This window comes from Stenotrophomonas sp. YJH_SMC_17 (genome assembly GCF_059371655.1).
The window spans coordinates 1-113,723 of record NZ_JCAFUU010000004.1 but is presented as its reverse complement, the minus strand read 5'-3'; the positions used below and the strand labels follow the sequence as shown (position 1 = coordinate 113,723).

The 113,723-nt window shown below is 65.5% G+C and carries 104 protein-coding genes (1 of these 104 running past the window's edge); 63 read left to right on the top strand and 41 right to left on the bottom strand.

The window, feature by feature from the left end; all coding sequences use genetic code 11:
- From AC5P8Z_RS13195 to AC5P8Z_RS13145, 11 genes are all read left to right on the top strand, one after another.
- Window positions 1-827, top strand: the 3' portion of a protein-coding gene (locus AC5P8Z_RS13195; protein WP_495229235.1) for an AMP-binding protein. The gene continues 664 nt to the left of window position 1, outside the view; only the last 827 of its 1,491 coding nucleotides appear in the window; its start codon lies beyond the left edge, outside the window; its stop codon occupies window positions 825-827.
- Window positions 824-1,498: an iron-containing redox enzyme family protein gene (locus tag AC5P8Z_RS13190; protein ID WP_495229234.1), complete on the top strand. Its 675-nt coding sequence runs from the start codon at window positions 824-826 to the stop codon at window positions 1,496-1,498. The genes AC5P8Z_RS13195 and AC5P8Z_RS13190 overlap by 4 nt, the downstream gene beginning before the upstream one ends.
- Window positions 1,498-2,358, top strand: coding sequence for an SDR family oxidoreductase (locus tag AC5P8Z_RS13185; protein ID WP_495229233.1), 861 nt, complete (start codon window positions 1,498-1,500; stop codon window positions 2,356-2,358). Before AC5P8Z_RS13190 ends, AC5P8Z_RS13185 begins: the two co-directional genes overlap by 1 nt.
- Window positions 2,339-3,001, top strand: a complete 663-nt coding sequence (locus AC5P8Z_RS13180) for a tetratricopeptide repeat protein (RefSeq protein ID WP_311638570.1) — start codon at window positions 2,339-2,341, stop codon at window positions 2,999-3,001. The genes AC5P8Z_RS13185 and AC5P8Z_RS13180 overlap by 20 nt, the downstream gene beginning before the upstream one ends.
- A 24-nt stretch (window positions 3,002-3,025) precedes the next feature.
- Entirely contained in the window at window positions 3,026-3,700 is a 675-nt protein-coding gene (locus tag AC5P8Z_RS13175) for a response regulator transcription factor (RefSeq protein WP_286068366.1), read from the top strand.
- A 17-nt stretch (window positions 3,701-3,717) separates the two neighbouring features.
- The gene (locus tag AC5P8Z_RS13170) at window positions 3,718-5,106 is read left to right on the top strand and encodes an ATP-binding protein (RefSeq protein ID WP_495229362.1); all 1,389 of its coding nucleotides are present in this window, start codon (window positions 3,718-3,720) and stop codon (window positions 5,104-5,106) included.
- A gap of 176 nt (window positions 5,107-5,282) precedes the next feature.
- Window positions 5,283-6,773: a putative bifunctional diguanylate cyclase/phosphodiesterase gene (locus tag AC5P8Z_RS13165; RefSeq protein WP_495229232.1), complete on the top strand. Its 1,491-nt coding sequence runs from the start codon at window positions 5,283-5,285 to the stop codon at window positions 6,771-6,773.
- Window positions 6,774-6,853: 80 nt separating this feature from the next.
- Window positions 6,854-7,912: a sensor domain-containing diguanylate cyclase gene (locus AC5P8Z_RS13160; RefSeq protein ID WP_495229231.1), complete on the top strand. Its 1,059-nt coding sequence runs from the start codon at window positions 6,854-6,856 to the stop codon at window positions 7,910-7,912.
- Window positions 7,913-8,295: 383 nt separating this feature from the next.
- The gene (locus AC5P8Z_RS13155) at window positions 8,296-9,222 is read left to right on the top strand and encodes a hypothetical protein (protein WP_495229361.1); all 927 of its coding nucleotides are present in this window, start codon (window positions 8,296-8,298) and stop codon (window positions 9,220-9,222) included.
- 51 nt (window positions 9,223-9,273) lie between these two features.
- Window positions 9,274-11,253, top strand: a complete 1,980-nt coding sequence (locus AC5P8Z_RS13150) for a BCCT family transporter (protein WP_495229230.1) — start codon at window positions 9,274-9,276, stop codon at window positions 11,251-11,253.
- Window positions 11,254-11,375: 122 nt separating this feature from the next.
- Window positions 11,376-12,620 carry a DUF2254 domain-containing protein gene (locus AC5P8Z_RS13145; protein WP_495229229.1) on the top strand — a complete coding sequence of 415 codons (1,245 nt, stop codon included), beginning with the start codon at window positions 11,376-11,378 and terminating at the stop codon, window positions 12,618-12,620.
- A 91-nt stretch (window positions 12,621-12,711) separates the two neighbouring features.
- Here the strand turns inward: AC5P8Z_RS13145 and AC5P8Z_RS13140 are convergent, their stop codons facing one another.
- Window positions 12,712-13,800 carry a serine hydrolase domain-containing protein gene (locus AC5P8Z_RS13140; RefSeq protein ID WP_495229228.1) on the bottom strand — a complete coding sequence of 363 codons (1,089 nt, stop codon included), beginning with the start codon at window positions 13,798-13,800 and terminating at the stop codon, window positions 12,712-12,714.
- A gap of 281 nt (window positions 13,801-14,081) precedes the next feature.
- Here AC5P8Z_RS13140 and AC5P8Z_RS13135 point away from each other — a divergent pair, with 281 nt between their 5' ends.
- Together AC5P8Z_RS13135 and AC5P8Z_RS13130 are read left to right on the top strand one after the other, a co-directional pair.
- Window positions 14,082-14,531 (top strand): GNAT family N-acetyltransferase, encoded by a 450-nt coding sequence (locus AC5P8Z_RS13135; RefSeq protein ID WP_111150515.1) that lies wholly within the window; start codon window positions 14,082-14,084, stop codon window positions 14,529-14,531.
- A gap of 313 nt (window positions 14,532-14,844) precedes the next feature.
- Window positions 14,845-15,822, top strand: coding sequence for a leucine-rich repeat domain-containing protein (locus tag AC5P8Z_RS13130; RefSeq protein ID WP_495229227.1), 978 nt, complete (start codon window positions 14,845-14,847; stop codon window positions 15,820-15,822).
- 354 nt (window positions 15,823-16,176) lie between these two features.
- On the opposite strand, the gene AC5P8Z_RS13125 is transcribed toward AC5P8Z_RS13130, so the two are convergent.
- The 6 genes from AC5P8Z_RS13125 to AC5P8Z_RS13100 form a co-directional block, all read right to left on the bottom strand.
- Entirely contained in the window at window positions 16,177-17,106 is a 930-nt protein-coding gene (locus AC5P8Z_RS13125) for an alpha/beta hydrolase (RefSeq protein ID WP_495229226.1), read from the bottom strand.
- On the bottom strand, window positions 17,106-19,244 hold the full coding sequence (locus AC5P8Z_RS13120) for a TonB-dependent siderophore receptor (RefSeq protein WP_495229225.1): 2,139 nt from the start codon (window positions 19,242-19,244) through the stop codon (window positions 17,106-17,108). Before AC5P8Z_RS13120 ends, AC5P8Z_RS13125 begins: the two co-directional genes overlap by 1 nt.
- Before the next feature lie 40 nt (window positions 19,245-19,284).
- Complete coding sequence (locus tag AC5P8Z_RS13115; RefSeq protein WP_495229360.1) at window positions 19,285-19,992, bottom strand: superoxide dismutase; 708 nt, start codon at window positions 19,990-19,992, stop codon at window positions 19,285-19,287.
- A 58-nt stretch (window positions 19,993-20,050) separates the two neighbouring features.
- Window positions 20,051-21,484, bottom strand: coding sequence for a PepSY-associated TM helix domain-containing protein (locus AC5P8Z_RS13110; protein WP_495229224.1), 1,434 nt, complete (start codon window positions 21,482-21,484; stop codon window positions 20,051-20,053).
- 1 nt (window position 21,485) lies between these two features.
- Complete coding sequence (locus AC5P8Z_RS13105) at window positions 21,486-23,525, bottom strand: TonB-dependent receptor (RefSeq protein WP_495229223.1); 2,040 nt, start codon at window positions 23,523-23,525, stop codon at window positions 21,486-21,488.
- A gap of 130 nt (window positions 23,526-23,655) precedes the next feature.
- The gene (locus AC5P8Z_RS13100; protein ID WP_495229222.1) at window positions 23,656-24,189 is read right to left on the bottom strand and encodes a DUF2946 family protein; all 534 of its coding nucleotides are present in this window, start codon (window positions 24,187-24,189) and stop codon (window positions 23,656-23,658) included.
- 63 nt (window positions 24,190-24,252) lie between these two features.
- Here AC5P8Z_RS13100 and AC5P8Z_RS13095 point away from each other — a divergent pair, with 63 nt between their 5' ends.
- The 3 genes from AC5P8Z_RS13095 to AC5P8Z_RS13085 all read left to right on the top strand — a co-directional run bounded on the left by AC5P8Z_RS13095 (window position 24,253) and on the right by AC5P8Z_RS13085 (window position 27,227).
- Window positions 24,253-24,732 carry a DUF2946 family protein gene (locus AC5P8Z_RS13095; RefSeq protein ID WP_495229221.1) on the top strand — a complete coding sequence of 160 codons (480 nt, stop codon included), beginning with the start codon at window positions 24,253-24,255 and terminating at the stop codon, window positions 24,730-24,732.
- A 135-nt stretch (window positions 24,733-24,867) separates the two neighbouring features.
- Window positions 24,868-26,787, top strand: coding sequence for a TonB-dependent receptor (locus AC5P8Z_RS13090; RefSeq protein ID WP_495229220.1), 1,920 nt, complete (start codon window positions 24,868-24,870; stop codon window positions 26,785-26,787).
- A gap of 23 nt (window positions 26,788-26,810) precedes the next feature.
- Entirely contained in the window at window positions 26,811-27,227 is a 417-nt protein-coding gene (locus AC5P8Z_RS13085; RefSeq protein WP_495229219.1) for a copper uptake system-associated protein, read from the top strand.
- A 1,647-nt stretch (window positions 27,228-28,874) separates the two neighbouring features.
- Here AC5P8Z_RS13085 and AC5P8Z_RS13080 read toward each other — a convergent pair.
- From AC5P8Z_RS13080 to AC5P8Z_RS13070, 3 genes are all read right to left on the bottom strand, one after another.
- On the bottom strand, window positions 28,875-29,396 hold the full coding sequence (locus AC5P8Z_RS13080; protein WP_495229218.1) for a hypothetical protein: 522 nt from the start codon (window positions 29,394-29,396) through the stop codon (window positions 28,875-28,877).
- A 232-nt stretch (window positions 29,397-29,628) separates the two neighbouring features.
- Window positions 29,629-30,192 carry a hypothetical protein gene (locus AC5P8Z_RS13075; protein ID WP_495229217.1) on the bottom strand — a complete coding sequence of 188 codons (564 nt, stop codon included), beginning with the start codon at window positions 30,190-30,192 and terminating at the stop codon, window positions 29,629-29,631.
- A 61-nt stretch (window positions 30,193-30,253) separates the two neighbouring features.
- On the bottom strand, window positions 30,254-30,733 hold the full coding sequence (locus AC5P8Z_RS13070) for a GNAT family N-acetyltransferase (protein ID WP_286071968.1): 480 nt from the start codon (window positions 30,731-30,733) through the stop codon (window positions 30,254-30,256).
- Between the two features lie 133 nt (window positions 30,734-30,866).
- Between AC5P8Z_RS13070 and AC5P8Z_RS13065 the strand changes: the two genes are divergently transcribed.
- Together AC5P8Z_RS13065 and AC5P8Z_RS13060 are read left to right on the top strand one after the other, a co-directional pair.
- Window positions 30,867-33,050, top strand: coding sequence for an AsmA family protein (locus AC5P8Z_RS13065; protein ID WP_495229216.1), 2,184 nt, complete (start codon window positions 30,867-30,869; stop codon window positions 33,048-33,050).
- A gap of 74 nt (window positions 33,051-33,124) precedes the next feature.
- On the top strand, window positions 33,125-33,610 hold the full coding sequence (locus AC5P8Z_RS13060) for a TspO/MBR family protein (protein ID WP_286071966.1): 486 nt from the start codon (window positions 33,125-33,127) through the stop codon (window positions 33,608-33,610).
- 16 nt (window positions 33,611-33,626) lie between these two features.
- On the opposite strand, the gene AC5P8Z_RS13055 is transcribed toward AC5P8Z_RS13060, so the two are convergent.
- Window positions 33,627-33,920 carry a hypothetical protein gene (locus AC5P8Z_RS13055; protein WP_286071965.1) on the bottom strand — a complete coding sequence of 98 codons (294 nt, stop codon included), beginning with the start codon at window positions 33,918-33,920 and terminating at the stop codon, window positions 33,627-33,629.
- A 266-nt stretch (window positions 33,921-34,186) separates the two neighbouring features.
- Between AC5P8Z_RS13055 and AC5P8Z_RS13050 the strand changes: the two genes are divergently transcribed.
- From AC5P8Z_RS13050 to AC5P8Z_RS13040, 3 genes are read left to right on the top strand one after another with little or no spacing between them, the layout of a single operon-like run.
- Window positions 34,187-36,424: an ATP-binding protein gene (locus AC5P8Z_RS13050; protein ID WP_495229215.1), complete on the top strand. Its 2,238-nt coding sequence runs from the start codon at window positions 34,187-34,189 to the stop codon at window positions 36,422-36,424.
- On the top strand, window positions 36,421-36,888 hold the full coding sequence (locus AC5P8Z_RS13045; protein WP_286071963.1) for a response regulator: 468 nt from the start codon (window positions 36,421-36,423) through the stop codon (window positions 36,886-36,888). The genes AC5P8Z_RS13050 and AC5P8Z_RS13045 overlap by 4 nt, the downstream gene beginning before the upstream one ends.
- Complete coding sequence (locus AC5P8Z_RS13040; RefSeq protein ID WP_495229214.1) at window positions 36,881-39,280, top strand: response regulator; 2,400 nt, start codon at window positions 36,881-36,883, stop codon at window positions 39,278-39,280. Before AC5P8Z_RS13045 ends, AC5P8Z_RS13040 begins: the two co-directional genes overlap by 8 nt.
- A 2-nt stretch (window positions 39,281-39,282) precedes the next feature.
- Here the strand turns inward: AC5P8Z_RS13040 and AC5P8Z_RS13035 are convergent, their stop codons facing one another.
- From AC5P8Z_RS13035 to AC5P8Z_RS13025, 3 genes are read right to left on the bottom strand one after another with little or no spacing between them, the layout of a single operon-like run.
- Window positions 39,283-39,975 carry a Rossmann-fold NAD(P)-binding domain-containing protein gene (locus AC5P8Z_RS13035; protein ID WP_495229213.1) on the bottom strand — a complete coding sequence of 231 codons (693 nt, stop codon included), beginning with the start codon at window positions 39,973-39,975 and terminating at the stop codon, window positions 39,283-39,285.
- A gap of 16 nt (window positions 39,976-39,991) precedes the next feature.
- The gene (locus AC5P8Z_RS13030) at window positions 39,992-40,663 is read right to left on the bottom strand and encodes a ChrR family anti-sigma-E factor (RefSeq protein WP_495229212.1); all 672 of its coding nucleotides are present in this window, start codon (window positions 40,661-40,663) and stop codon (window positions 39,992-39,994) included.
- Window positions 40,660-41,283, bottom strand: a complete 624-nt coding sequence (locus tag AC5P8Z_RS13025) for a sigma-70 family RNA polymerase sigma factor (RefSeq protein WP_295569105.1) — start codon at window positions 41,281-41,283, stop codon at window positions 40,660-40,662. The genes AC5P8Z_RS13030 and AC5P8Z_RS13025 overlap by 4 nt, the downstream gene beginning before the upstream one ends.
- Before the next feature lie 132 nt (window positions 41,284-41,415).
- Here AC5P8Z_RS13025 and AC5P8Z_RS13020 point away from each other — a divergent pair, with 132 nt between their 5' ends.
- From AC5P8Z_RS13020 to AC5P8Z_RS12975, 10 genes are all read left to right on the top strand, one after another.
- Window positions 41,416-42,183 carry a hypothetical protein gene (locus tag AC5P8Z_RS13020; protein WP_495229211.1) on the top strand — a complete coding sequence of 256 codons (768 nt, stop codon included), beginning with the start codon at window positions 41,416-41,418 and terminating at the stop codon, window positions 42,181-42,183.
- Between the two features lie 81 nt (window positions 42,184-42,264).
- Window positions 42,265-43,215 carry an acyl-CoA desaturase gene (locus AC5P8Z_RS13015; protein ID WP_295569110.1) on the top strand — a complete coding sequence of 317 codons (951 nt, stop codon included), beginning with the start codon at window positions 42,265-42,267 and terminating at the stop codon, window positions 43,213-43,215.
- A gap of 1 nt (window position 43,216) precedes the next feature.
- Window positions 43,217-44,494, top strand: coding sequence for an NAD(P)/FAD-dependent oxidoreductase (locus tag AC5P8Z_RS13010; protein WP_295569112.1), 1,278 nt, complete (start codon window positions 43,217-43,219; stop codon window positions 44,492-44,494).
- The gene (locus AC5P8Z_RS13005) at window positions 44,491-45,258 is read left to right on the top strand and encodes a DUF1365 domain-containing protein (RefSeq protein ID WP_495229210.1); all 768 of its coding nucleotides are present in this window, start codon (window positions 44,491-44,493) and stop codon (window positions 45,256-45,258) included. The genes AC5P8Z_RS13010 and AC5P8Z_RS13005 overlap by 4 nt, the downstream gene beginning before the upstream one ends.
- Window positions 45,255-46,514, top strand: a complete 1,260-nt coding sequence (locus tag AC5P8Z_RS13000; RefSeq protein ID WP_495229209.1) for a class I SAM-dependent methyltransferase — start codon at window positions 45,255-45,257, stop codon at window positions 46,512-46,514. The genes AC5P8Z_RS13005 and AC5P8Z_RS13000 overlap by 4 nt, the downstream gene beginning before the upstream one ends.
- Before the next feature lies 1 nt (window position 46,515).
- A complete protein-coding gene (locus AC5P8Z_RS12995) occupies window positions 46,516-47,064 on the top strand; it encodes a DUF2878 domain-containing protein (RefSeq protein ID WP_495229208.1) in 549 nt (182 codons plus the stop codon).
- The gene (locus tag AC5P8Z_RS12990; RefSeq protein WP_495229207.1) at window positions 47,061-47,846 is read left to right on the top strand and encodes a DUF1295 domain-containing protein; all 786 of its coding nucleotides are present in this window, start codon (window positions 47,061-47,063) and stop codon (window positions 47,844-47,846) included. Before AC5P8Z_RS12995 ends, AC5P8Z_RS12990 begins: the two co-directional genes overlap by 4 nt.
- Window positions 47,843-48,916, top strand: a complete 1,074-nt coding sequence (locus AC5P8Z_RS12985) for an SAM-dependent methyltransferase (protein WP_495229206.1) — start codon at window positions 47,843-47,845, stop codon at window positions 48,914-48,916. The genes AC5P8Z_RS12990 and AC5P8Z_RS12985 overlap by 4 nt, the downstream gene beginning before the upstream one ends.
- Before the next feature lie 8 nt (window positions 48,917-48,924).
- Window positions 48,925-49,467: a lipocalin family protein gene (locus AC5P8Z_RS12980; RefSeq protein ID WP_286071950.1), complete on the top strand. Its 543-nt coding sequence runs from the start codon at window positions 48,925-48,927 to the stop codon at window positions 49,465-49,467.
- A 134-nt stretch (window positions 49,468-49,601) separates the two neighbouring features.
- Entirely contained in the window at window positions 49,602-50,162 is a 561-nt protein-coding gene (locus tag AC5P8Z_RS12975; protein WP_495229205.1) for a fasciclin domain-containing protein, read from the top strand.
- 95 nt (window positions 50,163-50,257) lie between these two features.
- Here the strand turns inward: AC5P8Z_RS12975 and AC5P8Z_RS12970 are convergent, their stop codons facing one another.
- Complete coding sequence (locus AC5P8Z_RS12970; RefSeq protein WP_495229204.1) at window positions 50,258-51,472, bottom strand: ABC transporter permease; 1,215 nt, start codon at window positions 51,470-51,472, stop codon at window positions 50,258-50,260.
- A gap of 11 nt (window positions 51,473-51,483) precedes the next feature.
- Entirely contained in the window at window positions 51,484-52,803 is a 1,320-nt protein-coding gene (locus AC5P8Z_RS12965) for an ABC transporter permease (protein WP_495229203.1), read from the bottom strand.
- 366 nt (window positions 52,804-53,169) lie between these two features.
- Here AC5P8Z_RS12965 and AC5P8Z_RS12960 point away from each other — a divergent pair, with 366 nt between their 5' ends.
- Window positions 53,170-53,796 (top strand): LuxR C-terminal-related transcriptional regulator, encoded by a 627-nt coding sequence (locus AC5P8Z_RS12960; protein ID WP_295569125.1) that lies wholly within the window; start codon window positions 53,170-53,172, stop codon window positions 53,794-53,796.
- Window positions 53,797-53,822: 26 nt separating this feature from the next.
- On the top strand, window positions 53,823-56,117 hold the full coding sequence (locus AC5P8Z_RS12955) for an ATP-binding protein (RefSeq protein ID WP_495229202.1): 2,295 nt from the start codon (window positions 53,823-53,825) through the stop codon (window positions 56,115-56,117).
- On the opposite strand, the gene AC5P8Z_RS12950 is transcribed toward AC5P8Z_RS12955, so the two are convergent.
- The 12 genes from AC5P8Z_RS12950 to AC5P8Z_RS12895 all read right to left on the bottom strand — a co-directional run bounded on the left by AC5P8Z_RS12950 (window position 56,118) and on the right by AC5P8Z_RS12895 (window position 68,191).
- Window positions 56,118-56,873: a SapC family protein gene (locus tag AC5P8Z_RS12950; RefSeq protein ID WP_495229201.1), complete on the bottom strand. Its 756-nt coding sequence runs from the start codon at window positions 56,871-56,873 to the stop codon at window positions 56,118-56,120.
- Between the two features lie 110 nt (window positions 56,874-56,983).
- Window positions 56,984-57,256, bottom strand: a complete 273-nt coding sequence (locus AC5P8Z_RS12945) for a hypothetical protein (protein ID WP_065198604.1) — start codon at window positions 57,254-57,256, stop codon at window positions 56,984-56,986.
- A 299-nt stretch (window positions 57,257-57,555) separates the two neighbouring features.
- On the bottom strand, window positions 57,556-59,592 hold the full coding sequence (fusA, locus tag AC5P8Z_RS12940) for an elongation factor G (protein WP_495229200.1): 2,037 nt from the start codon (window positions 59,590-59,592) through the stop codon (window positions 57,556-57,558).
- Between the two features lie 442 nt (window positions 59,593-60,034).
- Window positions 60,035-60,793 carry a hypothetical protein gene (locus AC5P8Z_RS12935; RefSeq protein ID WP_495229199.1) on the bottom strand — a complete coding sequence of 253 codons (759 nt, stop codon included), beginning with the start codon at window positions 60,791-60,793 and terminating at the stop codon, window positions 60,035-60,037.
- A 215-nt stretch (window positions 60,794-61,008) separates the two neighbouring features.
- A complete protein-coding gene (locus tag AC5P8Z_RS12930; RefSeq protein ID WP_495229198.1) occupies window positions 61,009-61,593 on the bottom strand; it encodes a hypothetical protein in 585 nt (194 codons plus the stop codon).
- Between the two features lie 29 nt (window positions 61,594-61,622).
- Window positions 61,623-62,246 (bottom strand): hypothetical protein, encoded by a 624-nt coding sequence (locus tag AC5P8Z_RS12925; RefSeq protein WP_495229197.1) that lies wholly within the window; start codon window positions 62,244-62,246, stop codon window positions 61,623-61,625.
- A 149-nt stretch (window positions 62,247-62,395) separates the two neighbouring features.
- The gene (locus AC5P8Z_RS12920; protein WP_495229196.1) at window positions 62,396-62,737 is read right to left on the bottom strand and encodes a hypothetical protein; all 342 of its coding nucleotides are present in this window, start codon (window positions 62,735-62,737) and stop codon (window positions 62,396-62,398) included.
- A gap of 30 nt (window positions 62,738-62,767) precedes the next feature.
- A complete protein-coding gene (locus tag AC5P8Z_RS12915; protein WP_495229195.1) occupies window positions 62,768-63,529 on the bottom strand; it encodes a heme ABC transporter ATP-binding protein in 762 nt (253 codons plus the stop codon).
- The gene (locus tag AC5P8Z_RS12910) at window positions 63,526-64,569 is read right to left on the bottom strand and encodes a FecCD family ABC transporter permease (protein ID WP_286071937.1); all 1,044 of its coding nucleotides are present in this window, start codon (window positions 64,567-64,569) and stop codon (window positions 63,526-63,528) included. Before AC5P8Z_RS12910 ends, AC5P8Z_RS12915 begins: the two co-directional genes overlap by 4 nt.
- Complete coding sequence (locus tag AC5P8Z_RS12905; protein WP_495229194.1) at window positions 64,566-65,612, bottom strand: heme/hemin ABC transporter substrate-binding protein; 1,047 nt, start codon at window positions 65,610-65,612, stop codon at window positions 64,566-64,568. The genes AC5P8Z_RS12910 and AC5P8Z_RS12905 overlap by 4 nt, the downstream gene beginning before the upstream one ends.
- Before the next feature lie 51 nt (window positions 65,613-65,663).
- Window positions 65,664-67,040: a YncE family protein gene (locus AC5P8Z_RS12900; protein ID WP_495229193.1), complete on the bottom strand. Its 1,377-nt coding sequence runs from the start codon at window positions 67,038-67,040 to the stop codon at window positions 65,664-65,666.
- 122 nt (window positions 67,041-67,162) lie between these two features.
- On the bottom strand, window positions 67,163-68,191 hold the full coding sequence (locus AC5P8Z_RS12895) for an alpha/beta hydrolase (RefSeq protein ID WP_495229192.1): 1,029 nt from the start codon (window positions 68,189-68,191) through the stop codon (window positions 67,163-67,165).
- Window positions 68,192-68,471: 280 nt separating this feature from the next.
- Between AC5P8Z_RS12895 and AC5P8Z_RS12890 the strand changes: the two genes are divergently transcribed.
- Entirely contained in the window at window positions 68,472-68,846 is a 375-nt protein-coding gene (locus AC5P8Z_RS12890; RefSeq protein ID WP_286071933.1) for a hypothetical protein, read from the top strand.
- Between the two features lie 73 nt (window positions 68,847-68,919).
- On the opposite strand, the gene AC5P8Z_RS12885 is transcribed toward AC5P8Z_RS12890, so the two are convergent.
- The 5 genes from AC5P8Z_RS12885 to AC5P8Z_RS12865 form a co-directional block, all read right to left on the bottom strand.
- Window positions 68,920-69,309, bottom strand: coding sequence for a DUF805 domain-containing protein (locus tag AC5P8Z_RS12885; protein ID WP_286071932.1), 390 nt, complete (start codon window positions 69,307-69,309; stop codon window positions 68,920-68,922).
- 155 nt (window positions 69,310-69,464) lie between these two features.
- Window positions 69,465-70,742, bottom strand: a complete 1,278-nt coding sequence (locus AC5P8Z_RS12880; protein WP_286071931.1) for a replication-associated recombination protein A — start codon at window positions 70,740-70,742, stop codon at window positions 69,465-69,467.
- Window positions 70,743-70,883: 141 nt separating this feature from the next.
- Complete coding sequence (gene lolA, locus AC5P8Z_RS12875; RefSeq protein ID WP_295569148.1) at window positions 70,884-71,522, bottom strand: outer membrane lipoprotein periplasmic chaperone LolA; 639 nt, start codon at window positions 71,520-71,522, stop codon at window positions 70,884-70,886.
- A 111-nt stretch (window positions 71,523-71,633) separates the two neighbouring features.
- Window positions 71,634-73,577, bottom strand: a complete 1,944-nt coding sequence (locus AC5P8Z_RS12870) for a DUF3857 domain-containing protein (RefSeq protein ID WP_495229191.1) — start codon at window positions 73,575-73,577, stop codon at window positions 71,634-71,636.
- 38 nt (window positions 73,578-73,615) lie between these two features.
- Window positions 73,616-75,976 carry a DNA translocase FtsK gene (locus tag AC5P8Z_RS12865; protein WP_111202643.1) on the bottom strand — a complete coding sequence of 787 codons (2,361 nt, stop codon included), beginning with the start codon at window positions 75,974-75,976 and terminating at the stop codon, window positions 73,616-73,618.
- Window positions 75,977-76,209: 233 nt separating this feature from the next.
- On the opposite strand from AC5P8Z_RS12865, the gene trxB reads away from it, so the two are divergent.
- The gene (gene trxB, locus AC5P8Z_RS12860) at window positions 76,210-77,181 is read left to right on the top strand and encodes a thioredoxin-disulfide reductase (protein WP_495229190.1); all 972 of its coding nucleotides are present in this window, start codon (window positions 76,210-76,212) and stop codon (window positions 77,179-77,181) included.
- 101 nt (window positions 77,182-77,282) lie between these two features.
- Window positions 77,283-78,434 (top strand): GNAT family N-acetyltransferase, encoded by a 1,152-nt coding sequence (locus AC5P8Z_RS12855; RefSeq protein ID WP_495229189.1) that lies wholly within the window; start codon window positions 77,283-77,285, stop codon window positions 78,432-78,434.
- 44 nt (window positions 78,435-78,478) lie between these two features.
- Here AC5P8Z_RS12855 and AC5P8Z_RS12850 read toward each other — a convergent pair whose 3' ends face one another.
- A complete protein-coding gene (locus AC5P8Z_RS12850; RefSeq protein ID WP_286071925.1) occupies window positions 78,479-79,747 on the bottom strand; it encodes a hypothetical protein in 1,269 nt (422 codons plus the stop codon).
- A 72-nt stretch (window positions 79,748-79,819) separates the two neighbouring features.
- Between AC5P8Z_RS12850 and aat the strand changes: the two genes are divergently transcribed.
- From aat to AC5P8Z_RS12835, 3 genes are all read left to right on the top strand, one after another.
- The gene (aat, locus tag AC5P8Z_RS12845) at window positions 79,820-80,560 is read left to right on the top strand and encodes a leucyl/phenylalanyl-tRNA--protein transferase (protein ID WP_495229359.1); all 741 of its coding nucleotides are present in this window, start codon (window positions 79,820-79,822) and stop codon (window positions 80,558-80,560) included.
- An 86-nt stretch (window positions 80,561-80,646) separates the two neighbouring features.
- Complete coding sequence (gene infA / locus AC5P8Z_RS12840) at window positions 80,647-80,865, top strand: translation initiation factor IF-1 (RefSeq protein WP_005409596.1); 219 nt, start codon at window positions 80,647-80,649, stop codon at window positions 80,863-80,865.
- A 202-nt stretch (window positions 80,866-81,067) separates the two neighbouring features.
- Window positions 81,068-81,445 (top strand): hypothetical protein, encoded by a 378-nt coding sequence (locus AC5P8Z_RS12835; RefSeq protein ID WP_286071924.1) that lies wholly within the window; start codon window positions 81,068-81,070, stop codon window positions 81,443-81,445.
- Window positions 81,446-81,517: 72 nt separating this feature from the next.
- Here AC5P8Z_RS12835 and clpA read toward each other — a convergent pair whose 3' ends face one another.
- Window positions 81,518-83,803: an ATP-dependent Clp protease ATP-binding subunit ClpA gene (gene clpA / locus AC5P8Z_RS12830; protein ID WP_295569154.1), complete on the bottom strand. Its 2,286-nt coding sequence runs from the start codon at window positions 83,801-83,803 to the stop codon at window positions 81,518-81,520.
- Window positions 83,804-83,941: 138 nt separating this feature from the next.
- On the opposite strand from clpA, the gene AC5P8Z_RS12825 reads away from it, so the two are divergent.
- Window positions 83,942-84,754 carry an APH(6) family putative aminoglycoside O-phosphotransferase gene (locus tag AC5P8Z_RS12825; protein WP_495229188.1) on the top strand — a complete coding sequence of 271 codons (813 nt, stop codon included), beginning with the start codon at window positions 83,942-83,944 and terminating at the stop codon, window positions 84,752-84,754.
- Window positions 84,755-84,921: 167 nt separating this feature from the next.
- Here the strand turns inward: AC5P8Z_RS12825 and clpS are convergent, their stop codons facing one another.
- On the bottom strand, window positions 84,922-85,248 hold the full coding sequence (gene clpS, locus AC5P8Z_RS12820) for an ATP-dependent Clp protease adapter ClpS (protein ID WP_005416477.1): 327 nt from the start codon (window positions 85,246-85,248) through the stop codon (window positions 84,922-84,924).
- 112 nt (window positions 85,249-85,360) lie between these two features.
- Here clpS and AC5P8Z_RS12815 point away from each other — a divergent pair, with 112 nt between their 5' ends.
- From AC5P8Z_RS12815 to AC5P8Z_RS12785, 7 genes are all read left to right on the top strand, one after another.
- Entirely contained in the window at window positions 85,361-85,831 is a 471-nt protein-coding gene (locus tag AC5P8Z_RS12815) for a hypothetical protein (protein WP_286071921.1), read from the top strand.
- 1 nt (window position 85,832) lies between these two features.
- Window positions 85,833-86,294, top strand: a complete 462-nt coding sequence (locus AC5P8Z_RS12810; protein ID WP_286071920.1) for an NUDIX hydrolase — start codon at window positions 85,833-85,835, stop codon at window positions 86,292-86,294.
- The gene (gene mnmA / locus AC5P8Z_RS12805) at window positions 86,291-87,433 is read left to right on the top strand and encodes a tRNA 2-thiouridine(34) synthase MnmA (protein ID WP_286071919.1); all 1,143 of its coding nucleotides are present in this window, start codon (window positions 86,291-86,293) and stop codon (window positions 87,431-87,433) included. Before AC5P8Z_RS12810 ends, mnmA begins: the two co-directional genes overlap by 4 nt.
- A complete protein-coding gene (gene hflD / locus AC5P8Z_RS12800; RefSeq protein ID WP_286071918.1) occupies window positions 87,430-88,044 on the top strand; it encodes a high frequency lysogenization protein HflD in 615 nt (204 codons plus the stop codon). Before mnmA ends, hflD begins: the two co-directional genes overlap by 4 nt.
- Before the next feature lie 163 nt (window positions 88,045-88,207).
- Window positions 88,208-89,398: a methyl-accepting chemotaxis protein gene (locus AC5P8Z_RS12795; protein WP_286071917.1), complete on the top strand. Its 1,191-nt coding sequence runs from the start codon at window positions 88,208-88,210 to the stop codon at window positions 89,396-89,398.
- A gap of 98 nt (window positions 89,399-89,496) precedes the next feature.
- Window positions 89,497-89,712 carry a hypothetical protein gene (locus tag AC5P8Z_RS12790; protein ID WP_005409586.1) on the top strand — a complete coding sequence of 72 codons (216 nt, stop codon included), beginning with the start codon at window positions 89,497-89,499 and terminating at the stop codon, window positions 89,710-89,712.
- Window positions 89,713-89,779: 67 nt separating this feature from the next.
- A complete protein-coding gene (locus AC5P8Z_RS12785; RefSeq protein WP_286071916.1) occupies window positions 89,780-90,286 on the top strand; it encodes a hypothetical protein in 507 nt (168 codons plus the stop codon).
- A 75-nt stretch (window positions 90,287-90,361) separates the two neighbouring features.
- Here AC5P8Z_RS12785 and AC5P8Z_RS12780 read toward each other — a convergent pair whose 3' ends face one another.
- Window positions 90,362-93,121: a bifunctional diguanylate cyclase/phosphodiesterase gene (locus AC5P8Z_RS12780; protein WP_495229187.1), complete on the bottom strand. Its 2,760-nt coding sequence runs from the start codon at window positions 93,119-93,121 to the stop codon at window positions 90,362-90,364.
- Window positions 93,122-93,253: 132 nt separating this feature from the next.
- Between AC5P8Z_RS12780 and AC5P8Z_RS12775 the strand changes: the two genes are divergently transcribed.
- Window positions 93,254-95,356, top strand: coding sequence for a sensor histidine kinase (locus tag AC5P8Z_RS12775; RefSeq protein ID WP_495229186.1), 2,103 nt, complete (start codon window positions 93,254-93,256; stop codon window positions 95,354-95,356).
- A 4-nt stretch (window positions 95,357-95,360) separates the two neighbouring features.
- Window positions 95,361-97,133, top strand: coding sequence for an EAL domain-containing protein (locus AC5P8Z_RS12770; protein WP_495229185.1), 1,773 nt, complete (start codon window positions 95,361-95,363; stop codon window positions 97,131-97,133).
- A gap of 94 nt (window positions 97,134-97,227) precedes the next feature.
- Here AC5P8Z_RS12770 and AC5P8Z_RS12765 read toward each other — a convergent pair whose 3' ends face one another.
- From AC5P8Z_RS12765 to flgA, 4 genes are all read right to left on the bottom strand, one after another.
- Entirely contained in the window at window positions 97,228-98,448 is a 1,221-nt protein-coding gene (locus tag AC5P8Z_RS12765; RefSeq protein WP_286071912.1) for an ATP-binding protein, read from the bottom strand.
- 91 nt (window positions 98,449-98,539) lie between these two features.
- Entirely contained in the window at window positions 98,540-98,878 is a 339-nt protein-coding gene (locus AC5P8Z_RS12760) for a flagellar protein FlgN (RefSeq protein WP_286071911.1), read from the bottom strand.
- Window positions 98,875-99,180 (bottom strand): flagellar biosynthesis anti-sigma factor FlgM, encoded by a 306-nt coding sequence (gene flgM, locus AC5P8Z_RS12755; protein WP_049432154.1) that lies wholly within the window; start codon window positions 99,178-99,180, stop codon window positions 98,875-98,877. Before flgM ends, AC5P8Z_RS12760 begins: the two co-directional genes overlap by 4 nt.
- A 75-nt stretch (window positions 99,181-99,255) precedes the next feature.
- Entirely contained in the window at window positions 99,256-99,912 is a 657-nt protein-coding gene (gene flgA, locus AC5P8Z_RS12750; RefSeq protein ID WP_495229184.1) for a flagellar basal body P-ring formation chaperone FlgA, read from the bottom strand.
- Window positions 99,913-100,204: 292 nt separating this feature from the next.
- Between flgA and AC5P8Z_RS12745 the strand changes: the two genes are divergently transcribed.
- From AC5P8Z_RS12745 to AC5P8Z_RS12680, 14 genes are all read left to right on the top strand, one after another.
- The gene (locus AC5P8Z_RS12745; protein WP_286071909.1) at window positions 100,205-101,149 is read left to right on the top strand and encodes a chemotaxis protein; all 945 of its coding nucleotides are present in this window, start codon (window positions 100,205-100,207) and stop codon (window positions 101,147-101,149) included.
- Window positions 101,150-101,296: 147 nt separating this feature from the next.
- Window positions 101,297-101,692 (top strand): flagellar basal body rod protein FlgB, encoded by a 396-nt coding sequence (gene flgB, locus AC5P8Z_RS12740; protein ID WP_005409576.1) that lies wholly within the window; start codon window positions 101,297-101,299, stop codon window positions 101,690-101,692.
- Window positions 101,693-101,695: 3 nt separating this feature from the next.
- Window positions 101,696-102,103 (top strand): flagellar basal body rod protein FlgC, encoded by a 408-nt coding sequence (flgC, locus tag AC5P8Z_RS12735; RefSeq protein ID WP_033835497.1) that lies wholly within the window; start codon window positions 101,696-101,698, stop codon window positions 102,101-102,103.
- A gap of 23 nt (window positions 102,104-102,126) precedes the next feature.
- Complete coding sequence (locus AC5P8Z_RS12730) at window positions 102,127-102,810, top strand: flagellar hook assembly protein FlgD (RefSeq protein WP_286071908.1); 684 nt, start codon at window positions 102,127-102,129, stop codon at window positions 102,808-102,810.
- A gap of 32 nt (window positions 102,811-102,842) precedes the next feature.
- Window positions 102,843-104,066: a flagellar hook protein FlgE gene (gene flgE, locus AC5P8Z_RS12725; RefSeq protein WP_495229183.1), complete on the top strand. Its 1,224-nt coding sequence runs from the start codon at window positions 102,843-102,845 to the stop codon at window positions 104,064-104,066.
- 32 nt (window positions 104,067-104,098) lie between these two features.
- Window positions 104,099-104,848, top strand: coding sequence for a flagellar basal body rod protein FlgF (locus AC5P8Z_RS12720; protein WP_495229182.1), 750 nt, complete (start codon window positions 104,099-104,101; stop codon window positions 104,846-104,848).
- 102 nt (window positions 104,849-104,950) lie between these two features.
- Window positions 104,951-105,736, top strand: a complete 786-nt coding sequence (gene flgG / locus AC5P8Z_RS12715; protein ID WP_005409571.1) for a flagellar basal-body rod protein FlgG — start codon at window positions 104,951-104,953, stop codon at window positions 105,734-105,736.
- A gap of 22 nt (window positions 105,737-105,758) precedes the next feature.
- Window positions 105,759-106,451, top strand: coding sequence for a flagellar basal body L-ring protein FlgH (gene flgH, locus AC5P8Z_RS12710; RefSeq protein ID WP_495229181.1), 693 nt, complete (start codon window positions 105,759-105,761; stop codon window positions 106,449-106,451).
- 2 nt (window positions 106,452-106,453) lie between these two features.
- Entirely contained in the window at window positions 106,454-107,590 is a 1,137-nt protein-coding gene (locus tag AC5P8Z_RS12705) for a flagellar basal body P-ring protein FlgI (protein WP_495229180.1), read from the top strand.
- Between the two features lies 1 nt (window position 107,591).
- Window positions 107,592-108,791, top strand: coding sequence for a flagellar assembly peptidoglycan hydrolase FlgJ (flgJ, locus tag AC5P8Z_RS12700; protein ID WP_286071904.1), 1,200 nt, complete (start codon window positions 107,592-107,594; stop codon window positions 108,789-108,791).
- A gap of 8 nt (window positions 108,792-108,799) precedes the next feature.
- Complete coding sequence (gene flgK / locus AC5P8Z_RS12695) at window positions 108,800-110,680, top strand: flagellar hook-associated protein FlgK (RefSeq protein WP_495229179.1); 1,881 nt, start codon at window positions 108,800-108,802, stop codon at window positions 110,678-110,680.
- Window positions 110,677-111,879 carry a flagellar hook-associated protein FlgL gene (gene flgL / locus AC5P8Z_RS12690; protein WP_495229178.1) on the top strand — a complete coding sequence of 401 codons (1,203 nt, stop codon included), beginning with the start codon at window positions 110,677-110,679 and terminating at the stop codon, window positions 111,877-111,879. Before flgK ends, flgL begins: the two co-directional genes overlap by 4 nt.
- Before the next feature lie 396 nt (window positions 111,880-112,275).
- Complete coding sequence (locus AC5P8Z_RS12685) at window positions 112,276-113,511, top strand: flagellin (protein ID WP_043395588.1); 1,236 nt, start codon at window positions 112,276-112,278, stop codon at window positions 113,509-113,511.
- Window positions 113,512-113,583: 72 nt separating this feature from the next.
- On the top strand, window positions 113,584-113,723 hold a 140-nt coding region (locus tag AC5P8Z_RS12680), incomplete at its 3' end, for a flagellin N-terminal helical domain-containing protein (protein WP_482995120.1).

Genomic DNA, 113,723 nt, shown 5'->3' with positions numbered 1-113,723 from the left:
GGTTGGATGTCCGCACGCTGCTGAGCTGCCTCCATCGTTACCGCCCCGAGAGCATCATCCTGGTGCCGCAGCTACTCCTGGCCCTGGTCATGGCGGGAGAGCAGGGCGCTGAACTGCCAGCATCGCTGCGATACCTGGCCGTTGGGGGCGGCCGGGTTTCTCCCGGTCTTCTGTCGCGGGCACGGCGCCTGGGGCTGCCGGTGTTCGAAGGCTACGGCCTGACCGAGTGCGGGTCGGTGGTGTGCCTGAATCGTCCTGGTGCCCAGCGCGATGGCACGGTGGGGCAACCCCTGCCGCACGTGCGGGTGCAGATCATGGACGGAGAAATCGTGGTGTCCGGTGCGCGTGCACTGGGGTATCTGGGCGGTGAGTCGCTGCCGGAGGGGCCCATCCGCACCGGTGATCTGGGACACATCGATGCCGACGGCTTCGTGCATGTGACTGGGCGGCGCAAGAACGTCTTCATCACTGCATTTGGCCGCAACGTGTCGCCCGAATGGGTGGAGAGCGAACTGCTTTCGCACCCGGCCATCGCGCAGGCCCTGGTCTGGGGAGAAGGGCAGGCCGACAACCTGGCATTGCTGGTTCCGCGCATCGCGCAGCAGAGCTCCGGCGCGCTCGACGCGGCGCTGTCCACCATCAACGCCGGCCTGCCCGACTACGCGCGCATCGCGCGCTACGTCACCGTCGCGCCATTCAGTGCGAACGCCGGCCTGTTGACCGCCAATGGTCGCATTCGTCGCGAGGCCATCCTCGCCCACTACCAGGCAGAGATCGACGCCGCCTACCGGCGCCCTGCGTTCAGCACCATCGGAGACCCTGCATGAGCTTCCACGATCACCTTCTTGCCCAGACCGCCAGCGAGCGCCAGTCGCTGCTGGAGATTCCCATCATCGGCGACGCACTGACGGGCCGCATCGACCGCGGCGACTATCTGGCGTTCCTGCAGCAGGCGTACCACCACGTGCGCCACACGGTACCGCTGCTGATGGCCTGTGGCTCGCGCCTGCCTGCGCGCCTGGAATGGCTGCGGACCGCGATCGGTGAGTACATCGAAGAAGAGATGGGCCACCAGGAATGGGTACTGGACGATATTGCAGGCGCCGGTGGTGATCGGTCCGCTGCTGCAACATCTGAACCCGCACTGGCCACCGAACTCATGGTCAGCTACGCCTACGACACCATCCAGCGCGGGAACCCTGTGGGCTTCTTTGGCATGGTACTGGTGCTGGAGGGCACCAGTGTGGCGCTGGCAACGCAGGCTGCAAACACCCTGCAGACGTCGTTGGATCTTCCGCGCAACGCCTTCAGCTATCTGCTTTCGCATGGCGATCTCGATATCGAGCATGTCGGCTTCTTCAAATCGCTGATGGACAGGCTGGATGATCCCGGCGACCAGCAGGCCGTTGTCCACGCGGCACGCCGCTTCTACGTGCTCTACGGCGATATCTTCCGCACCCTGCGCAGTGGCGGCGCGCGTATGGCGGAGGCGGCCTGATGGACCTGCGTGGACGTACGGTCGTTCTGACCGGAGCCAGCGGCGGCATCGGAAGGTTGCTCTGCAGCGGCCTGGTGGGCGAGGGCGCGCAGGTCGTGGCGGTGGGGCGGGGCCACGATCGGCTGCAGGCGCTCACCGACACGTTGCCGGAAGGGGCTGTCATACCGGTCGTTGCCGATATCGGCACGGCGGCGGGCCGCGGCACGCTGCTGGCGAAAATCGATGCGCTATCCAGGCCGCCTTCGGTGCTGGTCGTAGGCCATGCCAGCGCCGCCTTCGGACTGTTCGGCGCGCAGACCGAACAGGCGTTGGAGCAGCTGATGCAGACCAACCTGGTTGGCTCCATGCTGCTGATCCGCGCCTTGTTGCCCTTGTTGGAGCGGCAGTCGCACGCCAGCGTGGCCGTTCTCGGCTCGACGTTCGGCAGCCTGGCCTTCCCGGGTTTTGCCGCTTACAGCGCCAGCAAGTTCGGATTGCGCGGCCTGGTCGAAGGACTGGGCCGCGAGTATGCCGGCAGCACAGTCAAGTTCCAGTACCTCTCACCACGCGCCACCCGCACCGATTTCAACAGCGGCGCCGTGGATGCCATGAACGCTGAACTGGGCGTTTCCCACGACTCGGCCGAGAAGGTCGCGACGGCCTTGTTGCAGGCACTGCGCTCTGGCAATCCGCGCTTGCAGATTGGCTGGCCAGAGCGGCTGTTCGCTCGGTTGAACGGCCTGCTGCCCGAGCTGGTGGACCGTAGCCTCCGCAAACAGTTACCCATCGTCAGGCGCCACGCCAGCAGTGGCACCACCGCAGCGAGTTCTTCCGCATCCCCTCCCAGCAAGGACACCTCCCATGAAGCGCACGCAGGGTAAGACCATGTTCTATCTCATTCTTATTGCCGCCGCCGTATTGGTCGGGGTCGCTGCGGCTGCCGAACCATCAGTGCCGGTGGCGCAGATCCGTGACCGCTGGGCCCAGATCAACTACCAGACGCCCAAGCCGCAGCGCGAGGCGGCGTTCATGGCCCTGTCCAAGCAGGCCGCGCAAGCCCGGCAAGCGGCCCCCAGGGATGCCGCTGCGCTGATCTGGGAGGGCATCGTGCTGTCCAGCCTTGCGGGCGAAAAAGGTGGCATGGGCGCACTCAGCCTGGTCAAGCAGGCCCGCGCCGATTTCGAGGCCGCGCTGAAACTGGATCCCCGGGCCCTGGATGGTGCGGCGTATACCAGTCTGGGCGCGCTCTACTACCAGGTTCCGGGGTGGCCGCTGGGCTTCGGGGATGACGATCAGGCGCGGCAGATGCTGAAGAAGGGGCTGGATATCGACCCCAATGGTATCGATGCCAACTATTTCTACGGCGATTTCCTGCGCGATCAGAAGGAGTGGGGCCCGGCGCAGGCGGCGCTGCAGAAGGCACTGGCAGCACCAGCCCGGCCAGGAAGGGATGTGGCCGATGCCGGCCGCCGGCATGAGATCGAGGCCAAGCTGCACGATGTGATGGGCCATCTTGCAAAGTGAAGTCCGCGACTGGACACTGCCCTCATGCGCATCCTCCTCGCCGAAGACGACCGCTCCCTGGGTGAAGGCATCCGGACCGCACTTCGACGAGGCGCCTTCGCCGTGGACTGGGTGGAAGACGGCACGGCCGCGCTCTTGGCTGCGCAGGATGGGGATTTTGATCTGGTGGTGCTCGATCTGGGTCTGCCACGGGTAGACGGCATCGAAGTGATCCGCCGACTTCGGGCGGCGGCAAACCCGGTGCCGATTCTGGTCCTCAGTGCCCGTGAACGCCCGGCCGACCGCACGCTCGGGCTGGACGTTGGAGCAGATGACTACCTCGGGAAGCCCTTCGATACCGCCGAGCTGCTGGCGCGCGTCCGCGCGCTCGTCAGGCGCAGCAGCGGACGTTCGCATCCCACGCTTGACGCCGGTGACCTCCATCTTGATCCGGCGACGCTGGAGGCGCGATGGAAAGGACGGACGCTGGATCTGACCCGCCGCGAGTTCTCGCTGCTGAGATTGTTGATGGAGCAGAACGGGCGGCCAATGGCGCGAGAAACGATCCAGAAGCACCTCTACGGCTGGGATGAGGACGTCGCCAGCAACGCAGTGGATGTTCATGTGCATCAGCTGCGGCGCAAGGTCGACCCTGCGATCGTGCGTACCGTGCGGGGCATCGGGTATGCGCTGGGGCAGTCGCCGGAGCCGGATGCATGAGGTCGATGCGACGCACCCTGCTGCTGACCCTGCTGAGCACCTTGGCGGTTCTGATGGCCGTGGCCGGATTCTTCAGCTATCGCGCCGGTCTACAGGAAGCGGGAGAAATGTTCGATGCCCGGCTGGTGCAGTCCACGCGGGTACTGATGGGCCTGGTAGATGAGCCGCTAAGTGATCTGACTGCGTTTCCAGGCGATCCCATTGTGCTGCGCGGTTGGCACGGGCACGCTGAAGGCGTGGGCGACGCGCTGGCGTTCAGCGATGGACATGCCTATGAGAGCAAGCTTGCCTTCCAGGTATGGGACGCGAAGCAGCGCCTGTTGCTCCGCTCGGACAGTGCTCCCACCCGGCCACTGGCTGCATTGGTGGCTGGCTACGCCAGTCCCGTAATCGACGGCGAACAATGGCGCACCTTTACGCTGCAGACCCGTGGGGGCCGATGGTTCCAGTCTGGCGAGCGGTCGGACATCCGCGAAGAGCTGGCCGAAGATATTGCAGAAGGCACCCTGCTGCCGTTGCTGCTGGCGCTGCCACTGATGGCGCTGGTGATCTGGTGGAGCGTCAATTACGTGACCCGCTCGCTGCAGAGCGTCTCGGACCAGATCGGCAGGCGTGATCCCGGGCGCATGTCGCCACTGGACGCGGCTGACGTGCCGCGCGAGGCGCGAGGACTGGTGCAGGCAGTGAACGGTCTGCTTGGGCGACTGAACGAGGCACTGGCGCGCGAGCGGCGGTTTGTAGCCGATGCCGCACACGAGTTGCGCACACCAATCAGTGCGCTGAAAGTGCATGCAGACAACGCACGCATGGCGCCGGATGATGCAGGAAGGGTACGCGCACAGGAGATGGTCAGCGACTCAGTGGCGCGGCTGGAGCGCCTTGCTTCGCAGCTGCTCACACTCAACCGCGCAGAAGCCGTATCCCGATTCACTTCGGTGCGCCTGAGCCTGGATGGCCTGGTCGGCATGGAGGTGGATGCGCTGCGTCCTATCCTTTCCGTGAATCGACAGTACATCGAACTGAAGCTGGACAGCGCGGAGATCAGGGGGGACGAGGTCGCGCTGACCGCGCTGGTTCGCAACCTGCTGGAGAACGCCGTTCGCTACACGCCCGTCGGCGGTCGCCTGAATGTCTGCGTGATGCAGGAGGAGGGCAGGGTGTTTCTCATCGTCGCCGATAGCGGTCCCGGCATCGCCGAGGAAGAGCGCGATCGCGTCTTTGACCGCTTCTACCGAACGCTGGGGAGCCGGGTGCAGGGCAGCGGATTGGGGCTGTCCATTGTCAGGGAGGTGGCCAATGCCCACGGCGCGGGCGTGACGCTGGGCACCTCAGAGAAACTGGGCGGGCTTGAGGTGAAGGTGAGCTGGCCAGCAGGTTCGGCGTATCGAGCCGCCACTGACAGCTGATTGCCAGGTGACCGCGCTTGGCAAGGCCCTCAGGTACATTGCACTGCCGCCATACGTGCTGCGGCATGCGCCAAAAAACCGACATTTGGGTGTCCTGCGTTGCTTTGATATTCTCAGGCATGCCAGCTCGCTCCAGCATGTGATGCTATCCAACGGCTGAACTGCCATTGCCGGGCATGGGCGGATTCGAGGCAGTGGAAGGGTCGTCGGAGGAGGCGCTGGTGATGACGGGTCGCGCGTTAGACGCTGGGCGTGGCGCTCTGAAATTCAGAGGCGCTGCTCGCCGCGAGAAGGTGTCCGCCATACTGTCACTCGCCGGGATCTCCTGCATCTGCCTGGGCCTGGCTTGGACATCCTGTTACCTGTATTTCGGACGGGCCGAGCTATCCATTGTATTTGTCGGCTTGATCGCCGTAGGTTTCCTCGCGCTTCTCCGAAGCAAGCGCAGTGACGGTGCGTCCATTCTGATCGTCGCCCACGGAGTGCTGGCAGCTGTGTGTGCGATTGCGGCCATTGATGCGCCCATCGCAGGCGTGCCACGTTCGGTTCACCTGTTCCTTCTGCCCTTGGCCGCAGGTGCTGCTTTCACATTCGAAGCGCGCGAACGCTATGGCTCCCTGGTGTTTCCGTTGCTTTGCCTGGCAATATTTGCAGCGTTTGCGCTCGGGGCAATCGATCGAATTGCGCCAGGCATCTCACCGCCAGTAGAGGTTCGCCACTGGGGCGCGCGCTTCAACACGGCGATCTCCATGGTGCTTCTGGCGGCGATCTTCGGCATCTACCGACTGGATATCGGCAAGCGCCTGCGCCTGGAGCGTGAGCTCGGACGCGCAGTGCGCAACGGTGAGATAGAGGTTCACTACCAGCCACAGGTGCATGTCGACGCCGACGTGATCGGCGTTGAAGCACTGGTTCGCTGGCGGCATCCGTCGGCGGGCCTGTTATCGCCAGACTCGTTCATACCGCTGGCCGAAGAAAGTGCATTGATCAACGAGATAGGGCTGGAAGTACTTCGACAGGCCTGCGAACTGCTCGCTGGATGGTCCGGGCATGTCCATACGCGTGGCATGCGGGTGGCCGTGAACATCAGTCCGGTTCAACTCTTGGATGAGGCGTTCGTCCCCTCGGTAGCCAAGCTGGTCAATCAAAGCGGAATCAACCCCGCCTTGCTGGAACTGGAACTCACGGAATCCGCACTATCCACCGATACGGCAGAGATGATCGACCGAATGCTTGATCTTGAGGCACTGGGCGTGACGTGGGCACTGGATGATTTCGGCACGGGCTATTCGTCCCTGTCCACACTGCGGACCTTACCCATTCGCAAGCTGAAGATCGACAGGCAGTTCGCGCAGGAGGTCACCACCCAGGAGAGTGCTCAGCGCCTGCTGGGCAAGATTGTTGAGATCTCCCAGGTGATGGACATGAGTGCGCTGGCGGAAGGGGTCGAGACGGCGGAGCAACGCGACCTGTTGATCTCGCTGGGCTGCGAGTATTTTCAGGGCTATTTCTTCGCGCAACCGATGCCGCCGCCCATGCTTCACGCCTGGCTGGAGGAGCGTCGCAGCATGGCCCTATCGCGTCGCATCGGCGAGCGCGATCGGTCACTGACGACTGCCACCGCCATCTCAGGCGGGAGCGATACTAGCCGCCGCAACGTGCGTTGACCTGCCGTTGACAGCAAAGCGACAGACTGCGCAGGAGCAGAAGGCGCCTGGGGACATCATGGATACGGGTGGGGGACGCGATGCCATTCTTCACTGATTCGGACGAGGTTGCGGTTGAGGGCTTGGGGGCTGCCCGCCGGATTGGGTGGATGCGCTTCGTAGGCGCCTTGCTGGCTGCACTCCCCATTGCATCGGTGGGCCTGGAGCGCGGCATGGGCAGGCTGGCATTCGTGTTTCTACTGGTCAACGCGCTGGTCTGGCCGGTCATTGCACAGCTGCTGACAAGGCGCGCCGCCCGGCCAGCTGTCGTGCAATTCCGTTGCATGGTTGTCGACTCGCTGCTGGGCGGGGCATGGATCGCCTTCATGGCTGTCAGCGCTGTGCCCAGCGCGCTCTTCGCTGCCCTGCTGGTGGCAGACAAGATCGCGGCCGGCGGTACACGGCTGGCGCTGAAGGCCACGGCTGGGCTTCTGCTCGGTTTCCTTGCTGCATGGCTTGCCATGGGCACGCCATGGCAGCCGGCCACTTCTTCCCGAACATTCCTGCTCAGCCTTCCGTTCCTGTTTGTCTACGGGATCGGATTGAGTGCACTGAGTTGGCGTCTTGCGCGCCGGGTCAGGTCACAGAATCGGCAGTTGCAGCGACTCAGCCGAATGGATCCACTGGTGGAACTGGCCAATCGCGGCTACCTCATGCACCGCGCCCAGCAGATGATCGAAGCGGGGCGCGCCCTGGGCCGGACGGATTGCCTGCTGATGCTGGACGTGGACGATTTCAAGCGCATCAACGATACCTTGGGCCATCGCACCGGCGATGAAGCACTGCGTCGTATCGCTGCGGTCCTGCGCAGCGTGTCACGCCCCGGCGACACACCGGGGCGCCTGGGCGGAGATGAGTTCGCGCTGCTGCTCGCCGGGCAGACGCCGGCTGAGGGCATGCTGCTGGCAGAGAAGATCAGGAGCCTGCTCCACGTTGATACGGGCAGTGATGCCGCAATGCTGGACCTGAGCGTGAGCATCGGCATTGCCGCAGCGCCCACGACGACCAGTGCCGAAGAGTGGCTCGCTAGAGCGGACCAGGCCCTGTATGACGCCAAGCGACACGGCAAAAACACGGCGAGCTGCGGCACCGATTGCTGAGCCAACCTAACGCGTCGTGGTCCACGTCAATCGCTGACGTCATGATCGTTGCCGACGTCTGACGATAAGGTCGCCTCGATCGATGGGGCGCTGTCCACTCCTGATGATGCGGAACTGCACTGAATCGGCCATCGGCCGACGCGCTCTTCACAACATGCAACGTTACACTGGCGCGCTTTCGCATGTAGAACACAGAGGCAGACAGCCCGATCGTGAGAGCAATTTCCTCTATTGCCATTGCCTTGCTCGCCAGCGTTTCCTTACCCACAGAGGCATACGAACCTGGTCGGATCGGCGACTCCTACTTCGAGCCTGGTGGTGCGGTAAGGTTCAATTACGGATGGCTCGACTACGGGCCGACCAGCCGCCTTCAGCTTGAACTGATGCGTGCAGACCTTGACGCTGGAACCGGACCGTTTTCCTTCTCCGCCCAATACCGCTGGTACGATGGCTTCGACGCCGTGCATCACGCCTACGCGGGCTGGCAGTTCTCCGATGCTACCCAGCTCAAGGCAGGTATCCAGCAAGTCCCGTTCGGGCTGCTCCCCACCGTTTCGCAGAGTTTCTGGTTCGGCTCCGGCTACTACCTGGGCATCGAGGATGATTACGATCCGGGCCTTGTGGTGATTCACCGCAGCGGCAGCACAACCTGGCATCTTGGCTGGTTCTCTGGAGACGAATACGGGTCCGGGGCTCGCTACGATCGCTACTCCTTTGATGTCGCGCAGACCGAGGCGTTGCCGTATCGCGAGCGGCAACGACTGCATGCACGCGTGGAGAGCGCGCGCGACTGGGGTGGCGGCCAACTGTTGCTAGGCGCATCAGCGTTTGCTGGCAAGGTGCAGAACACTCAGACACGGCGTCACTACGGTCATCAGGGCGCGGCACTCCACGCACAGTGGCAGCGCGATGGTTGGACCGCGCAGTTGCAGTGGGCGCGGTACCGGTATGACGTGCCCGGAGATCGCATCGCAATGTCGGCGTTCCAATCCCCCTTCCAGGTTGCAGCGCAGGCGGATGTGCCAAGCGCCAACATCGCCTATTCGTTCGGCCAGAAGGGCTGGCTGGATGACATCACCTGCTATAACAACCTCAGCATGACCCGCCCGGTCGGGCGCCGCGCTGGCCTTCGTGATTCGTGGCAGAACGTGACCGGTTGCAGCCTGCAGAAAGGCATCATGCTCACCTATGTCGACTGGATCGCTGGCCGCAACATGTGGTTTGCCGGTGGTGATGGTATCGGCATCGACGAAGGAGGCCTTTCCAGCTGGCATTCGCGGCTGAACCTCAATATCGGCTTCTACTTCTGATCGGCCTCGCGCAAGCCGCAGGTTTTTCCACCCAATAACACGGAGGTATCCATGCAGAGCACGGCTCCGCAACATCCCCCCGTTCGCCAGCGGATCCTTTCGCAGGTGTTCATTCCCACGGCAGCCATCGTCATCGCGCTGCTGGCGCTTGCCGCCTTCGCGCCCGAAATGGCCACGCGGTGGTTCACCGCGGCCAAGTCATGGGCCGCCAATGATGCAGGTTGGTTCACCATCCTTGCAGTAGCCGGCTTCCTGGTCTTCGTCGTCGGCGTCGCCATCAGCAGTTACGGCCGCATCAAGCTCGGCCCTGACCACAGTACGCCGGACTACAGCTACGGCTCCTGGTTCGCAATGTTGTTCGCTGCCGGCATGGGCATCGGTCTGATGTTCTTCGGCGTTGCCGAGCCCATCATGCACTACGCCACGCCGCCGGTTGGTTCGCCTGAGTCCGCCGCCGCTGCCCGCCAGGCAATGCGCATCACCTTCTTCCACTGGGGCATCCACGCATGGGCGATCTACGCGGTAGTTGCGCTGTCGCTGGCGTACTTTGCGTACCGACACAATCTCCCGCTGCGTGTCCGCTCCGCGCTGTATCCGCTCATCGGCGACCGTATCCACGGCCCGTTGGGACATGCCGTAGACACGTTTGCCGCGCTGGGTACCATTTTCGGCCTGGCCACCTCGCTGGGACTGGGCGTCATGCAGATCAACGCCGGCCTGAACTACCTGTTCGGTCTGGAGGTCAGTACGCTCGTCCAGGTTGGCTTGATCACCGTCATCACACTGGTGGCGACCGGCTCGGTCGTGGCTGGCCTGGACAGCGGCGTACGCAGGCTGTCCGAGCTCAACATGATCCTGGCGGCAGCGTTGCTGGCCTTCGTGCTGGTCTGTGGACCCACCGTGCACCTGATGCAGGCACTGGTGCAGAACACCGGCATGTACGTTTCCCAGCTGTTCTCGATGACCTTCAACCTTTATGCCTACGAACCCACGGGTTGGCTGGGTGGCTGGACGCTGTTCTACTGGGGCTGGTGGATTGCCTGGTCGCCCTTCGTTGGCATGTTCATCGCGCGCATCTCACGTGGACGCACCGTCCGTGAGTTCGTGGTGGGGGTGTTGCTTGTGCCGCTTGGCTTCACATTCCTCTGGATGACCATCTACGGCAACACCGCGTTGCACATGGTGCGGGCGGAGGGCATCCAGCAGTTGGTGCAGGCGGTCTCAACCGACAGCTCGATGGCGCTCTTCGAGTTCCTGGAGCACCTGCCGCTGACCATGCTGACCTCTTCGCTGGCGGTCATCCTGGTTGCGCTGTTCTTCGTAACCTCAGCGGACTCCGGTGCCCTGGTAATCGACATGCTTACCTCGAAGGGTGAGGAGGAATCGCCGGTCTGGCAGCGGATCTTCTGGGCGCTGCTGGTCGGCGGCCTTGCGATTGCCCTGCTGGTGGCCGGCGGCTTGGAATCATTGCAGGCAGCCACCATTGCCAGCGCGTTGCCATTTACGATCGTCATGATCCTGATGTGCTGGGGACTGCTGAAGGCCATGCATCTGGATGCGACCAAGCGCTCGATCCTGCGGGATGCACGTATCCTGCCGGGCACCAGCGAGGATTGGCGGGCGCGCCTGCGCCTGCTGGCGCACAATCCGTTGAAGATCGAGGTGACCGGCTTCATCGAGCAGCGTGTCATCCCGGCATTGGAAGAGGTTGCGGCTGAGCTGCGCAAGCAGGATCTGCCGGTCCAAGTCTCCAAGGGGGAGGATGGTCGTGCGTGGCTGCAGGTTGGCCATGGCGAGGAGATGGACTTCTTTTACTCGGTACGGCCCCAGCCCTATGAGCCGCCGACGTTCGCCCTGCAGGATCCCCGTCGGCCGGTCAGCGAGGGTACCCGTCATTACCGTGCGGAGGTCTATCTGCGGGAGGGCGGGCAGGACTACGACGTCATGGGATGGACCAAGGTTCAACTCATCCACGATGTGCTCGATCAATACGAGCGCCACCGTCAGTTCCTGGACAAGGTGCGCTCGTAGAATCTGCACACAGATGCCGCCCGGAGTAGCGGCATCTGCCTTGGGTCGGGCATGACCCTGCGTTGACGTGGCCTCGGCGCCCGGCCGTGCTATTGATGGTCGAACTTCCCAGGAAGTAGCCCATGCTCACCAGATTGAGGCTTGCAGCCAGCAAAGTTACAAAGCGGATGTGGTTCCGCTCGACCCTGTATGGCGCCCTAGGCATCATCACGGCGTTGGCGGGCGCGTTCCTGAAGTTCCTCATTCCCGTCGGCCTAGCCGCACGGATCGGCGCAGATTCCGTCGGCAACATTCTTGGCATTCTTGCCGCGTCGATGCTGACGGTAACCACCTTCTCGCTGTCCACCATGGTCTCGGCATACGGGTCCGCGTCCAGCAGCGCCACCCCGCGCGCGGCCCGCCTGCTGATCGAAGACACCCGGGCCCAAGGTGCGCTGGCCACCTTCATTGGTGCCTTCCTGTTCTCGATCGTGGGCCTCATCGCGCTCAGCACCGGGATCTACGGGGACAGCGGCCGGCTTGTGCTGTTCGGGGCAACCATCGCGGTCATCATTGTCATCACAGTGACGTTGCTCAGGGCTATCGAGCAGTTCTCACGCTTTGGCCGCGTTGGCGAAACCATCGATCTGGTGGAGCGGGCGACCAAAGCGGCAATGAAGCGCCGCGCCGCGGAGCCTCGGCTCGGCGGAGCCAGTGCTGTCCCGGTAGGGGAGGGGGCGGTACTGCTGGTTGGCGATCAGGTTGCCTACGTTGAACATGTGGACGTCGCCCGGATCGACGGCATTGCACAGGAACATGATCTGCGCGTTCATCTGCTCTGCCAGCCGGGTACGTTCGCAACTCCGGCCCGTCCCTTGATAGCCATCGAGGGAAATCCACTTCCGGACGTGCAGAGTGAAGTGATCTCAGCCATTTCCTTCAGTGACGCGCGCTCCATTGAGAATGACCCACGGTTCGGACTGGTCGTGCTTGCGGAAATTGCCCAGCGAGCCATGTCACCTGCGGTGAACGACCCTGGCACCTGCATCGACGTCATCAGGACCTGTGTCAGGCTGCTCTGTGCATGGGCCAGCCACGCTGGGGACGCTGCGACGTGTGATGTGCTTTATGCGCGTGTGCACGTGCAGTGCCTCGATGTCCGCGACATGTTCGAGGATGCATTCACACCAATCTCCAGGGATGCGGCCGGCTCGCTGGAGGTCAACATCCGGCTGCAGAAGGCATTCGAGGCGCTGGCACGGTCAGCAGACCCCGCCGTTGTGAACGCGGCAAGAGAGCACGCGCGTACAGCACTGTCCCGAGCTATCCAGGCACTCGAATTCGAGCTTGATCGAGAGGCAGTTCAGGCCGCAGCGTTGGATCGGTGAACCTGCTGCGAGGTACTCTCAAGCTGGGGACAACCTGTGGCAGCTGGTTGAATTGGGCTTGCTAGCGAGCATGAGTTGGTACCCGGGCGGTTCAGCCCTTGCTTGCGCGCGACCCCTGGTCCAGGCGCTCAGCGATGCCCTGCGGGCCGACGTCTCCGGCGCGATTGACAAGCACTACGACGGTTCGCCGCAGCGAAGGAACGTGTCGGATGTATCCCGTAAAGCCTGCCGTTCCGCCGCCATGCCCCACCACGTCGCCGTCCTCAGCCAACTCCCAGCCAACGCCCCAGCTGGCTGTAGTACCGTCAGCAAGGCGTGTGCCGCGCCACATCTCACGCAGCAATGCATGGGGTAGCAGCTCGCCCCGGTCCAGCGCTACGGCGAAACGTGCCATGTCGTCGATGCTGGCGAGCAGCCCTCCAGCAGCCCAGGCGGAGCCTGGTGCGGTGATGGGCGGATCGGGCCAATGTCCATCCTGGTAGAGGTGTCCTTGGGCAATGCTGCGGTGGTCGCCGATGCGACGAGGCCCGGCATCGCGCATGTCCAGCGGCCCCAGGATTTCGTCCTGCAGAAACTGCCAGTAGTCCATGCCCGTCACCCGCTCAATGGCAAGGCCGAGCAGTATGTAGTTCGTATTCGAATAAGCGAATCGTGTTCCTGGGGCGAACTCGAGGGGCGCTTTCCCGACCATTGCCAATAGTTCTCTAGGCGCAGGATCCATCGGCATCAATTCGAGAAAGTTGCTCTCGTTCAGATAGTTCGGAATGCCGGATGTATGGCTCAGCAGGCGCGACAGTGTAATGGGCTCCCATGCCACTGGTAGTGCATCCAGGTAGCGTGCTATAGGGGCGTCCGTATCAAGCCAGCCCCACTGCCGGAGCCGGAACACCAGCAGGGCAGTGAATACTTTCGTGATAGAGCCGATTTCGAACCCGGTATGCCGATCGACCCGCGCGGCGCTGGTATCCCTGCGCAGTCCCGCAGTGCCTGTTTCGGCGATCCGCCCTCGCTCCACGACGACTGCAGCCATTCCCGGCTGGTGCTCAGCCTCAAGCAGGGCCGTCAACGACTGGCGGCTCCCAGACAGTCGCCTGCTTGCTCCGACGCCAGGCACAATCAGCCCAGGACCTACGGTGAGCAGGGCGGTACAGAGGCGGCGTCGTGTCGGGGCGTTCGGCATCGGCGATGAGTTGTTGGCTCCGTAGGTGGCGACGATAGAGGGACAATGGCGACCACGACTATTGACGGACCCTTTCTAACGCGCCGACCTTCCCCATCTCTACGGAACGCTTTAGCCGTGCACGCGACATGGCGACCTCAGGTCGTCGGGCCGGTAGGGAGCTCAAGATTGAGGCTTTAGTCGCCAGCCCAAGCAACCTTGAAAACGCGGCTGCGGCTCGGTAGCCTCAGATAGGGTTCCAGGCGTATGGTCCATTTCCTCACCTATTCAGGAGTGAAACAGTGAGCGTGAATGTCCGTGTCGCAGACGTGGCTGACCTTGAACAACTCGCGGTGCTTTTTGATGAGTACCGCCAGTTCTATGCGCAACCTAGTGACCTGGGCTTAGCAAAGCGATTTATGCGGTCGCGCCTATCTGAGGGTGATTCACTAGTTTTGGTTGCCGAGAATGAAGGAACGGGCGTTGCGGGGTTTACCCAGCTTTATCCGTTGTTTGACTCAGTAAGTACTTGTTCGAGTTTCATTCTCTACGACCTCTACGTCAACAAGCCCTCGCGGCGTTCGGGATTGGCGCGAGCACTCATGGTCGAGGCGGTCGAGCAAGCGCGCCGACGCGGAGCAGGTAGAGTTGAGCTTCAGACCGGTCGAGCTAACATCCCTGCTCAAGCACTCTACGAAGGGCTTGGATGGGAACGCGATAACGACTTTTACATCTACGCCATCCACCTGTGAGCATATTGTTGGGGAATGGCGAGATCTAATGGGGTAGGTCAGATGTCCACTTCTGGCCGGAAGCGAAGATCTCCGGGGCATGGGATTAGGGGTGTTTATCGAGGGTAGGGAAGGTGTCTGCTCGGGGCCAAAAGGACGCGTGAATGGGGTATGGGCTCGAGTGCGCAAGAGTGGTAGTGCAGTTCACGCCACTTCCCTCTGAGTGCTCGAGCATTCGCGGAGGAGGTGGGAAGTACATCGTCCAGGGTGGCCCCAATGGCGAATTGCTGGCCGCGCTGTACGGCAAGTCCTGGGTCGTGGCAAGCTGATCGCCATGAAAAGTGATCAAGCTGGCATGCCCGGACGGACACGAGTGGTTGATTCAGTGTTCGAATTCGAACTGCAAGGCCGCACGCTCTACGTCGACGCTGAGCACGTACCCCAGTGCGTAGAGCTGTGGAGAACCGGGCAGTACACGCAACTCGGCATTTCGGATCACGAGAATCCTGGCCTCAAGAGTATCGATTTCATTGAGGCCTTCTTTCCTGTGGCTGATTTTCACTTGATGCTTTTTGACAAAGTCGATTTGTCCGTTCTGCGAGGAAATGCCGAGTGGCTCAAGCATTTCTTCACCAACGCGGGGCCGAATGCCATCGACGACCTTAGTCCCTTCACTAAGCTCGAATCGCTAGGCCAACCATGGAACAGGAAATTTCGCGTCGACGAAAGCCTCGTACGCTTGAAGGGCTTGGCACTGGGCGGATTCAGTCCAGCATCAGGTGACATCACCGAATTGTCCGTCCTGCCCGCGCTGGAGAGGCTCTCGCTCTATTTCAATAAGCTACAGAGCTTGAAGGGGCTCGAAACAATGCAAGGTCTGCGCGAACTCTTCGTCGGTTTCGCGCCGAAGCTCGAGTGCATCGACCCAATCGGCGACCTAAACGAGCTTCGTGAACTGCGTTTCGAGAACTGCAAGAACGTCCGCGGTTTTGCGGACCTGGTGAGGGGCGAACACTTGCTCAACCTGATGTACATGAAATGCTCGCCTCTCGATCACGTCCGGTTCGTTAGCCGATTGTGCTCTTTGCAGAGGTTTGTTTTCTTGGATACGAACGTGCTCGATGGCGACATGGCGCCGCTTGTGGCTCATCCGACGCTGGCGCACGTTGCACTAACGAAGAAGAAGCACTTTACGCTCAGTGAACGGCAGATTCTTCAGCGGTTAGGTGATCGAGAAGGTGGGGTTAGGGCTCGGATGGCAAAGTTGAATCTCAAGAAGGCCGCAGCTGAAGGAGCAGCGGAAGCGCAGTAGCTCCGCCGTACAGTGGTCGAACTGTGGTGGGTTTCAACACGTTTTCCCGGACACTTACAAAAAAGGCGTTCGAGGCCATGATGAGTGTTCACGTCAAAGCGTAGGAAGTTTACTGCCGAGTTCAAGCATGGCGCGGTTGAGCAGGGCAGGCAGCACGGCGTCAGCTGTGCCCAGGTAGCCCTGGATCAAGAAGCGGACACCGTTAGCGGAGCGAACGGGAGGACCTATCGCGGTTGATTTGATGGCGGGTTCGGAGCAGAGGTGCGCCCTATGCATGCACCATCACCCATTCGATCACGGCCCAGTCCTTGCGGCACTTTCAAGGCTTCTTTGCAGGGATGCGTTGCAGAGTACTTACCTCCCCGACGTTGGCATCAGCTCCCGCACCTGCATCCATGCAATGAACTGACCGAACCAGAGATCGCTGGTCATGCCCTTCGGGTGAAGGTCAAAGCCGTGCCCTCCACGTTCGTACAGATGCAGCTCCGCTGGTGCGCCAGCACCCCGCCATGCGCTGTAGAGCAACATGGGATCGTTGGCCTGATAGTCGTCGTCGGCAGCGCCGGCAATGAATGCCGGCGAAGCATTCGCAGGAACAGGCGTGCGCAGGCCACCGTAGATCAGCCCGACAAAATCGGGGCGTGATACCTTGGGACCGATGGCAAGGTCTGCAGCCAGGTAGGCGCCGCTGGAGAAACCGATCATTCCTACCCGGCCTGGAGTGACGCCCCACTCACCAGCACGCTGCCGCACAAGGGTCATGGCGCGCGCGCCGTCCTCGACGGCGTTTGGCTCTCCGGCAAACGGCGGCATCTCTACGGGCGAGCCCGTCTGGGCGCGTGACATCACCTGCTCCATCTCTTTCATGTGCACCGCGGGAATACGCATCGGCCCATCGCCGCTGCGCACTGTGCGGTGTTTCAGCACAAAGGCAGTGATGCCACGTTCGGCCAGGGCGCGCGCTACGTCCGTGCCGCCGCGAACATAGCTAAGGGCAACAAAGCCTCCCCCGGGAACCACGATGACCGCTGTTCCGTTCTGCTTGCCGGGTGCGGGCCGGTACATCTCCAGGGTTGGCTCACTCACGTCGTAGATCAGCGTCTCGCCGGTATCCAACGTGTCATGCAGCTCCTGCACGCCCAGCGACTGCGTCGTGCCAGCCGGATACAGCGGAATGACCACGCCGCCCGTTGACGCTGCGGGCGATGCGGTAGCAGAGGAAGCGCAGCTGACGGCCGACAGCAGGGCGGCAACAGCGAGCCGACGCTTGAGAGGGTTTTCCATCAGAGATCCATCCTGAGCGTGACGAAGGCCGACCGGGGCTGGTTGGGTGCTACCACGGCGTAGCCCATGTAGGAGTAGGGGTCCCACGCCTTACGGCCGGTAAGATTCACCAGCGACAGACCAAGCGTGAACCGCCCGAAGTCGTAGGACGCCTGTGCGTCGAACACGGCGTAGCCGGGGATCGCAATGGTGTTGGGCAGCGTCAGCTCCCTGGCACTGACGGCGGTTACGCCCGCGCCGAAGGCCAGACCCTTTGCCGGCCCCTCCAGCAGTCGATAGTGTGCGGCGAGGCGCCCGCTGTTGTCCGGCACGCGGGCCACGCGATCCCCGGGGGCGGCGCCTTCATCCCGCGTGCTGGTGTGTGCGTAGTTGGCCAACAGGGAGAAGGCCGGCGTGGGCTCCCATACCATGTCCATTTCCACCCCGCGTGCGCGCTGGCGGCCACTCTGGATGTAGTAACCCACGTTGTTTGGATCGGACACCGCCACGTCCTCGCGCTTCTGCCGGAATACGGCGACGGTGCCGGAAAGCCCATGCCCAGGCAGTGACAGCTTCACGCCCCCTTCGACGTTGGTGGACGTTTCAGGCTCAGGCGTGGCAAGACCGATGAAGCCGAACGGTGCGCGGAACGCGGTCGCATAGCCCGCAAACAGGGCGACCCCCGGCGACAGGTCATACGTTGCCCCGAAGTGCGGGGACACGTGGCTGAAGGTCTTGTCGTTGGCCACGCCGATATTGCTGTTCTCGACGAACTTGAGCGACGTCCAACGCAGGGCGCCGGTCAGGTGCAGGCGGCCATAGGTGACTTGGTCCTGGATGTAGCCGGCAATGGTGGTGAAGCGATCATCGGTGTAGGAGTTGACCGGCAGCTGCGCGGTGTAGCGCAGCGTGTAGCGAGGGTCGGCGAGGCTGATCACGCCGGAAGGACTGTCACTGATGAACAGGCCCATGCCACTGTAGAAGCTTGTCCAGTCGTAGTTGATGCCGGCCAGCAGCTTGTGTTCCCCGCCCAGCATGTCAGTCTTGACCGAGAGGTTCGCATCCAGCGTTGCTTCCTTGGTGCGGTTCACCATCGTGATGGGGAAGACGTCGTACTCGGGTGCAACCGTGTCCGTGGGCGCCAGGCCGGGGAAGACGAAGCTGCCACTCTCGTCGACCTTGCCGCGGAAGTAGCGCGCGGTCACGGTCAGATCTACCCGGTCAGAGAAGGCGTGACGCAGGGTGGCGGTACCCATCCTGCTGTCATTGCTGGTCAGCGGCTGGCGCTGCGGCGAGCCGGGGAAGGCGTCCCGGTCCAGCACCCCGGCCAGGGCCGCATCAGCAGGCAGTCCGGAATACTCCAGAGCGCGACGCCGGTTGAACTGGCCTTGCAGCAGCAACTCGGTGGCGTCGCTCAGCTGCATGAGCAGGCTGGGTTGCAACGACCAGCGTTCGCCATGAACCTCATCGATCCAGCTATCGTTCTTCTGGTACTCCGCACTGATCCGCGCTGCGACAGTAGAAGACAGCGGAACGTTGATATCCGCGTAGGGGTTCCAGGTGGAGAAGCTGCCCCCGCGCAATGCGACGTAGCCGCTGGACGCCGATGGGTCCGGGCGTTCGCTTTCAATGTTGATGACGCCGCCGAGCGGCGTGCCGAGACCACCGCCATAGAGCGTCGCACTGGGCCCCTTCAGCACGCTGATGCTGGAAATACCCACCATGCCGGTGGGGTCGTAGGCCTGCTGGTTGCCTGCAAACAGCGGCAAGCCGTCCAGATAGACCTCGGCGGGGAACCCACGCACGATAGGCGGAATGAACAGGTTCTCGTCCGAGCGCGTGGGGGTAACGCCGGAAACGTTGACCAGTGCATCACCCAGTGTGCGCCGGTCCTGCTCGCGCAGCAGGGTGCTGGTGATGACCTGCACCGACTGGGGAACTTCGGTGATGGGCGTATCGGTGCGGGTGGCGGCGGACGTGGTCGAGGCGGCGTAGGTGCCGCGCGTGGCGGTCACCTCCACCGGCTTCAACGTCCAGCTGGGCGCTTCATTGGACGCACGCGACGCGGGAGGCACCGCATCTTCTACGGCGAAGGCCGACGGCGCCGCGCAGGCCAGTGCCATGACGATGGCGGTGCTGATGAGGGTTCCAGGGGTCATGTCAGCTTTAGAGTTTTAGTTGTGGTGCAAAAAGGGGGGCTCAGCGCTTGCTGGAGGCTGCGTCATAGCGGGCATTGACCTGCTGCCAGTTGACCAGCGGCCACCACGCTTTGATGTAATCGGCACGCTTGTTCTGGTAGTGCAGGTAGTAGGCGTGCTCCCAGACGTCCAGCGCCAGAACGGGGATGCCACGCTCCGCCACCGCATCCATCAGTGGGTTGTCCTGGTTGGCGGTGGTGGTGATGGCCAGCGAGCCATCGACCTTGACGATCAACCATGCCCAGCCGGAGCCGAAGAGTTTCGTAGCCGCTTCCGAGAACTTCGTGCGGAACGCTTCTTCGGAGCCGAAGGTCTCAACCAGTCTGCTGCGCAGTGCCGGCGACGGCATGCCGCCCTGGCCGACAGGTGCCATCAGTGTCCAGAAGAGGCTGTGGTTGTAGTGGCCGCCGGCATTGTTTCGGACGGCGGTGTCATAGCGCGAAATGCTGCGCTGGATATCCTCCAGCGACACGCTTGCCAGTGTGGGGAAATCCTTGACCTTGGCGTTGAGGTTGTCCACGTAGGCCTTGTGATGCCGGCCGTGATGGATCTCCATCGTCTGCGCATCGATAGCCGGTTCCATTGCGTTGGTGGCGTAGGGCAGGGCCGGCAGCGCAAATGGCGTCTTTGCAGCATCGGCCGCGGAAGCGATACCGGAGAGCGCAAGCAGCGCGGTGGCAAGCAGATATTTCAGCGAGTGACGGTTCATGTGGTCATGTCTCCGTTGAGGGGAACAAACGTTGCCCGACTGGGCGTTGAACAATGAATCAGCAGGCTGGCTGCGTACGCCAGCGGCGGGTGGCAAGGAAATCAAGCAGTCCGACCAGCAGCAGCGACGCGCCGACGAGCGGGAAGATCAGGCCCCCGATGCACAGCAGCGCAAAGACGCCGGCAACGCTGCGGCCCTCTCGTGGGAGCGGCGGAACGCCCAGGCCGCCCAGCGGGCGTCGCTTCCACCACATCACCGCGCCGCTGGCGCACAGCAGCACAACGGCCAGGCAGGCGATCAGCAGGAACAAGCGGTTGGCCATGCCGTATTCCTGGCCCAGATGCACATTGATGCCCCATTCCAGGCTGCGGCCGAGCAGACCGTAGTCGGCATAGGTCATGTCCAGCAGCACGTTCCCGCTGTACTGGTCCAGATGGACGACCCGTTGCTGGTCCAGCGCCTCCGGATACACCGAGGCGGTATACACCCCCATCGGCCCGCGCGGGAGGCTGACGCTGTAGCCGGGTGCCAATCCCAAACGTTCAAATGCGTGGATGGCGGCATCGATGCCGATGGCACCCGGTTGCGGCGACAGTTCGCCAGAGGCGCTCCCACCGTGCCCTGCATGTCCCTCGTGGCTGTCATTGCCAGGCTTCGCCGCGTGTTGGGCATGCGACGCATCGGAGACGGGCAGGTGGGCCTGCCGCATCGACCAGGTGGGGGTCGTGGTGTCGGCCAGGCGCTGGTGGGACATGGGCACGCCCACGCGCACACCGGCCGGGTAGCCATAGTCGTGGCCATTGGCCCAGGCATTGACCTGCTTGCCCCAGACCACCGACCACGGCATGCCGGTGACTGACAGAAACAGCAGTACCAGGCCCACCCACACGCCTGTCACCGCATGCAGGTCCCGCCAGAACAGCCGTTGGCCCGGCTGCCCGCGTACGGTGATCACGCCACCGCGCTGTCCACGCGGCCACCATAGATAGACACCTGTGGCGACCAGCAGGATGGCCCAGCCCGCCGCGATCTCAATCAGTGCGCTGGCATAGCTTCCCAGCAGATCCAGGCTGTGCAGGCGCCGGACCACGCCCGAGAACGTGCCTTTCTCGGGCAAATGGCCCAGCACGTGCGATGTGCCGGGGTCCACGTAGTAGACCTGTCGTCGTCCGTCGTTTTCGACAACACCAATCTCCACACTGCCATCGGCACGTTCCGGTGTGGTGTAGCGAAAGACATCGCCCTTGGTTACAGCCTGCACGGCGGCGATATCTGCACTGGGCGCTGCCTTTTCCGCGCCAGCTGGCTCGACCACTTTCAGTTCCGCGTGGAGCAAACGATCAATGGGCTTCTGGTAGAGGTAGACGGCGCCGGTCAATGCCAGCCAGGCGATGAAGGGCAGGACAAACAGTCCGGCATAGAAATGCCACCGCCACACCGCACGATAGAAGCGCAGGCGATCCGCGGCGGAAGGGGAGACGGTGGCGTTCATCTCAGAGCTCCCGCGCCCAGGTCAGGTAGAGCGCACGGCCGTCGCCGGGCGAATAGCCCGAGGAGCCGCTGTCATACCAGGCGTACAGATAGGCCCGATCGGTGGCATTCTTCAGCTGCAGCGAAAGCTGGTTGCGCAAATTCAGCCTGTATGTGGCGCTCAGGTTGAGCAGCGCGTAGCCGCCAAAGCGGCCCAACGTATTGGTGCGCTCCACGTAGTAGTCACCCTGACCGTTACCCCAGGCACTGAAGGTCCAGTCCGGAGTGGGGCTGAACGCCACGCCAGCGCTGGCCAGCCAGTTCGGCACATTCTCGATCTGCCGGCCGCGGGTGGCCGGTGCGCTTGGATCGGGGACTTCGATGGTGGCCTTCTGCCGCGAATAGGACGCCCATGCCCGCCAGCGCGCATCCGGTTGCCAGTTGGCCTGCAGATCCCAGCCCCGGCGGCGGGTCTTGCCTACGTTGCCAACCTCATTGGTGCCAATGGTCCCGTTCACACCGAGGATCGTGGCCACCTCGTCGGATGCGGTCTGCTCCCACACTGCAGCGCGGGTCTGCAGGGCCGCCACTGGCGACCATTTCAATCCCGCTTCCCAACCTTCATTGATGGAAGGCGACAGATCGCCCGCCTGCGTGCGATAGGCGCCGTTACCGCTACCGATCTGGAAAGTGCGCCCCCAGTTCCCGTAGGCAACCAGCGACTCGCTGATGTCATAGGAAGCGCTGAACTTGGGCTGCTTGATCAGCCCATAGTCGTACACCGGCGCCGACGTGCCCGAGGAGACAGTGGTGAAGTCACCGTAGATGCGATCCACACGGTACGCCGGTACCAGCTTGAGCCGGTCGATCGGGCGGATCACCGCCTGCACGTACGCACCGCGGGTATCCAGATCGAAGTCCCAGTCGCGCAGGGTGGCCTGGCGTTGACGCTGCACGGTGCGGTAGCGCTGGGCGATGTTGTTCTGCCATTGGCCATCTACGCCGGCATCCACCACCAGCTCTGCCAGTGCGGTGTCCGGCCGCCAGGTGGCATTGAGGATCAGGCCACGCTGGGTTTCATCGTTGAACCGCTCCTGCTGCGCACCACCTTGGGTAAAGGTGACCCAACGCTGGTTGCGGTAGTCGTTCTGGTAGGCCTTGGCCGCCCACGTCCAGTTGCTGCCGATGCGACCGTCGAAGTGCAACGCGGTCTGGCGGGTCTCGCGTTCGCTCCGGTCGTCCTTGGCGTAAGCGGGAGACTGCTTCGGATCGGCCTGCAGTTCAGAGTAGCTGAGGTAGCCTGCTTCCAGTGCCGCGTTCTTGTAGTAGCGCATGGTCAAGCCTCCGCGCCAGGTACCGTCGGGATCTGTGTAGAACCACTTGCCGGCAAAGCTGCGTTGCGTGGCGTCGGCATGGTCACGTTCACCGGCCGATTGCCGCCAGCCGATGAAGTAATTCTGCGACCACGCCCCATGCTCGAAACCTTTGGCCAGTTGCAGGTCCTGCGTGCCGAAACTGCCCGCAGTCACGCTCAGCTGGCCGTCATTGCCGCCTTGGCGGGTAACCACGTTGACGTCGCCGGCGATGGCGTTGAGTCCGTAACGCGCGTCGTTGGTGCCGCGCACGATTTCCATGGCGGTGATATCCAGCGGCCAGACCGCGTCCAGGTAGGGCATACCCCCGGCGTTGTCGTTGCTGGGAATGCCGTCGATCAGCAGCTTCACTGCATTGATGCGGCCCTCGCCGTTGAAGCCACGGAACGAGAATCGCCCTGCGTCGGTGCCCATCTTGAACTGGGTCACCTGCACGCCGGGCGCGTTCATCAGCAGCTCCCAGCTGTGTTCAACGCGCTGCGACTGCAGCAGGTCTCCACCGATGACGTCGACGGAGCTGAAAACGGTGCGTGAATTCCGGTCCCAAGAGCCGTCGTTGGTTACCTGCACGGTGCCCAGGGTAAGTGAAGTGCCATCCTGCGCGGATGCTTCGGTCGACAACAGGGAAAGGCAGCCAAGCGCGGTGGCCAGGCTGAGCGAAAGCGTGGTGCGAATGAGGTTCTGGTTCATGGTCACAGCAAATGGCACCACCCGGCATAAGCCAGGTAGTGCGGAGATCGGGAAACGCCTTTGCGCCCGCGCAGTCAGGCGTAGGCGTTGAGTGGCATCGGCTGGGTGTCCGCGCGGCGGGCGCGGGCGATCAAGCGCGCAGGGGAGGGCCGCGGGCGCCGAGGTGCCCGGCGGCAATGCTGGAACCCCAGCTGAGCGTCCAGGCGCGGGCAAAGTGTGGCGGGCGCCAGCCGATCAGCGCGAGCAACAGGGCGACCAGCAGGCTCACCATGCGCGCTGCGATCAGGCAGTAGTCGCAGTCCACGCCCATATCGTGCCCGGCATGCGGGTCGTTGCGGGGTTTGCCGGCATGATCCTGCGGCGGACGCACCTCGGCGTGCGCGACCATTGCATCGTGGTCGTGGTCGTGGTCGTGGTCGGCGGACATCATCATTTCTGTCGCGTCGCCAGCACCGTGGTGGTGATGCTCGCCACCCTCATGCTGCTGCATCGCAGCAGGCTGGTGCTCAATGGCGTGTACTGCTTCGCTGTGGCCTGCTGCCGCGCTGTGCGCAACCCACCGGCTTACCAATGGGGCAAGCACGATGAGCAGCATGGCGACGAGCGCCATGAGGCCGAGGTTGCGGTGGAAGGGACGGAAGCGCACCCACGCATTGTAGGGCAAGGCCGGACGGGTGCCCGGCGGCCAGGAGCCGGTGCGACATGTGGTCGCACCTGGCATTCCTGAATGGAAAAGGACGAGATTGGACCCTACACTCGCCGCGTGAAGCGTATGGATACCCTCCACCGATGGATGACCCAGGCCGCGTTGCTGGCGGTGCTGCTGATCATGGCCGGGCCGGTACTTACGCGCAGCCTGGTGCATCCAGCAGCGGGGGCCTTCATTGCATCGGACATCTGCCACGGCGTGGCGAACGGCCCAGCGTCCGATGCCCTCGAATCATCATCGCCATGGCTTGTCCGTGGCACCCCGCAGGTGCTTTCGCACGGCGACCTTGAACCGAAGGGTACGCAGCAGGCCACGGCTGACCATGACTGCGCCTACTGCGTGCTGGCGGGTCGTTTGCTGGGCGGCATCTCCGCGCTGCCCTGGACGGGCAGCATGCTCCCGACGGTCGCCCCCCCGCCGGCAGCACCTCAGCCCCTGCCGCTGCTCACGCGCGCGGAAGGCTACTGGGCCACGGGTCCCCCGCTGCGCCGGAACTGAGCGCTTCGCCGCTCCCAGGTTTTCATACCGATGGTCCTGACTCCGCAACAGCGCGGTAGTGGCCTCGTTCCCAGGTTTACCCCCTCCGATTACCCGGAGGATGTGCGTTTGCGCGCGTTTGTTCAAAGGACACCCATGTCTCTTCCTTGCACCCGCCCATTGGCGCTCGCCCTTGCCGCGCTCTGCGTGCCCGCGGCCCATGCGCAGCCCATCGAGGCCACCTCGCTGGACCGTATTTCAGTGGTCGCATCGCCCATCATCGAATCCAACGAAATCGACGCACACGGCTCGCTGACCACGGTCGTCGGTGCCCAGCAGATCCGTGATCTGAACGCACTGGACCTTTCCTCGGCTTTGCGTCGCACCCCGGGCGTTACGGTCTCGCGCTTCAACCCGGTCGGCGCCTTCGGCGGTGGCGAGGGCGGGGCGGTCTACATCCGGGGCCAGGGCGCCAGCCGCCCGGGGTCGGAGATCAAAACCTACATCGATGGCATTCCTTTCTATATGGGGGTCTGGGACCACCCGCTGCTCGACCTGCTGCCCGTACACGCAGTGCAGCAGATCAATGTGCTGAAGGGCCCGCAACCTCACCGGTACGGCAACACCTTCTCCGCCATCGACCTGACCACCACGGCCGCTCCCGATCAGGGGCAACGTAACGGCCTGCAGCTCACCGGTGGAAGCTACGGAACGGTCACCGAAAACGCGCTGCTCAGCGGACGCACGGGCGACATCGACTACGTAGTGGCCCAAGGGTATGCCCGCTCTGACGGTGCCCGATCACACGGGGAAGGACGTCTGCTCAACGGCATGGCCAAGCTGGGCTATCGTGTGGATGACCACTGGCGGGTGGGACTCACGCTGCTGTCCGCTGACAACCGGGTGTCTGATCCTGGCGAGGTGGGCAGACCTGAGACCCGCTCTGGCCAGTTCAATACCCGCGGCACCCTGATCACGGCCACAGTGCAGCACATGCACGACGCGGCATCCGGCGAGCTGTCGCTGTACCGCAACAGCGGGCGGGGCAGTGCACTGAGCCAACCCGGCTTGGATGGAGACACGCTGTCGGACTTCGATCTTAAAGGCATCCGCTGGACCGAGTCAGTGCAGGCAGGCCGCGGTACCGTAAGTGGCGGCGTGGACATCGACCAGATTGATGGCACGGTGCGCTTCCAGCGTGTTTCGCCGGCGCCGGCCGCTTACTTCAGAGGACCTTCCCTGCGCATCGCCGCTCCCCACCTGGCCTATGCCCATCCCATTGATCTCGGGGGCCGATGGACCCTCACCCCATCGGCCGGTCTCCGGGCCTACGACCACAACGTGTTTGAAAACACGTTGGCGCCCCACGCGGGTGTGTTGCTAAGCGATGGGCCCGTAAGCCTGCGAATGAATGCTTCGCGCGGAGTGAACTACCCGGGTCAAGGCGTGGTAGTGCTTTCGTCGCTGATACCGGCACTGGCGGAAAGCTGGAAAGGCCTGAAGCCTGAAACCAGCAAGCACGTGGAAATCGGCGCCCGTTTTGAACTCGCACCGGGCGTCGTAGTGGATGCGTCGTTGTTCCAGGACGACTACCGCAACCGCTATGTCTTTGCCTTCCCGCCGGCAGTAGCAATGCCGATGTTCACCAACTTGGGCAGCTATCGCATGCTTGGCGGAGAGGCCACGGTGACCGCGGCGGCCGGTGAGCACGCCGAGCTGTTCGCCGGCTTCACCTGGTTGGACGCGGATCTGGCGCAGGCACCCTATGCGCCGCGCCGGGCGTTGAGTGCTGGTGTGAATACCCGATGGCAGGCTTGGCGCCTGAGTGCCGACGCGCAGTATCAGGATGCCATGTACGTGCTGGGCAAGGCGCGCTCGGCAGAAGGTTCTGGCTTCAGCCGCGTGTCTCCCTTCGCAGTGGTCAACCTGCGCGTCGCGCGCAGCGTGGCCGCACTCGGCAACGAAGGTGAAGTGTTTGTTGCGGTGGAGAATCTGCTGGATCGCAATTACGCCTATCGCACCGGCTATCCCATGCCCGGCCGCAATGCGCAGCTGGGCCTGCGTATCGGTTTCTGATGCATCTCAACAGGAGTTGACCCATGAAGACGGCTTTCTGCACCTTGCTTATCGCGCTGGGCCTGCTGGTGGGCGACGCTGCACGCGCCGCACCGGCCACGGATGCCAGCCAGATCCAGACGCTCATGAAGGGCATCTGGGAGCGCCCAGACTCACGCTTGGACATCGACCCCATCACAGTACAAGGCACCCATGCGGTGGCCGGTTGGACCCAGGGAACGCACGGTGGGCGTGCGCTTCTGCGCCGCGTCCAGGGCAAATGGGAGGTTGTTCTGTGCAGCGGCGATGCCTTGCTGGAGGAGAAATTCCTGCAGGACGCCGGAGTGGCAGCGCCCGATGCGAAACTGCTCGCAACGCGCACCAGAGCAGCGGAGAGTCGTCTTTCCAAGGAAAAGGTTGCCCAGTTCAGCCGATTCCAGGGGATCGTGCGGATGAAGTAAACGCGATGTGGCTGGCCCAGCTGTTCGCTGGGCCAGCTAGCTGATCAGCTTGGCAGAAGGAGTCACGAAACCCGGCCGGAACCGGACATCGGCGGGGCGGGGGATTAGGGAGATCTATCGGGGGTAAGGAAGGGCAGATCTTGACCTACTTAGTTTCTCATTGGGGAATGAGCAGTTCCACTCCAATTGGAGCAGTGGATCGGAACGCTTTATGGGGAGCAGGGCTGTATAGATTTTGCTGCAAGAGGCATCAGTTCAAGTTCGGCCGCCGTGCAGTGCACTTGGCGCTGGCACTGATATCAGCCCTTTCGCAATGCATTTCGCTTTGTGCGATGGGGCATTAGTATCGTCTTCTCAAATTCTGAGTTGCGCGCCTTGCACCCTTCGAACACGGATCGGATGGCCTTCAGTCTCTCAAGAAGTTCTGAAGGATGGGGGATTTCCTGCTGGCTGTCGGAAGGTACGTTATGCGAAGTAACGCATTGATTGTATTGTATTTTTTTTAGTTCGACCTGATACTACATCGAGTCGTCAACCTCATCAATACCTGGCGCTGCCCAAGACGCACGTAGCACGAACCGCATGGGCATCATCACCAGCGCGGCCGGGCCACGCCTAGTGGCCGTCTGAAAGGCGAGCTAAAAGCGTGGGGGAAACATCCCGAATTGTCTGGCCAAGGTTCAGCGCAAGGATCACGGTTCACCAGCGGCCATCATCGCTAGAAGACGAGAATTCTTGCTTGGCCACGGCGAGGACAAGATCCGGGTCCAGAGCAAGTACCTCTGATGGCTTCGCGCCGGACAATAGAGCATGCGGAGCGACCAGCCACTCGATTTCCTCCCACCCAGACGTAGGTTCGCCGCTTGAAACGCCATATGGCTCACGCAGTAGCGCCAACACTGCAGAGAGGTCAGCCCAAGGTGTCCCAGCAGGATCGAGCTGCCACTGTGGAAAGAGATAGAGCTTCCGTTCTGCGATCCATACGCGCAAAACGCTGTCAGATTGAAGGCAGTGCTTCAGGGGCCGGCCCGGGAGGGCATCCGGGCTCAGCAACGCTTCGAAAGTGTCCGCATCGAGCCAATCTGTCGCGACATCCACCGACGCCTGCTGCAGAAGCTGCTTGCCGCAAGAATGCCACGGCTCGCCACTCAGGTAACCTGTGGGGGAAACGTCTCAATCCATCTGACCAGTCAGGTCGAGGGGGGCCCACAAGCGCAGCTAGCCGTCGGCAGCGCGTGTACGGTGCAGTACCGATACACCTGATCCACCATTGGGCGAGGTGACGACCATGAATCTGATGATTGCCATGCTCCGCGGATTCGTCCAGGGCGCCAGGGAAACCCCGGCCGGGTTCTTCTCTCCGATAACTGGCCTGTGGCGGATCATGTCTACTCAGACAGATCGGGCCATCCCCAGGCACCGGCGGAAAGCGCTTCGTTGAGGACGGACAGGCCTTCGATAACTTAAGAGGCTCCTTAAACAGCGAGCTCAACTGGTCCTGTAACGGTAGAAATGTTTGCAACGGGCCAATCTACAGCCAGAAATCTCTGCATGGGTTCACGGCGAGCCAGTATTGTCTGCCTGAAGGGGCAGAATCTCTGCCTGATCAGGGCAGAATTGTCTGTCGACGAACACCAAGCCAGAGCTTCATCCATTGCCACGCGGAGCTGACAAAGCCCGCCATCGATTGATACAAAATTTCGCATAATGTATATTATGTTCACGCTGCCCATCGAGCGCAGACCGACAACCTCCCCACAGACCCATAACCATCCCTGTACCTGAAACCCCTGCCTGTGGCGGCAACTCTCCAACTGTCAGACTCTGCGCGATCAACACCGCCAGCAACGGAATGGCAATCCCGTACACGTACTGCGTCAGCGTGAGCCCGATGCCAAACGGGAACCAGATCGTCGGAACACCCAGCGCGCCGAGTTCGCTCGTGTACTGCGATATGGCGATCACCAGCATCACGATAAGCGCAAAGCCACGCACAGGCCCTTGACGGAAGATGCGCACGGCGACGGCCAGCAACAACCCGAGCGTACCCAGTCGGAAGACCTGCGTGAGTGAGGCGGCCCCTATGGCACCTGCCACACCCCCCAGCGCTGCAAGTGTCAGCGCGCTGGCATCGATCGTCCGCGAGGGAGGAAGTCCCAGCGATTCCACGCCAGTGCCCAGGTAACAACGATTGATGGCTGCTGCGCTGGCGAAGCGCCGATGCCAGCACGATTACCATGATCATGGCCAATGGCTCGACCACCTCCACGATATAGCCTGCAACGGTACGCCACCATTGAATGTGGAACAGCGCCCGGCTCTCCGGTAGTGGGGCGAGTGTCGGCGCCACATGGATACCGCCGCTTGCAGGGCCAACAGCGCTGCCGGGCTGCATGAACACTCATACGGCGATAACTCCCTGCGTTCCTGCTGCATCTGCTGGAAGCGGAAAGATCATCGGCCGCGTGCCCACCACGCGAGGCGCGTCCCCTAGCCTGCCCGATCCTCCCAGGCGATCACCGTTCCAGAAGAGTTCGTAGCCATCTTCCACGGCGGTAGGCCCCAGGATGTCCCATGCGCGGTCTCCCTCTGGAATCGAAAGTGTGCGTCGATACCAGGCATATCCCTGGTAACCATAGTGGTCATGCGCCATCCACCCGCTTACATAGTTGGGCAGCCCCACGTCTCCGTCGTTGCTGCTGGCCGGCGCACTGAGGTCGAGCGTTTCCCAGGACGCGTCGTCGACCGGGATGCCCGCCCAGCGAGAATCGTCACCAACGTGGAATTTCCACGGACCGTCGATCAGGGGCGCAACAGCGCGGAGCCTGGCTGGATCAGGCCGACCGCCAATGGCAAGGACGACGGCAGTAAACACCCAGGCCAGCAAGGTAAGAAGGACGATCCATTGAAAGAGCGTGCGTTGCCGGAAGGGTGCAGCGGAGGGAAATCCGGTCGATGTAGCCATTACTGGTCCTCCGAAATCAATCGGACAGGCAACCCGCACGAAACCGGGTGTCCGCGCCTGCCTACAGAAACCTGTGCATCACAAAGACATCCACCAGACCCAACTTCCCATGCTGGAACGCCTTCGGCAGCGTGCCCACCACCTCGAACCCCAACTTCCGGTACAGCGCTACGGCTGGAGCATTGGTGCTGACCACGTAATTGAACTGCATGGCCAGGAACCCTTGCGCCCTCGCCTGCTCCAGGCTGTGTTCAACCAGCGCACGGCCTACCCCACGCCCTTGTAACGACGCATCCACCAGATAGGTCGCGCTGGCCACATGAGAGCCCAGGTCGGGAAAATTCGCGCCCATCTTGTACATCCCGACAACCTGGCCCTCCAGTACGGCCACATGCGGCATCTGGGCCTGGAACCAGTGACTCCGGAACGTACCTGCCTCGTACGAGCCGGCAAACGGCAGTGCGTCCTGCGGCGCAATGGCGGCCTTGAACAGGCCCCACATGACGTCGAAATCGCCGGCGTTGGCAGGTCGAATCTCCACGCGGCTCCTGCAGATCTCAGCGAATGACCTGGCCGGACACTACCAGAATCCAGCCTGGGCCACATGGATGCTTCACGCGGCGCCGCAGCGCGCTCAGCAATAGTTGAGTTCATCCCAGTCCCTAGAGCAATACATGTCCCCTACGCCCGCGCGCATTCGACACCGGTTCCACCGATGGCGCGTGGCTGGCTACATTGCACTGGGCCTGTACGCGCTGTACCTCCTGGCCGGCAACATCTTCCTCAACACACCACTGTTCGACCAGGTCACCAACCGCAAGCTGCACAAGTTCGTGATGACCACGGGCCCGGCCATCACGCTACTCCCCGGCCACGTGATCGCCTGGAACGTGCACATGCGCGGCCACGTCAACCACACCGTCTACGTGCTGCACGCCGATCGGGCAAGCGCCAGGCTGGCAGTCCTGCCGCTGTTCCGGCGCGAAGTACGGGTTCCGCGCCTGCAGGCCACGGGCGTATCAGCCGAGATCAGCCGCGTTGAAGAGGCCATTCCGCCGCCCCCGCGCAGCGACCAGGGGTGGACGCTGCGTTTCGATGCCATCCACAGCGACAGCATCCGCAGCGCCCGTTTCGGCAAGCTGCTGATCATCGGCAAGGGCCAAGGCACGGTCGGCTTCGTCAAGCAGCTGCGCGGCGGTCCTTCGGAACTGCTGGATTCAACAGTCACATTCAAGGGTGCAGACACCAGTTTCGACGGGGTGCAGCTGCTGGGCGACATGAACCTGGCTGCGCGCTTCAGCTACCCACGCCACTACCGTGACCAGGCGCCTGGGCTGGCCAAACTGAAGATCCTGCATGCCCAGCTGGACGTTGATGCACGCAGCCAGGGCCTGCGTATGGATACGGATGCCACCACCCCAAAGATCTCCAGCGCCCCGGTCCCGGGCCGCCTGCAGCTCTCGGCACACCTGATCGATGGTCAGCTGCAACCCGGCGACCGCGCTCTCTGGCAGGTGCCGCTCTATCTTGGCGACGGGGCTCCAGACCGCGGCATGCTGGCCCTTCAGCTCAACGTGGCCAACGACCTGCGCCTGCAGGCACGCCTGCCACCACGGCCCGGCTCAGGCAGCGAAGTGGACGCGGACCTGCACATCACCGGCCGTGAAATCCCCTTTCAGGATCCGGGCCAGTTGCTGGAGCGCAGTTCAGGTACGGTACGCGGCGAATGGACATTCACCTCGCTCAACTGGATCCCTGCCCTGTTCGTCCGCAAGCCGTGGCTGCAACTCGACGGCGGCGGCACGCTGAAGGCCGACCTGCGGCTGCACAATGGCGAGCTGAGCGAAGGCAGCACGGTGGACATTCCCTCTGCCGAGGCGGTTGCCGAGGTGGCGGGCGTCCGGCTTGCCGGTACCGCCAGCGCGCATGGGGAACTGAAGTCAGGTACTCCGAATCAGGCGCTGCTTGCGGTCCGCCTGCCCCGCTTCACCGCCCGCCCCACCGACGCCAAGGATGTTCGGCTGTTCGACGGCCGCGATCTGGCCTTGGACCTGACCGGCGACGGCCGCCTGCAGGAACTGCGCAAGGGGGTGCGCGCGCATCTGAGCTTCAGCAAGGCCACGATTCCGGATCTGTCCGCCTACAACCGTTATCTCGGTTCAAAACAGGTGCGCCTGCTGCGCGGCACCGGCTCGCTCAGCGGTGATGCCGTCCTCGATACCGACGGCCGCGTTGGCCATGGCACGGCCCACCTGCAGGGGCGCAACACCAGCGCCAAGGTTGCCGGCTTGGACATGGGCGGCGATGTGGACGTGAACGCAACACTGCGCCGGGGCGACTTCAACCAACGTCATTTCGACCTGTCCGGCACCACCGTCGAGCTACGCAACGTGCAGATTGCCGGCACTGAACGCTCGACCCGGTGGAAGGGGCGTGCGGCCTTCAGGCGCGGCCGCATCGATGCGCAATCGCCCTTCCAGGTGGACGCCACCACCGACCTGACACTCAGCGATGCACGGCCCTTGCTGGCTCTGTTTGCCGAGCGCACGGACTACCCGCGCTGGACCTTGTCGCTGCTGGATTCCGGCCAGGTGGATGCACAGGCCAGGCTGCGCTGGCGCCCCGGCCATCTGGTGATCGATGGCCTGCACGCCGAGAATGATCGGCTGTCGGTGCGCGCTCGACTGGATCTGCTGGAACAGCGCAAGCGCGGTGACCTTTATCTGCGCTGGGGGCTGCTGGGAGCGGGCATCGAGCTGGATGGCGACCAGCGCCAGTGGCACCTGACCAAGGCGCGCGAGTGGTTTGACCAGCGCCCTTCCCTGCTGCCTGCAAGCACTGGCCGGTCGTCAGACTGAAAGCTGCGGCGCCTGCATCCAAATGCCGCTTTCATGCGTATGCAGCGGCATACGGAGCATGGAGCGGTATCGAAATGAAGCGAGGCACACAGATTTCCGGGTTTCTGGGCTGGTTGGCGATCACCTTCGCTGCGGCCGCATTGGGCGCGTGGGCGTCTTCATCGGCGGCCACCTTCTATGCCTCGCTTGCCTTGCCGGCGTGGGCGCCGCCGGCTGGCGTGTTTGGCCCTGTTTGGACGCTGCTCTATGCGCTGATGGCGGTTGCGGCTTGGCGGGTCTGGCGGGAGCGCGGCTGGCGCGGCGCGCAACCGGCACTGCGGCTCTATCTGTTGCAGTTGGCCGTCAACGCACTGTGGAGCTGGCTGTTCTTCGGCTGGAAACTTGGCGCCCTTGCGTTCGCGGACATTGTTTTGCTGATTGCGCTGGTGTGCGCCACGATCGTCAGGTTTGCGCGCATCAGTCGCACTGCCGCAGCAATGCTGCTGCCCTACCTGGCCTGGATCGTGTTTGCCTGCGCGCTGAACTACGCGGTCTGGCGCGCCAATCCCGCACTGCTGTGAGCGCAACAGATCTGAGTCACGCTTGGGCGATGGCCTGCGGGCGCCACGCCCGCAGCAGCGAGGACTTGAAGGCCTGCTGGCCACAGCCGGTGGGGCAGCGCACCACTCTGGCCGCGGAATGGCTCACCAACCCTCGGCCTTCCTCTGCCTTGAACACCGTTTCGCAGGAAAGGCAGCGGGCCACCAGTGAGTACAGGTGAAGAAGACGGCCGCTGGCAGGATCCTGCAGGGCATCCACATCCAACAGTTCAAACTGGCAGCTGTCAGGCAGCATGCGGTACGGAAGAGATGGCAGCGTCTGCAGGTTCACGGGCGTGGCAACGGTTGAAGGTGGATCCACGGTAGGGCAATCGCTGTCGAGCTGGCGTGCAGCCGATATGCAGTGGATGCAAAACATTTGCACGGACGCCTTACACATCGTCCGCCGTTGCGTAGATGAAGAATTCAGGTTTGAATGAAACGGCCTTCACATGCATCAGGTGGTAGGCGAATGCGTGATTTTGCTTCACCATCCCTGCTAGCCGGATGTATCGCTGGGCTTTTCCAGCAATCCATGAAACATGAGTCCCTCCGTTGATGCCTTCTGCCCAGTCCACGCCCGACCTTGCGCTGTCCCGTTGTGCGCGCGAACCCATCCACACACCCGGCGCGATCCAGCCCTATGGAGTGCTGCTGGTGCTGGAGCCGCAGTCGTTGCGGGTGCGCGAGCGTGCCATCAGTCAGCCGAGTGTGCTGCAGCAGTTCGGTGAGCCGCTGCTGCAGCACGTCAGCGAGGTGCTCGGCGGTGTGCTGGCACCGTTCCAGGCGTTGCTCCAGAAGGCCACCATCGGCACCAGTGCGCACGTGGGCGCCGTTCACCTGGATGGCCACGGCCGCCATCAGCTGCTGGTGCATCGCTCCGCCACCGACCTCCTTGTCGAGCTTGAAGCGCCGATTGCGGGCCAGTCCGGTTCGCTTGAAGAGCTGTATCCGGCCATCCGCGAGCTCATGACCGGCATCGAATCGGCCACAACAGTGGAAGACCTGTGCCAGCTGGCCGCCGCGCACATGCGCCGGCTCACCGGCTTCGACCGCACCCTGGTCTATCAGTTCGACGCCGGCTGGAACGGCATCGTGGTGGCGGAAGAAGGCAATGGCCTGTTGCCTTCCTATCTGGACCTGCGTTTTCCTGAATCCGACATTCCCGCCCAGGCCCGCGAACTCTACCGCCGCAACCGGGTGCGCCTGATCGCGGACAACAACTACACCCCGGCCCCGTTGATGCGGGCCGAAGAGCATCGCGACGCACCGCCGACCGACCTGAGCCTGGCCGTGCTGCGCAGCGTCTCGCCGGTGCACCTGCAGTACATGCGCAACATGGGTACCGGGGCATCAATGTCGGTCTCACTGGTCCATGAGGGCCAGTTGTGGGGACTGGTGTCGTGCCATACGGTGCAGCCGCGCCGGCTGCCCTATCACGTGCGCACGGCCTGCGAGCTCATGGGCCAGATCCTGTCGCTGCAGATTGCCCTGAAGGAGCGCGCACGCGCGATCGAAGAACGCGTGGCTCGCCGTTCCGTGTTGGTCAAGCTGCTCGCACGCATGGCCGGCGACGAGGACTTCATTGCCGCGCTGCGCCTGGATGAGGCAAGCCTGCTGTCCCTGACCGGTGCCGCTGGCGCGGCCATCGTGCACAAGGGCGAATGCATGCGTCTTGGTCAGTGCCCTTCTGCGAGCGACGTCCTGGCACTGGCAGACTGGTTGTCCACGCAGCATGCCGGCCAGGAAATCTACTGCACCGATCATCTCACCGCCGACTGGGCGCTGGGCGCGCGCCTGGCGGGGGTGGCCAGTGGCCTGCTGGCCGTCTCCATCTCGCAGCTGCATGACAGCTACCTGATGTGGTTCCGCCCAGAGGTGGTGCGCACTGTCAGCTGGGGTGGCGACCCACGAAAGACCGCAGCGCCGGATGTCGTGCTGTCTCCACGCCACTCCTTCGAGGCATGGAAGGAGACCGTGCAGCAGCGCAGCCTGCCATGGGGCGACGCCGATCGCGATGCCGCGCACGAGATGCGCACAGCGATCGTCGACATCGTGCTGCGCAAGGCCGAGGAGATGGCCGAGCTGAACGAGCAGCTCCTGCGCAGCAACAAGGAACTGGAGGCATTCTCCTACTCGGTCAGCCACGACCTGCGCGCCCCCTTCCGCCACATCGTCGGTTATTCGGAGTTGCTGGGCAGCTCGGCCGGTGAGCGCCTCAACGAGACCGAACGGCGCTTCCTGGACACGATCGTGGAATCGGCCAAGTCCGCCGGCACGCTGGTGGACGACCTGCTCAGCTTTTCGCAGATGGGACGCTCCACGCTGGGACGGGTACGGCTGGACATGGCCATGCTGGCCGAGGATGTCCGCAAGAGTCTGGCGCTGGACTACGCCGGCCGCGAGGTGCAGTGGACGATGGCGCCACTGCCGGAGGTGGAAGCAGACCCGACGATGCTGCGCCTGGTCTGGCAGAACCTGCTGTCCAATGCGGTCAAGTTCACCCGCGAGCGCGACGAGGCAGTGATCGAGGTCGGCCACGAACGCAGCGACGATGAAGACCACTTCTTCGTGCGCGACAACGGCTGCGGCTTCGACATGCGCTATGTGGACAAGCTGTTCGGCGTGTTCCAGCGCCTGCATCACGTCGAGGAATTCGAGGGCACCGGCATCGGCCTGGCCAACGTGCGTCGCATCATTGGCCGCCATGGCGGCCGCACCTGGGCCGAAGGCGAACCCGGCAAGGGCGCCACGATCCACTTCACCCTACCCCGTTCCACAGGAGACCACCCATGAGGGACCTGCGGCCGATCCTCCTGGTCGAGGACAGCCCGAAGGATGCCGAACTGACACTGGCCGCGCTGTCGCGCTGCCAGCTGCTGAATGACGTCATCCATGTACGAGACGGCGCCGAAGCGCTGGACTACCTGCGCTGCGAGGGAAAGTTCGCCGGGGCCAACCATGGTGGCCCCGTGGTGGTGCTTCTGGACCTCAAGTTGCCAAAGGTCAACGGGCTGGAAGTGCTGGAACAGGTTCGCGGGGATCCGCAGCTGAGCAGCACCCCGATCGTCATGCTGACCTCTTCCCGCGAAGAGCAGGATCTCGTGCGCAGTTACGAACTGGGTGTGAATGCCTTCGTGGTGAAGCCGGTCGACTTCAAGGAATTCTTCGACGCGATCCAGGGATTGGGCATGTTCTGGGGCATCACCAACCAGCCACCGCCACATCGTCCCACCGGTACGGGGCAGCCCAATGCATGATGGATCGCGCCGCAGCGAGCGGCTGCGCATCCTCATGCTGGAGGACAGTGCGCTCGATGCGGAGCTGATCACCGCACAGCTGCAGCGCGCCGGCCTGGACTTCGAGGCCGAGCGGCTGTGGACCCGGAACGCCTTCATCGAGGCAATCGACAGCCGGCCGTTCGACGTGATCCTCGCCGATCATGTCCTGCCGGGCTTCGATGGCGACGCCGCACTTGCGCTGGCGCGCGAGCGTGTGCCGCAGACACCCTTCATTTTTGTCTCCGGCACGCTGACCGAGGAGCTGGCGGTACAGGCACTTACGCGCGGTGCCCGCGACTATGTGGTGAAGCAACGCCTGCAACGCTTGCCCGATGCGATCCGCCGCGCTCAGCAGGAGGCGCACGAGCGCACGCAGCTGGCCAATGCGCAGGCCGCGCTGAACGACAGCCAGGCCCAGTTGCAGCAGGTGACCGACGCCGTTCCTGCACTGATCGCCCAGCTGGACAAGGACCATCGCTACCGGTTTGCCAACAAGGCGTTCCTGGACTGGCATGGCTTCAGCCTTGCCGAATTGCTGGGCCGCACGGCACGGGAAGTCAGTGGCATTTCTGCGTTCGAACACGCGTTGCCCAGCCTGGAGCGCGTGCTTCAGGGCGAGCGCACCAGCCTCCAGGTGGAACTGATCCATCGCAGTGGGCAGTCACGATTCGTGCAGATGGATTGCGTGCCGGAACACGCGGCCGACGGCAGCGTGGTTGGCTACATCTGCATGGGCAGCGACATTTCCCTGCTGAAGCAGGCCGAGCTGGCGCTGCGCGAAGACAACCAGGAACTGGAGCGACAGGTGCAGGCACGCACGGCCGAGTTGAGGGCCAGCAAGCGTCGCCTGCAGGCCATTTTTGAATCCAGCTTCCAGCACCAGGTACTGCTCGATCTTTCCGGCGGCGTGGTTGACGCCAACGTCGCCTCGCTGGCCGCCGTGCTGGCCGACAAGAAGGATGTGGTGGGCCAGCCTTATCTGCAGTCGCCGTGGTTTGCCACGACCGACGAGGTTGCAACGACCGTTGGTCAGGCCGTCACCGATGCCGTGAATGGCCACAGCTCGCTGCATGCGCTGGATATCGAGTTGCCGACCGGACGGCGCAGCTTCGACTTTTCGTTCCGTCCCCTGCTGGACGCAGACGGTGCGGTTACGGCCGTGGTCTCCGAGGCGGTGGAAACCACTGCCCGGCTTCAGGCCGAGCACGCGCTGCGCCAGTCTCAGAAGATCGAGGCCGTGGGACAGCTGACCGGTGGCATCGCTCACGATTTCAACAACATCCTGACGGTCATCTCCGGCAACGTCGAACACGCCATGCTGCTCAGCGAGCGCGCTGGTGAATCGGCCGCGTTGGTCGGCCGCGCCCTGGACAATGCGCTGAAGGGCGTGGGTCGTGCTGCCAGCCTCACCCAACGGTTGCTGGCATTTGCCCGCCGCCAACCGTTGCATAGCCAGGCGGCCAACCTCAATGACCGCCTGCTGGACATGCAAGACATGCTGCAGCGTGCGTTGGGCGAGCTGGTACAACTGGAGATCCGCAGCGCCCAGGACATCTGGTGCGTGGAGATCGACGTCAGCCAGCTGGAGGCCTCGGTGCTCAACCTGGCGGTCAACGCGCGTGATGCAATGCCCCACGGTGGCCGGCTGGTGATCGAGATCGACAACAGTCATCTGGACCACGATTACGCCGCGCTGTTCCCCGATGCCGAACCCGGCGAGTACGTGATGCTTCGCGTGCGCGACAGTGGGCACGGCATGGATGCAGCCACGCTGGCGCGCGTATTCGAGCCGTTCTTCACCACCAAGCAGGTCGGCCGCGGCACCGGGCTGGGCTTGTCGATGGTGCACGGCTTCGTCAAGCAATCCGGTGGCCATGTCCTGATCGATTCGATGGAAGGCGCCGGCACCAGCATCACCATGATGTTCCCGCGCTCGCCGCTGGCGCTGCCCAGCGAAGCGGGTGCGCCGCAGTCTGGCCTGGCCGGGTACGCGCCGCGTGAGGAAACCGTCCTGGTGGCCGAGGACAACGACGATGTGCGTGCGCACACAGTTGAGTCACTGCGCCTGCTGGGCTACCGCGTACTGGAAGCGCATGACGGACCGTCGGCGCTGCGATTGCTGGAGCGCCCGGACACGAGGGTCGACCTGCTGTTCTCCGACGTGGTGATGCCCGGGATGTCGGGCTGGGAGCTGGTCCGCGAGGTCCGCGAGCGCTGGCCTGAAGTTGCTGTGCTGTTCACTTCGGGCTATCCACGCGACCACGAGGCGGTGGGTAGTCAGGGGCGGTTCGCTGCGCTGCTGCCGAAGCCGTTTACCCGCAGTGACCTTGCACAGGCGGTACGCACCGCGCTGGACGCTGCCGCGCACTGAGCTCACGCCGCCGGATCACGCCTGCCTGCCGCGATCCGGTTGATGTCCGCGCACTCCACCGTGGCAGGCGGATGCTCTCTTCCGGCCAGTGCGATCATCGCCTGGCCCACCGCCAGATTGCTGGTGACCAGTGAAGGGACGAGTGCGCCTGCCAGTTTCATCAGCGGCGCGCCCCCCCAGTACAAGGGCTTGAGCGCCGCGTGGCGCGTGCCGGTTCCCGATACCGGCCGCACGCCGCCCGGGCGCAGCACCACGGTACGCACCGGCATCGCGCGCAGCGCCAGTTCGATTTCGCCCTTGATCCGCAGCGGCATCACCCGGCTCTGCGGGTCCGCGCCGGCGCCGGATACATACAGGAAACATCCGTCGGGATTCACTGCCGCCCACGCGCGGGCCACGGCCAGCGTGGTGTCCAGCGTCACCCGCCGGTACTCGGCTTCGGCGGTGCCCACCGGAGGCGCGCCCGCGCAATAGAAGCACGCATTGAAGTCGGCCAGACCGTCACGCTGCTCATCGATGCGCAGGAAGTCCGGCACGACCCGCTCGCTGCCCACGCCCTTGAGGCTGCCCGGACGCCGTACCAGCGCGGTCAAGTGGGCGACCTGCGGCGAGCGCTGGCAGGCCAACGCCACGCCCTGCCCCACCAGCCCGGCTGCGCCGGTCAACAGAACACGCAATCCGTCTGCCTTGGCCATCACCGTCCCCGTCCCGCTAGAGCTTCACGAAGCGCTGAATCTTCCGCGCCAACCAGCCACTGAACACCAGCGGCGCATCCAGCGCCGACACACAGATGCACGGCACCCCTGGCGCAGTCACCGGCTGGTGCTCCACGTCCTCATCCAGGTCGGCCACGTCGCCGGGCGCGAACAAACCCAAGGCATCGTTGTACGCGCCCCGCAGGATCTGGGTCAGCTCGCTGCGGCCGTGGCTGTGCATCGGCAGGCACTTGCCCGGGGCGATCTTCAGCATGATCAGCGAAGGCATCTGCTCTGCACGGATGCAGTGGACGCCCGGCGCCATCCAGCGCCAGCGCAGGCCACTGAGCGACGCACCGAAATACGGGTGAAGCGAAGCAGGAAGGTGGTCTGGATCGGCTTCGGGTCGCTCTCTTGCAAGGGGGCGCGACGCCACGGCCGTGGCAGGCGCGTCCGTCACCAGCTGCATCAACATCGCATCGCGCAACTGCTCGCGGCGCAGGTCGCCCGTAGATGGCTGGGTCTGTTCCAGCAAGACCGATCCGATCGCTTCGGCCTCGCGCAGGCGCTGGCGACAGTGCGGGCACTGCTCCAGATGGGCGCCTGCCACGATGCTCAACGGCGCCGGAAGTGCGCCTGCGGCGTAGCTCATCAAGGTGGATTCGTGCAGATGGTGGTGCGGATTCACAGCGCACCTCCCACTTTCGACTGCAGTTGCAGGAACGCCCGCCGCAGGTGTGATTTGACCGTGCCAAGCGGCATGCCCAGCGCCTCGGCAATCTCGCTGTGGCTCTTTGCCTCGAAGTAGGACATGCGCACCAGTCGTGCCTGCACCGCGGGCAACTCGTTGATGCGCTGGCGCAACCTGGCCTGGTCGGCAAACTGTTCGGCGCTGCTGCGTTCGACCACGTCCACCATGGCGGCGTCCTCCACCGCCACCTGAACCTGCATCCAGCTGCGCTCGCGACGCACGCGGTCGATATGCAGGTTACGGGCGATGCGGTACAGCCACGTGCTGAGCGCGCCCTGCGCCGCATCATAGTCGGCAGCCCGCAGCCACAGGCGCAGCAGGCACTCCTGCGCCAGTTCCTCGGCCACCGCCTCGGGCGCGCCCAGCCCGCGCAGATAGACGCACAGGCGCGCCATGAAGTGATCGTAGATCCGCATGAAACAGTCGCGGTCGCGCAACCGCGCGACACCGTCCATGTCACCGGCCCAGTCTTTCGGCTCGCTGCTGGGCTGTTGGGAGCTGGACACGATGCGTGCGCTGTCGAAGTTGGCGAGGGTGCTGCTGGCGTCAGGGTACATCTGCGTGTGCGGCGGGCGGGTGAAGGTCTGTCCCCTGTACGCGCGGGAAGGGCAACTGGATGCAGCCCGCATTGCGCATCCAACCCGCCCCGCTTGCCGTATGCCCTGGACCCGCCCTTACGGATGAATGCCATGCGCATCACCTGGCTGTTGTTGTGCCTGCCCCACGCCGCGCTGGCGGCCCCTTGGCTGCGCAGCGAGGGCGTGGCCACATCCTCCCAGGGCCGGATCCTCTACCGCGAGGTTCACTGGCGCCGCGACGCGAGCGAGGGTGCCGAGCGCTGGGTGCTGTACCAGTGCCCCGGTGGCCAGCCGTTCGCCCGCAAGCACCTGCCGGCCAGCCCCCTGGCGCAGGCTCGTGGGTATACGCTGCTCGACCGGCGCAGTGGCCAGACGGCCGAGATCGAGACCGCCAGCGGCGCCGTGTCCGTCGTCTGGAAGGAGGATGCCGCCAGCCCGCCCCGGCAGCGCAGGCTCGATCTGCGGCCGGATGCGGTGATCGATGCGGGATTCGACGCGGCGGTGCGCCTGCACTGGACAGCGCTGATGCAGGGCGAGCGCCTGTCGATGCCGTTCCTGGTACCCGGGCGGCAGCGCTACTTCCCGGTGCAGGTGCGGCATACCGGCGCCCTGCGCTGGCAAGGCATCGACGCCCAGTCGATCGAGGTCAGCCTGGACACGTGGTATGGGGGCATCGCGCCGCGCCTGTCCCTGGTCTATGCCAGCGCCGATCGGCGCCTTCTCGAATTCAATGGCACCAGCAACCTGCGTGATGCACGCGGCACCTATCCGCAGGTGACGGTGCGCTTCAGCTCTCCTGCCGCGCAACGTCCCGCGTCGGAGTGGCAACAGGCATGGGCGCACCCACTGGTCGACCGCTGTCCTGTTACGAACACGTGAAGCCAACATTCACCGCAACACGTCGCATCCATTGCGCATTCTGGTGCGTACAGGAAGACACGACACCCGCCGAGATCCGCCATGGCCACTGTATCGCCCCTCCCCCGTCGACGCTGGCGCCTGCTGCGCACCCTGCAGCGTTGGGTTGATACCGGCGACGCCGCGGACGTTGGCACGGAACAGTCGGGCCGCATCGACTGGCTGCGTGCGGTGCCGTTCGCACTGATGCATGTGGCGTGCATCGCGGTGATCTGGGTAGGTGTCTCATGGACGGCTGTCATCGTGGCCGCGGCGCTCTACGCGGTGCGCATGTTCGCCATCACCGCGTTCTATCACCGCTATTTCTCGCACCGTACCTTCCAGGCACCGCGCGCGGTGCAGTTCGTGTTTGCGGTGATCGGCGCCTCCAGCGTACAGCGCGGCCCGCTGTGGTGGGCAGCCCATCATCGCCACCACCACCGCCACGCCGACCAGCCACTGGACCCGCATTCGCCCCGCGAAGGCGGCTTCTGGCGCAGCCACATGGGGTGGTTCCTGACCCGCGAAGCCTTCGCCACCGATCTGTCGCGGGTACCGGACCTGGCGCGCTTCCCGGAGCTACGCTGGCTGGACCGTTTCGATACCGCCATTCCCGTGCTGCTGGCCGCCGGCCTGTATGCGTTGGGTGCAGCACTGGAGCACTGGGCACCGGGCCTGCACACGTCCGGCCCGCAGTTGCTGGTGTGGGGATTCTTCATTTCCACCATCGTGCTGTTCCATGCCACGGTCACCATCAACTCGCTGGCCCACCGCTTCGGCCGTCGCCGGTTCGAGACCCGGGACGACAGCCGCAACAATCTGTGGCTGGCCCTGCTGACGTTCGGCGAAGGCTGGCACAACAATCACCACTTCTTCCCCGGCACCGTGCGCCAGGGCTTCCGCTGGTGGGAGATTGACCTGACCTGGTACGGGCTGCGCGTGATGGCGGCGTTCGGCCTGGTCAAGGGACTCAAGCCCATCCCCGAATGGGTGCTGGCAAAGGCGAGGTACTGACATGCGCATCGCCATCATCGGTTCAGGGATCTCAGGGCTGGCCAGCGCCTGGTGGCTGCAGGAACGGCACGAGGTGACGCTGTTCGAGGCCAACGATTACCTGGGCGGCCATACCCATACCCACGACGTGCAGATAGACGGCACGCGCATGGCCGTGGACACCGGCTTCATTGTCTTCAATCCGCAGCATTACCCGTTGTTGACGGCGCTGTTTGATGAGCTGGGCGTGGCGTCGCAGCCGACCACAATGAGCTTCTCGATGCACAGCGAGCGCAGCGGCGTGGAGTACAACGCCACCTCGCTGGATGGCCTGTTCTGCCAGCGCCGCAACCTGGCATCGCCGCGCTTCTGGGGCATGCTGGCCGATCTGCGCCGCTTCTACCGGGATGCCCCGTTGTTGCTGGCAGAGGAGGAAGGCCCGACGCTGGGCGAGTATCTGCGCACCCAGCGCTATGGCGAGGCCTTCATTGAAGAGCACCTTCTGCCGATGGCGTCGGCGCTGTGGTCGTCGCCCACCGCCACGGTGCAGGACTTCCCCGCGCGCTATATGGCCCAGTTCATGGCCAACCACCAGATGCTGCAGATGACCGGGCGGTCGTCCTGGCGTGTCGTTACCGGCGGCTCGGCCCGCTACGTGGATGCACTGCGCCGTCGTTGGCGGGTGCGTGAGCGCCTGCAGTGCCCGGTGCAGCGGGTGGAACGCATCCCCGGGGGGGCTCGCGTGCACAGCGCCGCAGGCGTCGAGGCGTTCGACGAAGTCATCCTGGCCTGCCACAGCGACCAGGCGCTGGCCCTGCTGGGTGATGCCGCGCCCGTCGAGCGCGAAGTGCTGGGTGCCATCCGCTACCAATCCAACGAAGCGGTACTGCATACCGACGCGTCGCTGCTGCCGCGCAACCGCAAGGCCTGGGCGGCCTGGAACGCGCATGTCCCGCGCGATCCGGCCGCGCCCTGCACGGTCAGCTACTGCATGAACCTGCTGCAGGGCCTGCCCAGTAGCACGCCTCTGGTCGTCACCCTCAACCGCAGCGAGGCCATCGACCCTGCCAAGGTGCTGCGCACGCTGCACTATGCACACCCGGTGCACGATCATGCTGCGGTTCGCGCGCAGCAGCGATGGGCAGACGTGCAGGGCCATCGCCACACCTGGTTTGCAGGGGCCTACTGGGGCTGGGGCTTCCATGAAGATGGCATCCGCAGCGCCCGCCGCGTGGTGGATGCGCTGGAGTCCTGCGCACCGCATCGCTGGGTGTCCGCACCGGGCGAGGTGGCGGCATGAGCGCCAGCGCACTCTATTTCGGGCAGGTCATGCACCGCCGGCATCATCCGCACCCGCATGCGTTCCGTTACCCCGTTGCGCAGCTTCTGCTCGACCTGGATGAGCTGGACACCGTGTTTGCGGGACGCTGGCTGTGGTCGGTCAATCGGCGCAACCTTGCCGAGTTCCGGCGCAGCGACTATTTCGGCGATCCGGCCCAGCCTCTGGCCGATGCCGTGCGCGACCACGCCGCGCAGACGCTCGGTCATCGGCCTTCGGGGCCGGTGCGCCTGCTGACCCACCTTCGCTTTGCCGGGCATGTATTCAACCCGGTCAGCTTCTACTACTGCTATCACGCCGACGGCAGCACGCTGGACTGCATCGTGGCCGAGATCACCAACACGCCCTGGAAGGAACGCCATGCCTACGTGCTGCCGGTCGCTACGGCCGTCCACGAAGGCACGTCACTGCGCTGGCAGTTCGACAAGCGCTTCCACGTTTCGCCATTCATGCCGATGGACTGCCGTTACGACTGGCGCTTCAACAGCCCCGACAAGGACCTGCGCGTGCACATGCAGGTCTGGCGCGACGGCACCCGGCAGTTCGATGCCACCCAGACGCTGGAGCGCCGCCCGCTGGACGGTGGCGGCCTGGCGCGGGTCCTGGCCTGCTATCCACTGATGACCACCCAGGTGGTGGCCGCCATCCACTGGCACGCACTGCGGCTGTGGCTGAAGCGCAACCCCGTACACGACCACCCCACCCTTGCCGGGAAACCGCGATGAACTTGATCACACCTTCGGTGACCCTGCCGCGCCCAGGTGCGCTGGACGCCTTCCTGCGCCGCCGCCTGCTGGCACAGCTTGCTCCCCTGCGTGATGGCCACCTCTGCGTGCGCGATGCGCTTGGTGAGGTCCGGCTGGGCAACGCCCACGCCGGGCTGCAGGTGACGGTGACCATCGAAGACCCGGCGTTCTACCGGAAGGTCGCTGCGCAAGGCAGCGTCGGTGCCGGTGAGAGCTACATCCAGGGCGAATGGCACTGCGATGACCTGGTGGCACTGATCCGGCTATTGGTGCGCAATCGCGACCTGCTGGACGGCATGGAGCGTGGCCCGGCCCGTGTGGGAGGCTTGCTGCTGCGGGGCTGGAACCGTCTGCGCCGCAACAGCCGTGAAGGCAGCCGCCGCAACATTGCCGCGCACTATGACCTGGGCAACGACTTCTTTGCGCTGTTCCTGTCGCCGGACCTGATGTACTCGTCGGCACTGTTCGCCAGTGAGTCCGAGCCACTGGAATCCGCTTCACGGCGCAAGCTGGACCGCATCTGCCAGCAGCTGCAGCTCAAGCCGGGCGACCGCGTGGTGGAAATCGGCACCGGCTGGGGCGGTTTCGCGGTGCACGCGGCGCAGCACTATGGCTGCCATGTCACCACCACAACCATCTCTGCCGAGCAGCATGCGCTGGCCACCGAGCGCGTGCGGGACGCAGGGCTGCAGGACCAGGTCACGCTGTTGATGCAGGACTACCGCGATCTGCAGGGCCAGTTCGACAAGCTGGTATCGATCGAAATGATCGAGGCCATCGGCGCCGAATACCTCGACACCTACATGGCGACGCTGCAGCGCCTGCTCAAACCCCACGGTGTTGCACTGCTGCAGGCCATCACCATCGAGGACCATCGCTACGAACAGGCCCGGCGCAGCGTCGACTACATCAAGCGCTATGTGTTCCCGGGCAGCTTCATCCCATCGATCAACGCGATCCTGGCTGCCAAGACGCGGTCCAGCGACCTGCAGCTGATCGCCCAGCAGGACTTCGGCCATTCCTACGCACTGACCCTGCGCGCCTGGCGCCAGCGCTTCCTCGCACAGCTGCCGGCCGTCGAGGCACAGGGGTTCGATGCGCGCTTCTGCCGCCTGTGGGACTTCTACCTGGCCTACTGCGAAGGCGGCTTCCTGGAGCGCTCGATCGGTGTCTCGCATCTGCTGCTGGCACGCCCGGGCCATCGACCCCCAGTCCCGGCTGGCGAAGGCAACTGACATGCGCCGGTTCTGGGCCAACCTGCTTGGCAACCAGCTGGTCTGGCTGTGCGCGGTGGCCGGTGCCGGGCGCGGCTGGCAGTGGCCCGCGTTGCTGGCTGGGTCGCTGTACATCGGCAGCCAGCTGCTGACGTCGGCGCAACCACGGCTGGACCTGCGGCTGCTGCTGCTTGCGTTGGCCTGCGCCTGGCTGGTCGACGCCAGTGCGGCCGCCAGCGGCACCGTGCGCTACGCCGCGTCTCCGCTGGGATGGGCGCCGCCGCCCTGGATCATGGCCTTGTGGGCGGCATTCGCCATGACCCTGACCACCTCGATGCGCTTCCTGCAGCGCCACCCTGCCCTGCCGCCCCTGTTCGGCCTGTTGCTTGCGCCGCTGGCCTACCTGTCGGCCGCGCGCGGATTCGGGGCGGTGCAGTTTGACAGCCCGGTGTGGCATGGCGTCCTGGTGCTGGGCACGGGCTGGGCGATCGCACTTTCCCTCTTGTGCCGGGCCGCGCGTGGCGGCTCGCGTACTACGCCACAACCACCTTTCGTCGGAGCGTCATCATGATCAACCTGCTCTGGGTGCTGCTGTATGCGGTACTGGTGATGAGCTGGGGCTGGGTCTGGCAGCGCCGCCACCACAACATCGGCGTTGTGGATGTGCTCTGGGCCAAGGGCGTGGCTGCCGCCGCGCTGTTGCTGGCGTTGCTGGGCGAGGGTGCGGTGGCACCACGCGGGGCGCTGGCGGTGCTCGGTGGCCTGTGGGGCGGTCGGCTGGCCCTTCATCTCTGGCATCGTGTCCGCCACGAAGAAGAGGACGGGCGTTATCGCTACCTGCGTGAGCACTGGCGGGGGCACCAGGGAAAGATCTTCGGGTTCTTCATGGCCCAGGCGCTGCTGGTGGTTCTGTTTGCCTTGCCCTTCGTCGCGGTCGCCGCCAATCAGTCGGCTGGCACGACGCCTTGGGTGCTGGCGGCCGCGCTCGTCTGGCTGCTGAGCGTGGGCGGAGAAGCGCTGGCCGACCGGCAGCTGGCGCGGTTCCGCGCCAACCCGGCGAACAAGGGCCGTACCTGCCGTGCTGGACTCTGGCGGTATTCCCGCCACCCCAACTACTTCTTCGAGTGGCTGCACTGGTTCACCTACGTGCTGCTGGCCGTCGGCTCCCCACTGTGGTGGCTGGCCTGGCTTGGCCCCGTGCTGATGTATGTGTTCCTGCGCTACCTGAGCGGCATCCCTTTCACCGAAAAGCAGGCCCTGCGCAGCCGCGGCGACGACTACCGCGCCTACCAGCGCAGCACACCGATGTTCTTCCCCTGGTTCCCCCGCCCTTCCAAGGAGCATTCCGCATGAGCGCGATACCGTCACTGAATCCGGCCGAGGAAGCAGAAACCCGGCTGACTGCCTGGGCCGAACGCGGCCTGCTGCCGGACGCAGCGCTGCGTGCCGGCATCCGACGGCTGTGCGCGCAGCGCCTGCAGGAGGAATCGGCAGGCGGAATCGAAGCGCAGTCCACGCGTTTCAGCCGCCGCATCGCCGAACTCGCCGACAGTCCGCTGGCCCTGCATACCGATGCAGCCAATCGCCAGCATTACGAAGTGCCTGCGGCGTTCTTCCAGGCCTGCCTGGGCAAGCGATTGAAGTACAGCAGCTGCTACTACCCCAGCGGCCACGAAACCCTGGACCAGGCCGAAGAAGCAATGCTGGAGCTGTACGGCCAGCGCGCTGACCTGGCCGACGGACAGCACATTCTCGAACTGGGCTGTGGCTGGGGCTCGCTGACGCTGTGGATGGCCGAGCGCTACCCGCGCGCAACGATCACAGCCGTGTCCAACTCACACAGCCAGCGTGAGCACATCATGGCCCAGTGCCAGGCGCGCGGACTGCCCAACGTGGAAGTGCTCACCCGTGACGTGAACCAGCTGGAACTGCCCGCCGCGCAGTTTGATCGCTGCGTCTCGGTCGAGATGTTCGAGCACGTGCGCAACTACGAGCGCCTGCTGGCGCGCATCGGGCAGTGGCTGAAGCCGGACGGTGCATTGTTCGTGCACATCTTCGCCCATCGAACGCTGATGTACCCGTTCGAAACCGAGGGCGGCGACAACTGGATGGGCCGCCACTTCTTCACCGGCGGCCTGATGCCCGCCGCCGACACCCTGCTGCATTTCCAGCGCGACCTGCGGCTGGATCAGCGCTGGTTGCTGGACGGCACCCACTACCAGCGCACCGCCGAGCACTGGCTGGCCAATCAGGACGCGGCACGCGACCGGGTGATGCCGGTACTGGCGGCGACCTATGGGCCTGCGGCTGCTCGCATCTGGTGGCAACGCTGGCGGATGTTCTGGATGGCGTGTGCCGAGCTGTTCGGCTACGACGACGGCCAGCAATGGCTGGTGGCCCATTACCTGTTCCGTCCCCGCTGAGGTGTGACATGCGCATGTTCTCGCTGCTTCCGTTGATCGCGGTCGGCCTGTTCGGCTCGGGCTGCTCGTCCAGCGACACCCGGCCCCTTCCGCGTGCGCCCTCGGTGGATGTGCCGCGCTTCATGGGCGACTGGTATGTGATCGCCCATATCCCGTCCTGGCCCGAACGCGATGCTTACGATGCGGTGGAAAGCTATGCCCTGAAGCCGGACGGGCGCATCCAGACCACTTTTACCTATCGCAAGGGCAGCTTCGATGCCCCGCAGAAGTCGATGCACCCCATCGGCCGTGTCGAAGAGGAAGGTCATGGCGCGGTCTGGGGCATGCAGTTCGTCTGGCCGATCCAGGCCGAGTACATCATTGCTTGGCTGGATGACGACTACCGGCAGACCATCGTGGCGCGCAGCAAACGCGATTATGTGTGGTACATGGCACGCACGCCGCAGGTATCCGACAGCGACTACCAGAAGGCGGTGCAGCGCATCACCGACATGGGCTACGACATCCGGAAGCTTCGCCGCGTACCGCAGTCGGTCCGAAGCACGCCTTGAGCGGGCGATGCCGTGCGACCTTGCATTCCTGCTGTGCCACGCACATTCAATGCTCCGGGAACTGCATCCACCTGCCCCCTAGGAACGTACATAAGATGCCTGCACCGAGCAGGCGTCACGTGGAGGAAGGCACCATGAACACGCTTCAGCGCATGGCCACCGCAGTGGGCTTCGCCGCACTGGTTTCAATGAGCCCGGCGAGCTTCGCCGACAATACCGTGATGGTCGGCGGGGCGGCGATGTACCCGACCCGGACCATTGTGGAGAACGCGGTCAATTCGAAGGATCACACCACACTGGTGGCCGCGGTCAAGGCCGCCGGCCTGGTGGACACCCTGAACGGCGCCGGCCCGTTCACGGTCTTTGCCCCCACCAACGCGGCCTTCAACAAGCTGCCTGCGGGTACCGTTGATACGCTGGTCAAGCCGGAAAACAAGGCGCAGCTGACAAAGATCCTGACCTATCACGTTGTCCCCGGCAGTTACAACTCGGCCTGGCTGATGTCCGATGCCAGGAAGCATGGTGGCAAGGCCACGCTCAAGACCGTCCAGGGCGAGCCGCTGACTGTCGTGCTTCGCGACGGCAAGCTGTGGGTGGTCGATGCAAAGGGTGGCAAGGCCTCCATCAGCATCGCTGACGTGGGCCAGTCCAACGGCGTGATCCACGTCATCGACACGGTGCTCATGCCGAAATGACGGATCGGCGCGCGGCGGGCATTCGATGGAATGCCCGTTGCCGCTTCTGCTGATCGGCAGACATCCATTCGAACTGGCGCGCGCGGACCATCGATCTAGATGGACCTGATTGCCTGCATGGGAGGAATTGCGGATGCCTTCAGCGCCGGCGCCAGTACTGCGCCCTGCCCCAGCAGCCACAGCAACGCCGCACTGACCGGCAGATAGATCAACGGCAGCCGCGGCAGCTCGTAGAAGCGCATCAGCCCGAGGTTGAGCCCATAGGCCAGCAGCAGGCCAATTCCGATGCCGAGACTCACGATCAGGAAGTTCTCCAGCTGGAAGTAGCGCAGGATGTCGGTACGGGTCGCGCCGAGCGCGCGACGGATGCCGATCTGCTTGCGCCGTTGCTCCACCCAATAGCTGGCCAAGCCAACAATGCCGAGCGCGGTTGCACCCAGCAGCGCGAAGATGACACCGGTCAGCAACGCCATCATCAATCTGGCACTCTGGAAATAGTCGGCGCGCAGCTCGGGCAATGTCCGGCTGGCCATCTGGTCGAATACCACATCCGGCGCCACGGCGGCGATGGCCTGCTGCAGGGTGCCAAACACGCGCGGCAGGTCCTGCGGCGATGCCCGTACCAGATAGCGACCCGCCAGCTGAGGACCGGGCCTGGCCGGCATCAGCACCGACCAGTCATTGCCCAGCGCCTCTCCCCCACCCGGCTGCGACACCACCAGGTGCTCGACTACGCCGATGACGGTGAAGCGGCTGCCCATCGACCAGAGGTTTTTTCCCACAGCCGTTTCACCCGGCCAGTAGCGCTCTGCCAGCTGCCGCGTCACCAGGATCGGGGCATTGGCAGGCACGTATTGATCCACCGGCGCGTACTCGTTGGCGTCCGGCAGTCGTCCGGCCAGCACCGTGGGTTCCAGCGCCTTGATGGCTGCAGCATCGGCCAGGTAGAAGTCCAGGACGCCGCCGAACTCTCTGTTGGCTTCGTCTGTATTGACACCTGCCCTCACCCCGGGCTCGCCGAACGGAACGGCGCTGATGATGCCCACGGAGGTGACGCCGGGAATCGCACGCAACGCATCGGTCACCCGCGCATTGAGGTCACTGGCCCGTTCGGCATCGAACCCGGAGAGCTGCACCACGCCCAAAGAGGATTCGGCAACGCCGCTGTTCATTTTCAGGGCCTGGCCCTTCTCCACAAGCATGAAGAAGGCATTGCAGAGCACGGCACAGGCCAGTGCAATCTCCATCGTTATCAGCAGCGTGGCCAATCGGTGCCTGCGCAGCGCGGCGATGATCAGTCCTGTTTGCATCGTGCTCTCCGTTACAGCAACTTGAGTTGTGCCACAGGCTGGATCGAGCTGGCGCGATAGGCAGGAATCGCGCCAGCCAGCAGGCTCGCCAGCAGGGAAAGGCCGAAGGTGGCCATGAACATGGTGACGTCCAGATGGATCAGATCGGCATAGGGCACCGGCTGGGAGCGGATTACCCACAGGCCCAGAACGGTGAGCAGCAATCCGCCGATGCCGCCGGCCACACAGATCACGCCGGCCTCCACCAAGCATTGCGTGAACACCGAACGTCGACTGGCACCGAGCGCACGCCGCAGACCGATTTCCCCGCCATGCCGCATGAACCGGGCCAGCAGCAGCCCGACGACGTTGGCCAAGCACACCAGCAGGAACGCGAACGACAGCACCGCCTGAACCTTCACATCGCTGGGCACCACTTGATTGAAGTCCAGCCACTCCATGAGCGAGCGCAGTCGCGTGTTGTCCGCATGCCGGATCCGACCCAGGCGCTGCTGTTCGGCCGCATAGTTGGACAGATAGCGACCGTACGACGCCACCTTTTCCGGGGTTCCCAGTTCCACCCATACGCCGACTGCCACGCAGGGCGCGTTCTGCAGCACGCCGGGGTTGTCTGGCACCGCCCAGCAGGTGAAAGGCTGGAAGTCGCCTTCATTGATGTCCAGGCTGGTGGACATCGGCAGGAAGATGTCATCGGCAACGGCGTAGAAACTCGACGTTTCTCCGCCGGAGAAGCGCCCTCCCCGGATCTTGTAGAACAGCGGCGAGGGGCGCCAAGGGTCCAGTACGCCGATGATCCGTACAGGGGTATCCTTGATCCGCAGGGTCTGCCCGACGCTGTCGCGGCCGTCGAACAGGCGCTCGTTCAAACGTGCGGAAATGACCGCAACACGCCCCCGGCGCTGGTCATCGTCGGCCGTCCATGCTCGACCGAACCGGAACGGCACGTCGAACATCGCGAAGAAATCGGCCGTGGTCGAGATCGAGGACCCCATCAGGGGCACCGACCCCGCGTGATCCGCGCGCAGCTTCACCGGATTGACCACGACCAGGGTCTGCCGGTCGGCCTGCCCGGCTGACCAGAGGTCATGGGCCGTCCGGTAGTCCAGGACGTCGTGCGGCTCGCGCCCCTTGGAGCCCGGGTCGACATCGACCTGCGGGTAGAAGATCCGGCCGCTCTTCCCGGGCAGCGGGTCGCCGGAAAGCAGATGCGTGACGGTCAGCGTGGTCATGCTGGCACCGATCCCCACGGCCACCGCCAGAACCATAAGCGCGGTAATGAGCTTGTTGCGGCCGGCGTTGTGCAGGGCCAGCTTGAAGTAGTAGCCGATCATGGAAGTTGCTCCCCCCTTTCGTCCGTGGTGCTCCCTGCAGATCCGATGCCGGGATTGCCGCAAAGGTTTAAATGGGTAGGATCAGAAAGATGAGCCACGACCTGGAGCACGCGCTCGTGAAGGCGGCCTTCGCCGAACGTGGTGCCACCCATGCAGTCCTGCACGCCACTGCGCAGGGGAAGCCGCTGTACGCCGATCCTAGCTGGTCCGGTACCAACGAGATGGCGCGCTTCCTGTGCGATACGCCGTCGTGTTCCGTGATTGATTCTAGGAATAATCGTAAAAATCAGACAAATTCGCTGCTCCACCCAAGAGCAGCGCCAGAATGGTCACCACGCCCCATGGGCGCCGATCACCTCCCCGCGCATGAATGGACTCCCTGCACCGCGCCGGCTGCGGCTGGCGCTCCTGGACGACCATGAAGTCGTTCGCCGCGGCACCGCCCTGCACCTGTCCCGCGATCCCCGCTTCAGCATCGTCGCCAGCCATGCCGGCAGCGACGAATTCATCTGCAACCTGCAGAGGACGCCAGTGGATGTCGCGATCATCGATCTCAGCCTGGCCCGCGGTGACCGGAGCGCCGCCGAGCTGGTACAGCTGCTGCGCGACCGCTTTGCCTGTATTCCGCTGCTGGCGTTCGCCACGCTCTCACCCACCACGCACATCAGCCAGCTGATTGAAAGCGGCATCAGCGGCATCGTCAGCAAGGCCGAGCCCCTGGCCATGCTGTCGGACGCCATCGTCCGCATATCCCAGGGCCTGACGCGCCTGCCACCGGACTTCACCCTGCCGGACGGCTGCCAGCAACTCAGTCGCAACGAACGGGAGGTACTGGACCTGGTGCTGGCGGGCCTGACCGTTTCGGAGATCGCGCAGCGGCGCCATCGCAGCATCAAGACGGTCAGCACCCAGAAGACCGCCGCACTGCGCAAGCTCGGGCTGCGCACCGACGTCGAAATCTACGCCATGCGACGACAGCTGGGGGCGATGTGAGAACGGCCAGTCGACTGCGATTGCACATGCCGGCCCTGTTGCTGGCGCTTCTTCTGTTGCCAGTGGCGTCGGCGGAGGACGCATCAACCCAGCACTGGGAACCGGGACGCGAGGTCCGGGTGGCCACGGCCCCTGCCCTGCGCCAGATGCCCGCCACCCTCGCCGATTCGGCACCCATGCCAAGCCTTGCCCACGGCTATGCCAGCCTTGTGGAACGACACGCGCGGCTGCGTTTCCTGGAACAGGCCTATCCCAGCGGCAGCGCCTCGGTGACCGCAGTGTGCCAGCACAAGGCCGACCTGGTACTGGTGATGGGCGGTTCCCGCCAGCAACCACGTCCTTGCCCAGGGCTGTTGGAATCGGCCGCGTTCCCCGGAGGAAGAACCATGCTGGCCGGACGCGCCGGACAGCCCCTGCCACGCGACGTCCGGGAACTGGGAGCGCGGGTGCTGGCCGTCGTCGAAGGTGGCCCCTACGCCGACTGGCTTGCCCTGCACCATCCCCACATCCAACTGCTGCGCCTGGACGACCGGCATGCGACGCTGGCGGCCGTCGAAAACGGCATCGCGGATGTCGCAATCGGCCTGGAAACGACGTTGCGACCCCTGATCCGGTATCACTTCCGCGGGCAACTGCAGCTTCAGCGGTTTGACAGCGAATTCTCCACCGACCTGCACCTGCTCACGCGCAGCGAAGACCGGCAACTGCTGCTGCGGATCGAAAAGGCCATGCGCGACATCACACTGGAAGAACACGCCAGTCTGCTTCAGGTGTGGGCCCAGCAGGCGGTGCCCGCGACCATCGAGCGTGCGTTGGACTGGATGCGCGCGCCCTCTTCGCCCTGGCTGCTGACCCTGCTTGCCGCGCTCGCCGGCATCCCCCTGCTGTGGCACGCGGTGCGAGGCCACCGGGACCGCAAGGGTCGAAACCAGGCGCGCGCGGTCGGCATGATCAGCCACGAGATGCGCAATGCCGCGCAGACGATGCTGGCCTCGATCGACCTGCTCGGCCAGTCTCCGTCGCCCAAGGGACAGCGTGAACTGCTCGCGGCCGCACGTGCGGCCGGGCAGGCGCTGCGCAGCCTGCTCAATCGGTCGCTGGAATTTTCACGGCTGGCCAGCGGAACCTACAGGCCCCATGCGCAACCGTGCGACGTTGCCCTGCTCTGCCGCCGGTCCCTGGATGCCCTGCGGCCGCAGGCCCAACAGAAAGGGCTGGCTCTTCGCTTCGCGTTCGAGCCCGTCCCTGTCCCCGCCGTTGCGCTTGACCGGGAGGGAGTGCGGCAGATCGTCGACAACCTGCTCGGCAACGCGCTGAAGTTCACCGATATCGGATGCATCGAGCTGCGCCTGAAACTGACACCGGCCAACGATCCGCAGGAACTGCTGCTGGATGTGATCGACAGTGGCATCGGAATTCCAGCCAGGCAACTGGCCCTTCTGTTCCGGCCGTTCGAACAGGGTGAAGGTGGGCAGGCGCGAGGCGGCAGCGGACTGGGTCTGATGATCGCGCATGACCTCAGCCGGGCGATGGGCGGCAACCTGTCCGTGCACAGCGTGCAAGGGCGTGGCAGCCGCTTCACGCTGCGCCTGCCGGTGCAGGCTGTCAGCAGGAACGAAGCTCCCACCTACACGCTCGATAACGACACGCCACTGGCCGGACTCGACCTGCTGCTGGTCGAGGACCACGCACTCAACCGCCACATCATCAGCGAGCAGCTGCGCCGGCTGGGCGCCGAGGTGCACGCGCTTGCCGACGCCGCCAGCGCTCTCGCCGAACAGGCCAAACGGCCGCGCAGCGTGGTGCTGCTGGACATCGGACTGCAGGATATGGATGGCTACGCGCTGGCTGCGCAACTGCGCCGCCAGGCACAACAGCCATTGCGACTGATTGCGTTGTCAGCCAGGAAGGGGCGCCGACACACGATGCGCTCCCGAAAGGCCGGCTTCGATGCCAGCCTGGCCAAGCCGTTGAAGGTTGCCGATCTGCTGCTGGCACTGGACCTGCCGAAGGACGGTATTGCCGTCCAGCCCGCCGCCCCTGCCGGCTGGGATCCGGCCTACCGGGAAGACATCGGCCACGAACTGATGCGGATTGAACAGGCCCTGGAAGACACTGATGCCACCGCGCTCTGCCACCACACGCATCGCCTGCAGGGCGCGCTGCAGATGTGCGGAGCGGTCGCGCAGGCCGACACCGCGGCCGACCTGTGGGAGCTCGGCCAGGAGGCCGCGCCTGACTGGGCCGATGCGCGGCGATTGCTGCAGGTACTGCAGCAGTGGCACAGCTCCCGCACTGCGGAAGCCATGCCACTGGCCTGATCAGGCCGCCAGGCGCTCGACCTGGCGACGGGTCAGGTCGTTGAAGCGACCCAGCGACATCAGGTGCTGGTGGATCAGGGCCAGCCAGCCGCTGCGGTGCCACTCGACCACGGTCGCTTCAGGCAGCGCGACGAACTTCTCGACGTCGACGACCTGGAAGCCATTGAGGTTGAACTCGCGGCCATCCGGAGTACGCACGGTGGCATTGCGCTCGACCAGCAGGTCGTTGTCGATCAGGGCCTTGGAGAAGGCCTGGGTCTGTTCATGCTCGCGGGTGTACTGGCCGCAGAACTCCAGCGCCTGCTGCACCATGTCGGTGGCCTTGCCGTCTACGAACAGCGGCTGGCCTTCGTCACCGCCCTTGACCACGCGCGAACTCTCTTCGTCGATGCCCAGCAGGAAGTCGTTGTCCGCACCGGTGTCGATGAAGATGAAGGGGTGGCGACGCAGATAGGCCGGAATATAGGCCTCGTCTTCCCACAGGCCGTCCTTGATGAACAGGTTCTGGTCGGAAACACCAACGGCGGCCATCGGCACTGCGGTCGGGCCAGCAAACAGGATCGGGAAGTGGTGCAGCGCCAGCGAGAACTCGCCGAGCACCAGCGGAATGGCGTTGTTGCCCGCGGCAAACTCGAGCCTGCCCGGCAGGATGCGCAGGTCGGCGTGCACATCGGCCTGCAGCGGCACCGGACGGGTGTAGAACAGGGGGGCGTTGCTCGGCGCCGCTTCGGTGGTGGTGTCGCTGGTGGTGGTCATCTTGGGAACCGTTCGATCATGCGCGCCTGCCATCCCGGGCGCGCCAGCGGGAACAACCTGAATCCCGCATTATCAACAAGCTCGATGACAACGGCCACCCCATCGATGTCCTATTTGAGCTGCAGGGGGTACCGCTGCCAGAGCACGTGGACCAGGAACCCGGCCAGTTCAGTGTCGCGGGCACTGATCGCCGCGCGGATCTTGTCCAGCAGCACCATGTCCGAACAGGAGCGCACATCGGCGTGGTTGGCCTGCCCCGCCCGGCGCGCGCGGTAGCGTGCGGCCCGCTGCGCATCACTCATGGCGTACCCGAACTTGGGCGGACGACCGCGCTTTCGCGGCAGGGTCAGCTCCAGGGTTCCGGGGTCTTTGTCATCACGCATGAGAGGGGTGCGGGCGGCGGCAAGCAACGGGGGGTGCGCAATTTATCGTGAGGCATCACTTTAATCCAGCTTTTTCTGCAGTTTTGTTGCGGTGCAGTGCAACTACATCCACGCATGGCGTGGATCGACTGAAGCGCCGGCAACCCGAGCGACCCATGGATGCTGCATCACGCGGATGTACACGCCTCGTTCCACGCCACGCGCAACGAGGCCCGCTGGATCTGCGGCATGCGTGGATACGGAACGCCCTCAACGCTCACAGAAAAGGGGAGCCCGCGAACGAGCTCCCCCTGCCTTCCTCATGCAACCCGCACCGGCTCGTACCCATGCAGGTGCGCTTCGCTGCTGGCCCGTCCCTGGCTGAGCGAACGCAGCGAGGTCGTGTAACCCACCAGCTGCGCCAGCGGTGCGAAGCCACTGACCTCGGCGCGACCTTCCTGGTCGTCGATGCGGGTGATGCGGCCGTGGCGGCGGTTGAGGTCGCCAACGACGTCCCCCACCGATGCCGACGGCGAATGCACCGTCACCGCCATCACCGGCTCCAGCAGCTGCGTGCCACCTTCGGCCAGCGCCGCCTTGATCGCCTCGGCGCCTGCTCGATGGAACGCCATCTCCGAAGAGTCCTTGGCATGGGTCTGGCCATCGACCAGGCTGACCTCGATACCGACGACCGGATGACCCTGCGGCCCTTCCGACAGCGCAGCACGTACGCCCTTCTCCACCGCGGCGATGAAGCTGCGCGGCACCACGCCACCAACGATGCGGTCGTTGAACACCACCTGGTCGTCCTCGCGGGGCGATACATCCAGCACCACGTGCGCGAACTGGCCCTGGCCGCCGGTCTGCTTGACCAGCCGCCCGACCACACCGGTCATCGCACGCATCGGCGTCTCCTGGTAGGCGACGCGCGGCGCACCCACGCCCACGTCGACCTTCCACTCGCTGCGCAGGCGCTCGACCATCACCTCCAGGTGCAGCTCGCCCATGCCCCAGACCAGGGTCTCCGCCGTGTCGCGGTCGGTTTCCACGCGGAACGAGGGATCTTCCTGGGCCAGGCTGGCCAGCCCCTGCGCCATCCGGATCAGGTCAACCGCACGCGCCGGCTCCAGCCGCCAGGCCAGTACCGGCGCCTGTGCCTGGATGTTCTCCAGGCGCAGCGGCTGCACACGGCCGCTCAGCGTTTCACCGCTGACCGCATCCTTCCAGCCCAGCACCGCCACGATGTCGCCGGCCACGGCCTGCTCGATGTCGTGGGTCTGGTCGGCCTGCACCCTCACCAGCCGGCTGACACGCCGGCCCTGCGGATGCTGCGAGCTGGCCACGGCATCGCCCACCGTCAAGGTGCCCGAGTACAGCCGCACGAAGCTGAGAGCGCCGTGCTGCTGATGAGTGATCTTGAACAGCAGGCCGGCCAGCGGACCGTCCGGATCCGGCGGCAGCACCACCTCGCCGCGCTCGCTTTCAGCGGTCACGGCAGGCCGGTCCAACGGCGACGGCAGGTAATCGACCACGGCATCCAGCAGCGTCTCGATGCCCTTGTCCTTGAACGCGGCACCAGCCAGCACGGGCACGCCCGCACCCGCCAGCGTCGCCCGGCGGATCGCCGCACGCAGCTGCTCGGCATCGATCACGCGCCCCTCCAGCCAGGCATCGGCCAGAAGATCATCGTGGTCGGCCACGGCTTCGACCAACGCATCGCGTCGCGACTGCCACGCCGCGCGCAGCGTGTCGTCCCAGGGCGTGATTGCGGTCGCAGCACCGTCCTGCCAGTGCAGCACCCGCTCATCGACCAGATCGACCCAGCCGTTGAACGTGCTTTCGCTGCCCAGCGGTACGCCCAGCGCCCACGACCGCGCCTGCAGTTTGTCCTGCAACTGCTCCAGCACGCGCTCGAACGACGCGCCGACGCGGTCCATCTTGTTGACGAAGGCGATCAACGGCACGCGATGGCGGCGCGCCTGGCGCCACACGGTCTCCGACTGGGGCTGCACACCGTCCACCGCTGAGAACACGGCCACGGCGCCGTCGAGCACGCGCAGCGAACGCTCGACTTCAATGGCGAAGTCGATGTGGCCGGGCGTATCGATCAGGGTCAGCCGATGCGGCGGCAGGTCGCGCGGCGCCCACTGCGCCTGCACGGCGGCCGCGCCGATGGTGATGCCACGTTCGCGCTCGATCGCCGAGAAGTCGGTGGTTGCGTTGCCGTCGTGTACTTCGCCGACACGATGGATCTCGCCGCTTTTCCACAGCAGGCGTTCGGTCAGCGTGGTCTTGCCGGCGTCGATGTGGGCGATGATGCCAAGGTTGCGACGGCGGGAAAGGACTTGAGTGTTCATGAAAGGATTCCTGCAAAGCCAACTTCGGGGGCCGCGCACCCCGGTTGGCGACAGGGTGCGCGGCTAGCGTTCGGTCTCGGCGATCTGGTGCATGGCACGTTCTCCTTTGCAGTGCTGGGTAGAGTCGACTGGGTAGAGTCGACTGTTAGTCGACTTCCGGGAAAGCAGAAACGAAAAGAGCGCCCCGGGGGGCGCTCTGTCGAAGGTCCAGCGATGGCCGTTTCAACGGCCTCGTGGGGCTCCAGGCAGACACGCCCGTTCCGCGCTTGCGCGGGTCAGGGTGAAAAACTTCAGGAGCGGCATCCGGTTCATGGGGCGCATTCTAGACCTGCCAATCTGGCGCGCAAGTAAATATTGCACACATAAATAGAACGATGAGACCAGCAAAGATCGGGATCAGATCCCTTTGCCTCTGGCAAACGGATCTGGCCCCTCTCAGCCCTTATTTGCAGCCGTGCAGCTTGCGCGCCTCGGCCACCGTCGCAGCCTGGTCATCGCCCATCGAGATCCAGCCCTTCAGCGACATGGCCGGATCCACATGCGGCTGCCGCGCGCCACCGTGGACCACCACTTCGGTCCAGCTGCCCACCGGCGCCAGTTCGGACAAGCGTGCCGCCTGGTCGTCCTCGGTGCTGAACATGTCGTCAGGGCCTGCCGGCGGCGTGGTATTCACGGTTTCCGTCTTGCGGGTCCGGACCCGAAGCGCACCGTCCGGCAGCCGCTGGGTGATCACCTCGTATCGCTCAACACCATACGCCCAGCTGTTCTCGCCAACGCTGCGGGTCTCGCTACCATCATCAGCCACGGTCACCCTCTCCCCAGCCGGTCCTACAACGCCCGCGACAGCCCCCAAGCCGGACATCAGCGCCTGATAGACGATCATCTGCCGCTGCTCGGTGGTCAACGCTCCGGCCTTGAGCTTGGCGGCGGGAATCTGCAGGTACGCCGCTTCACTGCACAGCACCAGCACCTGCTGGTCGTCCCAACGCACCGACATTTCCTCGTTGGCGAAGTACTGCGTCTTCATCGACGTCACAGCCGCACCGTCGCCATTGGAATGCCGGGTCTCGATCAGCGAGGCGTTCTCGGCCGCGTCGGTCAGCGAAACCTGAGAAGTCGACGCTGCATTGGCGGCAAATGCGGAAAAAACGGCCGATGCGAACAGCAACGTCCGTGAAAGACCTAAAGCGGAGGGCAACATTGAATCAGTCCATTGAATGTAATTGGCGCCGAATGATACAGCGACCGGATGGCGCGACCTATCAGTCAACAAGTGCCCGGATGATCCACAGCTCCGAGACCCAACCAAAGACCGGCAAGCTTGAACGTTGAGATCACGAGTACTTCTCTGGATGTTGCATGTAGTCCCAGTTCCCCGGCAGCTGATCTCTGATGGAAGGGGGGCGCGCAACAGCCTCATGGCGTTGGCTGGGCTTCCTGCGGCAATGCTATCCCGTTACCCGTCTCAACTTTCTTGTTTGCCGCAACTGCAAGCGCGCGCACGAACGGGAACTTCTCCAACAGCCACGGGTATTCCGCCGCCACCATTGCGCGGGCCTCGGCCTCCCTGTCCGTGACCTGGATCATGTCGGCCGGTGTGCCGCTGCGCGGATGCCGTTCCAGTTCCAGTTCCGGGTGCATGCCCACCCGGATCTGGCCGATGTAGTTCAACTTGCCGGGCTCGATGGTGAAGCTGTAGGCCTCGGCTTCGGGCACAGCCAGCCCCGTCTGGCCCACGGCAATCCAGCCGATGTAGTAGCGACCGGCCTTGACCCGCCGTGTCTTGATGCCCGGCTCGCAGGTGGTCACGCTGCTGAAGCGGTACAGGCCCAGTGCGCCCGTGGAGGGCGTGCCCGGCCGGTACAGCTGTACGAACCGGGTCCATCCCGCACACGCGGTGGTGGCGACCAGGATGCCCTCGTCGGCACCCAGCTTGGCGGTCGGCTTGATGTTCTCGATGCCGGCACTCACCGATGCCGGGAGCGCAAGTAGAGCGAGCATGCAGATCCACTTCATTGGAAACCTCCGGCTCAGCGGATGAACAGCGGTAGGGCCAGGATGCTGTCGCACGCCGGCGTGCAGCTGCGGAACTGCTCCGCGAGCATTTCGGCGCTCGGCGCGCCCGGCGCTGGTGTCGCCAGCCGGGCATGGAACGGATGGCGTTCCAGCAGCCAGGGCTGCGTCTGCTGCAACAGCCGTAACGACTCCGCCTCGCGATCGCGTACCGAGATCCAGGTCGGCCTTGAGTGCAGGCGGTCGAACAGTCCAGAGACCACAACCTCACCGATGTAGGTCGTCTCGCCTGCGTGCACGTCGAGCGTCAGCGCTTCGTCTTCGGGCACCGCCCCGACGTATCCATAACCGTGTTCGGTCAGGTAGCCTACATAGTGGCGCCCGGCCTTGGCGCGGATGGCGGCCAGACCGGCCCTGCAGCCGAACTCGAATTCGCCGCGCAGGTCAGCCAACGGCGACGTCGACCGCGTGCCGCTGGCAAGAATCGTGATCAGCCGGATATTGCTGGTGGCGCAGTTCACCGACATCACCACGTAGCCCTCGTCCGCGGCCAGTGGAACATCCGGTCGTGCCTTCAGCGTCGCGCACCCACCCAGCACCGTCGCGAGCGCTGCCGCGACCACCCACGAAATCCCTTTCATTGTGCTTGCCCCCTGGTCCCGGCGGAGCATACGGGATCCGCTGCCGCTGCGCCATTGAGCGGCCTGATGCCGCGGCCAGCAGCGCCTTGTCCGGAGTTCCGCATGGAAACGCCGCTGACAACCCGCACCGAACTGCGGCCAGTCACATTTCAGCGCGCGGTCCGACAGGACGGCAGTGAGGTGGGCGAAGCGGAGAACATCGAGCGGGCGGCCACGCGTAGACGCTCCGGGCATAAACGGGTCTGCTTCGTGGATGCAATCAAGCGCACCCGCGCGGACAAGATCAGAATGCCCAGGGCGGATGCTTCCGAGCCGATGGCACAGCTGTCCGGCGCCCAGCCCTCCCCAGGGGCAGTCTGCATCGCCACCGCACTGGGGAGCGTGGTGCGGAAGGTGCACGGACGGGTGAACGCGATCCTGCGCTTGACCCCGCCGCGCCGGGCTTCGCGGTCTTCCAGGCTCACCTGCAGAGTCACGTACATCGCGCTCATGGCCTGATTCAGCGCGACGCCCTCACACGGTCACGTGACCACCACCAGCGGCACGCCACGGCGCGGATGCTCCAGCACCACTACATCCTGCTGGTAGACCCGCTGCAGGTTCTCTTCGGTCAGCACCTGCAACGGCGTGCCATCGGCCGCCACCCTGCCCTGTTCCAGCAGCACGATGCGGTCGGCATAGCCTGCGGCCAGATTCAGGTCGTGCAGCACCACGATCACGCAGGCACCGGCTTCGGCACAGGCACGCACACTGCGCAGCGTGCGCTCCTGGTGGCGAAGATCCAGCGCGGCCGTCGGCTCGTCGAGCAGCAGCAGCGGCGTGTCCTGTGCCAGTACGCGCGCGAACGTGGTTCGGGCCGATTCGCCACCGGAGAGCTGCTGCACCTCGCGCAGGCGCAGCGCCTGCAGCTCGGCGGCATCGATTGCCGCTGCCACCTGGGTGTCATCCACCACCGGATCCGGCGGATGCGGCAACCGTCCCATCGCCACCACTTCTTCCACGCTGAAGGCAAAGCGTACGCCGTGCTCCTGTGGCATCACCGCGCGCTCGCGTGCCAGCGGTCCCGCCTTGTAGTTGGCGAGCGGCTTGCCCAGCAGGCTTACCTGCCCCGCATCAGCGCGCAGGTCTCCGGCCGCAACCGCCAGCAAAGTGGATTTGCCTGCACCATTCGGGCCAACCAGCGCGGTCACCGTACCCGGCTCGAACGCCAGCGAGATGCCATGCAGGATCTCGCGCTGCTGGCGGCGAACCACTACCTCGTGCAACGTCAACAGCACGCTCATGGCGCCGCCTTGCGGCGCTGCTGCAGCACCAGCCAGAGGAAGAACGGCGCACCCAGCGCGGCCGAGAACAGGCCCAGCGGAATCTCCGCCGGCGGATCCAGCGTGCGGGCAGCAGTATCTGCCACCACGATCAGCAGCGCACCGAGCAGGCCGGACAACGGCAGCAGCCAGCGATGGCCAGGCCCAACCAGCAGGCGCGCCACGTGCGGCACCACCAGGCCCACGAAACTGATCGACCCAGCGAATGCCACCGCCGCACCCACCAGCAGCGCGCTGAACGCCACCAGGCGACGGCGCGTGCGGGTGACATCCAGCCCGAGGTGCTGCGCCTGGCGTTCGCCCAGCGCCAGCATGTCCAGCGGCGTGGCCAGCCGCTGCAGCGCGACCACGCCAATCGCAAACAACGGCACCACCGCCGCCACGTCGGCCCAGTTGGCGCGTGCCAGCGAGCCCATCTGCCAGAACACCAGCGATTGCAGTTCGCTTTCGCTGGCGATGTAAGTAAGGAACCCGATCAGCGCCGAGCAGAACGCCGCCATCGCAATGCCGACCAGCAGCAGCGTGGCGTTGCCCGCGCCCTTGCCGGGCCGGGCCAACGCATACGTCAGCCCGATCGCCAGCGCACCGCCGGCGAACGCCGCGACAGGCACCAGCCAGCCCGCCGCACCCGCAGCGCCAAGCACGATGGCGGCCACCGCCCCGAGCGCAGCGCCCTGGCTGACACCCACGATGCCCGGATCCGCCAGCGGGTTGCCGAACAAGCCCTGCAGGCTGGCGCCGGCCATCGCCAACGACGCGCCCACCATCGCGCCCAGCAGGGCGCGCGGAATACGCAACTGCCAGACCACGGCCAGGTCGCGGCTGCTGACTGCCTGCGGATCCAGCAGACCCAGCTTCACCGCCAGCGCCTGCACCACCTCCAGCGGCGGCAGCCGCAGCGGGCCCACGGCGAACGAGGCCAGCACCGCACCCAGCAGTGCCAGCAACGCCACCAGCAACATCGCCCGACCGCGACGGCGGCGCCGATCCGCCGGACTCATGCCTTCGGCAACGCCGCCAGGGCCTTGGCCAGCGCAAGCGCCCCAGCACCGGAACCGACACTGGTGTACTTCAGCTGCACATCCGGCATCACCCAGACCCGGTCGGCCTGCCCGGCCGGGGTCTGCTTCAGCGTCGGGTACGCCTTCCACAGGCCCTCGGCACCGCCGAACAGCTGCAGGTCATGCTCGGTCACCAGGATGACCTCCGGTGCGGCCGCAACCACGCCCTCATTGCTCAGCTGCGAGTAGTTCTTCACCCCGGCCTCGGTGCCGATGTTGACGCCGCCGGCCAGTGCGATCAGCTGCGCCGACGCGCTGTCGGCACCGGCAACGGTCGGCGAGCCACCGGCACCCGTTGCCGAAACGTGGATCACGCGTGGCGCATGGTCCAGGCTCTTGCCAATCGCTGCAGCCTCGTCCAGCTGACGCTGCACCTGGGTGGCCAGCGCCTGCCCTGCCTCGGCCAGCCCAAGTGCGGCGGCCACCTTGCGCACCTTCTCCGGTGCCGGCTGCAGGTCATCGATGACCACGGCCGGCTCGCCCACTTCGCGCAGCTTCTTTGCCAGTTCGGTATGCCGACGCAGGCTGTTGCCGAGGAACAGCGAGCCCTTCAGGCTCAGCACGCCTTCCACACCCGTGGTGCGGTTGAACAGGAACTGGTGCGGCGCGGCGAGGCCGGCCTGGGTAGTGGTGTTGGTCGGCGCAGCGAACACCTGCTTGCCCAGGCCCAGCGCCTCGATCACCGCGATGACATCGTCGCCACCGGCAATGATCCGGCGGGTGTCGGCCACTTCGACGTCGGCGCCATCATCGGAATGCACCTTGGCTGGCAGCACGACCTTCTGGTCGTACACCGCCGGCAGGCTGGCACCGGCCACGCGCTGCCAGCCTGCCGGTAACACGGTTTCCGCAGCCGACGCTGCGGCCGAGGGCCCGGCAGGCTTCGCAGCATCCGAAGGCACCGAGGGTCCGCCACAGGCAGCCAGCGCCAGCGAAACAGCCAGCGGAAGCGCACACAGGCGCAGACGGGACGCGATGTTCATGGAGGTTCTCCTTGCTGGCAGGGCGACGTGCACGCCGCCCCGCCGGGTGACTTACTGCTTCGGGGTGATGCGGGTGATGCGGTCACCCTTGGGGTCTTCGGCACCGCGCGACTTGTTCACCGCGAACACGTTGCCCTTGCCATCGGCGCGGACATGGTTCGGCAGCGTGCCGCCATCGAGGTTGGCAACCACCTTGCCGTCGCCATTCACGACGGTGACGGTGCCTGCGCCGCGGTTGCTGACATAGGCCAGGCCGGAGGCATCATCGAAAGCGACGTTCAGCGCACCGGCGCCCACCGGCACGTCGTGCAGCACCTTGCCGGCGGCCACGTCGACGATCAGCAGATTGTCGGTGCCCTGCGAGGCCACGTACAGGCGGTTGCGCGCCGCATCGAAGGCCACGCCGGAGGCGCTGATCGAATTACCCAGGTCGATGACCTTCTCGACCTTGCCGCTGGCCACATCGATCACCGCCGCTTCCGGGCTGCCGATACTGACGGTGAACAGCTTGCCGCCCTTCTCATCCAGCACCAGGCTCATCGGGGTGAACTTGCAGTCATCCACGCCGGATTCCAGCGTCACCTGCGGCAGTTCCTTGAAGGTCTTCGCGTCGAACACCGACAGGTGATCCTCACCCGTGGCGGAGGCGAACACCTTGCCGTGGGTGCCGTCCACCACCACGTCGCGCGCATGCGGCACGGCATCGACCGGGAACTGGTGGACCAGCGACAGGTCCTTCTGGCGATAGACCGCAATCGAATTCTGGCGGGTATTGGTCACCCACACATTGCCATTGGTGTCATCCACGCCCACACCGTAGACCGCGTACACCGCACCGTTGGTGCTGCCCGGCACCTGCGCCGGGGTGATCGCCTTGGTTACCTTCAGGGTCTTCGGGTCCAGCTTCAGCAGCTGCGACTGGGTCACCGGCGGGCGGCCAACGGCCGAGGTGACGAACACGGCATTGCTGGCCGCGCTGTAGGCGGACTGGTACAGGCCCGGCACCAGCTTGTTGGACTGGGTGGTGAACTGCGCCTGGCCGGACAGCGGCAGCTGCGGCGATACACGCAGCTTCAGCACCGTGGCCGCGGCCGGCTGGCTCGCGCGCACCACCACCGGGTGGGTGCCCGGCACCGCGTCGGTCGGAATGCTCAGCTGGGTCTTGAAATTGCCATCGGCGTCGACCACCACCGGCTGCGCGTTGAGCACGCTGTCGCCACGCAGCAGGCTGACCTTCTGGCCTGGCACGAAGCCACGGCCGACCACGTCGGCGGTGCTGCCCGGAACCACGTTCTCACCGCGTGAGACGACTTCGCCCTTGAAGGTGGCGTTGGCCGGTTGGTCGAACACCGGTTGTGCGGTGGCGGTCACCGCCAGCAACAGGCCGGCGGCGAGAGAGGTGAGACGGAAAGACGGACGGAACGACATGGAAGGCTCCTTGCACACGTAGGCCGCGCCACGTGGCGCGGGATTCATCGGTTGCCTGGGCCGCTGCACGTCGGCAGCCTCGCCTGGGTAGTGGGGTCGCACGGCATTGCGTGCGAGGCGATTCATTCGGCGGTGCTGTCACCGCCATTGGCGGCGCCGTCGGCGGCACTGCGATCGGTCACGCCGTACAGTTCGTGCAGCGCCGCGTGGAACGAGGCCGGCAGCATCGGGCCGTGGCCCAGCCCCTCGAACTCGCGGTACTGCACGCTCAGTCCCGGCACCCTGGCCAGCCGCTCGGACAACTGCATGGCTGCATCCGGCGTGGCACCGCCAATGCGGCGCAGGTGCGCGACCACGCGCGGATTGTTCATGTCGCGCTTGCCGCGATCACCAACGCGCTCGGCACCGCCGAGCATCAGCCACAGCTTCGCCGGCTGGCCATGCACGTTCTGCACGAACTGCTGCTCCGGGTCGCCCAGCGCAGCGCCCTGGCTCCACCACAGCGACGGGCTGGCGGCCAGATAGCACTGGAACGCGGCAGCACGGGTGTACAGCGCATTGAGCACGAACAGGCCGCCCAGCGAGTGGCCCCACAGCGCTTGCTGCTGCGCATCGATGCGTGCGCGGCGCTCAACTTCCGGCTTGATGCGGCGCTCGATCACATCGAGGAAGGCCGCTGCACCGCCGCCGACTGCCTGCGTGCTGCCGCTCTCATCGTCGGCGCGGTCGATCCACGCGGTGTAGTCACGGGTGCGCGCCTTCGAATCGATGCGCAGATCGTTGTCGTAGCCGATCAGCACCAGCACCGGCGGCGCCTTGCGCGCGGCCAGCTCGGCCAGGATCGGCTGGTCCAGCACCATCGCCACGGCATTGCCATCCAGCGCGTACAGCACCGGCAGCGGCGTCTTGCCGGCCTTGGCCGGGATCGCCACATTCACCCGCCAGCGGCGTTGCTGGTCGGGGCTGTCCACCACGAACTGCTCGAAGCGATAGCTGGCCGCAGGCTCGTCGAGCACGGTGTGGCCGATCTTCTGCAGCGGATTGCGCTGCTGCGCATGGGCGTACGGGGTGGCCAGGAGCAGACCCATCATCAAGGCGGCCAGGCCGCGGGCCAGCGGACCACGGCACGAAAGCGGGACGAAATGCTTCATCAGCGGCGGCAGGAGCGGCCCACGGCCGCCGGTTCACAAGGGACCGCAGTCTACCTTAAACGCGAATGATTATCACATCGAACAAACGTCACACTATGTATCACGCGCGCGCACGGCCAGTTGCACCAGAGGCGGCAATTCCCCTATTTTGCCGGCCACCGGGGCATTGGATCGCCCCACTTCCAGCGCAGCCATGGACGGCGGAGACGTTGCCGCCGGCCGGGCGCGTTCATCGCGCCACGACCGCCATGGGATCGGATCCCATGATTGTGAGACCCCCTTGAAGCACACCGCACTGATCGCCCTTACCCTCAGCCTGCTTGCACCGCTGGCCGCGCACGCCGCGCAGGATCTGCCCTCGCTCTACCAGGCCTTTGAAGAGGCCGGCAATTCGACCCTGAGCATGGAAGAACTCAACCAGACGGTGACCTTCACCGCGGTGGCGCTGGGCGTTTCCAGCAACCTGGCGGGCGAACCGCTCATTGAGGCCGGCGATGACCAGGGCAATGTCCTGGCCCGGCTGACCACCTCCGATGAGCAGCAGGCCGCCAAGCTGGGCGCCCTGGAAGAAGGTGCCATCTTCACCGCCAGTTGCACGCTGCAGTTCAGCTCGGGCACCGATTACCTGTCCTTCGGTGATTGCACCATCAAGTAAAGATGAAGCCGGCAAAATGCCGGCTTCATTTCTTTGCCGCTATAGCGTCGAGCCATGCTCGACTCATGCATCATCACGGCCCCGTAGGCACCGGACCGTAAGCGTTCTCCTGCGGCGTGCCCGGCAGCAGCGCGAAGATCAGGATCACGATGCCACCGCCTGGCACCAATGCCAGCAGGTACAGCCAGCCCGACTGGTTGCAGTCGTGCAGGCGGCGCACGGTCACCGCGATCAGCGGCACGATCGTGGCCAGCCACATCACGCCGAGCAGCACCATCATGCCGATCAGGATGCCCGCCAGTGCATCAGCGTTGTTGCGCAGCAAGATGGCCAGCACACCCGCGAGCAGCATCACCGCGGTTGCGACCAGGAACAGGAACAGCTGGTACATCCAGTACTCGCGGCGGTTGGCGCGGCCTTCGAACTGGGCATAGCGCTTCAACGGCAGAATCATTTCCTGCACGGCATCGATCCTTGAAAAGAGAAGCCGCGCAGTGTGCCAAAGACCGGCGCCGGGGACAATGTGGAACCGAGCCATGCTCGGCTGCTGCTCAAAGAGGTACCTGCACGCCCATGCAGGAGCGGAGTCGAGCACAGCTCGACCCTACAGAAGCCTGGTCAGCGCCCCTTCGCGGCCCGCGCAGCCTCGCGCTCGGCGCGCAACCGATCCAGCTTTTCCTTCAGCTTGATTTCCAGACCGCGCGGCACCGGGTTGTAGTACACCCGCTCGCCCATCGCATCCGGGAAGCCGGTCTGATCCAGCGCGATGCCACCCTCTGCATCGTGGTCGTACTGGTACTCGGCACCGTAGCCAAGCTCCTTCATCAGCTTGGTCGGCGCATTGCGCAGGTGCAGCGGCACTTCTTCGGTGCCACTTTCGCGTACATCGGCCTTGGCCTGGTTGAACGCCGCATAGCCTGCGTTCGACTTCGCGGTGCTGGCCAGGTACAGCACAAGCTGGGCGAAGGCGAGTTCGCCTTCCGGGCTGCCCAACCTTTCGTAGATGTCCCAGGCTTCCAGCGCCATGCTCTGCGCGCGCGGATCGGCCAGGCCGATATCCTCGATCGCCATGCGGGTCAACCGGCGCGCCAGATAGGACGGATCGCAACCGCCATCGAGCATGCGGGTCAGCCAGTACAGCGCGGCATCAGGATTGGAGCTGCGTACCGACTTGTGCAGCGCCGAGATCTGGTCATAGAACTGCTCGCCGCCCTTATCGAAACGGCGGGTGCGGTCGGCCAGCACCTGGGTCAGGGTCTCCGGCGTGATGCGCCCGCCCTCCCCGCCTGCCAGCTCGGCGGCGATTTCCAGCAGGGTCAGCGCACGCCGCACGTCACCATCGGCGGCGGTAGCGATTTCCAGCAACAGCTCTGGCGCGACCTCGATGTCCTCGTCGCCCAGGCCCCGCTCGCGGTCACCCAGTGCACGCTGCAACGCCTCGACGATATCGGTCGGCGAGACCGCTTCCAGCACATGCACGCGACAACGCGACAGCAGCGCCGAGTTCAGTTCGAACGATGGATTTTCAGTAGTGGCGCCAACGAACAGGATGGTGCCGCGTTCAATGTGCGGCAGGAACGCATCCTGCTGCGCCTTGTTGAAGCGATGCACCTCGTCCACGAACAGCACGGTGCGACGGCCTTCGGCGAAGCGCTGCGCCGCCTCGGCCAGCACTTGGCGCACTTCCGGCAACCCGGACAGCACCGCGGAGATGGCACGGAATTCAGCGTCGGAGTACTCGGCCAGCAGCAGCGCCAGCGTGGTCTTGCCGCAGCCGGGCGGCCCCCACAGGATCATCGAATGCACGCGACCGGATTCGACCGCGCGACGCAGCGCGCTATCCGGCGCCAGCAGGCGCTTCTGCCCGACCATTTCGTCGAGGGTGCGCGGACGCATGCGCTCGGCCAGCGGACGCAGGTGGTCCCGATCGACGCTCAGCAGATCGGGGCCAGGGAAGGAAGTTGAACGATGTCTTGCCACCTGCTCATTGTACCGCGCCGCCCAACGGTAGCGCCGGGCCAAGCCCGGCGTCCCGCATCAGTTGCCGATGACGTCGGTGCCCTTCGGCGGAGTGAAGCTGAAGGTGCCGGCCGCGAAGCCCGGGTTGCGCTTCCAGCCGCTGAAGCTGATCACGGTGCGCTGGCCCACGGCGTCGGTGATCTCCATCTTGGCCAGGCCCTGGGCGTTGAAGCCCAGCGCGGCGTACTGGAAGCTGGCTTCGGTCTCGCGCTTCGGCGACAGCGACAGCCACTGCAGGCCATCGCGCTGTGCGGCCTCTTCGCTCACGTCGTACTGCTGCTCCAGCAACGCCGGGTTGATCAGTGCAGTCAGCGGGCTGTTCTGCTCTTCCTTGCCCTGCTCGCGCACGGTCGCCTGCTCCAGGTCTGGCTCGTACATCCAGACCTTCTTGCCATCGGCCACGATCAGCTGTTCGTGCGGGCGCACGTATTCCCAGCGGAACAGACGCGGCGCCGACAGCGCCACGCGGCCACTGGTCGATTCCTTCACCTTGCCGCGGCTGTCGAACACCTGCTGGCTGAACTGGCCATCCAGGCCCTTCAGGCCACTGGTGAAGGTCTTGAGGTCGTCGCGGGCGCCTGCCCAGGCGCTACCGGCGGCGGCGCAGGCCACGGCCAGGGTGGTGGTGGCAAGGAAACGGCGGAAGCGGACGTTCATGCGTAAATCCTGTGGGCGCGTGCGCCAGGAAAGGTGGTTGCCAGTGTGCCCGGGGAAAGATGAATGGGCGATCAGGGCGACATTATGCCGCCCTGATCGTCCATCGGCGATTCAGCCGCCCGATCCGGGCAGCTTGCCGTACAGCACCTGGCCGCGGAAGCCACGCCGCACTTCGCGATACAGCGCGCGGAACGCCGGATAGTCCTGCGGCTGGCACAGCGCCTCCGTTCCCCGCACCGCGTTCTGCAGCAGGCGGTGATGCGCGGTGACTTCCTGGCCCTCGCGGCTCCAGTCCACCCGGTACTCGCCGGCGGCATTGCTGAACCGCTGGCTCGCCGGGATGGCAATGATCGGTGCATTGGCCGGGAACTGCAGGCGATAGGTTTCCTCGCGAAGGCTGGCGTTGCAGTAGAACGGCGTTTCGTTGGCCGGCGCCGAGGCAGTGGCGTACAGGCCGCGCACCGACTCGCCGCCCGGCGGGTCCGGCACGGCCATGCCGCCGGCCACGCTGAAATCGGCGTAGTCCTCGGCCTGGAACGCCATGCGATAGCCGAAGGGCCGGGTCAGGTCGCCTGGCACGCCTTGGATCTGCAGCTGCCCTCGCCCATCGAAACCGGACGCGGCCATGATCTGCTCTTCAGCACGCGCACGGTTCTGCGCGTTGAGCTGCGAGAACTGCGCGCGCATGCCGATCTCCGCGTTCTCGCCCAGTTTCGGGGTGGTCTCGCCGCGCAGGTTGCCGTTGGCGTCGAAGGTGAAACGCACCTCCATCGAGGTGGCGTTGCGTTCGGGCGTGTTGGCCGGGGTGCGTGCCAGCGTGGCGTCGCGGGTGCGCATCACCGGCGCACCCAGGTCACCTTCCGGCAGCTGGCCGAAGCGCGCCCACGCGGTGGTCGAATCCAGGTACAGGTCGAATTCGGGAATGTAGGTGATGGCGTGGTTGAAGCGGCCCAGCACCGGGATCTTCGGCAGCGTCGGCCCGCCACCGGCACCGATCAGCACCGGCGAACTGGCGATGCCCTTGGCTGCCAGCAGCGCCTCCAGGATCGTCACATGGTCCTTGCAGTCGCCGTAGTGGTTGTCGAGGATGCTCTGCGCGCTGTTCGGTTCCAAACCGCCATTGCCCAGGTACACCGCCACATAGCGGATGTTCTGCGCCACCCAGCGGTAGAGCGCATCGGCCTGCTCGCGCCGGTCGCTGATCCCAGTGGTGATCTGGTCGGCCAGCACCTGCAGTTCCGGCGTGACCTGTGCCGCCGGGCCGGCCTTGCGCTGGTAGGCACGCCCCATCTGCGCCCAGTCACGATACGTGCTGGCCATGATGTTCGGGCCGAACTCCCAACCGGCGGCCGACCAGTTCTGGGCCGGCATCGCCTCACGCCGCTTGTAGCGCCAGCGCCACTGCGCCTGGCCGTTCTTCACTGTCGGGCGATCACTGCCCTGCACGCCGCGGCTGTCGACGAACATCGGCAGGTTGGCCGGCGCACTCAGGGTGACCTCGGCGTCCTCGTATTCGGTGAAGACATTGAACGTCTCCCACAGTCCGAAATAGCCCGGGAAGTACGGCGTCAGCTGGGTCCGGCGCACCTGGTAGTACAGCCGCGTGCCCGGCGCCAGGTTCGGGAACACGATCACCCGCACCTTGCGGTCGGCATACATCGCCGCCGAGGCGCTGGAGTAGCTTTCCTGGGTGTAGATGCGATCGGCCGGCACGTCGCGGCGCTGGCCGTCGGCGGTGATGGTGTAGGCGCCAAGCACCTCCAGGGTTTCCATCTTCTCGCTGTAGCTCAGCCGCACCTGGCTGAACTGCTCGACCGAGGCCTTGGTCTTGAGCAGCACTTCGTAGGTTTCGGTCTGTACATTGCCGGCATCCGGCCGCACCTGGTAGTCGGCGCGGTAACGGACAATGCTGAAATTGTTGCTGGCTTCGGTATCGCCGCTGGTGGAAGGCGGCGCCGTGGCGGGCGCGGAGGTGGCGGCATCTGCCAGTGCCGGGCTGGCAGCCACGAAGGCTGCCAGTGCCAGCGCCAGCGCGCTTGGGACGGGATGAAGCATGCGTCGGTTCCTTGGACGTCGCGGGGATACGTCGGGCCTTACTTCGGCGGCGGCGGTGCCAGCACCGTGCGGTCGCCGTTGTGCTCGGGCGGGCTGACCACGCCGGCCGCTTCCATGGCCTCGATCAGTCGCGCTGCACGGTTGTAGCCGATCTTCAGCCGGCGCTGCACGCCGGAAATCGAGGCACGGCGCGTCTCGGTGACCACCCGCAGTGCTTCGTCATACAACGGGTCGGACTCGTCGCCGGACGAACTGTTCTCCGGCAGGCCGGTGGCGCCCACGACCACGCCGTCGCCCATCGTCTGCACTTCGTCCAGCACGCCGTCGACATAGTCGGCCGGGCCCATCGCCTTGAGGTGCTCGACCACGCGATGCACTTCATCGTCGGACACGAACGCGCCATGCACGCGTTCGGGCAGCGCGGTGCCCGGCGGCAGGTACAGCATGTCGCCGTGGCCGAGCAGGGTTTCCGCGCCGGACTGGTCGAGGATGGTGCGCGAGTCGATCTTGGAGCTGACCTGGAAGGCGATGCGGGTCGGGATGTTGGCCTTGATCAGGCCGGTGATCACGTCCACCGATGGGCGCTGCGTAGCCAGGATCAGGTGGATGCCGGCCGCACGCGCCTTCTGTGCCAGGCGCGCGATCAGCTCTTCCACCTTCTTGCCGACGATCATCATCATGTCGGCGAATTCGTCGATGAAGATGACGATGAACGGCAGCGTCTCCAGCGGGCGCGGCGCCTCGCCCAATTCGGGGTTCGGCTTGAACAGCGGGTCCATCAGCGGCTGGCCGGCGTCCTGGGCTTCCTTCACCTTCTTGTTGAAGCCGGCCAGGTTGCGCACGCCCACCGCGCTCATCAGCTTGTAGCGGCGCTCCATCTCGGCCACGCACCAGCGCAGGCCGTTGGCGGCCTCCTTCATGTCGGTGACCACCGGCGCCAGCAGGTGCGGGATACCCTGGTAGACGCTCAGTTCGAGCATCTTCGGGTCGATCATGAGCATCCGCAGGTCTTTCGGCGAGGCCTTGAACAACAGGCTCAGGACCATCGCATTGACCGCCACCGACTTGCCCGAGCCGGTGGTGCCGGCCACCAGCAGATGCGGCATGCGCGCCAGGTCGGCCACCGTCGGGCGACCCGCGATGTCCTTGCCCAGCGCCAGGGTCAACACGCTGGCCGACTTGTCATATTCCTTCGAGCGCAGCAGCTCGGACAGGAAGATCATCTCGCGGGTGACGTTGGGAATTTCCAGGCCGATCACTGACTTGCCCGGAATGACATCGACCACGCGCACCGACTTCACCGACAAGCCGCGCGCGATGTCCTTGTCCAGCGAACTGATCTGGCTGACCTTGATGCCCGGTGCCGGCTCGATCTCGAAGCGGGTGATGACCGGGCCGGGATTGGCGCCGACCACCTGCGCATCGATGCGGAAGTCCTTCAGCTTGAACTCGATCTGCCGCGACAGGGTCTCCAGCGTCTCTTCGTCGTAGCCCTTGGGCTGCGGCTTGGGATCATCCAGCAGCGCCAGCGGCGGCAGGTCCGAGCCATCGCCGTTGACGCCGCGGAACATCGGAATCTGGGTGTCGCGCTTGGCCCGATCGCTCTTCTCGATCACCGGTTCCGGGCGCGGCTCGATCTTCACCGGCTCGCGCTTGGCGCGCACCTCGGCGTCGGCCTTGCGCACTTCCTGGCGCTCCTCGCGCATCACCCGGGTCTGTTTCCACTCGGTGACTTCTTCCTTCTTGCGCTCCAGCAGCGGCGCCAGCGACATCACGCCACGGCCGATCTTCTCCATCACCGTAAACCAGGACAGCCCGGTGGCCAGGGTGATCGAGGCCAGCAGCAGCACCAGCACGAACAGGTTCGCGCCCAGCGCGCCGAAGCCCACCGTCAGCGAGTTGCCCACCAGCTTGCCGAGGATGCCGCCGGCACTGGAAACATCGCCACTGAACAGGCGCACGTGCAGGAAGCCGGTACCGGCGATCAGGAAGCCGACCAGGCCGACCAGGCGCAGCGCCGGGTCCAGGTCATTCTCGCCCTTGCTCTCACGCTTGAGGCCGAACATGGCGATCCAGGCCAGCGCGCCCAGTACGACGGGCAGCAGGAAGGCGATGTAACCGAACAACTGCAGCAGCACGTCGGCGATCCAGGCGCCGGCGCGGCCTCCCAGGTTATGCACCGGCGCGACGACGCTGCCGGTGTGCGACCAGCCCGGATCGGTTGCTGAATAGGTGAAAAGACTGGCCGCCAGATAGAGCAGCGCCGGCGCGATGGCGATCAGGCCCAGGTCGCGCCAGAGGCGCTGGCGGCGTGGATTATCGGTCGCCGCCGCTGCGGCCGTGCGACGTGACGCCTTGCTGTCGTCGGACTTGGAGCGTTCGGGGACCTGCTTCGCCACCTTAGACCATACCTTTGGAATGCACTGTTAGTGATTGATAATAAATGAGACGGCGTCAGTTTTCAGTTATGCGACATCTGACAGAGTCTGCGGAGGGCCGGAATCACCACTGGATGACGGCGTTCCGTTCATCGGCTTGAATCGCCCTGCCCCAGCCGCCACTCTATGACCAGCCACGGATGCTGCGCAAACATCGCCAGCGCCTTGTCCCATCTACCTTTTCGCGAGTCTACATGAGCACCAGCCTGCCCTCCCGCCACCAGCGTCTCGTCATCCTCGGTTCCGGCCCGGCCGGCTGGACCGCCGCCGTCTACGCTGCCCGCGCCAACCTGAAGCCGGTCGTCATCACCGGCCTGCAGCAGGGTGGCCAGCTGATGACCACCACCGAGGTGGACAACTGGCCCGGTGACGCCCACGGCCTGATGGGCCCGGACCTGATGGCACGCATGCAGGCCCACGCCGAGCGTTTCGAGACCGAGGTCATCTTCGACCACATCCACACCGCTGATGTGTCCCAGCGCCCGTTCAAGCTGATCGGAGACAGCCACGAGTACACCTGTGACGCGCTGATCATCGCCACCGGCGCCACCGCCAAGTATCTGGGCATCCCGACCGAAGAGGCCTTCAAGGGCCGCGGCGTCTCCGCCTGCGCCACCTGTGACGGCTTCTTCTACCGTGACCAGGACGTGGTCGTGGTGGGTGGCGGCAACACCGCCGTGGAAGAGGCCCTGTACCTGTCCAACATCGCCCGCAAGGTCTACCTGGTCCACCGCCGCGACACCCTGAAGGCGGAAAAGATCATGCAGGACAAGCTGTTCAAGAAGGTGGCCGAAGGCAAGATCGAGACCGTCTGGCATCACCAGGTGGAGGAAGTGCTGGGCAACGACGCCGGCGTGACCGGCGTGCGCGTGAAGTCCACCCTGAATGGCAGCACCCGCGACATCGACGCCCACGGCTTCTTCGTGGCCATTGGCCACCACCCGAACACCACCCTGTTCGACGGCCAGCTGGCGATGAACAACGGCTACCTGGAGATCCGCTCAGGCCTGGGCGGCAACGCCACCCAGACCTCGGTGGAAGGCGTGTTCGCCGCCGGCGACGTGGCCGACCAGCATTACCGCCAGGCGATCACCTCGGCCGGCTTCGGCTGCATGGCCGCGCTGGACGCCGAGCGCTTCCTGGATGCCGAAGGCAAGGCAAGCTGAAGCGCTGATCCTGCTCAGTAGCGTCGAGCCATGCTCGACTCGAACAAAAGGCCGACGCCAATGCGTCGGCCTTTTCGTTTCATCTGCCCTATCCTTCCCCCATGCCCTCCACCCGCTTCCTCGACTCCCTGCAGTCCATTGCCGCCACCGACTGGGACGCCCTGCACGACGGCCGCAACCCCTTCGTCAGCCACGCCTTCCTCTCTGGCCTGGAACGACATGGCTGCCTGCGCGAGGATTGGGGCTGGCAGCCTCAGCACTTCACCCAATGGGACGGCGACACCCTGGTCGGCGCCATTCCCGGCTACCTGAAGACCAATTCGCACGGCGAGTTCGTGTTCGACCATGCCTGGGCCAACGCCTATGCGCGCCACGGCCGCGACTACTACCCGAAGTGGCTGGGCGCGGTGCCGTACTCACCGGTCACCGGACCGCGCCTGCTGGCCCGTCACGATTCAGGGCGCGTCGCGCTGCTGTCGGCATTGCGCGAGGCACTGCCCGCGCTGCACGTATCCTCGGCCCATATCAACTTCCACACCGCCAGCGATGAGGCCCTGTTCGGTGACGACTGGCTGCTGCGCGAGGACGTGCAGTTCCAATGGCAGAACGCGGGTGACTGGGCCACGTTCGAGCAGTTCCTCGGCGCGATGGACCACAAGCACCGCAAGAACATCCGCCAGGAACGGGCCAAGGTCACCCGCCAGGGCATCACCTTCCGCGTGGTGCACGGCGACGAGGCCAGTCGCGCCGATCTGCAGGCGATGTACCGCTTCTACCTGCAGACCTTCCTCGAATACGGCAACGCCCCGGCGCTGACCGAGGTCTTCCTGCGCCATCTGGCCATTTCATTGGGTCGCGGGCTGGTGCTGTTCCTCGCCGAGCAGGAAGGCCAGCCAATCGCCGGAGCGCTCTGCCTGCGTGGCGGCGACACGCTCTACGGCCGCTACTGGGGTGGCGCCACCCTGCCCGGGCTGCACTTCGAAGCCTGCTACTACCAAGGCATCGAGTACTGCCTGCGCGAAGGCCTCAGCCGTTTCGAGCCGGGTGCGCAGGGCGAGCACAAGCTTGCGCGGGGCTTTCTGCCGACGCTGGTGCGCAGCCGGCACTGGGTGGCTGATGCGGACTTTGCAGAAGCGCTGCATGACTGGTGCCGGCAGGAGCGGCGGGATGTGCGCCGCTATCAGCAGGAACTGCAGGGGCATGGGCCGTTCCGCGAGCGTGCCGACCAGGGCGGGCACCTACCAGAGCAATAGGCCCAAGGTTGGCACCTGCCAGAGCGATGCCGGGTACGCTGCGCTCAGGTGCATTGCCAGAAGTGCCCGCTCACCCGGCACTTCGCACACCAGAACGTGTAGAGCATGCCGCCACTGCCCCATAGCAGCGCGCCTCCACCGGTGGTCGGCAGCGTCGAATCCAGCTGCATCACGAAGGGCATCTCCTCACCGCAATCGATGCACGCCGGATACCAGGCACTCTGCACCCAGCTCGGTGCGCCGCCCACGCGCGACAGGTTCTGCCGATGGTTGGACTGGCCCCAGTCCTGTTGCTGCCAGCGCGCGCTGTCCAGGGCGACCAGGCCCACTTCGGCACGCATCAGGTCACCGCTGTCAGTGGGCGTGGCCGGCACCTCCAGGCGCTGGCTGGGGTGGCAGCTGGGCAGGCCGCTGACATCGTGGCGATAGAAACGCACGGGCGGATCTTCCCAACCGCAGCAGTCCAGGCACAGGCCCAGCGTGATCTCGCCGGCCGCGCCCGGTTGAAGCGCGGCAGCATCGGTTCGCAGCAGGCGCTGCAGCGGCGCATGGCAGCTGCCACAGAGCGCTTCCAGCCGCCCACCCATCTGACCGGCATGGCGCACCTGCCCGCTGCTCCAGGTCGGGTGCAGACGCCAGATGCGCCTGCGCCAGCTCGGCTCGTCGGCCTGCTGCGCACGATGCTGCTCACGACCGAAGCGGATGTGCAGCGGCCGCTCCCCATGCAGGCGCCGCGGCTGCCGTCCGTCGGCGACGCCTGCCCAGTGCGCCCAGACCTCGGCATCAAGCCGTCCCCAGTCGACCATGTAGCCGCGGGCAACGCCGTACGTCTCTGGCAGGGTCGCAAGCAGCAACGCTCTGGCTCGCGCCATTTCGCGATCGTCATCGGCTTCGGACAGGATGCGCGCCCACTGCGCGGCAATGGCGGAGGGCAGGTCCCGCCATACCTGCGAAGCCAGCTGCAGCTCATCCTCACGGGTGACCGCCAGCAGTGCCTCCCAGTCGTCCTGCAGCAGCTGCGGCGCCTGATAGCTGGCGAATTCCATCACGCTGGCCACCAGCTCGCCGCGCTCGCCATCACGGTAGCGACGCCAGGCCTCGGCACAGACCGGCGCTACCGCTTCGTCGGGCAGCAGATCCAGCGCCATGTCGAGAAACGCCGAGCCGGGTGAACGCCGGGCAAGCGCCAGCAGCATCAGCGCACCGAGCTGGAACGGCTGCTCAGTGGCCAGCGCCAGCAGCATGTTCTGGCTGTCGTTACGCGTGCACGGGGTGTCGTGCACATCGAGGATGGCGGTAATCGCGTCACTCATGCGTGGGCTCCTTGCCGTTGGACGCCGATGGTGCCAGACATCAACGATCACCACGACGAATACAATGGTGACATGACCCGCCAGCTGCCCTGGCGCCTGGCCGATGCGCCGGACGCGCCCTTCCCTCCGGCCGAGACCGCACTGCGCCAGCCCGATGGCCTGCTTGCAGTAGGCGGCGACCTGCATCCGGTGCGCCTGCTCAACGCGCATGCCGGAGGCATCTTCCCCTGGTTCAGCGAAGGCGAGCCGATCCTGTGGTGGTCGCCGGACCCCCGCATGGTGTTCCGCACCGAGGGCGTGCACCTGTCCAGTCGTTTCCGCCGCCAGCTACGTGGCTGCGACTGGGAGGTCACCGCCGACACCGCCTTCAGCCGCGTGATGCGTGCCTGCGCGGCGGCACCACGCCCCGGCCAGGACGGCACCTGGATCAGTCCGGCGATGGTCGAGGCCTACAGCCAGCTGCACGACCTCGGCTTTGCCCATTCCTTCGAGGTCTGGGACCGGCAGACGCTGGTCGGCGGCATCTATGGGGTGGCGATCGGATCGATGTTCTTCGGCGAAAGCATGTTCAGTGGCGCCAGCGGCGGCTCCAAGGTCGCCTTGGCCGCACTGGCTTCCACCCTGCGGGGCTGGGACTGGGAACTGATCGACGCCCAGGTGGAGAACCCACACCTGCTGCGGATGGGAGCCGAGCACCTGCCCCGTGCGCAATTCCTGGACCATGTGCGCCATGCCGTGCGCCGCGGGGGCCGTGAAGGCGCCTGGACCCAGGCCGTCGGACGCTTGCCAGCACGGCGTTTGGCCGAGGGTTAACGCAAACTTTGCAAGCTGGGCCGGTCACGCGTAAAATACTGCGCCTTAGGCCCAGCGTGGCCGTTTTCTGAACCGCACAGGACTACATGTCGAAAGACGATTCCATCGAGTTCGAGGGCACCGTCAGCGAGACGCTGCCGAACACCACTTTCCGCGTTCGTCTGGAAAATGGGCACGAAATCATCGCCCACATCTCCGGCCGCATGCGCAAGAACTACATCCGCATCCTTACCGGTGACCGGGTCAAGGTTGAAATGACCCCGTATGACCTGACCAAGGGTCGTATCACCTACCGCATGAAGTAAGCGGTCGGCGCCTGGCGCCACTTCGACAAGGCCAGCCCTGGTTGCTGGCCTTTTGTCATGCCCGCAATCCGGCCCTGCCGGAGGTCATCGTGACCGAACTCACCGTGGCATCGGTCAGCCCTGCTTGCGGCAGATTCGCATTCGCGGCAGCGGCGGCACCCTGGGATCCGGTCCAGTCCGGATCGTCGCCCCCTGCCCCGCCATGAACCTGCCCTCCCTGCTCATCCCCTTGGCCTTGTCTGCCACCACCCTGCTGGCGTCGCCTGCCCATGCCGCCGACACCACACCAGCGCAGTGCGTGCCACTGTCGGGCGAACAGCAGATCGTTCGCGCCGGTGCCGACAGGAACATCCTGCTTCGCTCCGGTGTAGACCACTATGTCGTGCATTTCCGCAGCAGCTGCCCGTCTGCCGTGCTGGCCACCCGCCTCGACTTCAAGACCGACGGGAAGGACGCGGGGGAACTGTGCGGCGAAGGCCGAAGCAAGCTGGAAACCGGTCGCCGCAGCTGCGAGGTCGCGCGCATCGAGCCGATCGATGCCGAGCAGTTCACACGGGAAGCACGCCGCCGCGGCCGCTGACGGCAGACAAGGCAAGGGCGGCCGAAGCCGCCCTTGTTCTCCCACCACGTCCGGACCCGGACCGGCGCGGGATTACTCCACCGTCACCGGCAGCAGACGCTCCGGCTCGGCCTGGGTCTCCACCACCAGTTCGTCGTTGCGGACGTCGATGCTGACCTTGCCACCGTTGACGAGCTTGCCGAACAGCAGTTCGTCGGCCAGCGGACGCTTGATCTTGTCCTGGATCACGCGGGCCATCGGACGGGCACCCATCAGCGGATCGAAACCATGGTGGGCCAGCCAATCACGGGCGGTCGGGGTGGCCGACAGGCTGACGTGCTTGTCCTGCAGCAGCATCTCCAGCTCGATCAGGAACTTGTCGACCACGCGCAGGATGTGCTCGAAGCCCAGCGCCTGGAACTGCACCACTGCGTCAAGGCGGTTGCGGAATTCCGGGGTGAAGCTGCGGCGGATGGTCTCCATGGCGTCGGTGGCATGGTCCTGCTTGGTGAAGCCGATCGAACGCCGCGAGGCCTGCGCCGCGCCGGCATTGGTGGTCATCACCAGCACCACGTTCTTGAAGTTCGCCTCGCGACCGTTGGTATCGGTCAGCACGCCGCGGTCCATCACCTGCAACAGGATGTTGAAGATGTCCGGGTGTGCCTTCTCGATCTCGTCCAGCAGCAGCACGCAGTGCGGCGTCTTGACGATCTTTTCCGTCAGCAGGCCGCCCTGGTCGAAGCCGACGTAACCCGGAGGGGCGCCGATCAGGCGGCTGATCGAATGCGGCTCCATGTATTCGGACATGTCGAAGCGGACCAGTTCGATGCCCAGCTGCAGCGCCAGCTGCTTGGTCACCTCGGTCTTGCCCACACCGGTCGGGCCGGCGAACAGGAAGTTGCCGATCGGCTTTTCCGGGTTGCCCAGGCCCGAACGGGCCAGCTTGATCGCCGAGGACAGCGTCTCGATGGCCGGGTCCTGGCCGAAGATCACCATCTTCAGGTTGCGCTCCAGGTGCTGCAGCACATCCTTGTCGGTGGCGCTGACCTGCTTGGTCGGGATACGCGCCATCTTGGCCACGATCGCCTCCACTTCCTCGACGTCGATCAGCTCCTTGCGCTGCCCTTCCGGCAGCAGGCGCTGCCGGGCGCCGGCCTCATCGATCACGTCGATGGCCTTGTCCGGCAGCAGGCGGTCGCCGATGTGCTTCACCGACAGGTCCACTGCGGCCTGCAGCGCCTCGTCGGAATAGGTCACGCCATGGTGCAGCTCGTACTTGGACTTCAGGCCCTGCAGGATCTCGTAGGTCTCGCCCACGGTCGGCTCGACGATGTCGATCTTCTGGAAGCGACGGGCCAGCGCCCTGTCCTTCTCGAAGATGCCACGGTATTCCTGGAAGGTGGTCGAGCCGATGCAGCGCAGCTCGCCGGAGGCCAGCGCCGGCTTGATCAGGTTGGACGCGTCCATGGTGCCGCCCGACGCCGAACCGGCACCGATGATGGTGTGGATCTCGTCGATGAACAGCACCGCGTTGGGCACCTTCTTCAGCGCGGTCAGCACGCTCTTCAGGCGCTTCTCGAAGTCGCCCCGGTACTTGGTGCCGGCCACCAGCGCGCCCAGGTCGAGCGAGTAGATCACCGCGTCGGCCAGCACGTCCGGCACCGAGCCTTCGACGATGCGGCGGGCCAAGCCCTCGGCGATGGCCGTCTTGCCCACGCCGGCCTCACCCACGTACAGCGGGTTGTTCTTGCGGCGGCGGCACAGGACCTGGATGGTGCGCTCGATCTCGTCGGCGCGACCGACCAGCGGGTCGATGCGGCCAGCCCGGGCCTGCTCGTTGAGGTTGCTGGCGAACTCGGTCAGGGCATCGCCCTTCGGCTCGCCATCGCCGCCCTCCATGCGGCCCTCGCCCTCGGAGGAAGAAGATGGCTGCTCGCCTTCCTCGCCCAGCTTGGCGATGCCGTGGGACAGGTAATTGACCACATCCAGGCGAGTGACGTCCTGCTGGTTGAGGTAGTAGACGGCGTGGGAGTCCTTTTCGCCGAAGATGGCGACCAGCACGTTGGCGCCGGTGACCTCTTTCTTGCCCGAGGACTGCACGTGGTAAACGGCCCGCTGCAGCACGCGCTGGAAGCCCAGGGTCGGCTGTGTGTCGCGGCCGTCATCTTCGGCCAGGCGGGACACGGAGGCCTCGATGGCCTGCTCCAGCTCCTGGCGCAGGCGTTCGGCGTCGGCACCACAGGCCTTCAGTACGGCCTGGGCGGACGGGTTGTCGAGCAGTGCCAACAGCAGGTGTTCGACCGTCATGAACTCATGCCGGGCCTCACGGGCGCGCTTGTAGCACTGGCCGATGGTGTGTTCGAGGTCTTTGCTGAACATGGATTACTCCGGCGGCAGATGGGGACAATATGCGGCCTGACTACGCGATTTCCATCACCCTAGCGGATTGCTGCGTTCAGATGGCGTTAGCAGTACACATCGCTTGATCTTCATTCACTCCAGGACAGCCCGCCCAGCATGAGCGAACCCTACCTGAGCCGCTGGCGATTGCGGCGTGATGGCCGCGCCATCGAAACGCCCCGCGCCCGGCTCTGGCCGGTGCTGACCGACGCCGGCGAACCGGCGATGCTGAAGGTCAGCGACGAACCCGAGGAGCAGAACGCCCATCGCCTGCTGCGCTGGTGGAACGGTGACGGTGCTGCCCGCCTGCTGGCCCACGAGGGACCGGCGATCCTGGTCGAACGCGCCAGCGGCGATTCGCTGCGGCAACGCTCGATCAAGGGCGACGATGACACCTGCACCACGATCCTGTGCCAGGTCCTGCAGCGGCTGCACCGGCCACGGAGCGCACCGCCAGCGGAGCTGGTCTGCCTGCGTACATGGTTCGCCGACCTGCTGCAGCCAAGGGCTGCGCTGCCGCCACTGCTGGAACAGTGCAGATCACTGGCGGAAGGGCTGCTGCAGGAAGAGCAGGAGATCCGGCCGCTGCACGGCGACCTGCACCACGACAACGTGCTCGATTTCGGCGCACGTGGCTGGCTGGCGATCGACCCGAAGCGGCTGCTGGGCGACCGCGCCTTCGACTACACCACGCTGTTCAGCAACCCGGATCTCTGCGGCCCGGGCATCCATGTCGCGACGCGGCCGGAACGGTTTGTGGCTCGCCTTGAACGGGTCACGGCGCTGGCGGAGCTGGAACGCACGCGCCTGCTGCGCTGGATCGCGGCCAGCACGGGATTGTCGGCGGTGTGGTTCCGGGATGACGGCGACACGGCTGACATCGATGAGACGGTGGCGCGGATGGCACTGGAGGCACTCGCGGAAGCGTGACCCAGCGGTAGAGCCGAGCCTGCGCTCGGCTGCTTCTGGCTGAAATCTGCATGCCTGGGCGAACAGCAGCCGAGCGCGTGCTCGGCCCCACAGGCCTCCGCCCTGGTAGGTGCCCGCCTCGGCGGGCGCACCGCGCCAGGCGCAGATAGGCCCGCACCAAAAGCCGGTCAGGCCTTTTCCATCGTGCACAGCAACGGATGCTGGTTCATCCGCGAATACTCGTTGACCTGGGCAACCTTGGTCTCGGCCACTTCACGGGTGAACACCCCGCACACACCGCGGCCGCGGGTGTGGACGTGCAGCATCACCTGCGTGGCCTTGTCCAGGTCCATGCTGAAGAACTGCTGCAGGACGTCCACCACGAAATCCATCGGGGTGTAGTCGTCGTTGAGCAGCATCACTTGGTAGAACGGCGGCGGCGCCACTTCCGGGCGCGCGGGCTCTACGGCAACGCCGTGCTCGTGCTGGGAATCAGGGGAAGACTCATGAGGCATCTGCCCATTATAGAGGCTCGGGCGAGCCTGCGTCGGCCTGCCGCACATTGGACGGCACGCGCGGCCGCCGTCACAATTGCACTTTCCCTCAGTATTGCTTCACAGGATCTTCATGAAAAGGACCCTTCTCTCCACCCTGCTGATCGCCCTGGCTGCCACCGGCTCCGCTGCCGCAGCGGAGGCCGACAAGGCCGTGGCCCGCCACCTGGACAAGCTGGGCTACGCCTACGAAGTCGACGAGGACGGCGATTACCGCATGGTCTTCGACGTCGAGGGTGACCGCACCCAGATGGTCTACGTGCGTTCGTCGGTGGAGGATTTCGGCAGCCACAACATCCGCGAGATCTGGTCGCCCGCGTACAGCGCCAAGACCAAGCAGTTCCCGGTGGCCGTGGCCAACCGCCTGCTGGAAGACTCGCAGGATGCCAAGATGGGGGGCTGGGTGAAGCAGGACACCACCGCCATGTTCGTGGTGAAGATCGACGCCGATGCCACGGCCGACCAGCTCAGCGACGCCATTGATGCGGCCATCCGCTCCGCCGACGCGATGGAGCTGGAACTGACCAAGAAGGACGAGTTCTGAGTTGAACGCCACGCCGGACCTGCGCTGGGCACCGCATGCCACCGTCGCCACGGTCGTGGTAGACGGCGGGCGCGTGCTGCTGGTTGAAGAGACCATCGACGGCCGCCAGGTGCTGAACCAGCCGGCCGGCCACCTCGAGCCGGGCGAAAGCCTGGCCGAGGCAGCCCTGCGCGAGACCCGCGAGGAAACCGGCTGGACGGTGCAGCTGACCCACTTCATTGGCTGCTACCAGTGGACCGCCGGTGACGGTACTGCCTTCCTGCGCTTCTGCTATGCGGCCCGCCCGGTCTCGCACGACCCGGCGCAGCCGCTGGACACCGGCATCGACCGCGCCCTGTGGTTGACGCCGGCCGAGCTGCGGGCCGCCGGTGAACGCCTGCGCAGCCCGCTGGTGTGGCAGGTAGTGGCCGATTACCTGGGTGGCCAGCGCCACCCGCTTTCCCTGGTCCGGGAGGTCGCATGAGCACTCCGCGCGTGATGGTGGGCGTCTCTGGTGGCGTCGACTCTTCGGTCGCCGCCTGGCGCCTGGTACAGCAGGGTCAGGCCGTGGCCGGCCTGTTCATGCAGAACTGGGCCGACGATGGCAGCGGCGACTGCCGCGCCGAGGACGACCGCCGCGATGCGGTGGCGGTGTGCGGCCTGCTCGGCATCCCCTTCCACTTCCGCGATTTCTCCAGCGAGTACTGGCAGGGCGTGTTCGAACACTTCCTGGCCGAGTACGCCGCCGGCCGCACGCCCAATCCGGACGTGCTGTGCAACCGGGAAGTGAAGTTCAAGCATTTCCTGGATGCCGCCCGCGAGCTCGGCGCCGAGCGCATCGCCACCGGCCACTACGCACGCGTCGCCCAGCGCGGCCACCAGTGGCTGCTGCTGCGCGGTGCCGACCGCTCCAAGGACCAGAGCTACTTCCTGCACCAGCTGGGCCAGGAACAGCTGTCGGCCACCCTGTTCCCGATCGGCGACCTGGAAAAGACCGACCTGCGACGGATCGCGCGCGACGTCAGCCTGCCGACCCACGCCAAGAAGGACTCCACCGGCATCTGCTTCATCGGCGAGCGCGACTTCCGCGAGTTCCTCGGCCGCTACCTGCCGGCCAAGCCCGGCCAGATCCTCGACCCGGCCGACGGCAGCGTGATCGCCGAACACCCGGGCGTGTTCTATTTCACCCTGGGCCAGCGCGAGGGCCTGAACATCGGCGGCGTGCGCGGCCGTCCCGCGGCGCCGTGGTATGTGGTCGGCAAGGACGTGGCCAGCAACGTGCTGTACGTGGACCAGGACCGCGACAGCAAGTGGATGCTGTCCGACCGGCTGCGCTCGGAAACCGCGCACTGGATTGCCGGCGCGCCCCCCGCCCGCCGGTTTGAGTGCACGGCACAGACCCGCTACCGCCAACCCGATGAGCGGTGTACGGTCGAGGTGCTGGACGACGGCAGCGTGCTGGTCACCTTCGCGCGCCCGCAGCGCGCCGTTACCCCCGGTCAATCACTGGTGCTGTATGACGGTGAGGTGTGCCTGGGTGGCGCGGTGATCGCCGCCACCGATGCGCCGCTGGAACAGCGCCTGCGCACCACCCCTTCCCCTTTTGAGGTAATCGCTGCATGAGTTTCACTGTCGACGACCGCGTCCTGGCCCTGGCCGGCATTGCCCAGGCCCTGCAGCAGGTACGCCGTATCGCCGATACCGGCCATTCCGACGCCGCCGCCGTGCGCACCGCCGTGGACAGCGTGTTCCGCGTTGATGCGTCCTCGCCGCAGGAGGTGTTCGGTGACCGCCATGCACTGAAGGCCGGACTGCGCCTGCTGCACAACTACTTCCGCAACCAGGGCCAGGACCCGATCCTGCCCAAGCTGGCCCTGTCGGTGCTTCAACTGGAGCGCCGTTTCGTACAGGACGGCGCGACCGTCAACAAGGTCGCCTCGGGCATCGAGCGCGCCCAGCGCCAGGCCACCGAGCTGGGCGACAGCGGTCACCCGGACGTGCTGTCCAACCTCGGCGGCCTGTACGCGGACACCATCAGCCACCTCAAGCCGCGGGTGATGGTGCAGGGCAACCCCCATTACCTGGGCCAGGCCGGCGTGGTGGCCGAGATCCGCGCGCTGCTGCTGGCCGCGGTACGCTCGGCGGTGCTGTGGCGCCAGCTGGGCGGTAGCTACTGGGACTTCCTGTTCAGCCGCAAGGCGATGATCGAGGCCGTGGATCGCCAACTGGCGTGAGCCCGAGGGGTCGGATCCCTTCCCGGCACGGAAAGGGCTCCGACCCCGAAGCCGCCAGGGCGCCGGAAAACCGGCGCATTCAGAATGCACTTCGAGGCACATCGACGTTAAAGAGAAAGGGGGTACGGCCGATACATCCTCCGTGCACCTCCCGAGAACGTCCATGTACTCACGCATTTTCATCCGTCTGGCCGCCCCCCTGGCTCTGACCCTGCTGCTCCCCATCGCCATCGGTTTCGAATGGCCGGCCGCCCTGCGCTGGGCGATCCTGACCACGATGACGCTGAGCTGGCTCGGCTTTGCGTGGTGGACCACCCGCGCCCAGGCACATCGTTCCCCCGAACACGCCCGTGTCCTGCGCGAACAGGACCAGCTGCTGACCGAACTGCGCAACTTCGTCGGCAACGAGATTGACGGTTCGCGCGGCGAAGTGGAACGCGCCCGTGACCTGATCCGCCAGGCAGTGTCCAGCCTGGGCGGCAGCTTCGATGCGATGAACCGCAAGTCGCGCCAGCAGAGCCAAGCCCTGTCGCGCATCGTCGACCGCGCTGGTGATGAAGGCAATGCCGGCCTCGACGTTGCCCGTTTCGCCCAGCACGCCAGCCACCGCATGGAACAGCTGGTGGAAGCGCTGGAACAGGTCAGCGGCCAGAGCAGCACCACCGTGCAGCACATCGACCAGATGGCGCAGCACCTGGATGGCATCTTCGCGCTGCTGGAAGACGTCAAGTCGATCGCCGACCAGACCAACCTGCTGGCGCTGAACGCGGCCATCGAAGCGGCGCGTGCCGGTGAAGCCGGTCGTGGCTTCGCCGTGGTCGCTGACGAAGTGCGCAACCTGTCCGAGCGCTCGACCACCTTCAACGAGCAGATCCGCAAGCTGGCGCACAGCTCCAAGGACGCCATCGCCAAGGTGCGCGAGACGGTCTCGCACATGGCCTCGCGTGACATGGACCGCTCCCGCGAAGCCCGCCAGGAAGCGGCGGCGATGCTCGACAACGTTGCGCAGATCAACGCTTCGCTGGGCGACGGCATGCGCGAAGTGTCCGAGTGCGCCCGTTCGATCGATGGCAGCGTGGCCGAGGCCGTGCGCGCCCTGCAGTTCGAAGACATCGCCACCCAGGCACTGGGCGGCGTGCACACCCACCTGGACCGCCTGACGGCGATCAACCGCGAAGCAGTCGCCCTGCAGGAACTGCTGCACCGCAATGGCGGCGTGTTCGACGAAGAGATCGCCACTGCCCTGCAGCGCACCGGCAGCCGCCTGCGCGAACTGCGCAGCGAGTGGGAACGCCCGCCGCACAAGCCGGTTGCCCAGCAGAGCATGGGCGCCGGCACCGTCGAGCTGTTCTGACCCTGATGTCCGCTGCCGTCGCCGGCAGCCCGCAAGGCCCCGGTTCGTCCGGGGCCTTTGCCTGTGACCCGCCGTTGGATGCATCCTGTACACGCACCATGACCCTGATCCGCGCCCTGCCCTCCCTCACCGACACCGAACGCCCGCGCAACGCGAGCGTGCGTGAGCAGCTGCAACAGCTGGAAGAGGTCGCCCGCGAAGAGATCCGCGAGCTGCAGCAATTGGCAGATGCTCGCCCTGCCCCGTCGCGGGCGGACGAGGCGCTGCTGGGGCTGGCGTGGGACCTGGGGCTCGATGGGGAAGCGCTGAAGTAGATCCACGCCTTGCGTGGATGGGCCGCCCCGCATGGCATGATGCCCCGGTCCCGTTCATGGAAGACCGATGGCCATCGCCCTGATCGCAGTGCTGCTTATCGAGACCGTCCTTCTGATGGCCTGGGTGGCCGGCTATTTCAGCTGGGGCATCACCCTGTTCAACGAACGCATTGCGGCGTCACCGGCCATGCAGGCCCGCCTCTCGCTGGGCAGCCTGGAGCGTGACCTGCCTTGGGACAAGTGGCTGCGACTGACCTTCCATGCGCTGCCCGATGGCAGCATGGCGTTCCGCGAGAGCTTCGCGCCGAGCTTTGGCCTGCGCTACTTCCCGGTGATGCGCGGTCGCATCGTACTCAACGCGCGACGGCACGAGGTGCGGGTGATCGGCCTCTGCAGCTGGTTCGTGGCGATTCTCTCGCTGCTGCTGTTGCCGCTGGTGGCGATGCGCCCGATGGTGGCGCCGCTGCTGCTGGTGCTGCCGCTGTTCGTGGGCAGCTATCTGGTCCAGAAGCGGCGCTATGCGGCCATCGTCGAGACGCTGCGCATGCAGTTGAAGGCGGAATTCCCGAGGTAGATCCACGCCATGCGTGGATGGTCGCGCGCCCAGGCATTCGTGCCGACCCAGGTCGGCACCTGCCAAAGCGGATCCTCAGCGCACCAGCACGGCTTCCCCGCTGGCATCGGTGCGCAGCGAAACCGGCTGTGGCTGGCGCAGCCACTGCGCGAGGTCACGCGGGCTGAGCGGGCGCGAGTACAGGTAGCCCTGGATCTCGTCGCAGCCCTGGCGGCGCAGCATGTCTTCTTCCTGGTGCGTTTCCACGCCCTCGGCCACCACCTTCATGCCCAGCGCGTGGCCCAGGTGCACGATCGCCTGGGTCACCTCGGCCGTGCCCGAATCATGCAGCATGCCCTGCACGAAACTGCGGTCGATCTTCAGGCGGCCCACCGGGAAGCGGTTCAGATAGTTGAGGTTGGAAAATCCGGTCCCGAAGTCGTCCACTGCCAGCGGCACGCCATGGCGCTCCAGTACATCGAAGCAGTGGCGCAGGATGTCGGTGTCACGGATCAGCGCCGACTCGGTCAGCTCCAGTTCCAGCCGTTGCGGCGGCCAGCCATGGGCATGGCAGATCTCGATCACGCGTTCGGCGAAGCCGCGATCCCGCAACTGCACCGCCGACACATTGACCGCGATGCGATCAAAGTGCAGGCCGGCGCGGTCCCAGGCGGTGGCCTGGCGGCAGGCTTCATTGAGCACCCAGTCGCCGATCCGTACGATCTCGCCGCACTTCTCTGCGATGGGGATGAACTCGGCCGGGCTGCAGTAGCCGATCCCGGGCCGGTGCCAGCGCAGCAGCGCTTCGATGGCCGGTGGCTCGCCATGATGGGCATGCAGCAGCGGCTGGTAGGCCAGGCTGAACTCTTCGCGCTCGATGGCGCCGTGGAGTGCATGCTCGAGCTCCAGCTTGCGCTGGATGCGGGCCAGCGCGTCCTGGCTGTAGTACTGGTAGGTATTGCGGCCGGCCTCCTTGGCCGCGTACATCGCCGCATCGGCGGCACGCAGCAGGGAATCGAAGTCGGTCTGCGCGTCGCCCAGCATCGCGATGCCGACACTGGCGCCGACCTTCAACGTGGTGTCGCCACGGCGCAGCGGCTCGGCCAGCGAAGCGATCAACTTGCGCGCCACGTGGCCGGCGTCTTCCGGCTCGGCCAGATCGCGCAGCACCACGATGAACTCGTCGCCACTGAAGCGGCCAAACAGGTCGTTGTTGCGCAGGTTCTGGTGCAGGCGCGTCGCAGCGGCCTTCAGCAGCGCATCACCGGTGGCATGACCGAAGCTGTCGTTGATGGTTTTGAAGCCGTCCAGATCGATGAACAGCATCGCCAGCGAGGTGCCACGGTCGCGCGCTTCCTCGATGGCTTCTGCTGTCTGCTCGCCGAGCAGCACGCGGTTGGGCAGACCGGTGAGCAGATCGTAATGGGCCAGCAGCTCGATGCGCTCGTTGGCCTCGCGTTCCCGGGTGATGTCGCGGAACAGCACCACGAAGCGCGGCGGCAGCCCATCACGGCGGTCCAGTTCGATCAGCACCTGCACCCAGACGCGCAGGCCGGACTGGCGGTAGAAGCACAGGTCCAGCTGCTCGGGCAGGCCGCCGTTGGCGATACGGGCGAGCGCCGCCTCGAACGCGTTGCGCGAGTCCTCGGTGTACAGCGCCAGCGCTTGGTCGAGGGTGATCGGTTCCTTGCGCAGGCCATGGATGCGGTAGCACTCCTCGGTCCATTGCATGCTGCGGGTCTGCACTTCGATCTCGCAGCCGCCGATACGGCCCAGCGCGGAGACCCGGTTCAGCAGTTCGGTGCGCCAGCGGATCAACGCATCGGTCTGGTGCTGTTCGGTGATGTTCTGCACCTGGCCGAGCAGGCGCTTGGGTTGCCCGTCCATGTCCAGCAGCGGCTGCATCCACAGCCGCAGGTGCTGCGAAGGCTCATGGCCGCGGGTCAGTTCCAGCTCCAGGTTGGCGGCGCGGCCGTCCCGCCACAATCGCCTCCACGCCGCCCGCAGCGCACCGCGGGAGCGCGGATGCAGCTGCTTCAACCACCGTCGCTGGCCGGGCACGGCGCCCTGCTCCAGCGCCAGCAGCGAGCGCAGTTCCGGCGACCACCAGAAGTGGCCGGTGTTGGGATCGAACGACCAGCTGCCCATGCTTGCGATGCGCTGCGCCTCGCTCAAGTGCAGCTGCTGTTCCTGCAGCAGCGATTCGAGCTGCTTCTGCTGCTCGATGTCGGTATGCGTGCCGACCATGCGCAAGGGTTGCCCGTCGGCGGTACGCGCCACCACGCGACCGCGGTCGAGCACCCAGCGCCACTGGCCGTCCGCCTGACGGAAGCGGAACTGCGCGCTGTACTGCTCGCTCTGCCCGCGCAGGTGCTGGTCCAGTGCAGCACGCACCTGGCCGATGTCTTCGCTGTGGACGCGCGCCAGCATTTCGGTGGCGGTCTCGTCGCCCAGCGCCGGGGTGCGCACCACGCGGTCGCTGGGAATGTCCCAGTCCCACAGGCTGTGGCCGGCGCTGTCCAGCGCAAGCTCCCAGCGCCCGCCCCCATCCACCGGTACCGGCTCGGGAATGCTCAGCGTGAAGGCCAGCAGATTGCCAGCGCCATCGTGCACGGCACGCAGGTGCCCGTCGTAGTGGCCTCGCGGGCCACCCGGCAACGTACAGGCCACGATGCCGCCATCGGCGGCCATCAGGCGCAGATCTTCCAGCATCGGCGCATAGGCGGCCACGGTGGCCGGCAGGCCATGCTCGCGCGCAGCCGGATTGGCCGCCAGCGGGCGCCCCGTACGGTCGACGATGACCAGTGCCGACGCAAGCGGGTGCTGCAGCAGGCTGGCGATGATCCCTTGGTCCACGCGATCTTGCTCCGGATGACACGCCCGTCAGCGGGGCACGCAGTGGTTAACGGCCCCTGCAGCGGATAATTGAGTGGTCAGGGCACAGCTGCGCGGTAAGATGGCCGGCGCCCCTTTTCATCCAGCCCGTCCATGCCCGCAGAACCGACCGGCACCGCCCCAGTTCCCGACCCGCGGATGGCGCAGGCGCTGAGCCGCGACCGCCGGCGGGTGGTACTGAGCTATCTGGTGATGGCGTTGGCCTGGATGATCGCCTCCGACAGTGCGGTACAGGCGCTGGTGTCCGACCCGCAGCAGGCCACGATGTGGCAGAGCGTGAAGGGCTCGTTCTTTGCACTGGCCAGTGCCGGGCTGCTGTATCTGCTGCTGCGCCCGCTGGCCGAGCATGTGCTGCACACCCATGCCCGCCAGCAGGCCTCCGAGCTGCGCCTGCGGCAGATGTTCGAAGGCAATCCGGGCCCGATCCTGGTCTACGATCTGGACACGTTGGCCATCCTCGATGCCAACCCTGCTGCATGCAGTGCTTTCGGCTGGGAACGCGACGAGCTGCTGGAGCAGACCATCGACGCGCTGTGGCCACCGGGCCAGGACCAGGCGCTGCAGACCAAACTGGAGGCGATCCGGGAGGCGCCGGAGGAGCTGTGCATCCTGCGCACGCAGCTGCAGCTGCGCGACGGCAGCCTGCGCCAGATGGAGCTGCGTTCAAACGCGATCAGCTACGACGGCCACAACGCGCGCCTGCTGATCGCCATCGACCGCACGGCCGAGGATCTGGCGCAGCTGCGCCGCGACCAGGCGCTGGCGCGGGTCGAAGAAGCGCACGAGCTGGCCCGCATCGGCGCGTGGGAGCTGGATCCGTCCACAGGCCTGGGCCGCTATTCCAACCAGGTCTATCGCCTGCTGGGCCGGCGCCCGCCCGAAGCCCGCCGCTGGCATCGCTTCGACGAGCTGCTGGTACCCGCCGACCCGGCTACCGCCAGCCAGACCGAACAGCTGCTGGCCGACCTCTGCTCCGGTGAGCCGGTACAGGTGGATGTGCTGCTGCCGCTGCTGTCGATGGACGGCCGCGCGTTGATGGTTCACCTGCGTGCGGCCAGTGGCACCGACGAGTCCGGCCGCAGCCGGGTACTGGGAACGCTGCAGGACGTGACCGAAAAGGAACAGTCGCGGCGCCTGCTGCGCGAGCGCGAGGAGCAGTTCCGCGAGCTGGTGCGGGTGCTGCCCGATGGCGTGGTGATCCTTTCCGACGAGCATGTGCTGTACACCAACGCCTGGGCCGCCAGCCTGTTCGGTTACGGCACCCATACCCTGCTCGGCGAGCCCCTGTCGGCCCTGGTGGCTGCCGGTGACCTGGCCCGCGTGCGTGGCCAGCTGCGCGCCGGGCAGCCACACCTGGGCCCTGGCCACAGCAGCGTGGTGGCAATGCAGCGCGCAGACGGCCGCAGCTTCCACGCTGGCCTTGCGGTGGGCGAAGTGCGCTATGGCGGCCGCGACTGCAAGCTGCTGATCGTGCGCGATCTGAGCGATTCCGAACGCACCCGCAGTGCGCTGGAAACCAGCAACCGCGAACTGCAGGCCATGGCTGGGCGCCTGTTCTCGCTGCAGGAAGATGAACGCCGCGCGATCTCACGCGACCTGCACGATGACATCGGCCAGGCGATCACTGCGATCAAGCTGTCGGCCTACGCAGCACAGGACGAGGATGATCCGCAGCGCCGCGCCGAGGATCTGGCGCAGATCGTTGGCCTGGCCGACACGACCGTGGCCAAGCTGCGTGACATCTCCACCCTGCTGCGTCCGCCGCAGCTGGATGCCCTAGGCCTGGAAGCGGCCCTCAGCTGGCAGGCACGCGTGCTGTTCCGCTCCTCGCCGGTGGAACTGCTGGCCGAGATCGAACCGCTTCCGCATCGCCCCGACAACAGCATCGAGCAGGCCTGCTTCCGCATCGCGCAGGAGAGCCTGACCAACGTGCTGCGGCACGCGCGTGCCAGCCAGGTGCAGCTGCAGCTGCGCGACGTCGGCCAGCGCGGGCTGCACCTGCAGATCCGGGATGACGGCGAAGGTTTCGACCCTGACGGCCCGCGCGGCCTGGGCCTGATCGTGATGCGCGAGCGCGCGCAGAGTGTCGGCGGCCATGTGCGGATCGAGTCCGCACACGGCGAGGGCACCCTGATCGACGTCCACCTCCCCTACCAGGCGGCCAGCATGGCTGCCGTCGATTCACCGGAATACTGAGCCTATGTGGAACCCCAACCAGCCCCCGGTCAGCATCGACGATGCCCCTGACCGCCTGGGCGCCGGCAACCCCGAGCTGCAGGCGATGGTCGCCGAGGCGGCCTCCGGCGGCACCGCGCTGATGCTGATGCACGTGGACATCGACCACTTCGCTTCGGTGAACGAGAACATGAGCGCCGAAGTGGGCGACCAGGCGCTGGTGCTGGTGGCGCAGCGGCTGCAGTCCTACCTGCGCGGGCGAGGCAAGCTGTGGCGCCACGGCAGTGACGAATTCCTGATCGCGGTGCCGCGCGCCGCCGACGTGCCGCTGCCGGAGGACTTCGCCGAGGAAATCCGCCAGCAGATGGAGCTGCCGCTGTCGGTGCTGCCCTACACGCTGTTCATGACCGGCAAGCTGGGCGTGAGCCTGTGCCCGGAACATGCCAGCAGCGCCTCGCGACTGCTCGACCATGCCGAGGATGCGCTGTACCAGGCCGCCCGCGAAGGCGGCAATGCCGTGCGCATCCATGCGGTGGACACCCCGCCGAGCGCGCACAGCGAGAGCATCATCGCGCGCCAGATCGTCGATGCCATTCCCAATGGCGAGCTGAAGCTGCGCTACCAGCCGCTGGTCAGTGCCCGCGATGGCCACGTGGTGGGCATGGAAGCGCTGCTGCGATGGCAGTCGCCTACCCTGGGCATGCTGGTGCCGGAGCGCTTCATGCGCACTGCCGAGCGCCTGGGCATCATCGTGCAGATCGGCACCTGGGTGCTGGAAGGCGCACTGAAGCAGGCCCGCCTGTGGCGCGACCAGGGCTTCGACGACTTCACCATCGCCGTGAACGTGTCGACCCTGCAGCTGCTGCGGCCCAATTTCTTCGCCGAAGTGATGGGCCTGATCCAGGCCGCAGGCGTGCCGGCGCAGATGCTGACGCTGGAGATCAACGAAAGCGCGCTGACCAACAACGTCAACTTCGTGCACGAGACGCTGGCCAACCTGCGCAACGAAGGCATCAGCCTCAGCCTGGACAACTTCGGCACCGGCGATTCCAGCCTGAGCGCGCTGGTGCGCTATCCAGTGGACAAGCTGAAGATCGACCGCAGCTTCATCAAGAGCGCGCCCGCCGGCAACCGCGAGGCGGCCATCGCCCGCGCGATCATTGCCATGGGCCACCAGCTGGGCATGACCGTGATTGCCAACGGCGTGGAATCGCAGGCGCAGCTGGGCTTCCTGCGCCGCAACGACTGCGACGTGTTCCAGGGTTACCTGTTCGGCGAACCGATGTCGGCCGATGCCGCCGGCATGACCCTGCGCCGCCGCTACCTGCGCCCGGAAGCGTTCGCCGAGACCCGCCCGGACCGCACGCTGCTGCTGCTGGACGACGAGGAGAATGTGCTGCGCTCGCTGGTACGCCTGTTCCGCCGCGATGGCTACCGCATCCTGGCGGCCGGCAACGTGCGCGATGCGTTCGACCTGCTGGCGATCAACGATGTGCAGGTGATCCTGTCCGACCAGCGCATGAGTGACATGAGCGGCACCGAGTTCCTGGGCCGGGTGAAGATGCTGTACCCCGATACGATCCGCCTGGTGCTGTCCGGCTACACCGATCTGAACACGGTGACCGACGCGATCAACCGTGGTGCGATCTACCGCTTCCTGACCAAACCCTGGAACGACGACGAGCTGCGCAAGCACATCCACCAGGCCTTCCGCACCTACGAGGAACAGCGCCGCAGCAATGCGGGGCCGGCGCCGGTGGAAACAGGAGATGCCGGCGAGGATCGACCGCCGCGGTGATGATCCCGTCCGGTAGAGCCGGCCGCTGGCCGGCTGCTCTGGGGTGTCCGGTTCGATGAGGTTGCCGGCCAGCGGCCGGCACTACCAGAAGCAGTCAGCGCGGCTGCTTCACCGGCAGCACCACGCGGAAGCGCGAACCCACGCCTGGCGTGCTGTCCAGGTCGATGCGGCCGTGGTGCTTGTTGATGATGCTGTAGGAGATCGACAGGCCCAGGCCGGTGCCGCTGCCGACCGGCTTGGTGGTGAAGAACGGATCGAAGATGCGCTGGCGCAGCTCGGGCGAGATACCGCCGCCGGTGTCTTCGAACTCGACCCACACATGATCACCATCGACACCGGTACGCACCGTGATCGTGCCGCGCTCGGCAATGGCGTGGCCGGCATTGAGCAGCAGGTTCATGTAGACCTGGTTCAACTCCGACGGCAGGCATTCCACCAGCGGCAGCTGGCCGAACTCGCGCTGCAGGGTGACCTTGTACTTCAGCTCGTTCCAGATGATGTTGATGGTCGATTCCAGGCCTGCATGCAGGTCGACCAGCTTCCACGACTCGTCGCGTCCGGAATACGAGAAGTCCTTCAGGTCGCGCACGATGCGGGTCACGCGCTCGATGCCCTCGCGCGACTCGGCCATCAGCTGCGGCAGGTCGCGGCTGATGAAATCGATGTCCAGGCGGTCACGGATATCGTCGATTTCCGGAATCAACGCCTTCGGGTCCGGCGCGCGCAGAGCGCGCTCGTACGCTTCAATCACGGTGAACAGGCTGCGCAGGTATTCCTGCAGGCTGCCCAGGTTGGAGTGGACGTAACCGATCGGGTTGTTGATCTCGTGCGCGACACCTGCCGCGAGCTGGCCGATGGAGGCCATCTTCTCCGACTGCAGCAGCTTCTCCTGGGTGCCGTTGAGGCGCAGGTAGGCCTGGCGCAGTTCGGCGTGGCGCTGCTGGAGTTCGCGCTCGTAGTCTTCCTGCCCCTCGATGTGGCGGAACAAGGCGAGGAAGTGGCCCTCGCCCACCGTACCGTGGTGGTACAGGTGGGCAATGACCACGCCCTCACCCAGCGGCAGGCTGCCGTTCCAGTGGCCATGCTGGCGGGCCTGTTCCAGCGCATCGGGGGGCAGCAGTTCGCGCAGACGCTGCGGTGGCGGCAATGCGCCATCTGCGCCTTTGGCCAGCAGGTTCTGCGCGGCTGGATTGGCCAGCGCCACCTGCCCGTCTTCAGTGAACAGCAGCAGTCCTTCGCGCAGGCGCTCAAGCAGGGCCTGCAGCACCGGCTGCGGCGGAAGGGGGGCGGTAACCAGGGCGTTGGCAGCGGACACGGCGACTCGGGGCATTCGAACAGGCGCCCAATATACGCGGTCACGCAGCGGGCTTCAGCCCGCGGGGGTGGGTTGTGCGGCCGCCGCCGCGTCAGGCAACGGCGAGTGGGCGGCGGGCAGTGACGTTGTGTGACTGGCCCTTGGCGTCGTAGGCCGAGGCGTCTTCGGTACGGCCAAGCTGGCGCAGTGCCCAGTTGACCTCGCGACGCCGCCGCGACAGCAGCACGCCGTTGGCGCGATTGCGTTCGGCCAGTTCCTGCAGCTGTTCGCCCTGCCCGACCGGCGGCGCGCCTTCCAGCGCACGCAGCGCTTCCAGCTTGGCCCCGGTAGCCCGGATCAGGGCGTGCACGTCGTGCTCGACCAGGGCCTGGCGTTCAACGTCCAGGGCCTGGGCGAGACGCTGCAGCGGCTCGCTCATCGCTGCGGTCATCCCTGCAGCTGCTGGTCCAGATCGAGCATGCGCGATGCGATCGCGTCCGGATTGATCTTGTAGGTGCCGTTCTGCAGCGACTCGCGCACGGCGGCCACGCGCTGGGCGTCAATCGCCGGGGCGGTGGTCAGCTCACGCTCGATGGCCTGCAGATTGGTGGCCTCGCCGGTCAGGCGCAGGCTGTCGGCAGCCTCGACCGGGCGCGCCGGCGCATCGCTGCTGACGCCGGGCTTGCTGGCCGGGGTCGTCACGCTGCGCAGTGCCTGGGGGACCTGCAGGTTGCCGTCGATTTTCTGGCTCATGGGGTGTCCTGGAGTTGCCGTTCACAAGGGATAACGGCCTCAGGGCCGCGATCTTTAGGGATATTTTGCGGTAAATCAACGCGCCACGATTACGTCACCTGCGGCATCGACCGTGCCCTGCACGATCCGCCGCGAGGACAGGTTTTCCACCGAGACCCGTTCATTCTCACCGGCATCGCCCATCGCACGACCGGCAATGCGGACCTCGACCGAGCCGCGACGCGATACCAGGGCCACATTGTCTCCTCGCTTGATGAGACGCTGCACCACCAGATCGTTGTTCGACAGCAGGGCCCCGGCCTGCAAGGGACGGCGGGCGATGCGACCGATCGCTGCGTTGGGATCGGCCAGCACCGCACCGGCAATCCGGGCAGCGTCACGCTGGGCAGTGGTGATATCGGCGGCAGTGAGGGTTTCTCCAGTGCCGATTCCACGATTGAGCACCAGCACGGTCTGGTTGCGCCGCACCTTCACCGGTACGAACAGGCGCCAGCCGCCCGCATCGGGGCAACTGACCTCCACGGTGGTGTTGGCGGTGGGCTGCACCTGCAGCGCGCCGCCACACTTCGGCAGGCGCAGCGCATCGGCCACCTGGGCCTCGCCTTCACTGCCGGCCGGCAGCGTCGACAAGGCCGCCGTGCGGATGCTGGCGACCGGTTGCCAGTCGGCAGCGGCCGCCCACGGCGAGGCCAGGGCCAGCCCGATGGCGATTAGGGATGTGATCCGGCGCATGGCGCCTCCTGTCGATGGGACCTGGCCCAGCTGCGTGCAAGGGGTGTGCCAGAGGCAGGGTCTCGGAATGGGAATGTGTAGAGTCGACTGTGAGTCGACTTTCGCGTTGGTCGACTTTCGCGCGAAGCGCGGGATTTCCCGCGATCGGATAAGAGCAGTCGACCGCGAAGAGCAGTCGGCCCCGAAGAGCAGTCGACTGACAGTCGACTCTACAGAAAAGCAGAAGCGGCGCAGAGCACGTGCGTGGCAGACCACCCTCAAGTTCCGCCGCTGTGGCGCCGATACAGCAGCCATGTCCCATGACCTGCTCAACCGGATCGACCAGCGGACCCGCCTGGCCGGCCACAACCGCCTGGCGCTGCTGCTGTTCCGTCTCGGCGGACGTCAGCTTTTTGGCGTCAATGTCTTCAAGGTGCAGGAAGTCCTGCGGCGCCCGGAGCTGTTCCAGGTGCCTGGGCTGCCCAGCCAGTTCGCCGGCGTGGCCGACGTCCGTGGCCGCTCGGTGCCGGTGCTGGACCTGGGCCTGGCCATCGGCCACCCCGAACGTGAGCCCGATGCGGATACCGCCCCCGGCTACCTGGTCGTCACCGAATTCAACCGCTCGATCCAGGGCTTCCTGGTCAGCGGCGTGGAGCGCATCGTCAACATCGCGGTGGAGGACATCCATCCGCCGCCGGAGCTGGGCGCCGAATCGAGCTACCTGACCGCGGTGACCCGCTTCCAGGGCGAGCTGATCCAGGTGATCGACGTGGAAAGCGTGCTGGCCGACATCGCCCAGGTACGCGGTGAAGCGGTGCTGGACCCGGCGATGGCAATGCCGGCCGACGGCCCGCAGTTGCAGGTGCTGGTGGTGGACGACTCCCGCGTGGCCCGCCAGCAGATCCGCAGCGTGCTGGACCAGCTGGGCGTGGGTGCCACCCTGCTTTCCGACGGCAAGCAGGCGCTGGACCACCTGCTGCAGATCCATGCCTCGGGCGAGAACCCGGCCGAACGTTATGCCATGGTCATCTCGGACATCGAGATGCCGGCCATGGACGGCTATACGCTGACGACGGAAATCCGGCGCCATCCGGGCCTGGCGGGCCTGTATGTGCTGCTGCACACCTCGCTGTCGGGCGTATTCAACAATGCGATGGTCGAGCGCGTGGGCGCCAACGCGTTCGTCGCCAAGTACTCGCCGCACGAGCTGGCTGATTTCGTGCTGGACCGCCTGCGCAAGGTGGCGATGGCGGCGTAAGGCCCTGTCCTGTAGAGCCGAGCCCATGCTCGGCTTGTGCGGCGCCTGAACGAAATGCAGCCGAGCATGGCTCGGCTCTACCAGGACGCACCGTGCTTTGGCACACCCCTTGCAGCTTCCCGGGCAACGTTCCCGTGGGAGTGCACCGTGCGCAACCTGATTACCGACTATCTGGGCGTCCACGCCCAGGCCATGCCGTTGCGCGAACAGCGGATGAAGCTGATCGCCAGCAACCTCGGCAATGCCGACACGCCCGGCTACAAGGCCCAGGACCTGGACTTCGATGCCGCCCTGCGCCACGCCCAGGGACAGGATGCCAATGGCCTGATGGCCACCACCCACGAGCAGCACTACGAGATCAGTAGTGGCCTGAATCCGTTCCAGATCGCGCGCGAAGGCGTGCAGCCCAGCCTGGACGGCAACACCGTCGATCCCGATGCCGAGCGTGCCGCCTATGGCCGCGCCGCGCTCGAATATCGCGCCTCGCTCAGCTTCGTTGAGAGCAAGGTGCGTTCCATGCTGACCGCGATCACGGGGCAATAAGCCATGAGCAACCTGCCGATCTTCGATATCGCCGGCTCCGCGCTGCAGGCGCAGTCGGTGCGCATGAGCACCATCGCCTCCAACCTCTCCAACGCCGATACCGTCGCCGGCTCCGCCGACGCCGTGTACAAGCCGCTGGAACCGATCTTCCAGGCCGTCACCAGCAAGAACGATCCGAACATCACCTCGGTCAAGGTGAAGGAGATCACCCAGAGCGATGCAGCGCCGATCAAGCGCTACGAGCCGGGCCATCCGCTGGCCGATGCCGATGGCTACATCTATCAGCCCGACGTCGATCCGGTGGCGCAGATGGTCAACCTGATCTCGACCTCGCGCAATTACCAGGCCGGCGTGGAGATGTTGACCACCGCCAAGGAACTGGCCCTGGCCACCCTGACCATGGGCCGCTGAGGCCCGCAGTACCGGATACCGCCATGACCACTGCCGTCAACAACCAGACCAACCAGGACGTCTATACCGCACTCGGTCTGAACGCCCCGAACAGCAACGCCACCAAGAAGAAGAACACGCTGGACCAGGCCGATTTCCTGCGCCTGATGACCGAGCAGCTGCAGCACCAGGATCCGCTGAAGCCGATGGACAACACGCAGATGGTCGCGCAGATGGCGCAGATGTCCACCGTGCAGGGCATCACCGATCTGAACAAGACGGTGAAGGGCTTCCAGGAATCGATGGCCAGCGACCAGGTGCTGCGTGGTGCGGCGCTGGTCGGCCACCAGGTGCTGGTCCCTTCGGAAAAGCTGGTGCTTGAGAAGGAAGGCAGCGTCGAAGGCACGGTGGCTGCGCCGTCGGCCGGCATCATCACCGTGGACATCACTGACGCCAACGGTGCCAAAGTCACGTCGCTGAGCGTGGAAGCCAAGGCCGCCGGCGAAACCGCCTTCCAGTGGGACGGCAAGGATGCCAACGGCAAGCGCATGGAGCCTGGCAAGTACTCCATCGTCGCCAACCACGTCGACACCGCGGGCAAGAGCACCAAGCTGTCCACCTACGTACAGGCGCCGGTGGAAAGCGTGACCGTCGGTTCCGACGGCCTGTACCTGAACCTCAAGGGCCTGGGCACGGCCCCGATCGACTACGTGCTCCGCGTCAGCTGAGCCGCACATTCCGCATCAACCAGGAGCATCCCATGGGCTTCAACGTCTCGCTGTCCGGCATCAATGCCGCCAACACCGACCTGAGCGTCACCGCCAACAACGTCGCCAACGTCAACACCACCGGCTTCAAGCAGTCGCGCGCCGAGTTCGCCGACCTGTTTGCTTCGACCAGCTACGGCCTGTCGAAGAACCAGACGGGCTCGGGCGTGCGCGTCTCCAACGTCGCCCAGCAGTTCATCCAGGGCCACAACGAACAGACCGGGCGCAGCCTGGACATGGCCATTTCCGGTGAGGGCTTCTTCACCATGAACATGAACGGCTCGCGCGTGTACTCGCGCGCCGGCAACTTCCAGACCGATTCGTCCGGCTACGTGGTCAATCCGCAGGGTGCACGCCTGCAGGTGTTCGCACCGAATGCCGACGGCACCAACTTCGATGCCGGCCGCCTGGTGGACCTGCAGCTGCTGACCACTGACAGCCCGCCGAAGCAGACCAGCGAAGTGAAGGTCGGGTTCACCCTGCCGGCCAACGCCAAGCAGCCCACCGTGGCCACGTTCGACCCGGCTGACTCCAACAGCTACAACCACTCCAGCGGCGGCATCACCGTGTACGACTCGCTGGGCGTGAGCCACATCCAGGTCTCGTACTTCGTGAAGGGCGCCAACCCGAACGAGTGGACCGTGCGCAACTACGTGGATGGCCAGCCGGCCGGCAACCCGACCCCGGTCACCTTCGACAACAGCGGCAAGCTGGTCAGTCCGGCCAACGGCAAGGTCAGCCTCGGCACCTTCACCCCGACCACGGGCGCCGGCCAGCTGAACATGACGCTGGATGTGAGCGGTTCGACCCAGTACGGCGAGAAGTTCGCCCTGCGCAATACCCAGCAGGACGGCTACGCGGCGGGCAAGCTCAACGAGATCACCGTGTCCGAGTCGGGCGTGGTCTATGCGCGCTACTCCAACGGCGACGACAAGCCGCTGGGCCAGGTCGCGCTGACCACCTTCAACAACACCCAGGGCCTGGAATCGAAGGGCAACAACCTGTGGGTGGAGACCTTCGAGTCGGGCACGCCGCGCACCGGCATGCCGGACACCTCCAATCTCGGCAAGATCCAGGCCGGCTCGCTGGAAGCGTCCACCGTGGACCTCACCGAGCAGCTGGTCAACATGATCACCGCGCAGCGCAACTTCCAGGCCAACGCGCAGATGATCACCACCCAGGACCAGATCACCCAGACGGTCATCAACATCCGTTGATGACCCGCTGACCCTGTCACGGAACTCCCCGCATGGATAAAGCCCTTTACGTGGCGATGACCGGTGCCCGCGCCTCCCTGCAGGCGCAGGGTACGCTCAGCCACAACCTCGCCAACTCGGACACCCCTGGCTTCAAGGAAGCGCTGGCCAACACCGAAGCCTTTCCGATCAAGGGCCCGGGCTTTGCCTCGCGGGTGGATGCACTGCACGTCGACGCCGGGTTCAACCGCACGCCCGGTTCGCAGCACATCACCGGCAAACCGCTGGATCTGTCGCTGCAGACCGGCACCTGGCTGGCGGTGCAGTCCAGCGACGGCAGCGAGGCATATACCCGTGGCGCCGCGCTGTCGGTGACGCCGAACGGCCAGCTGGTGACCTCCAGCGGCCGCACGGTACTGGATGACAACAACAACCCGATCGCCATTCCGCCTTACCAGGCGATGGAGATCGGTGCCGACGGCACGATCTCGATCATCCCGCAGGGTGAAGGCCCGCAGACCATGGCACAGATCGGCCGGATCAAGGTCGTGCAGGCACCGGACGAACGCCTTGAGCGTGGCCTGGATGGCCTGTTCCGCAACACCGACCCGCGCCAGCCGTTCGCACCGGCACAGGGCACGACCGTGCACAGCGGCCAGCTGGAAGGCAGCAACGTGGACGCCGCCGGTGCGCTGGTGCAGATGATCCAGCTGCAGCGCCAATACGAAATGCAGGTGCAGGTCATCAAGCACGGCGACGACAACGCGCGCAGCGCCAACAGCCTGCTGCGCCTGGGCAGCTGACGGAATTCCGGCGCCGCCTGACCGCGGCGCTGGCACACCGCTTGCACACCCGCAGACAAGGGCCGCACTGCGCGGCCGGTTCCACCAGACAGGACACCGAAGATGAACCAGGCATTGTGGATCGCGAAAACCGGACTGGATGCGCAGCAGATGCGCATGTCGGTGGTTTCCAACAACCTCGCCAACACCAACACCACCGGCTTCAAGCAGGACCGTGCCAGTTTCGAGGACCTGCTGTACCAGCAGGTGCGCCAGCCGGGCGGTTCCTCGTCGGCACAGACGCAGCTGCCGACTGGCCTGCAGCTGGGTACCGGCGTGCGCGTGGTCGCCACCGCCAAGAACTTCGAACAGGGGGGCCAGCAGCAGACCGGCCGCGCGCTGGACGTGATGGTCAACGGCCGTGGCTTCTTTGAAGTGCAAATGCCCGACGGCAGCTCGGCCTATACCCGTGATGGCTCGTTCAAGATCAACCAGGACAGCGAGCTGGTCACCAACAGCGGCTATCCGGTGCAGCCCGGCATCCAGATTCCCGAAGGCGCGCAGTCGGTGACCATCGGTACCGACGGCACCATCAGCGTGAAGATGGCCGATGGCGCCGCCTCGGTGGAAGTGGGCGCACTCACCCTGACCGACTTCGTCAATCCGGCCGGCCTGCAGGCGCGCGGCGAGAACCTGTTCCTGGAGACCACCGCGTCCGGCCCGGCACAGAACGGCAACCCCGGCCTCAACGGCCTGGGCACCGTGGTGCAGGGCGCGCTGGAAGGCAGCAACGTCAACGTGGTGGAAGAGCTGGTGTCGATGATCGAAACCCAGCGCGCCTACGAAATGAACGCCAAGGCGATCTCCACCACCGATTCGATGCTCGGCTACCTCAACAACAAGCTCTGACCGGCCCAACCGGGAAACCGCCATGTCGCCCATTTCCAACTTCGCCCGCACTGCCCTCGCCTGCGCCGTGGCCGCCCTGCTCGGTGGCTGTGTGATCGCGGGCGACGTGCGCCCCTATCCGGCAATGGCCCCGATCCAGCCGATCATGCCGCCGCAGGCCGAGCCGACCGCGGGTGCGATCTACGCGGCCGGCCCGACCCTGCAGCTGTACTCGGACCGTCGCGCGCGCGATGTCGGCGACCTGCTGACCATCACCCTGCTGGAAAACACCACCGCGCAGACCAGTGCCAACACCGCCACCAACAAGGAATCGAACCTGAGCCTGGGCACGCCGTCCATTCTCGGGGCGCCGGTCACGTTGGGTGGCAAGGACATCCTCAGTGCCACCGCGGCCGGCAAGCGTGACTTCACCGGCAAGGGCAACAGCGCACAGAGCAATCGTCTTCAGGGCAGCGTGACGGTCACCGTGGTGCAGCGCCTGCCCAACGGCAACCTGGTGGTCCAGGGGCAGAAGAACCTGCGCCTGAACCAGGGCGACGAGCTGGTGCAGGTGCAGGGCATCGTGCGCCCGGGCGACATCAGCCAGGACAACACCATTCCGTCCAGCCGCGTGGCTGAAGCCCGCATCGTCTACGGCGGTCGCGGCCCGGTTGCGCAGTCCAATGCGATGGGCTGGCTGAGCCGCTTCTTCAACTCCGGCCTGACGCCGTTCTGAGTATGGCCATGAAATCTCTCTTCGCTTCTTCCTGGCAGCGGCGCGCGACCTCTTTGATCGCATTGATGCTGCTGATCGTGGCAGCCCCGGCCAGCGCCGAACGCATCAAGGACCTGGCCCAGGTCGGCGGTGTGCGCGGCAATGCACTGGTGGGTTACGGCCTGGTGGTGGGCCTGGATGGCAGCGGCGACCGCACCAGCCAGGCGCCCTTCACCGTGCAGAGCCTGAAGAACCTGCTCGGCGAGCTCGGCGTCAACGTGCCGCCGAACGTCAACCCGCAGCTGAAGAACGTGGCCGCCGTGGCGATCCACGCCGAGCTGCCGCCGTTCGCCAAGCCGGGCCAGCCGATCGACATCACGGTGTCGTCGATCGGCAATGCGGTGTCGCTGCGCGGCGGTTCGCTGCTCATGGCACCACTGCGCGGTGCTGACGGCCAGATCTATGCCATCGCGCAGGGCAACCTGATCGTGGGTGGCTTCGGTGCGCAGGGCAAGGATGGTTCGCGCGTTTCGGTGAACGTGCCCAGTGTGGGCCGCATTCCCAACGGCGCCACGGTTGAACGTGCCCTGCCCGATCCGCTGGCCAATGGCGGTGACATCACCCTGAACCTGCACAACAACGACTTCACTACGGTGTCGCGCATGGTCGCCGCGCTCAACAATGCGTTCGGCGAAGGCGCTGCGCGCGCCGTCGATGGCGTGACCGTGGCCGTGACCGCACCGACCGACCCGGGCGCACGCATCGGCCTGCTGGCACGCATCGAGAACCTGGAACTGACCCCGGGCAGCGCCCCGGCCAAGGTGGTGGTCAATTCGCGTACCGGCACCGTGGTCATCGGCCAACAGGTGCGGGTCGGTCCGGCCGCGATCTCGCACGGCTCGCTGACGGTGACGATCCAGGAAAACACCAACGTCAGCCAGCCCAACGCGCTCTCCGGCGGCCGCACCGTGGCCAGCCCGCAGTCGACCGTCACCGCCACCAACGACGGCAGCCGCATGTTCAAGTTCAGCGGCGGCACCACCCTGGACGAGATCGTGCACGCGGTGAATGCGGTAGGCGCGGCACCGGGCGATCTCATCGCGATCCTCGAAGCCCTGAAGCAGGCCGGCGCCCTGAGTGCCGAGCTCGAGGTGATCTGACATGCGCATCAATCCCGCATTCGATCTGCACCCGGCGCAACAGAACGATCCGGCCAAGATCGACAAGGTCGCGCGGCAGCTGGAAGGCCAGTTCGCGCAGATGCTGGTCAAGAGCATGCGTGACGCCAGCTTCGGCGACTCGCTGTTCCCCGGCGAGAACAAGATGTTCCGCGACATGTACGACCAGAAGATTGCCGAGGCGATGACCCGCGGCAAGGGCCTGGGCCTGTCCGGCATGATCAGCCGCCAGCTGTCCGGCCAGGCCGCCGATGGCCCGGCGCTGGATACCCGCGTGGATCCGGCCAAGGCCAGCCGCGCCTATCAGCTCAATGCACCGGCCAGGCCTGCGCCGTCGCTGCCACTGGAAGACGGCAGCCAGGCCGTGCGCCTGCTGCAACAGATGGCCGCGGGTGCCCCGTCGGGCGCACAGGCCGCTGTCGCTCCGATGGAGCAGGCACTGGACCTGATCGCCGGCCGCGAAAGCAGCAGCATGCATCGCTCGCTGGGCACCGAGGATCCGTACATCGGCAGCCTGCAGGGCGAGGACTGGGCCGCCAACAGCGATCAGTGGTCGGCCACCGCCAGCAACCGCGGTACCGCGATCAGCCCGGCCGACGCCATGGCCACCCGTACCGCCGTGGCCCAGCTGGGCGAGCACACGCCCGAAGGTTTCGTGGCCAGCATCTGGCAGCACGCACAGAGTGCAGCCAAGGAGCTGGGCGTGGACGCCCGCGCCCTGGTCGCCCAGGCGGCGCTGGAGACGGGTTGGGGCAAGCGCCACATCAAGCATGCCGATGGCAGCACCTCGCACAACCTGTTCGGCATCAAGGCCAATGGCTGGAATGGCCAGCGTGCCACGGCCGGCACCCATGAATATGTCGATGGCGTGCGCCGCAACGAGACCGCCAGCTTCCGGGCCTACAGTTCGCCGGCCGAAAGCTTCGCCGACTACGTGCGCCTGCTGAAGACCAGCCCGCGCTACCAGCAGGCCCTGCAGGCCGGTACCGACGTGCAGGGCTTCGCCCGAGGGCTGCAGCGCGCCGGCTATGCCACCGACCCGCGCTATGCGGCCAAGATCGCCGCGATCGCCGGCGGCCCGACCATCGAGCGCGCCGTCAGCGCCGTGGCCGACGCCGGCACGCGCCTTGGCCAGACCTTCGCCAGCACCGCAACCGCGGCGCTGGGTATCACTCGTCGTTGAGGAACCCCATGTCCAGCGTACTTTCCACCGGTACCGGTGCCCTGCTCGCCTTCCAGCGTGCGTTGGCGACCACCAGCCACAACGTGGCCAACCTCAATACCCCGGGCTACAGCCGGCAGAAGGTCAACTTCGCCACCGCTGATCCCCAGAACTATGGCTACGGCACGGTCGGCAACGGTACGCGCATCACCGACATCCGCCGCACTGCTGATCAGCTGGCGATCTCGCGCCTGCTCGACAGCAGCGGTGAACTGGCGCGCCTGAAGCAGCTCTCGGGCATGGCCGACCGGGTCAACGCGCTGTTCTCCGATGCCGCCACCAATGTCTCGGGCGTGTGGTCGAACTTCTTCGACTCGGTCAGCGGCCTGTCCTCCAATGCCTCCGGCACCGCCGACCGCCAGAACATGCTGGACGGCGGCAAGGCGCTGGCCAACCGCTTCGTGCAGCTCAACACGCACCTGAACAACCTCAACAGCGAGGTCAACAATGGCCTGCTGGCCGGCGCCACCGAGGTCAACCGCCTGGCGCAGGAGATCGCGCAGATCAACGGCGCGATCGGCACCAACATCGCCACCGCCGCGCCCGACCTGCTCGATCGGCGCGACCAGCTGATCACCCAGCTGATCGGCTACACCGGCGGCACCGCGGTGATCCAGGACGGCGGCATCATGAACGTCTACACCGCCGGCGGCAACGCGCTGGTGGTGGGCACCACGGCCACCAAGGTCACCACCGTGGCCGACCCGTACCAGCCCGAGCGCCTGCAGCTGGCGCTGGAAACCCAGGGCAACACGATCCGGCTCGATCCGAAGGCGGTGGGTGGGCAGATCGGCGGCCTGCTGGAGTTCCGCGACACCGTGCTCACCCCGGCCCAGGCCGAACTGGGCAAGCTGGCCGTCGGCCTGGCCGAGACGTTCAACCAGGCCCACCACCAGGGCGTGGACATGTATGGCCAGCTGGGGGGCGACTTCTTCAATATCGGCAACCCGCGCGTCACCGCCAACAACGCCAACACCGGCACCGCCAGCCTCAGCGCCACCTATGGCGACCTGGGCAAGCTGGATGCACAGAACGTGGTGCTGCAGTTCGATGGCACCAACTGGAAGGCCAGCCGCGCCGACACCGGCGCCAACGTTCCGCTCACAGGCACCGGCACGGCCGCCGATCCGCTGGTGATCAACGGTGTCGCGCTGGTGGTGGGCGGCACCCCCGCCGCCAACGACCGATTCCTGTTGCAGCCCACCGCAGGCGTGGCCGGCAGCATGGAAGTGGCCATCACCGATCCCTCGCGTATTGCCGCCGCCGCTGCGGTCAAGGGCGCCGCCGCCACCGCCAACACCGGCACCGGCAAGCTGAGCGGCGTTACCGTCAGCGATTCCAGCAACGCAAACCTGCGCAATCCGGCCGCGATCGTGTTCAACTCGGCCACCACCTACACCATCGATGGCGGCCCGCCGCAGACCTACACCCCGGGCCAGACCATCAGCGCCAATGGCTGGAGCTTCGTGCTGGACGGTGTGCCGAAGGTCGGCGATACCTTCAACATCACCCCGACCCCGGCCGGCTCCTCGGACAACAGCAATGCAACCCGCCTGTCCAAGGTGGAGAGCGCGAAGGCGTTCAACAGCGGCACGGTCACCCTCAACGGTGCGCTGGGTGGCCTGACCACCCAGGTCGGTGCCGCCGCCCGCTCGGCGGAGTATTCGCTGGAGGCGCAGCTGGTGATCAATGACAAGGCCCAGGAGGCCCGCGACGAGGTGTCCGGCGTCAACCTGGACGAGGAGGCCGCCGACATGCTGCGCCTGCAGCAGGCCTACCAGGCCGCCTCGCAGCTGATCTCCACCGCCGACAGCATGTTCCAGACCATCCTGGGAGCCGTCCGCCGATGAGCAGCCGCATCTCCACCAGCATGATGTTCAATCAGTCCGTGTCGCTGATGATGGCCAAGCAGGCCAAGCTCAGCCACCTGGAGCAGCAGATCGCCACCGGCAGCAAGATCGTCAGCGCCAAGGACGATCCGGTCGGCGCCGGCGCTGCCGTGGGCCTGGACCGCAGCCTGGCGGCCCTGGACCGGATGAAGCTCAATGCCGGCAACGTGCAGAACCGGCTGGGCGTGCAGGAAAACACCCTGGCCCAGGTCAATGATCTGATGGGACGGGTCAACGACCTGACCATCCAGGCCAGCAACCCCGCCTTGAGCGCGGCCGACAAGAAGACGCTGATCACCGAGCTGAACCAGATCCGCGACGGCCTGCTGTCGTTGGCCAACGCAGAGGACGGCACCGGCCGCTATGTATTCGGCGGTACCAACGACGGTGATCCGCCCTTTGCCAAGATCAATGGCAAGGTGGTCTACCGCGGCGACCAGACCCAGCGCCAGATCGAAGTCGGTCCGGATACCTACGTGCGCGACGCCCTGCCCGGCAGCGAAATCTTCATGCGCATCCCCACCGGCGATGGCTTCGTCGATGGCGGCGCTGCGGCGGGCAATGCCGGCAACGGCGTGCTGACCAACATCACCCGCGATGGCAGCGACAGCTGGAACGGGCAATCCTTCAGCATCCGTTTTACCGCCGCCGATCAGTACCAGGTGCTCGACGGTGCCGGCAACGTGACCGGCACCGGCACGTTCAAGGCCGGTGACAACGTGGAAGTCAACGGTGTACGCCTGCAGATCACCGGCGCACCTTCTGCGGGCGACAGCTTCAACGTGAAGCCGGCGACCAGCCGCGACATCTTCGACACCATGGACAAGCTGATCACCGCGCTGGATGCCGACACCGGTACCACCGCGAAAATGAGCGCACAGCAGAACGAACTGCAGAGCGCGTTGCGGGACATCGCGCGCGCATCAGAGCGGATGATCGATTCACGTGCGGCGGGTGGCGCGCAGCTGAAGGCGTTGGACAATGCCGCCGACATGCGTGAAGCCAACAGCGTGACCCTGAAGACCACCCTGTCGCAGATGCGCGACCTGGACTACGCCGATGCGCTCAGCCAGTACCAGTTGCAGAGCACCGCACTGCAGGCGGCGCAGACGATCTTCTCGCAGATGCAGTCGATGTCGTTGTTCAACAAGATCGGCTGACCGCTCTTCCCCGTCAGCCCTGAAAGGCCGCGATGCCCTGCATCGCGGCCTTTTTCGTTTCTGCGGCCCGTTGCCGCGGAGCGCGCCAGGCCGCTTTCCGCGGATTTTCCGTGATCACCCATCAAGCCCGGCCCCACCCCGCCGATACCTTCATCAGCGCTGGTTGGGCCTGCCCAACCGCCCCTTCCGGGGTCGCCTTCACGCCCCTCCGGGGCTGGAAAACCCCGGAAAAACAGCCTCCGGCAACGAATTACGGCTTCAACGGAATTCACGGCTAAAGGTTGTTGACAAAGCGCCGTTATTCATTTGGCAACAGCGAAGCACACAGCCACACAAAAAAACAGGCGGCGCTTCGTTTCATTCACCAACGGGTTCCATATAAGAGGAGACGACCCCATGGCACAGGTAATCAACACCAATACGATGTCGCTCAACGCTCAGCGCAACCTGAGCACCAGCGGCAGCTCGCTCGCTACCACCATCCAGCGCCTTTCGTCCGGCCTGCGCATCAACAGCGCGAAGGACGATGCGGCCGGCCTGGCCATCAGCGAGCGCTTCACCACCCAGATCCGTGGTCTGGACGTGGCCATCCGCAACGCCAACGACGGCATCTCGCTGGCCCAGGTCGCCGAAGGCTCGCTGAGCGAGGTCGGCAACAACCTGCAGCGCATCCGCGAACTGGCCGTGCAGGCGTCCAACGCCACCAACTCCAGCAGCGACCGCAAGGCCCTGCAGGCCGAAGTGACCCAGCTGGTCAGCGAAATCGACCGCGTCGCCAAGCAGAGCGACTTCAACGGTACCAAGCTGCTGGACGGCTCGTTCACCAGCCAGCTGTTCCAGGTCGGTGCCAACGCGGGCCAGGCCATTGCGATCAACAGCGTGGTGGATGCAAAGGCTGAATCGCTGGGTGCAGCAAGTTTCCTGGACGCCGGCAGCATCACCTTCAGCGCCGCCGACATGGAAACGGCACAAGGCACCCTGAGTGGACTGAAGATCGGCAACGTACAGCTGGGCGACGTCAAGTTTGACTACACGCCGCGCGCCGTCGCAGGCACCCCTGAACCGGCAGTAGACAACGCAAACATGGAGCGCGCCGCAAAGGCTGTCGCGGCAGCCATCAATGGCAAGCTGGGAGAAACGGGCCTGTATGCCCAGGTCGCAACCGACGCTTCGGGCGCAACCGTCCCCGGAAAAATTGCGCTGACCGCTGTCCATGCCGATGGCGTGGCTACCGACATCACTGTCACCAAGCCGGGCGCCGCACCCGCCGATCCTGCGGTTGTGCTCAACACTGTCGCCGCTTCGGCCGGTCCTGCGCATGTCGCCGACATCAAGATCGACACCGTTGCGGGTGCTCAGCAAGCACTGTCCATCGTCGACAAGGCTCTGGAATCGGTCAACAGCGTCCGCGCCGACCTCGGCGCGATCCAGAACCGCTTCACCTCGGTGGTGGCCAACCTGCAGACCTCCTCGGAGAACCTGTCCGCCTCGCGCAGCCGCATCCGCGATACCGACTTCGCCAAGGAAACCGCCGAACTGACCCGCACCCAGATCCTGCAGCAGGCCGGTACGGCCATGCTGGCCCAGGCCAACCAGGTACCGCAGAACGTGCTCAGCCTGTTGCAGCGCTGACATGAGCCGCCCCCGGGGCACGTCGGGGGCGTCTAACCCAACTCACGTGCAACCGCTCAAGGACCTCTCCTCATGGCACAAGTCATCAACACCAACACGATGTCGTTGAATGCTCAGCGTAACCTGAGCACCAGCGGCAGCTCGCTGGCCACCACCATCCAGCGTCTGTCCTCCGGTTCGCGCATCAACAGCGCCAAGGACGACGCCGCTGG

What these genes read in the sequence shown, in the direction of transcription:
- clpA (WP_295569154.1), bottom strand. Translation starts at nt 83,803, where the DNA reads ATGTTCAGCAAAGACCTCGAACACACCATCGGCCAGTGCTACAAGCGC.
- AC5P8Z_RS13000 (WP_495229209.1), top strand. Translation starts at nt 45,255, where the DNA reads ATGAACTTGATCACACCTTCGGTGACCCTGCCGCGCCCAGGTGCGCTG.
- AC5P8Z_RS13155 (WP_495229361.1), top strand. Translation starts at nt 8,296, where the DNA reads ATGCGTGCAGACCTTGACGCTGGAACCGGACCGTTTTCCTTCTCCGCC.
- fusA (WP_495229200.1), bottom strand. Translation starts at nt 59,592, where the DNA reads ATGAACACTCAAGTCCTTTCCCGCCGTCGCAACCTTGGCATCATCGCC.
- AC5P8Z_RS12785 (WP_286071916.1), top strand. Translation starts at nt 89,780, where the DNA reads ATGGCCATCGCCCTGATCGCAGTGCTGCTTATCGAGACCGTCCTTCTG.
- AC5P8Z_RS13165 (WP_495229232.1), top strand. Translation starts at nt 5,283, where the DNA reads ATGGGCGGATTCGAGGCAGTGGAAGGGTCGTCGGAGGAGGCGCTGGTG.
- AC5P8Z_RS12935 (WP_495229199.1), bottom strand. Translation starts at nt 60,793, where the DNA reads ATGTTGCCCTCCGCTTTAGGTCTTTCACGGACGTTGCTGTTCGCATCG.
- flgL (WP_495229178.1), top strand. Translation starts at nt 110,677, where the DNA reads ATGAGCAGCCGCATCTCCACCAGCATGATGTTCAATCAGTCCGTGTCG.
- AC5P8Z_RS12985 (WP_495229206.1), top strand. Translation starts at nt 47,843, where the DNA reads ATGAGCGCGATACCGTCACTGAATCCGGCCGAGGAAGCAGAAACCCGG.
- AC5P8Z_RS12720 (WP_495229182.1), top strand. Translation starts at nt 104,099, where the DNA reads ATGGATAAAGCCCTTTACGTGGCGATGACCGGTGCCCGCGCCTCCCTG.
- infA (WP_005409596.1), top strand. Translation starts at nt 80,647, where the DNA reads ATGTCGAAAGACGATTCCATCGAGTTCGAGGGCACCGTCAGCGAGACG.
- AC5P8Z_RS13020 (WP_495229211.1), top strand. Translation starts at nt 41,416, where the DNA reads ATGCGCATCACCTGGCTGTTGTTGTGCCTGCCCCACGCCGCGCTGGCG.
- AC5P8Z_RS12945 (WP_065198604.1), bottom strand. Translation starts at nt 57,256, where the DNA reads ATGCGTGATGACAAAGACCCCGGAACCCTGGAGCTGACCCTGCCGCGA.
- AC5P8Z_RS12950 (WP_495229201.1), bottom strand. Translation starts at nt 56,873, where the DNA reads ATGACCACCACCAGCGACACCACCACCGAAGCGGCGCCGAGCAACGCC.
- AC5P8Z_RS13015 (WP_295569110.1), top strand. Translation starts at nt 42,265, where the DNA reads ATGGCCACTGTATCGCCCCTCCCCCGTCGACGCTGGCGCCTGCTGCGC.
- lolA (WP_295569148.1), bottom strand. Translation starts at nt 71,522, where the DNA reads ATGAACGTCCGCTTCCGCCGTTTCCTTGCCACCACCACCCTGGCCGTG.
- AC5P8Z_RS12900 (WP_495229193.1), bottom strand. Translation starts at nt 67,040, where the DNA reads ATGTCGTTCCGTCCGTCTTTCCGTCTCACCTCTCTCGCCGCCGGCCTG.
- AC5P8Z_RS13125 (WP_495229226.1), bottom strand. Translation starts at nt 17,106, where the DNA reads ATGGAAAACCCTCTCAAGCGTCGGCTCGCTGTTGCCGCCCTGCTGTCG.
- AC5P8Z_RS12685 (WP_043395588.1), top strand. Translation starts at nt 112,276, where the DNA reads ATGGCACAGGTAATCAACACCAATACGATGTCGCTCAACGCTCAGCGC.
- AC5P8Z_RS12730 (WP_286071908.1), top strand. Translation starts at nt 102,127, where the DNA reads ATGACCACTGCCGTCAACAACCAGACCAACCAGGACGTCTATACCGCA.
- flgC (WP_033835497.1), top strand. Translation starts at nt 101,696, where the DNA reads ATGAGCAACCTGCCGATCTTCGATATCGCCGGCTCCGCGCTGCAGGCG.
- AC5P8Z_RS12990 (WP_495229207.1), top strand. Translation starts at nt 47,061, where the DNA reads ATGATCAACCTGCTCTGGGTGCTGCTGTATGCGGTACTGGTGATGAGC.
- AC5P8Z_RS12770 (WP_495229185.1), top strand. Translation starts at nt 95,361, where the DNA reads ATGTGGAACCCCAACCAGCCCCCGGTCAGCATCGACGATGCCCCTGAC.
- AC5P8Z_RS12970 (WP_495229204.1), bottom strand. Translation starts at nt 51,472, where the DNA reads ATGCAAACAGGACTGATCATCGCCGCGCTGCGCAGGCACCGATTGGCC.
- AC5P8Z_RS13115 (WP_495229360.1), bottom strand. Translation starts at nt 19,992, where the DNA reads ATGAACCGTCACTCGCTGAAATATCTGCTTGCCACCGCGCTGCTTGCG.
- trxB (WP_495229190.1), top strand. Translation starts at nt 76,210, where the DNA reads ATGAGCACCAGCCTGCCCTCCCGCCACCAGCGTCTCGTCATCCTCGGT.
- AC5P8Z_RS13140 (WP_495229228.1), bottom strand. Translation starts at nt 13,800, where the DNA reads ATGCCGAACGCCCCGACACGACGCCGCCTCTGTACCGCCCTGCTCACC.
- AC5P8Z_RS13035 (WP_495229213.1), bottom strand. Translation starts at nt 39,975, where the DNA reads ATGGCCAAGGCAGACGGATTGCGTGTTCTGTTGACCGGCGCAGCCGGG.
- AC5P8Z_RS13090 (WP_495229220.1), top strand. Translation starts at nt 24,868, where the DNA reads ATGTCTCTTCCTTGCACCCGCCCATTGGCGCTCGCCCTTGCCGCGCTC.
- AC5P8Z_RS13180 (WP_311638570.1), top strand. Translation starts at nt 2,339, where the DNA reads ATGAAGCGCACGCAGGGTAAGACCATGTTCTATCTCATTCTTATTGCC.
- AC5P8Z_RS12825 (WP_495229188.1), top strand. Translation starts at nt 83,942, where the DNA reads ATGAGCGAACCCTACCTGAGCCGCTGGCGATTGCGGCGTGATGGCCGC.
- AC5P8Z_RS12795 (WP_286071917.1), top strand. Translation starts at nt 88,208, where the DNA reads ATGTACTCACGCATTTTCATCCGTCTGGCCGCCCCCCTGGCTCTGACC.
- AC5P8Z_RS12760 (WP_286071911.1), bottom strand. Translation starts at nt 98,878, where the DNA reads ATGACCGCAGCGATGAGCGAGCCGCTGCAGCGTCTCGCCCAGGCCCTG.
- AC5P8Z_RS12920 (WP_495229196.1), bottom strand. Translation starts at nt 62,737, where the DNA reads ATGAGCGCGATGTACGTGACTCTGCAGGTGAGCCTGGAAGACCGCGAA.
- AC5P8Z_RS13145 (WP_495229229.1), top strand. Translation starts at nt 11,376, where the DNA reads ATGCTCACCAGATTGAGGCTTGCAGCCAGCAAAGTTACAAAGCGGATG.
- AC5P8Z_RS13085 (WP_495229219.1), top strand. Translation starts at nt 26,811, where the DNA reads ATGAAGACGGCTTTCTGCACCTTGCTTATCGCGCTGGGCCTGCTGGTG.
- AC5P8Z_RS12855 (WP_495229189.1), top strand. Translation starts at nt 77,283, where the DNA reads ATGCCCTCCACCCGCTTCCTCGACTCCCTGCAGTCCATTGCCGCCACC.
- flgJ (WP_286071904.1), top strand. Translation starts at nt 107,592, where the DNA reads ATGCGCATCAATCCCGCATTCGATCTGCACCCGGCGCAACAGAACGAT.
- AC5P8Z_RS12870 (WP_495229191.1), bottom strand. Translation starts at nt 73,577, where the DNA reads ATGCTTCATCCCGTCCCAAGCGCGCTGGCGCTGGCACTGGCAGCCTTC.
- AC5P8Z_RS12790 (WP_005409586.1), top strand. Translation starts at nt 89,497, where the DNA reads ATGACCCTGATCCGCGCCCTGCCCTCCCTCACCGACACCGAACGCCCG.
- AC5P8Z_RS12930 (WP_495229198.1), bottom strand. Translation starts at nt 61,593, where the DNA reads ATGCTCGCTCTACTTGCGCTCCCGGCATCGGTGAGTGCCGGCATCGAG.
- AC5P8Z_RS13060 (WP_286071966.1), top strand. Translation starts at nt 33,125, where the DNA reads ATGAAGCGAGGCACACAGATTTCCGGGTTTCTGGGCTGGTTGGCGATC.
- AC5P8Z_RS13075 (WP_495229217.1), bottom strand. Translation starts at nt 30,192, where the DNA reads ATGGCTACATCGACCGGATTTCCCTCCGCTGCACCCTTCCGGCAACGC.
- AC5P8Z_RS12980 (WP_286071950.1), top strand. Translation starts at nt 48,925, where the DNA reads ATGCGCATGTTCTCGCTGCTTCCGTTGATCGCGGTCGGCCTGTTCGGC.
- AC5P8Z_RS13010 (WP_295569112.1), top strand. Translation starts at nt 43,217, where the DNA reads ATGCGCATCGCCATCATCGGTTCAGGGATCTCAGGGCTGGCCAGCGCC.
- AC5P8Z_RS12915 (WP_495229195.1), bottom strand. Translation starts at nt 63,529, where the DNA reads ATGAGCGTGCTGTTGACGTTGCACGAGGTAGTGGTTCGCCGCCAGCAG.
- AC5P8Z_RS13185 (WP_495229233.1), top strand. Translation starts at nt 1,498, where the DNA reads ATGGACCTGCGTGGACGTACGGTCGTTCTGACCGGAGCCAGCGGCGGC.
- mnmA (WP_286071919.1), top strand. Translation starts at nt 86,291, where the DNA reads ATGAGCACTCCGCGCGTGATGGTGGGCGTCTCTGGTGGCGTCGACTCT.
- AC5P8Z_RS12925 (WP_495229197.1), bottom strand. Translation starts at nt 62,246, where the DNA reads ATGAAAGGGATTTCGTGGGTGGTCGCGGCAGCGCTCGCGACGGTGCTG.
- AC5P8Z_RS13160 (WP_495229231.1), top strand. Translation starts at nt 6,854, where the DNA reads ATGCCATTCTTCACTGATTCGGACGAGGTTGCGGTTGAGGGCTTGGGG.
- AC5P8Z_RS13050 (WP_495229215.1), top strand. Translation starts at nt 34,187, where the DNA reads ATGCCTTCTGCCCAGTCCACGCCCGACCTTGCGCTGTCCCGTTGTGCG.
- AC5P8Z_RS12960 (WP_295569125.1), top strand. Translation starts at nt 53,170, where the DNA reads ATGAATGGACTCCCTGCACCGCGCCGGCTGCGGCTGGCGCTCCTGGAC.
- AC5P8Z_RS12705 (WP_495229180.1), top strand. Translation starts at nt 106,454, where the DNA reads ATGGCCATGAAATCTCTCTTCGCTTCTTCCTGGCAGCGGCGCGCGACC.
- flgA (WP_495229184.1), bottom strand. Translation starts at nt 99,912, where the DNA reads ATGCGCCGGATCACATCCCTAATCGCCATCGGGCTGGCCCTGGCCTCG.
- AC5P8Z_RS13150 (WP_495229230.1), top strand. Translation starts at nt 9,274, where the DNA reads ATGCAGAGCACGGCTCCGCAACATCCCCCCGTTCGCCAGCGGATCCTT.
- AC5P8Z_RS12850 (WP_286071925.1), bottom strand. Translation starts at nt 79,747, where the DNA reads ATGAGTGACGCGATTACCGCCATCCTCGATGTGCACGACACCCCGTGC.
- AC5P8Z_RS13040 (WP_495229214.1), top strand. Translation starts at nt 36,881, where the DNA reads ATGCATGATGGATCGCGCCGCAGCGAGCGGCTGCGCATCCTCATGCTG.
- AC5P8Z_RS12975 (WP_495229205.1), top strand. Translation starts at nt 49,602, where the DNA reads ATGAACACGCTTCAGCGCATGGCCACCGCAGTGGGCTTCGCCGCACTG.
- flgE (WP_495229183.1), top strand. Translation starts at nt 102,843, where the DNA reads ATGGGCTTCAACGTCTCGCTGTCCGGCATCAATGCCGCCAACACCGAC.
- clpS (WP_005416477.1), bottom strand. Translation starts at nt 85,248, where the DNA reads ATGCCTCATGAGTCTTCCCCTGATTCCCAGCACGAGCACGGCGTTGCC.
- flgH (WP_495229181.1), top strand. Translation starts at nt 105,759, where the DNA reads ATGTCGCCCATTTCCAACTTCGCCCGCACTGCCCTCGCCTGCGCCGTG.
- AC5P8Z_RS13005 (WP_495229210.1), top strand. Translation starts at nt 44,491, where the DNA reads ATGAGCGCCAGCGCACTCTATTTCGGGCAGGTCATGCACCGCCGGCAT.
- flgK (WP_495229179.1), top strand. Translation starts at nt 108,800, where the DNA reads ATGTCCAGCGTACTTTCCACCGGTACCGGTGCCCTGCTCGCCTTCCAG.
- AC5P8Z_RS13025 (WP_295569105.1), bottom strand. Translation starts at nt 41,283, where the DNA reads ATGTACCCTGACGCCAGCAGCACCCTCGCCAACTTCGACAGCGCACGC.
- AC5P8Z_RS13110 (WP_495229224.1), bottom strand. Translation starts at nt 21,484, where the DNA reads ATGAACGCCACCGTCTCCCCTTCCGCCGCGGATCGCCTGCGCTTCTAT.
- flgM (WP_049432154.1), bottom strand. Translation starts at nt 99,180, where the DNA reads ATGAGCCAGAAAATCGACGGCAACCTGCAGGTCCCCCAGGCACTGCGC.
- AC5P8Z_RS13045 (WP_286071963.1), top strand. Translation starts at nt 36,421, where the DNA reads ATGAGGGACCTGCGGCCGATCCTCCTGGTCGAGGACAGCCCGAAGGAT.
- AC5P8Z_RS12880 (WP_286071931.1), bottom strand. Translation starts at nt 70,742, where the DNA reads ATGCGTCCGCGCACCCTCGACGAAATGGTCGGGCAGAAGCGCCTGCTG.
- AC5P8Z_RS12815 (WP_286071921.1), top strand. Translation starts at nt 85,361, where the DNA reads ATGAAAAGGACCCTTCTCTCCACCCTGCTGATCGCCCTGGCTGCCACC.
- AC5P8Z_RS13130 (WP_495229227.1), top strand. Translation starts at nt 14,845, where the DNA reads ATGAAAAGTGATCAAGCTGGCATGCCCGGACGGACACGAGTGGTTGAT.
- AC5P8Z_RS13190 (WP_495229234.1), top strand. Translation starts at nt 824, where the DNA reads ATGAGCTTCCACGATCACCTTCTTGCCCAGACCGCCAGCGAGCGCCAG.
- hflD (WP_286071918.1), top strand. Translation starts at nt 87,430, where the DNA reads ATGAGTTTCACTGTCGACGACCGCGTCCTGGCCCTGGCCGGCATTGCC.
- AC5P8Z_RS12955 (WP_495229202.1), top strand. Translation starts at nt 53,823, where the DNA reads ATGCCGGCCCTGTTGCTGGCGCTTCTTCTGTTGCCAGTGGCGTCGGCG.
- AC5P8Z_RS12910 (WP_286071937.1), bottom strand. Translation starts at nt 64,569, where the DNA reads ATGAGTCCGGCGGATCGGCGCCGCCGTCGCGGTCGGGCGATGTTGCTG.
- AC5P8Z_RS13105 (WP_495229223.1), bottom strand. Translation starts at nt 23,525, where the DNA reads ATGAACCAGAACCTCATTCGCACCACGCTTTCGCTCAGCCTGGCCACC.
- AC5P8Z_RS12835 (WP_286071924.1), top strand. Translation starts at nt 81,068, where the DNA reads ATGAACCTGCCCTCCCTGCTCATCCCCTTGGCCTTGTCTGCCACCACC.
- AC5P8Z_RS13120 (WP_495229225.1), bottom strand. Translation starts at nt 19,244, where the DNA reads ATGACCCCTGGAACCCTCATCAGCACCGCCATCGTCATGGCACTGGCC.
- AC5P8Z_RS12905 (WP_495229194.1), bottom strand. Translation starts at nt 65,612, where the DNA reads ATGAACATCGCGTCCCGTCTGCGCCTGTGTGCGCTTCCGCTGGCTGTT.
- AC5P8Z_RS13175 (WP_286068366.1), top strand. Translation starts at nt 3,026, where the DNA reads ATGCGCATCCTCCTCGCCGAAGACGACCGCTCCCTGGGTGAAGGCATC.
- AC5P8Z_RS13095 (WP_495229221.1), top strand. Translation starts at nt 24,253, where the DNA reads ATGGAAAAGGACGAGATTGGACCCTACACTCGCCGCGTGAAGCGTATG.
- AC5P8Z_RS12965 (WP_495229203.1), bottom strand. Translation starts at nt 52,803, where the DNA reads ATGATCGGCTACTACTTCAAGCTGGCCCTGCACAACGCCGGCCGCAAC.
- AC5P8Z_RS13065 (WP_495229216.1), top strand. Translation starts at nt 30,867, where the DNA reads ATGTCCCCTACGCCCGCGCGCATTCGACACCGGTTCCACCGATGGCGC.
- flgG (WP_005409571.1), top strand. Translation starts at nt 104,951, where the DNA reads ATGAACCAGGCATTGTGGATCGCGAAAACCGGACTGGATGCGCAGCAG.
- AC5P8Z_RS12995 (WP_495229208.1), top strand. Translation starts at nt 46,516, where the DNA reads ATGCGCCGGTTCTGGGCCAACCTGCTTGGCAACCAGCTGGTCTGGCTG.
- aat (WP_495229359.1), top strand. Translation starts at nt 79,820, where the DNA reads ATGACCCGCCAGCTGCCCTGGCGCCTGGCCGATGCGCCGGACGCGCCC.
- AC5P8Z_RS12895 (WP_495229192.1), bottom strand. Translation starts at nt 68,191, where the DNA reads ATGAAGCATTTCGTCCCGCTTTCGTGCCGTGGTCCGCTGGCCCGCGGC.
- AC5P8Z_RS12745 (WP_286071909.1), top strand. Translation starts at nt 100,205, where the DNA reads ATGTCCCATGACCTGCTCAACCGGATCGACCAGCGGACCCGCCTGGCC.
- AC5P8Z_RS12775 (WP_495229186.1), top strand. Translation starts at nt 93,254, where the DNA reads ATGCCCGCAGAACCGACCGGCACCGCCCCAGTTCCCGACCCGCGGATG.